This is a genomic window from Rhizobium sp. 01N48, from assembly GCF_056399145.1.
Map to the genome: position 1 here is coordinate 112,358 of NZ_JBFTQT010000007.1, position 111,643 is coordinate 224,000.

Below are 111,643 nucleotides of genomic sequence, written 5' to 3' on the forward strand. Positions count from 1 at the left end.
TCGAACCACTGGTCGTCGCCCTGGCGAACGGCCGGGCCAAGCGGCTCCTTGGAGATGATCTCAGGCAGGATCATGTGCTCGTCGGGGTTCTTCAGCGTCAGACGCAGAGAGTAGAGGCCGGACTGGTCGGTGGTGTAGACGTCGCAACGGCCCGAATCATAGGCTGCGTTGACTTCTTCGAGCTTTTCGAAAACCACCGGATTGTACTGCAGGTTGTTAGCCTTGAAGTAGTCGGCGAGGTTGAGCTCGGTCGTGGTGCCGGACTGTACGCAGATGGCAGCGCCCGAGAGTTCGAGAGCCGACTTCACGTTCAGGCTCTTGCGAACCATGAAGCCCTGACCGTCGTAATAGGTGATCGGGCGGAAGTTGAAGCCGAGAGCGGTGTCGCGGTTGATCGTCCACGTCGTGTTACGCGACAGAACGTCGATTTCGCCGGACTGCAGCGCCGTGAAGCGCTCCTTGGCGTTGGTCGGCGTGTACTTCACCTTGGTCGGATCGCCGAAGACGGCGGATGCAACGGCCTTGCAGAAATCGACGTCGAAACCGGCCCAGTTGCCGGAAGCGTCAGGTGCCGCGAAACCGGTCAGGCCGGTGTTGACGCCGCACTGAACGAACCCTTTTGCCTTTACGTCCCCAAGCGTTGTCGCCGAAGCTGCCGAAGCGCCAAGTGCGAAGACTGCTGCGCCAATGGCGACCGACAGAAGCTTAATCTTCATTTTTCCCAACCTTTTTTCCGTTATCTTTTGTTTATTGTGGGAGCATCCGCAGAAGCATGCAGACCCCCCAAGCGACCCGACACCCTCCCGGCGCGAGTTGGTCTATCACAGTCGGAAATGTCACTACGGTCAAGTCTCGCGCCACAAGATTGCGTGATATTTCGGCAATTTGCTGAGCGGGGCTCACAAAATGAGCAATTGATTACCCAAAAGGCAGTGTTTGGCGAAAAAAATCGCGTAAACTCACTGATATATCTGGATAATTGCCGTACCGACCGGTTCTGTTCGTCGACTTTACGTTACGTGAGCGGGGTTGACCCCGCCTCGGGACAGGTCCAAGAGTTCCGCAAAGAGCGTTCATTCCAAAGGCTTAATTAGCATGACAGATAGAGACGGCCTGCTTCAAAACGCCGGCATCAATACCCGCCTTTCGCATATCGGCAATGACCCTTCCGACTATCATGGCTTCGTCAATCCGCCCGTCGTGCATGCGTCCACGGTGCTGTTTCCCAATGCCAAGGCGATGGACCAGCGGGCGCAGAAATACACCTATGGAACGCGCGGAACGCCGACCACCGACGCTCTTTGCGAAGCGATCGACGCGCTTGAGGGATCGGCCGGGACGATCCTCGTTCCATCTGGTCTTGCCGCCGTCACCGTGCCGTTCCTGGCTTTCCTGTCGTCGGGCGATCATGCGCTGGTCGTCGATTCGGTCTATGGCCCGACGCGCCATTTCTGCGACACGATGCTGAAGCGCCTCGGCGTTTCCGTCGAATATTACGATCCGGCGATCGGCGTCGGCATCGAAACGCTGATCAAGCCCAACACCAAGCTGGTGCACACCGAGGCGCCGGGCTCCAACACCTTCGAGATGCAGGATATCCCGGCCATTGCCGCGATCGCCCACAAGCATGGCGCGGTGGTGACGATGGACAATACCTGGGCGACACCCGTCTATTTCCGACCGCTCGACTACGGCGTCGATATCTCGATCCACGCGGCGACGAAATATCCGTCCGGTCACTCCGATATCCTGATGGGCACGGTTTCGGCCAATGCCAAGCATTGGGAGCAGCTGCACGAGGCCAACATCACGCTCGGCATCTGCGGCGCGCCTGACGATGCCTACCAGATCCTGCGCGGCCTGCGCACCATGGGCGTCCGCCTCGAGCGCCACTACGAAAGCGCGCTCACCATCGCCAAATGGCTGGAAGGCCACGAAGACGTGGCGGCCGTGCTGCATCCGGCGCTGCCGAGCTTCCCGGGCCACGAGCTCTGGAAGCGCGACTTCAAGGGTGCCAGCGGCATCTTCTCCTTCGTGCTGAAGGCCGATGGCCCGGCCGCCTTCAAGCCGAAGGCGCATGCCTTCCTCGATGCGCTGAGGATCTTCGGTCTCGGCTGGTCCTGGGGTGGCTTCGAAAGCCTGGCGGTCCACGTCAACCTGAACGACCGCCGCGTCACCAAGGCGCCGACCGAGGGTCCGGTGATCCGCCTTCAGATCGGTCTGGAGGACGTCGCCGATATCAAGCTCGATATCGAGCGCGGCTTCGCGGCCGCCAAGGCGGTCTGATCAGCGGCGCTGTCAGTCCATGGCGCGATAAGCGTAGATCCAGTCAAGATCCGCCGCGAGACTTTGCGGCGGCTTCAGAGAGAGAACGATATCACGCCCGATCCGGAACGGACCGCGGGCGTGATAGACGAACTGGTTGAAAGCGCCGCGTTGGCGCAGCCGGTTCACGCGCGGCACGCGATGCGCCTCGAACAGCGGCAGCGCCTCGGCGGCAGGGCGCTTGGCCAGGAACGAAGCCAGTTCATAGGCGTCTTCGATCGCCATCGCGGCACCCTGTGCGGCAAACGGCATCATCGCATGCGCCGCATCACCGATCAGCACCGTATCGCGGCCGTTCTGCCACTTGCCGCGCGTGGCCTCGTAAAGCGGCCAGAAGGTCATCTCGCCGGATTTTTCGAACAGCGACAGAAGCGCCGGGTTCCACCGCGAGAAGCGGGCGAGCAACTGTTGGCGCTGCGCCTGCGTCGGCTGCGCCAGCCATTCGCGCGTAGCGGCATGGCCAGTCGTGATCGCCACCATGTTGAAGCTGTCGGTTTCTCGCAGCGGATAGGCGACCAGATGCGCCGATGGCCCGAGAAAGGCCGAAACACTCTCGCGGTTGAGGATACCCCGCGCATCAGCCGCCGAGACGGTGAAGCGATAGGCGATGTTGCCGGAAAAGCGCGAGGAGGGGCTGTCGGCGACAAGATCGCGCGTCTTCGACCAGACGCCATCGGCGCCGATGATTACACCGCCCGCGCGGGCGATCGCGGCGATATCGCCGCTTTCGATGCGCGAGCCGAGATGAAGCGTGCAGAGCGGATTGTCTTTGACTGCGGCAAGGAGCGCGGCTTGCAGGCTGGTGCGATGCAGCACCCCGTAGGGCGCCTCCCAGCGCGCGCGGGCGGCGGGACCCGATGGCACGGCGGCCAGTTCATGCAAAGACGTGCCGGAGATCAGGCGAATGCTGCCCGGTTCGAGCCAGATCGGCGTCAACAGGTCGAGAACGCCGAGCTTGTCGAGGATGCGCGACGCGTTGGGCGACATCTGCAGCCCGGCGCCCACCTCGGTCAGTTCAGGCGCCTGCTCGAAGATCTCCGAGCGAATGCCATGCCTGGCAAGCGCCAGCGCCGCCGTCAGACCAGCGACGCCCGCTCCGATAATAGCGGCATGTTCGACCGACATGGTCGATCCAATCTGTGTTTCGGTGAATTAAGCGACGTGTGAGTTAGGCGACCTGGAAATGGAAGACGCAACCGGCCGGGTTCGTCTGGGTGGCCTTCAGCGCGCCGTTGAAGCGGTAGAGGGTCGAGCAGTAGGAACAGACCTTCTCGTTCTCGTCGCCCATGTCGATGAAGATATGCGGGTGGTCGTAGGGAACGGAGGCGCCGGTGCACATGAATTCCTTCACGCCGACTTCGATGACACGATGTCCGCCGTCGTTCTGGAAGTGAGGGATATTGTGACCGGCCATGAGGGATCTCCGAATGCCTTTGAAAACGTGCGCACCTTATAGTGCGTCACCGGAAATGTGTCGAGCCAAAGGAGAGGGGCGCCCGATAGTTTTTGGAGGCGCTTTTCGGCCGTGCTTTTTGATTGGGGCAGGGGTTCCCGTCCGCGGCCCGATAAAATATGGTCCCGGCAAAACAGGACTGCCCCGATGAACTTGAATACGCCTGCCTTTTCGTCCTTCGTGCACGACGGCCTCAACCTTTCCTATTTCGACGAGGGAAATCCCGAGGGACCGCCGGTGCTGCTCATCCACGGCTTCGCCTCGACCGCCAGCGTCAACTGGGTCTACCCGGGCTGGCTGAAAACGCTGGGCGAGGCCGGATACCGGGTGATCGCCATGGACAACAGGGGCCACGGCGCAAGCGACAAGCCGCATGATTCCGAAGCCTATCGCCCCTGGATCATGGCAGCTGATTCCATCGCGCTGCTCGATCATCTCGGCATTCAGGAAGCCAACCTCATCGGCTATTCGATGGGCGCGCGCATCTCGGTCTTCGCGGCGCTCAGCAGGCCCGATCGCGTCCGTTCGCTGGTGCTCGGCGGCCTCGGAATCGGCATGACCGATGGTGTCGGCGATTGGGACCCGATCGCCGATGCGCTTCTCGCGCCGTCGATTGATGGCGTCACCCATGCCCGCGGCCGCATGTTCCGCGCCTTCGCCGAGCAGACGAAGAGCGACCGCCAGGCGCTCGCCGCCTGCATCAGGGGCTCGCGCGATCTGGTCGAACGAAGCGACATGGCAAAGATCGAGGCGCCGACGCTGGTCGCCGTCGGAACCAAGGACGACATCGCCGGTTCTCCGCAGGAGCTGGCGGCGCTGATGCCCGACGCCCGCGCGCTCGATATCCCCGGCCGCGACCACATGCTTGCAGTCGGCGACAAGGTGTTCAAGGCGGCCGTTCTTGACTTTTACGCGGAGCTCTCCGCCCGGTGACATCAGGGGCGGGCGCGCAAGGGCGATCGTTCACCAAAATGCGGAAATAGCGAAAAGCTGTTTCCGCCGCCCCATTTATATCAGCCGGATTTTGCCCTATATAGGGTGACACTCAGGCGCAAATGCCCGGCGCCGATCGACGGATCCAGCCGGAATACTCGGTCTGAATACAATGCCCGGATGGAGTGCCATTCGGAAGACAAGGAGACCTCGATGGTCGCGAAGTCAGACATTCGTCCTCTTGAGCCCCAAGGTTCGCTCAAGGCGATGGACCCGATCTGGGATAGCCTGCGCGAGGAAGCGCGTCTTGCCGCCGAAGCCGATCCGGTGCTGGCGGCATTTCTGTATTCGACCGTGCTCAACCATCGCTCGCTCGAGGAATGCGTGATCTACCGCATCTGCGAGCGCCTCGATCATCCTGACATGCAGGCAATCCTGCTGCGCCAGACCTTCGACCAGATGCTGGCCGACTGGCCGGAATGGGGCGCCATCCTGCGCGTCGACATCCAGGCCGTTTACGACCGCGATCCGGCATGCCTGCGCTTCATGGAAGCGCTGCTCTATTTCAAGGGTTTCCACGCGCTGCAGACCCATCGTCTCGCGCACTGGCTACTCAATCGCGGCCGTCGTGATCTGGCGCTCTACCTGCAGAGCCGCTCGTCGAGCGTCTTCCAGACCGATATCAACCCGGCCGCTCGTATCGGCCGCGGCATCTTCCTCGATCACGCCACCGGCCTCGTCGTCGGCGAAACCGCCGTCATCGGCGACAACGTCTCGATCCTGCACGGCGTCACGCTCGGCGGCACCGGCAAGGAGGGGGCCGATCGTCATCCGAAGATCGCCAGCGGCGTCTTGATCGGTGCCGGCGCCAAGATCCTCGGCAATATCGAGATCGGTCATTGCTCGCGCATCGCGGCCGGCTCCGTCGTGCTGAAGGCGGTGCCGCCGAAGACGACGGTCGCGGGCGTACCCGCCAAGGTGGTCGGCACGGCCGGCTGTTCGGAACCATCCCGGCTCATGGATCAGGTGATCATCGACCAAGTGATCGTGGACCAGGTGATGGGCGCCGACATTTAGGCGCTTTCGCGTCGCTGATCGCGACAACATGGCCTGGAGAACGGCGGGAAAGCGGTGTCACAACCGGCTCCGCGCCTTTACAGGCCCAACTTTCCCATGCAAAAAGCGGCCATTGAGACCGCTCAGGAGATGCAGTGTGAAGCCCGAAGAAATCAAGAAACTCGACGCCTATTTCAAACGCACGTTCAACCCGGAAATGATCGTCAAGGCACGTCCGCGCAAGAACGACTCCGCTGAAGTCTACATGGGCGAGGAATTTCTGGGCGTCGTCTACATCGATGACGAGGACGGCGACCGCTCGTACAACTTCTCGATGGCGATCCTCGACGTCGATCTCTGATCCGGTCGCGAGGTCCTTCTCGCACCGATTGTGCCTGGGCCGCGGCGTCGCGGCCTGGCCGAAATTGCTGGTCCGGCTCTGGACCACCCGGTCTTGCGCCCCATCTTGGGCTTGAGCATGTGCTCGAGCGCCATCAAGGGGAAACCGGACATGGGTATTTTCGACAAGATCAAACACGCAATCTGGGGTGAGGCACACGCCGCCGAGGCAACGCCGGCCGCTGCGCCGAAGATTGAGCCCGCGCAGGCACCGATATCGCCTTCAGCCGCCCCGAGCCCGTCTCCGACCCCTGCACCCACATCGCCAGCCACCTCCGCTCCGTCAACCTCGGTCGATATCGCCTTGGTGCTCGACGCCGCCGTCAAGAAGAACGGCCAGAAGCTCGATTGGCGTCGCTCGATCGTCGATCTCATGAAGGCTCTTGGCATGGATGCGAGCCTCACAGAGCGCAAGGAGCTGGCGACCGAGCTCGGCTATACCGGCGACAAGAACGACTCGGCGACGATGAACATGTTCCTGCACAAGGCACTTCTGAAGAAGCTGTCGGAGAATGGCGGCAAGGTTCCGGCCGATCTGCTCGACTGATAGTCGTCGAGAAAGTATTCGCGGCGCGCAAGCGAGTTTTTGTTCAAAGCTTACGGTTGCGGCCGCCTGATATATTTTAGCGAAATCAATTAAAGACGTACGTCGCTCGAAAATCGGACCAGGATTACAATTGTCGTCGCAACCAATGATTGTTTTGCGTTGCACAAAGTCGCTTGACTTCGTGTGCGGTGCAGCTAACCTTCGATGTCGAGGCAGGGCAAGGAGGCCCACGCACGGCAAGTACGCAAGACAAGGAGGATAGTCATGCTGAATTTTGACGACACGAATCGCAAGAGCAAGGAAGCCATGGACGCGGTGCTGAAAAGCTACTCGGAAACCGCCAAGGGTATGCAAGCGATCGCGACGGAAACCACCGAATATTCCAAGAAGTCTTTCCAGGACGCTGTCACGCATTTCGAGACGCTCTCGGGCGCCCGCAGCTTCGAAGCCGTCTTCGAGTTGCAGACCAGCTATGTGAAGTCCGCCTACGAAAACTTTGTCGCCGAAGCGACGAAGCTGACGGAAATGTACTCCGACATCGCCAAGAGCGCCTACAAGCCCTACGAGGCGCCGGTCGCGGCCGCCGCGAAGGCAATGAAGCCGGCGCCGGTGGCGACGCAGACGGCGGCCTAAGCTTAGCGCACACGTCTCTTACCTCTTGAAATACAAAGACCGGCTACGCATCTGCAGCCGGTCTTTTTGTTTTGCCGTCAGGCAGTCTCAAATCTGCGCGCTATTTTTGTGTCTTTGCGCCTGACGCGGGCGAATTGTGATTGCAGTGTGAAGCAAGGGGCTTAAAATCGCTCTATTATGAACTAAGTTAGTAGTCAGACATTCGGCGGGTAAAGCACATCTCCCATGCTCCGCCGGGTTGATCGAGGAACGAATGAAAATGATCGCAACGCCCGTCCGGATGCAGGATGATAGCGAAAGGAACGGGGACAACGGAAATCGCGGCACCTCGGTCATAACGCGCACCAAACCGAAGACCAAGAAGCCTAACCTGTACCGCGTGCTTATTCTAAACGACGACTACACGCCCATGGAATTCGTCATCCACATCCTGGAGCGGTTTTTTCAGAAGGACCGTGAAAGTGCCACCCGCATCATGCTGCATGTCCACAACCACGGCGTTGGCGAATGCGGAACATTTACATACGAGGTGGCGGAAACCAAGGTGAGCCAGGTGATGGACTTCGCCCGACAGCACCAGCATCCGCTGCAATGCGTCATGGAAAAGAAGTGAGGATCTGAACGTGCCAACATTTTCGCCTAGTCTTGAGAAGGCGCTCCATCAGGCACTGACCTTTGCCAACGAGCGGCATCACGAATATGCGACGCTCGAGCATCTGCTGCTCGCCCTGATCGACGACGCCGATGCGGCAGCCGTCATGGGTGCCTGCAACGTCGACCTCGTCGCGCTGAAGAAGACGCTCGTCGAATACGTCGACAATGAACTCTCCAACCTGATCACCGGATACGATGAAGACTCGAAGCCGACCTCCGGCTTCCAGCGTGTCATTCAGCGTGCCGTGATCCATGTGCAGTCGTCCGGCCGCGAGGAAGTGACCGGCGCCAACGTGCTSGTSGCCATCTTCGCCGAGCGCGAAAGCCATGCTGCATACTTCCTGCAGGAACAGGAAATGACCCGCTACGACGCGGTCAACTACATCTCGCACGGCATCGGCAAGCGCGCTGGCTCTTCGGAGAACCGCACGCCGCGTGGCGCCGAGGAAGGCGAAGCCGAGAGCAAGCCCAATGCTGCGCGCGGCACCGAGGAAGAAGGCGGCGCCAAGAAGCAGCAGGACGCCCTGAAGGCTTATTGCGTCAACCTCAACGAGAAGGCCAAGACCGGCAAGATCGATCCGCTGATCGGCCGCCACGCCGAGGTCAACCGCACCATCCAGATCCTGTGCCGCCGTTCGAAGAACAATCCGCTCTACGTCGGCGATCCCGGCGTCGGCAAGACGGCGATTGCCGAAGGTCTGGCCAAGCGGATCATGGAAGGCAAGGTTCCGGAAGCGCTGGCCGATGCGACGATCTTCTCGCTCGACATGGGCACGCTGCTCGCCGGCACCCGCTATCGCGGTGATTTCGAAGAACGCCTGAAGCAGGTCGTCAAGGAACTCGAGGAGTATCCGGGCGCCGTTCTGTTCATCGACGAAATCCACACGGTGATCGGCGCCGGCGCCACCTCTGGCGGCGCGATGGATGCATCGAACCTCTTGAAGCCGGCTCTGTCTTCGGGCGCGATCCGCTGCATCGGTTCGACCACCTACAAGGAATATCGTCAGTTCTTCGAGAAGGACCGCGCTCTGGTGCGTCGCTTCCAGAAGATCGACGTGGCTGAGCCGTCCATCGACGACGCCATCGCGATCATGAAGGGGCTGAAGCCTTACTTCGAAGAGTATCACCACCTGCGCTACTCGAACGACGCCATCAAGACGGCGGTCGAGCTGTCGGCCCGCTACATCTCCGACCGCAAGCTGCCGGACAAGGCGATCGACGTGATCGACGAAACCGGCGCGGCCCAGATGCTGCTGCCGCCATCCAAGCGCCGCAAGCTGATCACCGAGAAGGAAATCGAGGCGACGATCGCCACGATGGCCCGCATCCCGCCGAAGAGCGTGTCGAAGGACGACGAAGCCGTTCTCGCCAATCTTGAGCAGGAACTGCGCTCGGTCGTCTACGGCCAGGATCTCGCGATCGAAGCGCTCTCGACCTCGATCAAGCTGGCACGCGCCGGCCTGCGTGAACCGAACAAGCCGATCGGCTCCTACGTCTTCTCCGGCCCGACAGGCGTCGGCAAGACGGAAGTGGCAAAGCAGCTGGCCTCGTCGCTCGGCGTCGAGCTTCTTCGCTTCGACATGTCGGAGTACATGGAGCGGCACACGGTTTCGCGTCTGCTCGGTGCACCTCCCGGCTATGTCGGCTTCGACCAGGGCGGTCTCTTGACCGATGGCGTCGACCAGCATCCGCATTGCGTGGTTCTGCTCGACGAAATCGAAAAGGCCCACCCCGACATCTACAACATCCTGTTGCAGGTGATGGACCACGGCACGCTGACCGACCACAACGGCAAGAAGATCGACTTCCGCAACGTCATCCTGATCATGACGACCAATGCGGGCGCGTCGGAAATGGCAAAGGCCGCCTTCGGCTTCGGTTCGTCCAAGCGGACGGGCGAGGACGAGGAAGCGCTGAACCGCATCTTCACGCCGGAGTTCCGCAACCGTCTGGACGCGGTCATTCCGTTCGCGCCGCTGCCGACCGTGGTCATCCACAAGGTCGTGCAGAAGTTCATCATGCAGCTCGAAGCCCAGCTTTCCGAACGGAATGTCACCTTCGACCTGCACGAGGATGCGATTTCGTGGCTGGCCGAGAAGGGCTACGACGAAAAGATGGGCGCCCGTCCGCTGGCGCGCGTCATCCAGGACGTCATCAAGAAGCCGCTGGCCAACGAGATCCTCTTCGGCAAGCTGAAGAAGGGCGGCGTCGTCAACGTCACCGTCGGACCGAAGGAAGACGGCAAGCCGGGCATCATCCTGGAAGCCGTATCGGACACCGCGCCGATCAAGCCGAAGCCGGAAGCCGAAGTCGTGCACCCCGAGGTGGACGACGAGGATGACGGCGAGCTGAAGACGAAGGCCAAGGCCAAGAAGGCCACGGTCAAGAAGTCGAAGGCAGCAGCGGTTGCCGAGCCCGAGGTAAAGAGCGCGCCGAAGAAGGGCGCAGTGCCGAGGGTGCCGAAGAAGTAAAGCAAATAGAAAAGGCGGCTCCCGGGCCGCCTTTTTCATGTTTCGGAGCCTGTGCCTCCGACACGCGAACGCTGGTCAGAGCGGTGTGTAGTCGATCTCGAGAAACTCTTCGACCTCAGGCACCCAATGGTCGCGGACAAAGGCCGTGTGTACGGGATGCTCGTTGTAAGCGTCGTATTCAGCCTGATTTTCGAACTCCATCGAAAAGCCGAAGGCGAAGCTGTTCTTGCGGCTGGTCTGCCGCAACTGCTCGAAGTTTCTCACACTTGGGATCGTGGTGAGGATTAGTGCTGCGTCAAGAAACGCCTTTTCCTCGGCGGATCCTTCCGCGTGCTTCAGGCGAAATGCCACGGTATGACGTATCATTGGTGTTCTCCCCCATCAGTACGTTCAGCTCAAAGCTCGGCGTTATCTATCAAAGCTCAGCTTCACCAATCAAAGCTCCGCTTTGATCTTCTCCGCATTCGCCGCCAGCACGGCGCCATCTTCCATCTGGCCGGAATGCGGCTTCAGCGCGATGCCTTCGTGTCGGGGGATGACGTGGAAGTGCAGGTGGAAGACGGTCTGGCCGGCGGCCGGTTCGTTGAACTGGCAAACGAACACGCCATCGGCGTCGAAGGCTTCCTTCACCGCGTTGGCGATCGTCTGGACGACGGGGATGGTCTTGGCGAGTGCGGCCGGATCGGCGTCGAGGAGATTGCGCGAGGCCGCCTTCGGCACGACGAGCACATGGCCCGGTGCCTGCGGCATCACATCCATGAAGGCCAGCGTGTGCTCGTCCTCGTAGACCTTGACCGAGGGGATCTCGCCACGCAGGATCTTGGCGAAGATGTTGTTGGTGTCGTAAGCCGCGCTCGTCATCTTATCTCTCCTGATGGTGTCGTGTTCGCGTAGCGCGGCTGAGGTGAGGGCGTCAATCCTCCTGTAGCCGCTCGCCGCGACGGAACGGGCTGTGCTCGCTCAAAATCTCGTTCATGTGCTCGACGTCATCGCGCTCCCGGGCAAGGTAATCGCCGATCGCCTGGCGAAGGCCCGCATGGGCGACATAATGGGCCGAGTTGGTTGTCACCGGCAGGTAACCTCGGGCGAGCTTGTGCTCTCCCTGCGCGCCGGCTTCCACACGCTTCAGCCCCTTGGCGAGCGCGAAATCGATCGCCTGGTGATAGCAGACCTCGAAATGCAGGAAGGGATGATCCTCGATGCAGCCCCAGTGCCGGCCGTAGAGCGTTTCGGAGCCGATGAAGTTGATGGCACCGGCGACGTAGCGGCCATTGTGCTTGGCCATCACAAGCAGGATATCCTCGGGCATGCGCTCGCCGATCAGCGAGTAGAATTCCCGCGTCAGATAGGGCCGTCCCCATTTGCGGCTGCCGGTATCCATGTAGAAGGCGAAGAACTGGTCCCAGATATCCTCGGTCAGGTCGCTGCCGGTCAGCCAGTCGATGCTGATACCGTTTTCGAGCGCCGACCGACGTTCCTTGCGCAGCGCCTTGCGTTTGCGCGAGGCGAGCGTTTCCAGGAATTCATCGTGGTTGGCATAGCCTTCGTTGATGAAGTGGAACTGCTGGTCGGTGCGGTGCAGATACTCCTCGCTCTCCAGCACCGCCATCTCGTCGTCGGGCACGAAGGTGATGTGCGCGGAGGAGACGCCGAGGCGACGCACGACTTCCTTCAGGCTCTCTGCCATCGCGTCCTGCACGGCGAGACGCGGATAGTCCTCGGCGACCAGAAGGCGCGGGCCGGTGGCGGGCGTAAACGGGATAGAGCATTGCAGCTTCGGATAATAGCGGCCGCCGGCGCGCTCGAAGGCGTCGGCCCAGCCATGGTCGAAGACATATTCGCCGCGGCTGTGGTTCTTCAGATAGCCGGGCAGGGCGCCGACGAGGCGTCCGTCGTCCGTCTCGAGCAGCATGTGGTGCCCGAGCCAGCCCGTCTCCGCCGTTGCCGATCCCGATTCCTCGAGCGATGACAGGAAGGCATGCGAGACGAAGGGATTGTAGGCGATCGATGTGTTTGATCGGGAAGCCCCGGCGAGCTTGGACCAGCTCTCCGGGGAAATCGCGGTGAAAGACCGCTCTATGCGGATTGAAAGTTCATCAGTCATGGAGCGAATGCGAGACCGTTTCAATGATTTGGGGGCATTGCCAGTCTGCGCATATCTTGATGAAAAAGCGAGGGCTTGTTGAAAAAGCGAGCGTCAAACGGACGCGCGCGGGTCGAAGCCCTCGAAGGTCATCTGGTCGGCATTTTCGAAGGTATGCTTGCGCGCCTTCTCGTCGCGAACCGTCCAGGTGATGACGACGATGCCCTTTTCGCGCTCTGCCGTGATGAACGGGTTGGGCAGGTCGGCATAGAAATAGGAAATGAAGTCGAGACCGTGTTTCATAGCCTTTTCATGGGCTTGGAACTCCTCCGGCTTGTTTCCGCCGGCCGTCAGCCCGATCGGGTAGGGCGCGTTCAGCGCCTTCAGTTCCTTCAGGAGCCAATGGTCGAAGCTCATCAGCGCCACCTGGCCTTCATAGCCCTCGAGCTCTTCCAGCACCGCTTCGACGAAGCCTTCATCGTCGGTTTCGCGGCCCTTGAGCTCGATCACGAGCGGCACTTTTCCCTTCACAAGTTCGAGAAGTTGGCGAAGCGTCGGGATCTTGTCGGCCGTTCCGCCGACGGAGAGCATGCCGAGTTCCTTCGAGGTGCGCTCGCGTACGTCGCCCTTCAGATTACAGAGGCGCTCGAGATTCTCATCGTGAAAGACGACAGGAACGCCATCCGAGGCGTAGTGCAGGTCGCACTCGATCGCAAAGCCGGCCTCGACCGCACGCGCGAAAGCGGAAAGCGTGTTTTCCCACACGACCTTGTTCTGGTCGTGATAGCCGCGGTGGGCGACGGGACGTTCCTTAAGCCATGCTGCAGAGGTCATTACGCGATTTCCATGATGGCATCGATTTCGACGGCGGCATTCATCGGCAGCGCTGCCATGCCGACGGCGGCACGGGCATGCTTGCCGGCATCGCCGAGAACATTGGCAATCAGGTTCGACGCACCGTTGATGACGAGGTGCTGCTCGACGAACTCAGGCACGGAGGCCACGAAGCCGTTCAGCTTGATGACGCGCTTGATGCGGCTAAGATCGCCGCCGAGAGCAGCACTTGCCTGCGCCAGGATGTTGATGACGCACAGCTCAGCGGCGCGCTGGCCAGTGGCGACGTCGACATTGCGGCCGAGGTGGCCGGTAACCGCGATCTTGCCGTCTTCGATCGGCAACTGGCCGGAGATATGCAGCACGTTACCCGAGATGACGTAGGAAACGTAGTTGGCTGCGGGTGCAGCGGCCTGGGGCAAGGATATCCCCATCTCTTTGAGCCGTGCTGCGATCTGATCGGACATTTTTCTCTCCGCTTTTGTTGTGAATAGTTCTAAAACTATGCATCTGGGCTTGAATCAATTTTGTGACACGATCGAGCCTCGATTTAGCCGGATGCGTTCTTATAACATCGTTGGTGAGTCCAACAGGAGATTATCTATGGTCCGATCGAGTCTTGCCGCGCTGTTGCTTGCAGGCGTTTCGGCAACCGCTCATGCGGCGACACCCGCTGCCGGCGCCGTGATGGCCACGGGCCTGATCGCGCATCGGGCGATCTACGATCTGGAACTGAAGGATGCGTCGGAGCGCTCCGGCATTTCGGGCATGTCCGGCCGCATGGTCTACGAGTTCGACGGCGACTATTGCACCGGCTACACCACGAAGTTCCGCTTCGTGACGCAGATCGATACCGGCGACGCCGTGCGCGTCAGCGATCAGCAGACCAATACGTTCGAGAACCTGAAGGACCGCAAGTTCACCTTCGACACCAAGTCCTTCACCGACGACCAGCTCGACAAGGAAGTGAACGGCGCGGCCCAGGATCAGGCCGATGGGACCAAGGTCGATCTGAAGCAGCCATCGAGCAAGGAGCTGCAGCTGGCCGCCAGCCGCTTCCCCACCGAGCACATGATGGATGTCATCAAGAATGCCAAGGCCGGCACCCGCCTGTTCGAAGCCCGCGTCTTCGATGGCTCCGACGATGGCGACAAGGCGCTGGCGACGACAACTGTCGTCGGCAAGGCCGTGACACCTGTCAGCGTCGAGGCCGATGCCGGCAACGCAGGGGCCTTCTCCAAGACCAGCTTCTGGCCTGTGACCATCTCCTATTTCAACGAGAACACCAAGACGGACGCCCTTCCGGTCTACCGAATGTCGTTCAAGCTCTATGAAAACGGCATCACGCGCGATCTGACGATGGATTACGGTGACTTCGTGCTCACCGGCAAGCTGTCGAAACTCGAGCTTCTCGATGCGAAAACGTCGCCTGTAAGTAATTGCACACGTTGAAAGATTTGGACGTATTAGCGTGACACGGTATGCAAAGCGACTCGCTCTGTGCTAGACATCGCTCGACAGTGAGCGTTGACGGCAGGCGGAGTGCGTATATTGCCAGGCTTTAGAGTATCGATCGTGGCCTTGATGGCCTTGGCTGTCGCCATCGGGGCGGCGGCGTTTTCCAGTTCGATCTCCGCGGCCGATTGCGGTTCGACCGCTTCGGCGGGCATCGATTGGGGTGGCTGCACCAAGAAGAACCTGATGCTGCAGGACGGCGATTTCCAGAAAGGAAACCTCGCCGATGCCGATTTCACGCTCACCAATCTCAGCCACAGCAACCTCGCCTCCGCCAACCTGGAGAAGGCGACCCTGGTGCGCACCTGGTTCACCGGCTCCGACCTGACCAAGGCCAACTTCTCCAAGGTCGAGGCCTATCGCTCCGGCTTCGAGGGCGTTAAGGCCGAGGGTGCCAATTTCTCGGGCGCGGAGTTGCAGCGAGCCAATTTCAGTGGCGCAACGCTGAAGGGCGTCAATTTCGAAAAGGCCGAACTAAGCCGCGTGAATTTCAAGGGCGCGGACGTAACGGGCGCGAATTTCTCGCTCACCAACCTGTCGCGCGCTGACCTCAGCGGCGCCACCTTTACCGGCCCGCTCTCTTTCGATCGCGCTTTCCTGTTTCTGACAAGAATAAGCGGACTGGATCTGTCCCAGGCAACCGGCCTTGACGAGGCGCAGGTGGCGCTCGCCTGCGGCGATTCGAAGACCAAGCTGCCCCAGGGCATGGCGACGCCGACAAGCTGGCCCTGCGACGCCGACTGATCCGTCTAAGGGTTCGGAATGTGCCTAAAGGCCGGGCATAGCGGTTATTTTACCGATAAGGCTTGATTTTCCGGGGCGGGGAGGGTATGGCCCCCGCATTCCACACGTAAGGCATGGGATTGTCCGGGAGAAATCCGGATGGTTCCGCCCGGTGGCATTCTCGAAGAGAGTGCTGTTCGCCTTGCGGAGGTTCAACCGGAAAAGGATAACAAGGCATGGCATTGCCCGATTTTTCTATGCGCCAGCTGCTTGAAGCAGGCGTCCACTTTGGTCACCAGACTCACCGCTGGAACCCGAAGATGAAGCCGTACATTTTCGGCGATCGTAACAACATCCACATCATCGACCTCGCACAGACGGTTCCGCTTCTGTCGCGCGCTCTGCAGGCTGTTTCCGACACCGTAGCTCGTGGCGGCCGCGTTCTGTTCGTTGGCACCAAGCGCCAGGCTTCCGAGCTCATCGCTGACTCGGCCAAGCGTTCCGCTCAGTACTACGTCAACTCGCGTTGGCTCGGCGGCATGATGACCAACTGGAAGACGATTTCGAACTCGATCCAGCGTCTGCGCAAGCTCGACGAGATCCTGTCTTCGGAACAGTCCGGCTACAACAAGAAAGAGCGCCTGAACCTCGAGCGCGAGCGCGAAAAGCTCGACAAGGCTCTCGGTGGTATCAAGGACATGGGCGGCACGCCGGACCTGATGTTCATCATCGACACCAACAAGGAAAAGATCGCGATCGACGAAGCCAAGCGCCTCGGCATCCCGGTTGTCGCGATCATCGACTCGAACTGCGACCCGGATCTGATCGACTATCCGATCCCCGGCAACGACGACGCTTCGCGCGCCATCGCTCTCTACTGCGACCTGATCTCGCGCGCTGCCATCGACGGTATCGCTCGTCAGCAGAGCTCGTCGGGCCGTGACCTCGGTGCATCGATCGAAGCTCCGGCTGAGCCGGCGCTCGAAGGCGAAGCCGAAGCCTGATAAAAGAAGCAGGCGGATCGAATGGTCCGCCGTGCTTTCCAGAGATTGGGAAAAGGCCGCTCGCGACTTTCATGAAGTTGGGCGGCCTTGACCATTTCAGGCGAGGGGAAAAAGTCTCTCGCCATTTGAGTTTCGTTATGACGCGTCATTCATCACGCTGTCATACATACAGGTACATTTCGTGCCTCAATCCGGTGCCGCACCGCTTTAGCGGGCCACCGTTTGAACCGACAAGAGGAAGCTTATGACCGAGATTACGGCTGCACTGGTGAAGGAACTGCGCGAGAAGTCCGGCGCAGGCATGATGGACTGCAAGAAGGCGCTGGTGGAAAACAACGGCGACATCGAAGCATCGATCGACTGGCTCCGCGCAAAGGGCATCTCGAAGGCCGACAAGAAGGCTGGTCGCGCTGCTGCTGAAGGCCTCGTTGCCATCGCCGGCGCCGGCCACAAGGCTGTTGTCGTCGAGCTCAACTCGGAAACCGACTTCGTTGCCCGTAACGACGCCTTCCAGGATCTGGTTCGTGGCATCGCCAACGTTGCCCTGACGACCGATGGTTCGGTTGAAGCCATCTCGGCTGCGACCTACCCGGCATCCGGCAAGCCGGTCGCCGACACCATCAAGGACGCGATCGCCACCATCGGCGAAAACATGACGCTGCGTCGCTCTGCCAAGCTCGAAGTTGAGCATGGCGTTGTTGCGACCTACATCCACAACGCTGCCGGCGACGGCATCGGCAAGCTCGGCGTTCTGGTTGCCCTGAAGTCGGAAGGCGACAAGGCTGTCCTGACCTCGATCGGCCGCCAGGTTGCCATGCACATCGCTGCGACCAACCCGCTCGCGATCCGCGCTGAAGAAGTCGACGCTACCGTTGCAGAACGCGAACGCAACGTCTTCATCGAGCAGGCTCGCGAATCCGGCAAGCCGGAAGCCATCATCGAAAAGATGGTCGACGGCCGCATGCGCAAGTTCTTCGAAGAAGTTGCTCTTCTCTCGCAGGCTTTCGTCATCAACCCCGACCTGACGGTCGCTGCTGCTGTTGAAGCCGCTGCCAAGGAAGCTGGCGCCAAGATCGAAGTCGTCGGCATGGCGCGCCTCCTGCTCGGCGAAGGCGTCGAGAAGGAAGAGAGCGATTTCGCCGCTGAAGTGGCTGCTGTCGCCAAGAGCTGATCGTCCTATATATGTGAAAACAGAAGGGCATCGCGTGACAACGCGGTGCCCTTCGTGTATCCGGCACTCAGCGGTAATATACGAGGAGCCAAGATGTCGTCAGAGCCTGTCTACAAACGTGTTCTACTCAAGGCTTCCGGCGAAGCCCTCATGGGCAGCCAGGGATTTGGAATCGATGTAGCGGTGGCCGACCGCATTGCGGCCGACATAGCCGAAGCGCGGCAGATGGGTGTGGAAGTCGGCGTCGTCGTCGGCGGCGGCAACATCTTCCGCGGCGTGGCCGTCGCTTCCAAGGGCGGTGACCGCGTCACGGGCGACCACATGGGCATGCTCGCGACCGTCATCAATGCGCTGGCGCTGGCGACCTCGCTGCGCAAGCTCAACATCGACACGGTGGTGCTTTCGGCGATCGCCATGCCGGAGATCTGCGAGAGCTTCTCGCAGCGCGCCACGCTCTACCATCTTTCGCTGGGCCGTGTGGTGATCTTCGCCGGTGGTACCGGCAACCCGTTCTTCACGACCGACTCGGCCGCGGCCCTGCGCGCCGCCGAAATGGGCGCCGAGGCAATTTTCAAGGGTACCCAGGTCGACGGTATCTATTCGGCCGATCCGAAGAAGGTGCCCGATGCCACGCGCTTCGACCAGCTGACGCACAAGGAAGTGCTCGACAAGGGCCTCGCCGTCATGGACGTTGCGGCGGTCGCGCTGGCACGCGAAAATTCCATTCCGATCATCGTCTTCTCGATCCACGAGAAGGGCGGTTTTGCTGAAATCCTCCGGGGCGGCGGTCTGAAGACCATCGTTACCGACAACTGACAGAGTGGCGGCGCCCAAAGCGCGCCGCAGCTTCTACCGAGACGGGAGCACTGCTATGAGTGAAGGCATCGACATCAACGATATCAAGCGCCGCATGGATGGCGCGATCAATGCGTTCAAGAGCGATATCGCATCGCTGCGCACCGGTCGCGCATCGGCGAACATTCTCGACCCGGTCACGGTCGAGGCCTATGGTTCGCGCGTGCCGCTCAACCAGGTCGCGAACGTGACCGTACCGGAGCCGCGCATGCTCGGCATTTCGGTCTGGGACAAGTCGATGGTCGGCGCCGTGGATCGTGCGATCCGCGAAGCCAATCTCGGCCTCAACCCGATCGTCGACGGCCAGAACCTGCGCATTCCGCTGCCCGAACTCAACGAAGAGCGCCGCAAGTCGCTCGTCAAGGTCGCACACGACTATGCCGAGAAAAGCAAGGTTGCGATTCGCCATGTTCGTCGTGACGGCATGGACGGCCTTAAGAAAGCCGAAAAGGACGGTGTCATAGGGCAGGACCTGAGCCGCTCGCAGTCGGATCGTGTGCAGAAGATGACAGACGACACGATTTCTGAGGTCGACCGCTTGCTTGGCGAGAAGGAAAAGGAAATCATGCAGGTCTAAGGCGCAAAGCGCCTGCGCCTTGGACCTTAAAAACCGGACGGGAAATGTTGGAAAGAACATTTGTGACTGTGCCAGAACACGTTGCCATCATCATGGATGGCAACGGTCGATGGGCGAAGCAGCGGGGGTTGCCGCGCACCATGGGGCATCGCAAGGGCGTTGACGCCGTGCGTGAGACCGTGCGCGCAGCGGGCGACATCGGGGTCAAGTATCTCACCCTTTTCGCCTTCTCGTCGGAGAACTGGCGCCGTCCGGAAACCGAGGTGTCGGACCTTTTGGGCCTGCTGAAGGCGTTCATCCGCCGCGACCTCGCCGAACTGCACAAGCAGAACGTGCGCGTGAAGATCATCGGCGATCGCCACAGCCTGCAGAACGACATTCTCGACCTCCTGATCGACGCCGAAGAGACCACCAAGGCCAACACGGCGCTGACGCTGATCATCGCCTTCAACTACGGCTCGCGCGACGAGATAGCCCGCGCCATGGCAAGCCTCGCGCGCGATGTCGAGCAGGGGCGGCTGCGCTCGCAGGATATCACGCCGGCGCTCATCAACGCCCGGTTGGACACGGCAGGCATCCCGGATCCCGATCTCATCATCCGCACCAGCGGCGAAGAGCGCCTGTCGAACTTCCTGCTCTGGCAGGCGGCCTATTCGGAATTCATCTTCATTCCCGATTACTGGCCGGATTTCAGCCGTGAGACGCTTTACGCGGCGCTCGAGACCTTTGCCTCCCGTAATCGCCGTTTTGGCGGCCTAGTTGCCGAAACCGCGGCGGCGGTAGGAACCTGATGCACCGCGAACTGCAGCTTCGTATCATCTCGGGCATCATCCTCGCCGTCATCGTGCTAGCCGCGACGTGGTATGGTGGGCTCGCTTTCAGCCTGCTGTCGGCCCTGATCGGGCTTTTGATCTATTATGAGTGGTCGACGATCACCCGCCTTGCCACCGAGCAGCCGGTTGCCAATGCGATCGGCTGGATCGGGCAGGCGGCGATCGCCGTTGCTGTCGTATCCGGCACTGTCGGCTACTCGCTGATCCTTCTCTTGTTGTTCTTCGCCATCGCTGTCGGCTTTGTCGTCACGCGCGGCGTATCGCGCTGGTTCCCGGCGGGTATCGTCTATGCTGGGCTGACCGGGATCGCGCTTGCGAATATTCGCGGCAGCGATGCGGCCGGCCTGCACGCGATGCTCTTCGTCTTCGCCGTCGTCTGGGCAACCGACATCCTGGCCTACTTCATCGGCCGCGCCATTGGCGGGCCGAAGCTGGCACCAAGGATATCGCCCGGCAAGACATGGTCGGGTGCGATCGGTGGCGCCGTATGCGCGGTCATTGCCGGTGTGCTGGTGGCCTACGCGGCATTTCCCGATGGTGTCGCACTGGCGGCCTTCGTGGCCCTTGTGCTGTCTGTCTGTAGCCAGTCTGGCGACCTCTTCGAATCCTTCATCAAGCGCCGCTTTGGCGTCAAGGATTCCAGCCGTCTCATTCCGGGGCACGGCGGGGTCATGGACCGGGTTGACGGGCTCATTTTCGCCTGTTTTGCGGCGTTCTTGCTTGCCGGGCTTTTTTCGCTGATAAAGGGCGGAGAAATGGCGTCGCTGGGCGCAGCCTTGTTCGGCGGATAATGTCGATAGAGGCTGACGGAAGGATTTTATGGCAGGCTTGACCGAAATTTTTGGGTTTCTGACGGGATATATCGTTCCTTTCGTGCTCGTGCTTTCTCTCTTGGTGTTCGTGCACGAGATGGGGCACTACCTCGTCGGTCGCTGGAGCGGCATCCGCATTCTGGCGTTTTCGGTCGGGTTTGGTCCCGAACTCCTGGGCTTCACCGACAAGCATGGAACGCGCTGGAAGCTCTCGCTGATCCCGCTTGGCGGCTATGTCCGCTTCTTCGGCGACGAGGATGCATCGAGCAAGCCGGATGAAGGCAAGCTCGCGCAAATGTCGGACGAGGAGCGGGCGCGGTCATTCGCCGGTGCCAAGCTCTGGAAGCGCGCGGCAACGGTTGCCGCCGGCCCCGTCGCCAACTTTATCCTGGCAATCGCCATCTTCACCGTCCTGTTTTCGATCTACGGCCGCTCGGTAGCCGATCCCGTCGTGGCGGAAGTCAAGCCGGGTAGCGTTGCCGCCGAGGCTGGCGTCGTGCCGGGCGACCTCCTGATCGCCATCGACGGCTCCAAGGTGCAGACCTTCGACGACGTGCGCCGCTACGTCAGCATCCGCCCGATGCAGAAGATCGTCGTCACGATCGAACGCAACGGCGAGAAGATCGATGTGCCGATGGTGCCTGAACGCACCGAAATGACCGACCAGTTCGGTAACAAGATCGAGATCGGCCTGATCGGCATCGTCACCAACCAGGACGTCGGACACTTCCGCCAGCAGACCTATACGCCGCTTGAAGCGCTGCATGAGGGAACGCTGCAGACTTGGCACATCGTCACCGGTACCTTCAAGTATATCGGCAACCTGGTGTCCGGTTACATGAAGCCAGACCAGCTCGGAGGCCCGATCCGTGTCGCGCAGGCATCCGGCCAGATGGCGACGTTGGGCGTTGCAGCTTTGCTTCAGCTGGCCGCCGTATTGTCGGTTTCGATCGGATTACTCAACCTGATGCCGGTTCCGGTACTTGATGGCGGGCATCTGATGTTCTATGCGATTGAAGCAGTGAGGGGAAAGCCGTTGGGATCGTCGGCACAGGAAGTTGCGTTTCGCATCGGACTGGCCATGGTTCTGAGCCTGATGGTTTTTGCCACGTGGAACGATATTAGTGCTCTGATCGGCTGATTGCGGGACGAGGGAAAATTACGATTTATTTACGATGTTTCAAAGCTGTAGTGGCGAAAGCGTCACGCTTTGAAATGAAGTAAACAGAAATTAACTAGCTCCCTTGCTTGTATATCAAAAGCGGGTAAAACGACACACGTGACCGGAATCGGGGGACGCCTGGTGATGGGGACGAGAAAAAAGGTAATGGGTGAAATGAAGGCTGGTTCAAGATTTTTGAACGCAGTATCGGCGGTTGCGCTGTCTGCAGGTATCGTTGCGTCGGGAGCGGGTGCGACAGTGTTCATCTCGGCTTCTGCTGCCGAGGCTGCAGTCATTCAGCGTGTTGACGTTCGTGGTGCAAACCGCGTCGGCGCCGAAGCTGTGCGGTCCAACCTTACGATCCAGCCCGGCCGGAGCTTCTCGAACACCGACATCGACGACTCCGTAAAGCAGCTCTACGACACGGGCTACTTCTCCGACGTCAAGATCTCCGTTTCCGGCAGCACGCTGGTTGTGACCGTTGAGGAAGCTCAGCTGATCAACCAGGTCGTGTTCAACGGCAACCGCAAGATCAAGGACGACAAGCTCGCAGCGGTCGTCAAGACGCAGTCTTCTGGCGCTTACAACGAAACCCAGATCCAGGCCGACATCCAGTCGATCAAGGACGCTTACGCAGCGACCGGTCGTAGCGAAGTCGAAGTGACGACGCAGGTCGTTCCGCTCGGTCAGGGCCGCGTCAACCTCGCATTCGTCATCAATGAAGGCGACCGCACGAAGATCGACTCGATCAACTTCGTCGGCAACAACGCCTACAGCTCTGGCCGCCTCGCATCGGTCATTGCCACCAAGCGAAGCAACTTCCTGTCCTTCCTGACCCGCAAGGACGTCTACAGCGCTGACAAGCTGCACGCAGACGAAGAAGCGCTCCGCCAGTTCTATTACAACCGTGGTTACGCCGACTTCCGCATCGTGTCCTCGGACGCTGCGTTCGACGAGACGACCAACAAGTACACGCTGACCTTCAACATCGAAGAAGGCCCGCGCTACGATTTCGGCGCAATCTCCGTTCAGTCCACCGTTCAGGGTATCGACGGCGCGCAGCTTCAGGGTCTCGTTCGCACCCATGAAGGCCAGGTCTACAACGCCAAGGAAGTTCAGAAGTCGATGGAAGCGATCTCGGATCAGGTGGCTTCGGCCGGCTATCCGTTCGCCCGCGTCACGCCTCGTGGCAACCGCGACCTGAACAACAACACCATCGGCGTCGAATACCTCGTCGACCAGGGCGAAAAGGCCTACGTCGAGCGTATCGAAATCCGCGGCAACAGCCGTACGCGTGACTACGTCATCCGTCGCGAGTTCGACATGAGTGAAGGCGACGCCTTCAATCAGCAGATGATCACCAGAGCCAAGCGTCGCCTTGAGGCTCTCGGCTACTTCTCGACCGTCAACATCTCGACCCAGCCTGGCAGCTCGCCGGACCGCGTCGTTGTTGTCGTCGACGTTCAGGACCAGGCAACCGGTTCGTTCGGTATCGGCGCGGGTTACGCTGCCGGCGGCGACGGCCTGCTGCTCGAAGCCTCGATCGAAGAAAAGAACTTCCTCGGACGCGGCCAGTACATCAAGGTGTCTGCCGGTGGTGGTCAGGAAGGTTCGCGTACCTACGGCCTGAACTTCACCGAGCCTTACTTCCTCGGTTATCGTCTGGCTGTCGGCTTCGACATCAACCACAGCGAGACGTCGAGCAACGACAACTACGACTACGAAGAAAACAACGTCGTTCTGCGCGCCACCGCGCCGATCACCGAAGATCTGGCGACGACGTTCCGCTATAACTACAAGCAGATGAAGTACGATCCGTCGGGATCGCTCTCCGATCTGTCCACGCCATACCAGGACCTCGTCAACAACAGCCCGTGGGTAAAGTCGTCTGTGTCGCAGACGCTGACCTACAACACGCTGGACGACATGGTTCTGCCGCGTGAAGGTATCTACGCCAGCCTGACGCACGAAATCGCCGGCCTCGGCGGTGACTCGCAGTTCTACAAGATCTACGGCAAGGCGCGCTATTTCCACACGCTTGCTGACGACGCCGACATCATCGGCTCGGTTGCCGGTTCTGCCGGTTACGTAGTCGGCTTCGGCAAGGACCTGCATGTATTCGACCAGTTCACGCTGACGAACGGCGACATCCGCGGCTTCGAGAACAAGGGTATCGGCCCGCGCATCGGCGGTGGTCCGGATGATCCGCTCGGCGGCACGACCTACTTCACGGTTTCGGCCGAAGCATCGTTCCCGCTCCCGGCTTTCCCGCGTGACTTCGGTCTGCGTGGCGCCGTGTTCGCTGATGCTGGTACGCTCTTCGGCAACAAGGTCAGTGCCGGTGCTGGCGAATTCGTGAACGGCGAAGATGCTTCGCTGCGCGCTTCGGTCGGTGTCGGCATCGTCTGGAACTCGCCGTTCGGCGCCCTGCGCGTCGACTACGCGATCCCGGTCCTGAAGGAAGACTACGACAAGGTTCAGCACTTCAAGTTTGGCATCAACAACCAATTCTGATATCGGCAGTCCGGAACCGTAAAATCGAATTCCGTTCTGGAGATTTGCCGATGGAGCAAACCTATTTCTTTCCGCCCCATGACGGTGTGAAGCTCTCGGAGCTAGCGCAATTTCTTGGGGCGGAACTTGCCGACCCCAATCATGCCGATATCGTGATCCGTTCCGTTTCGCCCGTAAACCGGGCGAAAGCGGGCGATCTCTGTTACGTCATTTCCAAGAAGAGCAAGGACGAACTCGTGACCTGCGAGGCGTCCGCTGTGCTGGTGAGTTCGGCATTGCAGTCGATCGTGCCGGCGCATGTGCCTGTTCTCGTGTCGAAAAACGCCCATGCCGCGTTCGCGATGGCTGGTGGGCTGCTCTATCCGAGCGCCTTGACGCCACAGCGGTTGCGCTCTGCGAGCGCTGATGTTTCCGACCGTGCGTCCGTCGATCCGACGGCGAGACTGGAAGCGAATGTCGAGATCGAGGCGTTTGCCGTGATCGGTGCTCATGCCGAGATCGGTGAGGGCACGCGCATCGGCGCCGGCGCCGTCATCGGGCCAGGCGTCAAGATTGGCCGCGATTGCACGATCGCCAGCGGCGCCAGCATCCTGTGCTCGCTGGTGGGCAATCGCGTCATCATCCACAACGGCGCTCGTATCGGCCAGGACGGCTTCGGATACGCGCCGGGTCCTCGTGGCATGATCAAGATCGTTCAGATCGGCCGCGTCATCTTGCAAGATGACGTCGAGGTCGGTGCCAACACGACGATCGATCGCGGCACGATGGATGACACTGTCATCGGCGAGGGGACGAAGATCGACAACCTCGTCCAGATTGGCCACAATGTGCGCATTGGCCGTCACTGCGCCGTTGTCTCGCAGGTCGGCATCGCCGGAAGCGCCATTATCGGCGATGGCGTGCAGATCGGTGGTCATTCCGGCATTCGAGGCCATATAACAATTAACGACGGTGCCCAGATCGCTGCCATGAGCGGCGTAGTGTCCGACATCCCCGCCGGGGAGCGCTACGGCGGAATACCTGCACGGCCGGCGCATGACTTTTTGCGCGAAGTCGCGGCAGTCATGATGCGGACGACGGGCCCCAAGAAAACGGGAGAAAAGAATGGCTGAAGAAGTCAAGAAGTCGCTTTCCTCGGCTGACATCATTGAAATCATGAAGTTGCTGCCGCATCGCTATCCGTTCCTGTTGGTCGACAAGATCATCGAGATCGACGGCGACGATTCGGCAATCGGCATCAAGAACGTGACGGCCAACGAACCGCATTTCACCGGACACTTTCCGGAGCAGCCGATCATGCCTGGCGTCCTGCTGGTCGAAGGCATGGCCCAGACGGCTGGCGCGATCTGTGCGAAGAAGGAAGGCGAAAGCGGCAATCTGGTCTACTTCATGACCATCGACAATGCCCGTTTCCGCAAGCCTGTGGTTCCCGGCGACCGGGTGGAGTACCACGTCGTCAAGCAGAAGCAGCGCGGCAACATCTGGAAGTTCCACTGTGATGCGAAGGTCGATGGAGCGCTGGTCGCAGAAGCCGATATCGGCGCGATGATCGTGCGCAAGGATCAGGCATGAGCACGATCGCAGCCAGTGCCAGCATTCACCCGATGGCAGTCGTCGAAGACGGCGCCGTGATCGGCGAGAACGTCAAGATCGGTCCGTTCTGCCACGTCGGCCCGCGGGTCGTGCTCGGCGACAACACGGAAATGCTCGCGCATTCGATCGTCAGCGGCATCACCACGCTCGGCAAGGGATGCCGTATTTTCCCGATGGCCGTTATCGGCGGCGACCCGCAGAGCGTTCATCACGGTGGCGAAGAGACGACCTTGACGGTCGGCGACAATTGCACGATGCGCGAAGGTGTGACGATCAACACCGGCACCGCCGATTTCGGCGGCAAGACCATCGTCGGCAACAACAATCTGTTTCTCGCCAACTCGCACATCGCCCATGACTGCCGCGTCGGCAACCACGTCATCATGTCGAACAACGTGATGCTCGCCGGCCATGTCGTCATCGAGGATCGCGTGATCTTGGGCGGCGGTTGCGCCGTGCACCAGTTCACCCGCGTCGGCCGCCACGCCTTCGTCGGCGGCCTCTCGGCCGTAAGCTACGACGTCATTCCGTATGGCATGCTGAACGGCAATCCCGGTCTTCTCGGCGGCCTCAATGTCGTCGGCATGACGCGTGCAGGCGTCGACCGCGCGACGATCCATATCGTGCGCCGTGCCTACAAGGCGATCTTCGAGACCGAAGGCAATCTGCGCGACAACGCCGCCGCCATCCGCGAGGAATTCGCCGATTGCGAGCAGGTCGTCCAGATCCTCGACTTCATTGCCGCCGAAAGCGACCGCGCGCTCTCTTCTCCGACGCGGGGACAGAAGGGATAAACCTTGTCTCCAGCAAGTGACACGGCAAAAGGCCGCTTGGCGATCATCGCCGGCAGCGGCTTTCTGCCGTCCTACGTCGCCGAGGCCGCCAAGAGCGCCGGCGAAAACCCACTGATCATCGCGCTTAAAAACGAGACCGACCGCTCATGGGAAGGTTTCGAGCACGCTATTGTCGGCGTCGGCGATTTCGCCGCCATCGACGGCATGCTGGATAGCCATCGCATCGAGCGCGTCGTCATGTCCGGCGCCGTGCGCCGGCGGCCGGAATGGCGCGAGGTTCGCCCGACGCTGAAGACGCTCGCAAGCATCCCCTCGACCATTCGCACACTGCTCTCAGGCGGCGATGATACCGTGCTACGCATGGTGATCGGGCTGATCGAGAAGAACGGCCGCCGCGTTATCGGCGTGCAGGAGATCGCACCGGATCTTCTGGCCGCGGTCGGTCCGCTCGGCGCGATCGCGCCATCGGCCGAGGACGTCAAGGACATCGCCAAGGCGGGGTCGGCAGCCGACGCGCTCGGCCGGCTGGATGTGGGGCAGGGCGCCGTCTCGGTTGGCGGTCGCATCGTGGCGCTTGAGGGTGTCGAGGGCACGGACAGCATGTTGCAGCGCGTGGCTGATCTGCGCGCCGCCGGCCGCATTTCCGCGCGCCGCCGCGGCGTCCTGGTCAAGCTTTGCAAGCCGCAGCAGGACCTGCGCGCCGATCTGCCATCGATCGGCATCTCGACCATCGAGAATGCCAGCAAGGCCGGCCTGGCGGGTGTTGCGATCGAGGCCGGGCGCGCGCTGATCCTGGATCGCCCGGCAGTCATATCGGCGGCAAAGGAAGCCGGTATCTTCGTCTGCGGTCTGGATCGTGGACTGCCATCCTGGGGGCTTGAATGAGCGTGCGTGCATTGAAGGTCGCGATCATCGCGGGCGAAGTCTCCGGTGATCTTCTGGCGGCCGATCTGATCGCCGCGCTGAAGCAGCAATATGCGGGGCCAGTCGAGCTCATCGGTGTCGGTGGCGAGGGGCTGCAGGCCCAAGGCCTGACATCGCTGTTCGATTTCTCCGAGCTGTCGATCATGGGCATCACCCAGGTTCTCGCCAAGCTGCCGACGCTGATCAAACGCATCCGCCAGACTGCGGCCGCCGTCATCGCCGCCAAGCCCGACGTGCTCGTCATTGTCGACAGCCCCGATTTCACCCACCGCGTCGCCAAGCGCGTGCGCACGGCGCTGCCTGATCTGCCTGTCGTGAACTACGTCTGTCCGAGCGTCTGGGCGTGGAAGGAATACCGCGCACAGCGCATGCTGCCCTATATCGACCATGTGCTCGCCGTGCTGCCCTTCGAGCCCGAGGTGATGCGCAAGCTCGGCGGTCCGCCGACAAGCTATGTCGGCCATCGCCTGACCGCTGATGTCGATGTTCTCGCGACCCGCAAGGCGAGGGCGGCAAGCAAGCCGCGCCCGGCAAATGAGCCGAAGACGATCATGCTCCTGCCGGGCTCGCGCGGATCCGAGATCACGAGGCTCTTGCCCTATTTCGGCGACGCGGTGGCCGAGCTCTCCGCCCGCAACGAGGGCATGCGCTTTGTGCTGCCGACGGCGCCGCGCCGCGAGGCCATGGTGCGCGAGATCATCAAGGATTGGCCGGTTAAGCCCGAGGTGGTGACGGGCAAGGACGACAAGTGGAAGGCCTTCGCCGAGGCCGACGCCGCTATGGCCGCATCCGGCACTGTCATCCTGGAGCTGGGGCTTGCAGGCGTGCCCACGGTCTCGGCCTACAAGGTCGATTGGATCATCAAGCTGATGACCGGCAAGATCAAGATCTGGACGGCGGCGATCCCGAACCTCGTCGCGGACTACGCAGTGGTGCCCGAATATATCAACGAGGTCGTGCGCGGCGCGAGTTTCACGCGCTGGGTCGAGAAGCTCTCATCCGACACCTTGCCGCGACGCTCGATGATGGAAGGTTACGATCTCGTCTGGGAGCGGATGCAGACCGAAAAGCCGCCCGGCGTCCATGCCGCGGAAATCGTGCTTGATGTCCTGAAAAACAAAAAACCCGGTCAAAACTGACCGGGTTTCTTTTTAAGCTTCGATGTGTCGAGATTAACGCTTGGAAACCGGAACGTAGTCGCGCTGCGCTTCGCCGATGTAGAGCTGGCGCGGGCGGCCGATACGCTGCTGCGGATCTTCGATCATTTCGTTCCACTGTGCGATCCAGCCGACGGTGCGGGCGAGAGCGAACAGAACGGTGAACATGGTCGTGGGGAAGCCGAGCGCCTTGAGCGTGATACCCGAGTAGAAGTCGATGTTCGGATAGAGCTTCTTCTCGATGAAGTATGGATCGGTCAGCGCGATGCGCTCGAGTTCCATGGCGACGTCGAGCAGCGGATCGTCCTTGATGCCGAGCTCGCCGAGCACTTCATGCGTCGTCTTCTGCATGATCTTGGCGCGCGGGTCGTAGTTCTTGTAGACGCGGTGGCCAAAGCCCATCAGGCGGAACGGATCGTTCTTGTCCTTGGCGCGGGCGATGTATTCAGGGATACGGTCAACCGTGCCGATTTCCTGCAGCATGTTGAGAGCCGCTTCGTTGGCGCCGCCGTGAGCCGGGCCCCAGAGGCAGGCAATGCCGGCTGCAATGCAGGCGAACGGGTTTGCGCCCGAGGAGCCGGCGAGACGAACGGTCGAGGTCGAAGCGTTCTGCTCGTGATCGGCGTGCAGGATGAAGATGCGGTCCATGGCGCGGGCAAGCACCGGATTGACCACATATTCCTCGCAAGGAACGGCAAAGCACATGCGCAGGAAGTTCGACGCGTAGTCGAGGTCGTTCTTCGGGTAAACGAAAGGCTGGCCGATATGGTACTTGTAGGCCATCGCGGCGATCGTCGGCATCTTGGCGATCATGCGCAGCGAAGCGACCATGCGCTGGTGCGGATCGGTGATGTCGGTGCTGTCGTGGTAGAAAGCCGACAGGGCGCCGACGCAGCCGCACATGACGGCCATCGGGTGCGCGTCGCGACGGAAGCCGGTGAAGAAGCGGCTCATCTGCTCGTGCACCATGGTGTGATGCGTCACGCGATGGTCGAAGTCCTTCTTCTGCGCGGACGTCGGCAGTTCGCCGTAGAGAAGCAGGTAGCAGACTTCGAGGAAGTCGCCCTGTTCGGCCAGCTGCTCGATCGGGTAACCGCGATGGAGCAGAACGCCCTCGTCGCCATCGATGTAAGTGATTTTCGATTCACAGGATGCGGTCGAGGTGAAACCAGGATCGTACGTGAAGGAAGCCGTGTTCTTGTAGAGGGCGCCGATATCGATGACATCAGGGCCGATCGTGCCGCTCTTGACCGGCAGGTCGACTGTTTTCTCACCGAGTTTCAGTGTTGCGCTTTGATCCGTCATTCTGATCCTCCAAACTGGCGGTTGGCGCCTTAAAAGCGCCATAGGGTTAAGCGTCGTCTGCGATAGCTATATGATCGCGCGCCTAATGCCAAGTTACCGTGATGCCATTTTGTGCATCGCAGTATCAACTTTTAAGCACTCCAGCGATGTCGTCTCCGCATAGCGGAAGTCAATGATAAACCTGACATTTTTGATGGTTTTATTTCCCGTTTGAATTCAAACGATTATAGTTGCGTTTAGGCTCCGCTGGCCTCATTCTGATTGCAGTTCAGGGTGGCTTTCGGGTGTCGTTGCATGCCGGAGTTGAATGCCAGTCACGTCGTTTTGATGCCACCCGAAGCGGCGCAAATTGCCAATTTGCCGGCCGTAACAGGGCAAAATGCCCGTGCCATAATGACGCGCGCGCCATTGACGCAGTCGACCTCGGGTTTTCTGAGTCGCACAAGTCGCCAAATCCACCGTCAGGCAGCCGTCGCAGCACAAGCGTTCAGCACCGAATTCGACCACGGCCGCCTTTTCCTGGCGTCGCCCGTCTTCCTCGGGGCGGGCGCCATCGCCTGGTTCCGGCTCGCCGTGGATATCCCGCCCTTGCGGCTCCTTGCCTGGGCTATCCTCTTCGGTTTCGTCTTCGTCTTGGCGGGCTCCGCGCGCGTCGCGACACGCCGTGTGGCGATCTCAGGCCTGCTTGTCGTCCTCGGCATGTTCGCGGCGCAGCTCGAGACCTGGCGGGCTGATACCGTCGTTCTCGATACAGCGGTGACGACGACAGTGACCGGCCGCGTGGAACGGCGCGAGGGCGATGATAATGGGCGCTGGCGCTATATCGTCAGGGTAACGCGCACAGACGAGCCCACGCTCAAGCGTCCGCCGCAGCAGGTCTCGCTCGTCGCGCGTGCAGGAGAGCCCGTCGCGGTCGGCGGATGGTTGACCGGCCGTGTGCGCCTGACGCCGCCGGCAGGACCGGCACTGCCCGAACTCAACGATTTCGCCTTCTCTGCCTATTTCGACGGCATCGGCGCCAACGGCTTCTTCTACGGCATCCCGCAGCCCGTCCCATCGCGGACGGATATCGCCGATCTCTCTGCCGTCGATCGCGCCATGGAATGGCTCTAAGGCCTGCGCAGCAGCATTGGCGACCGCATCCGCAGCATCCTGCCTGGCGATACCGGCGCCTTCGCAGCTTCGCTGGTCACCGACGAGAGACGTGCCATCTCCAACGAGACGACGGAGGCGCTGCGCCAATCCGGCCTCGCGCATATCGTGGCGATCTCGGGCCTCAACATGGCTCTGTCGGCCGGCATCTGTTTTGTCGGGCTGCGCCTGTTCTTCGGCCTCTTCCCCGGGTTTGCGCAGGCCTATCCGACCAAGAAGCTCGCCGCCGGCAGCGCGCTTCTGGCGCTGACGGCCTATTACATGATCTCGGGCTTTGCCGTCTCCGCCGAGCGCGCCTTCATCATGATGGCGATCATGCTGGTCGCGGTGCTGTTCGATCGCCCCTCGATTAGCCTGCGCAACATCGCGCTCTCGGCGCTGCTGATCATCCTGATGTCCCCTTCGGAGGTGCTGGGCCCCAGCTTCCAGATGTCCTACGCGGCGACGCTCGCGCTGGTCGCGGGCTTTGCCGTTTGGACCAGGAGGCGCCACCGCGAGAGCGTTTTTCTTACGCATCCCACCATAAAGCCGGTCATGGCCACGTTCCGCTTCTTCGGCGGCATCGCGCTGACCTCGATGATCGGCGGCTTCTCGACAGCGCTGTTCTCGATCGAACATTTTCACCGGCTGAGCGGCTACGGACTACCGGCCAACCTGCTCGCCATGCCGGTCATCTCCTTCATCGTCATGCCCTTCGGAATGCTTGCGATGTTGGCGACGCCCTTTGGCCTGGATGCGCCGCTGTGGAAGGTCGCCGGCTTCGGGCTGGATCTGGTGATCGACATCGCCAAGATGGTGTCCGGTTGGGGCGGCAGTGTCGACATCGGGCGGATACCCGAATGGTATTTCGCGATCGCCGTGCTCGGCTTTCTCATATGGGGGCTGATGCGCACACGCCTGCGATGGATCGGCGCTGCGGTTGCCACGATCGCAACCCTCGTCGTCATCCTGCTCCCGGCAGCACCTGCGCCCGAACTCGTCGTCTCCGAGGACGGAAGCCTCGTGGCAGCAGTCACAGGCGACAGCCTCGCCAGCAACCGCGAACGGCCGCCCGACTTCATCTTCGGCCAATGGCAACGCGCGCTCGCCATCGAAGACCACAAGCCGCCCGACATCCTCGACGGCGAGGCCTTGCCCATTCCGAGAAGGGGCGAGCCAAGGCCAAGACTGACATTGAAACAACAACGCGAAGCCCGCGCTATGATGCGCGCTGCAGCGGCTTCGACGAACGACAGTGCCTTCCGGTGCCTGAAGACCGCGTGGTGCATAACAGCGCTCGACAGCGGCTACATCATCGCGACGCTCGAAAACGCCGCCTATCTCGGTCCCGCCTGCGACGTGGCCGATATCGTCATCACGCCGGTGCGCCTCCGCCAGGCGACGTGCCGCTCCGGCGCCATGTTATTGACCGGCGAAACTCTCAGGCGATCGGGCGCCGTCGAAATCCGTATCGACGATCAGGGCACTCCCGTCGTCAAGACCGCTTATGCACGCCTCGCTCGCCCCTGGATGCGCCATCGCGCCTATGACTGGCGCAACGACAACTTCAGCGACGACCTGTCACCAACTGGTGACGTCACCACTCAGTGATATCGGCGAATGAGCCCGACGAGCTTGCCCTGAACCTTGACGCGGTCAGGCCCGAAAATGCGCGTTTCGTAAGCCGGGTTGGCGGCCTCAAGCGCGATCGACGCGCCCTTGCGGCGGAAGCGCTTCAGCGTTGCCTCTTCGTCATCGACAAGCGCCACGACGATATCGCCGGGGTTGGCCGTGTTGCCGTTGCGGATGATGACGGTGTCGCCGTCGAAAATGCCGGCTTCGATCATCGAGTCGCCCTTGACCTCGAGCGCGTAATGCTCGCCGGAGCCGAGCATGTCGGCGGGGACGGTGATGTCGTGGGTGTTGTTCTGGATCGCCGAGATCGGCACACCGGCGGCGATGCGGCCCATGACGGGAACGGAAGCCGAGTTGCCGTTGTCGGCGCTCGGCGCGGCCTTCGGGGCAGGGGCTGCGGCCACCGGCTGCGGCTTTCCGAGGCTGCCTTCGATGACGCTCGGCGAGAAGCCACGTCGTGGCTGCAGGCTCGGATTATAGGCTTCCGGCAGCTTGATGACCTCGAGCGCGCGCGCCCGGTTCGGCAGCCGGCGAATGAAGCCGCGCTCTTCCAGAGCGGTGATCAGGCGGTGAATGCCGGATTTTGATGCGAGATCGAGTGCATCCTTCATTTCGTCGAAGGAAGGCGGAACGCCCGACTCTTTCATCCGCTCATGAATGAACAGAAGCAGTTCTTGTTGCTTGCGTGTCAGCATCGAAATGAACCCCAGAGTCGTGAAACAAAGCCAGAACGGACACTATATGTTCCATATGTGTTCCGCAAGTGCCTAAATTTTCGTAAAACTTGGCTCGGAATCGTCGCGATTTTACACTTCATTCGATTTAACCGCGCTCGCCTCTTGCATTGTGGCGAAAGCCAGCGCACATCTCTGCCGATTTCGGGAGGATTTGCCGATGAGTGACCCCCATCCCCTGGACCACGTGGTGCTGCCGGTCGTCAATATCGAGATGGCGCGCGACCGCCTGGGCAAACTCGGCTTCACCTTCGCCGCCGATGCGCGGCACCCGTTTGGCACCGAAAACGCCTGCGTCTTCTTCGCCGACAAAACCTATCTCGAACCGCTCGGCATCGCCAGTCTGGAGACCTACGAGGAGGCCATCGGCGACGGCAACGTCTTCACCGCCCGCGACCGCGCCTTTCGCTTCCGCTGCGGCGACGACGGCCTGTCGGCGATCGTCTTCGGCACGCCGGATGCCGACGGCGATCACGCCCGCTACCTCGCCGATGGCATGAGTGGCGGCGAGATGCTGGAGTTCGCCCGGCAGATGAAGATGCCGGACGGTTCCGAGGCGACCGCGGCGTTCCGCCTGGCTTTCGCGGCAGATCTGCGAGCGCCCGATTTCTTCCTCTTCGCCTGCCAGCGCGTCAACCCACTGCCCAGCGACCGCAAGGCGTTGGAAACGCATAAGAATGGCGTCTTGGGCATCCTGTCGATCGTGCTCTCTTCCTCCGATCCCAAAGCGTTCGCACCGCTGTTGCAGCTGGCCTCGGATGCGCAGGCGACCCGCGAGGAGGCCTTCGGTGTCAGCCTCGATGCCGGCAACGCCCGTATCAATATCCTGTCGCCGGATGGCTTGAACGCTTACTACGATCCCTCCGAGCCCAAGGCCGATCGCGGTCTGCGCGGCGCGGCGATTGTCTTTTCCGTTGCCGATCTCGCCGTGACAGAGGCGCATTTGGCTGCTAACGGGATCACCTATACACGCAAGAACAATCGAATTCTGGTGAAGGCAGCGCCCGGCCAGGGCGCGCTCTTCGCCTTCGAGGAGAAACGATGACTGAAACCAATTCCGAAGTGGCCRTCGGCGAAGGCACCGGCCGTGTGGTGTTTTCCAACACCGGCAAGCTGTCGCTGATCGCCGGCCCGTGCCAGATGGAAAGCCGCGACCATGCCTTCATGATCGCCGGCACGCTGAAGGAGCTTTGCGACAAGCTCGGCATCGGCCTTGTCTACAAGTCCTCCTTCGACAAGGCCAACCGCACGTCGCTGTCTGCCCAGCGCGGCATCGGGCTTGAAACGGCGCTCGAAGTGTTCGCCGATCTGAAGAAGGAATACGGCTTCCCCGTTCTCACCGACATCCACACCGAAGAGCAGTGCGCTGAAGTCGCCACTGTCGTCGATGTGCTGCAGATCCCGGCCTTCCTTAGCCGGCAGACGGACCTGCTGGTCGCCGCCGCAAAGACCGGCCGCGCCATCAACGTCAAGAAGGGCCAGTTCCTGGCGCCCTGGGACATGAAGAACGTGCTTGCCAAGCTGAATGCCAGCGGCAACCCGAACATCATGCTGTGCGAACGCGGCGCTTCCTTCGGCTACAACACGCTGGTCTCCGACATGCGCTCGCTGCCGATCATGGAAGCCATGGGTGCGCCTGTTGTCTTCGACGCGACCCATTCGGTGCAGCAGCCGGGCGGGCAGGGTGGGTCGAGTGGCGGCCAGCGCGAATTCGTGGAAACGCTGGCGCGTGCGGCTGTCGCCGTCGGTGTCGCCGGTGTGTTCGTCGAGACGCACGAAGATCCCGACAATGCGCCGTCGGATGGCCCGAACATGGTCTATCTCAAGGACATGCCGCGCTTGCTTGAGAAGCTGCTGGCCTTTGACGCCATCGCCAAGGGCTGACGTTCAAACGACTGACACGTTCGTGTATTAGGCCACCGAAGAACAATGTGGAGGAGCATGCGCAAAAGGGTCCCAAACTGCCCCAAACCGGCATTGTAATTTGCGCATCTTCGATTAAAGACGAATTTCAAACGATTTATCCACCCTCAAGCAGAGAAGAGCCGATGACCGCTATTACCGACATTATCGCCCGCGAGATTCTCGACAGCCGTGGTAATCCCACCGTCGAAGTCGATGTCTATCTCGAAGATGGCAGCATGGGCCGCGCCGCCGTTCCGTCGGGCGCGTCGACCGGCGCGCACGAAGCCGTCGAACTCCGCGATGGTGGCAAGCGTTATCTCGGCAAGGGTGTCGAAAAGGCCGTCGAAGCCGCCAACACGGAAATCTTCGACGCCATCGGCGGCATCGACGCTGAAAACCAGATCCAGATCGACAACATCATGATCGAGCTGGACGGCACGCCGAACAAGTCGCGCCTCGGCGCCAACGCCATCCTCGGCGTTTCGCTCGCCGTTGCCAAGGCTGCCGCCGAAGCTGCCGGCCTGCCGCTCTACCGCTACGTTGGTGGCGCTTCCGCGCACCTGCTGCCGGTTCCGATGATGAACATCATCAACGGCGGCGCGCATGCTGACAACCCGATCGACTTCCAGGAATTCATGATTCTGCCGGTTGGCGCTGATTCCATCCGCGAAGCCGTTCGCATGGGCTCTGAAGTCTTCCACACGCTCCGCAAGGAGCTCGCTGCCCAGGGTCACAACACCAACGTCGGCGACGAAGGCGGTTTCGCACCGGGCCTGAAGAGCGCTCCTGAAGCCCTCGATTTCATCATGAAGTCGATCGAGAAAGCCGGCTACAAGCCTGGAGAAGACATCCATCTCGGCCTCGACTGCGCCTCGACCGAATTCTTCAAGGACGGCAAGTACGTTCTCGAAGGCGAAGGCCGCACGCTGGAGCCGGGCGCAATGGCCGAATACCTAGCACAGCTCGCTGCCCAGTACCCGATCATCTCGATCGAAGACGGCATGGCTGAAGACGACTGGGATGGCTGGAAGGCTCTGACGGATCTGGCCGGCAAGAAGGTTCAGCTGGTCGGCGACGATCTCTTCGTTACCAACTCGGCTCGCCTGCGCGACGGCATCAAGATGGGCGTCGCCAACTCGATCCTCGTCAAGGTCAACCAGATCGGTTCGCTGACGGAAACGCTCGACGCCGTCAACACCGCGCACAAGGCAGCCTACACCGCTGTCATGTCGCACCGTTCGGGCGAAACCGAAGACTCGACGATCGCCGATCTCGCCGTTGCCACGAACTGCGGTCAGATCAAGACCGGCTCGCTGTCGCGCTCGGATCGTCTTGCCAAGTACAACCAGCTGATCCGCATCGAAGAAGGCCTTGGCCCGCAGGCGCAGTACGCCGGCCGTTCGATCATCCGCGGCTAAGATCGTCTGCATTTCAAGCATTTGGAACCCGCGCTTTAACGAGCGCGGGTTTTTTGTTGCGCCGCGTTCATAGTCAACGGACGGTTAATCTCTGCCCGGTAGTCTTCTGGTCAAGGGTAATGCGTTTCGAGAATGCGTGTATGTGGACCAAGCATCATAAGAAGAAAAAGATCGGYCGTTTCGTCATTCCGGCGATGACGGTCGCGTTTCTCTCCTACTTCGGCTACCATTGCATCCATGGCGACTACGGCCTGCGCGCGACAGAAGTGTTCGAGCGCCAGCGCATCGCGCGCGAAAGGGAGCTTTCCGTGCTTAAAAATAAGCGCGAACACCTTGAAAAGCAGGTGGCGCTCCTAAGTGATGGTTCCATGGATAAGGACATGCTGGACGAGAAGGCCCGTCTTCAGCTGAACTTCTCCCGCGCCGACGAGATCGTCATATTCAATCATTATTCAAATTAACCGGATTCCGGTTAATTGAAATAAATTGATATTTATCAATGCTTTATCGCTGAATACGAGCCATGCAATTATGGCATTGCTGCGGCGAATTTTCTTCCCTATGGTGCGCACCACCCAAGAACCGATAAACCCATAGGGAGGGTTGAATGGCTCCGCGAAAAAACGCGACCGTTTCCAGCCGTAAGACAAGCGCAAAGCCTGCAGCCAAGGCATCGAATGGTGGCCCGGTGGCCGATTTCGATCGTGACGAAGAGCTCAAGGCCTATCGCGAAATGCTGCTTATCCGCCGTTTCGAAGAGAAGGCGGGCCAGCTTTACGGCATGGGCTTCATCGGCGGTTTCTGTCACCTTTATATCGGCCAGGAAGCTGTCGTCGTCGGCATGCAGATGGCGCAGAAGGAAGGTGACCAGGTCATCACCGCTTACCGCGACCACGGTCACATGCTGGCAACCGGCATGACCGCACGCGGCGTCATGGCCGAGTTGACCGGCCGCATCGATGGCTACTCCCGTGGCAAGGGTGGCTCGATGCACATGTTCTCCAAGGAGAAGCATTTCTACGGCGGTCACGGCATCGTCGGTGCACAGGTGTCGCTCGGCACCGGTCTCGCCTTCGCCAACCGCTATCGCGGCAATGACAGCGTTTCGATCGCCTATTTCGGCGACGGCGCCGCCAACCAGGGTCAGGTCTACGAGAGCTTCAACATGGCTGCTCTCTGGAAGCTCCCGATCATCTACATCATCGAGAACAACCGTTACGCCATGGGCACCTCCACGGCCCGTGCCACGGCACAGTCGAACTACTCGTTGCGCGGCTCCGGCTTCGGCATCCCCGGCGTCCAGGTCGACGGCATGGACGTTCGCGCCGTCAAGGCTGCGGCCGACGAGGCGCTCGAGCATTGCCGTTCCGGCAAGGGCCCAATCATTCTCGAAATGCTGACCTATCGCTATCGCGGTCACTCCATGTCCGACCCGGCCAAGTATCGCTCCAAGGAAGAAGTGCAGAAGATGCGCTCCGAGCAGGATCCGATCGAGCAGGTCAAGGCACGCCTTATCGAAAAGGGCTGGGCCAGCGAAGACGATCTCAAGGCGGTCGACAAGGACGTTCGCGACATCGTCGCCGATAGCGCCGACTTCGCCCAGGCCGCACCGGAGCCGGATGCATCCGAGCTCTACACCGACATTCTGCTGTAATCGGGGAGGGTAGACCCATGCCAATCGATATTCTCATGCCCGCCCTCTCTCCGACGATGGAAGAAGGCACGCTGTCCAAGTGGCTGAAGCAGGAAGGTGACAAGGTCACCTCCGGCGACATCATTGCCGAAATCGAAACCGACAAGGCGACGATGGAAGTCGAAGCCGTCGACGAAGGCGTCATCGGCAAGCTGCTCGTTGCCGCCGGCACCGAAGGCGTCAAGGTGAACGCCAAGATCGCTGTTCTCCTGCAGGACGGCGAATCCGCATCCGACATCTCGGCTGCACCTGCTGCTGCCGCACCGGCCGCCACTGAGGCACCCAAGGCTGCTGAAGCGCCAGCCGCTGCTGCCGCTCCCGTTCCCGCCGAGCCGAAGGCTCAGGTTCCGAACGATCCTGAAATTCCCGCCGGCACCGAAATGGTCTCCATGACCGTGCGCGAAGCGCTTCGCGACGCCATGGCCGAGGAAATGCGCGCCGACGACAACGTCTTCGTCATGGGCGAGGAAGTGGCCGAATACCAGGGCGCCTATAAGGTGACCCAGGGTCTGCTGCAGGAATTCGGCGCCCGCCGCGTTATCGACACCCCGATCACCGAGCACGGCTTTGCCGGCGTCGGCGTCGGTGCTGCGATGTCCGGCCTGAAGCCGATCGTCGAGTTCATGACCTTCAACTTCGCCATGCAGGCGATCGACCAGATCATCAACTCCGCTGCCAAGACGCTTTACATGTCCGGCGGCCAGATGGGCGCTCCGATCGTGTTCCGTGGCCCGAACGGTGCGGCTGCCCGCGTTGGCGCCCAGCACAGCCAGGACTACTCGGCCTGGTACAGCCAGATCCCGGGCCTCAAGGTCGTCATGCCCTACACGGCATCCGACGCCAAGGGCCTGCTCAAGGCTGCTATCCGCGATCCGAACCCCGTCGTCTTCCTTGAAAACGAAATCCTCTACGGTCAGCACTTCGACGTGCCGAAGATGGACGACTTCGTTCTTCCGATCGGCAAGGCCCGTATCCACCGTCAGGGCAAGGACGTCACGATCGTCTCCTTCGGTATCGGCATGACCTACGCCACCAAGGCCGTCGCCGAACTCGAAAAGATCGGCATCGACGTCGAACTGATCGACCTGCGCACGCTGCGTCCGATGGACCTGCCGACCGTGATCGAATCGGTCAAGAAGACCGGCCGTCTCGTCACCGTCGAGGAAGGCTACCCGCAGAACTCTGTTGGTACCGAAATCGCCACCCGCGTCATGCAGCAGGCCTTCGATTATCTCGATGCGCCGGTTCTGACGATCGCCGGCAAGGACGTTCCGATGCCTTACGCCGCCAACCTCGAAAAGCTTGCGCTGCCAAGCGTCGACGAAGTCGTCCAGGCCGTGAAAGCCGTCTGCTACAAGTAACAAGGGAAGGGTATTTCGATGCCTATCAACATCACGATGCCTGCCCTGTCTCCGACCATGGAAGAGGGCAACCTCGCCAAGTGGCTGGTCAAGGAAGGCGATACGGTTAAGTCTGGCGATGTCATCGCCGAGATCGAAACCGACAAGGCGACGATGGAAGTCGAAGCGGTCGACGAAGGTGTCGTCGCCAAGCTCGTCGTCCCCGCTGGCACTGAAGGCGTCAAGGTCAATGCCTTGATCGCAGTTCTGGCTGCCGATGGCGAAGACATCGCTGCCGCCGCCAGCGGCGCGGGTTCGGCTGCTCCGGCACCGAAGGCTGCCGAAGCGCCGAAGGCCGAAGCAAAGACTGAAGCTGCTCCGGCTCCGGCCGCACCAGCGGCCGCTCCTGCACCAGCAGCAGCGCCTGCCGCTGCTTCCACGGGTAACCGCACCTTCTCCTCGCCGCTCGCGCGTCGTCTGGCGAAGGAAGCCGGTATCGATCTGTCGGCTGTTGCAGGCTCCGGCCCGCATGGCCGCGTCGTCAAGAGCGACGTCGAAGCTGCTGTCGCTGGCGGTGGTGCAAAGGCTGCATCTGCCGCTGCTCCGCAGGCTGCCGCATCGGCTCCGGCCGCCGCACCGAAGGGCGCATCCGACGAGACCGTTCTCAAGTTGTTCGAGCCGGGTTCCTACGAACTCGTCCCGCATGACGGCATGCGCAAGGTCATCGCCAAGCGCCTGGTCGAATCCAAGCAGACCGTGCCGCACTTCTACGTCACCGTCGATTGCGAGCTCGATGCGCTGCTGGCGCTGCGCGCCCAGCTCAACGACGCCGCTCCCCGCAAGGAGGGCGCGCCGGCCTACAAGCTGTCGGTCAACGACATGGTCATCAAGGCCATGGCGCTTGCACTGCGCGACGTTCCTGATGCCAACGTCTCCTGGACGGAAGCCAACATGGTCAAGCACAAGCACGCCGATGTCGGCGTTGCTGTCTCGATCCCGGGCGGCCTGATCACCCCGATCATCCGCAAGGCCGAGGAAAAGACCCTGTCGGCCATCTCCAACGAGATGCGCGACCTCGGCAAGCGTGCCAAGGACCGCAAGCTGAAGCCTGAGGAGTATCAGGGTGGCACCTCGTCGGTCTCCAACATGGGCATGATGGGCGTCAAGCACTTCGCAGCCGTCATCAACCCGCCGCACGCAACGATCCTCGCGGTCGGCGCTGGCGAGCAGCGCCCGGTCGTCAAGAATGGCCAGCTGGCTGTCGCGACCGTGATGACGGTCACGCTGTCGACCGACCATCGCTGCGTCGATGGCGCTTTGGGCGCGGAGCTGTTGCAGGCGTTCAAGGGCTACATCGAAAACCCGATGGGCATGCTCGTCTGATCAAACGGCGGAGGCGGAAATGACGAAGACCGTTCTTTGCTATGGTGATAGCCTGACCTGGGGTTATGACGCCGCTTCCGTCGGCCGTCATGAGTACAAGGATCGTTGGCCGAGTGCGCTTCAGGCTGCACTCGGCAACGAGGTCCGGGTTATCGCCGAGGGATTGAACGGCCGTACCACCGCCTTCGACGACCATCTGGCCGATTGCGACCGCAACGGCGCCCGCGTCCTGCCGACGATCCTGCAGACGCATGCGCCGCTCGATCTCGTCATTCTGCTGCTGGGCACCAACGACATGAAAAATGTCGTGGCCGGATCGGCCTTCGCCGCCTGCCAGGGCATTGCCCGGCTGGTAAGGTTGATCCGCAACCACGCATGGCCGTTCGATTTCGACGTGCCGGATATCCTGATCGTCGCACCGCCGAGGATCTGCGAGACGGCCAACGTTCCCTTCGCGGCCTCCTTCATCGGCGGCATCGAGGAATCGGCAATGCTGGCGACGCTCTATCGGGATCTTGCTGACGAGCTAGGCTGCGGTTTCTTCGACGGCAATTCGGTCGCCAAGACGACGCCGCTCGACGGCATCCATCTCGACGCCGAAAATACCCGCGCTCTCGGGCGCGGCATGGAATCGACCGTGCGGATGATGTTGGGGCTTTGACCGTGGCGTCTTTCGTGACGCTGCGTCCCGCCACACGGGATGACGCGGCCGAACTCGCGATCCTCTCGGACATTGCCTCGCATGGTTTCGCCTCCTGGCTCTGGCTGGGTGAACTGGGCGGCACCGGAAGCGATACGCCGATGGAGCTTGGCCGGCTGAAGATGCGTCAGGACGAAGGCTACGGCACATGGCGCCACGCGGTGCTGGCCGAAGCCTACGGCGAGACGGCGGGCGCGGCGATCGGTTACGCGCTGGGCGAGGACGTAAAGAATATGGAGGTCGACCGCGTGGCTTTGCAGCCGGTGATCGACCTGCAGAAGATGGTTGTTGGCAGCTGGTTCATTGCAACGCTCGGCGTCTATAGCCATCTGCGCAGCATCGGGATCGGCCGAGAAATACTGAAAGGTCAGATCGACAGGGCAGGGACGCTGCCGGTCAGTCTGATCACGGCAAGTGACAATGAAGCGGCTCTGTCGCTTTACAAGAAGAATGGATTTTCGGAAGCGGCGCGCCAGAAGGCGATGTCGCTTTTCGAAAGCAGCAGGAAACACGAGTGGGTGCTTCTCACCCGCGACGCCCGATAACAAAGGCAGGAAAACATGGCTGAGAATTACGACGTCATCATCATCGGCTCCGGTCCCGGCGGCTATGTGGCCGCTGTGCGCGCCAGCCAGCTCGGTCTCAAGACCGCGATCGTCGAGCGCGAGCACCTGGGCGGCATCTGCCTGAACTGGGGCTGCATCCCGACCAAGGCGCTGCTGCGCTCGGCCGAGGTGCTCGACCACGCCAACCACGCCAAGGACTACGGCCTCGTGCTCGAAGGCAAGATGACCGCCGACGTGAAGGCTGTCGTAGCCCGTTCGCGCGGTGTCTCGGCGCGCCTCAACGGCGGCGTCGGCTTCCTGATGAAGAAGAACAAGGTCGATGTGATCTGGGGCGAAGCCAAGATCACTAAGCCGGGCGAAATCGTCGTCGGCAAGTCCTCCAAGCCCGTCGTCGAGCCGCAGAACCCGGTTCCGAAGAACGTCAAGGGCGAAGGCACCTACAACGCCAAGCACATCATCATCGCGACCGGCGCCCGTCCGCGCGCGCTGCCGGGCATCGAGCCGGATGGCAAGCTGATCTGGACCTATTTCGAGGCGATGAAGCCGGCAGCCCTGCCGAAGTCGCTGATCGTCATGGGCTCCGGCGCCATCGGCATCGAGTTCGCGAGCTTCTACCGCTCCATGGGCGTCGACGTCACCGTCGTCGAAGTGATGCCGACCATCATGCCGGTCGAGGACGTCGAAGTCACCGCGATCGCGCGCAAGCAGCTCGAGAAGCGCGGCATGAAGATCCTCACCAGCGCCAAGATCACCAAGGTAGAAAAGGCCGCTGATAGCCTCACGGCGCATGTCGAGACGGCTGACGGCAAGGTCCAGCAGATCACCGCCGACCGCATGATCTCGGCCGTGGGCGTCCAGGGCAACATCGAAAACCTTGGCCTTGAGGCTGTCGGCGTCAAGACCGACCGCGGCTGCGTCGTCATCGACGGCTACGGCAAGACCAATGTCGCAGGCATTTATGCCATCGGCGACGTCGCCGGCCCGCCAATGCTTGCCCACAAAGCCGAGCACGAAGGCGTCGTCTGCGTCGAAAAGATCGCCGGCCTGCCGAACGTTCACGCCACCGACAAGGGCAAGGTCCCCGGCTGCACCTACTGCCACCCGCAGGTCGCCTCCGTCGGTCTGACCGAAGCCAAGGCCAAGGAAGCCGGCCGCGACATCCGCGTTGGTCGCTTCTCCTTTGCCGCCAACGGCAAGGCGATTGCGCTCGGCGAGGACCAGGGTCTCTGCAAGGTGATCTTCGACAAGCAGACTGGCGAGCTGCTCGGCGCGCACATGGTCGGCGCCGAAGTCACCGAACTCATCCAGGGCTTCGTGGTCGCCATGAACCTGGAAACGACCGAAGAAGAACTGATGCACACCATCTTCCCGCATCCGACGGTTTCCGAAACCATGAAGGAAGCGGTTCTGGATGCTTATGGTCGCGTCCTTAACGCTTGATAATTTTCTTCGCCGCTCTCTATGACGGATTGAACCACGTTCAATCTTGGACTGGAAAAAGCGAAAGGAAATCATCATGTCTATGGGTACGCAGGCACTCGTCATCTTCCTCCTGATCGGTCTGGTCGCGGGGTTCCTCGCCAGTCTGATCGTTGGCGGAGGCGGATTGATACGGTGCCTGCTCAGCGGCATCATCGGCGCGTTCGTCGGAGGCTTTCTCTTCAACGCGCTGGGGATCAACCTGGGCATAGACAGCGCCATCGTGGTGCAGATCATTCACGCCACGGTCGGCGCCATCATCGTGGTGTTGATCGCAAGGGCGATAGCTTGAGGGGATAAGACTGCATGGAAGGTGTGGGCTTGATTACGGCGATCATCGTCGGTGGCCTGGCGGGCTGGCTCGCGGGCATTTTGATGGGCATACGCTTCGGCGTTTTGATGAATATCGTCATCGGCATCATCGGTGCTGTTATAGCGAGCGCAATCTTCGCCCGCGCCGGGATCTATGTCGGTAGCGGTCGGCTGGGTTACCTTGTGACGGGTTTCATCGGCTCTTGTATCTTGCTATTTCTGGCAAAACTCGTCAGACGCTGACGAAAGAGGCCGTTTCGGCGGTTTGAAGGCAGGTTATTGATGGTAACTATTCTCGACAGGATCAATCCAAACGCTGAAAAGCGCGTGCGGCACCCGGAAAAGGCGCATCGCCCGGACACGGAAGTCATGCGCAAGCCGGACTGGATCCGCGTCAAGGCGCCGACATCCAAGGGCTACGCCGAAACCCGCTCGATCGTGAAGGAGCACAAGCTCGTCACCGTCTGCGAGGAAGCCGGCTGCCCGAATATCGGCGAGTGCTGGGACAAGAAGCACGCCACCTTCATGATCATGGGCGAGATCTGTACCCGTGCCTGTTCCTTCTGCAACGTCGCGACCGGCAAGCCGAACGCACTCGACATGGCCGAGCCCGACAGCGTGGCGAAGGCCGTCAAGGAGATGGGCCTCAGCCACGTCGTCATCACCTCAGTTGACCGCGACGATCTGGAAGACGGCGGCGCCGAGCACTTCGAGAAGGTGATCTGGGCGATCCGCGCTGCGTCGCCGACGACCACGATCGAAATCCTGACGCCCGACTTCCTGAAGAAGCCCGGTGCGCTGGAGCGCGTCGTCGCCGCCAAGCCCGACGTCTTCAACCACAACATGGAAACCGTGCCGGGCAACTATCTGACGGTTCGTCCCGGCGCCCGCTACTTCCACTCCGTTCGCCTGCTGCAGCGGGTGAAGGAACTGGATCCGACCATGTTCACCAAGTCGGGCATCATGGTCGGCCTCGGCGAGGAGCGCAACGAAGTGCTGCAGCTGATGGACGACCTGCGCGTCGCCGACGTCGACTTCCTGACGATCGGCCAGTACCTGCAGCCGACCCGCAAGCATCACGCGGTCATGAGCTACGTCACGCCCGAGGAATTCAAGTCCTACGAGACGGTCGCCTACACCAAGGGCTTCCTCATGGTCGCCTCCAGCCCGCTGACCCGCTCCTCGCACCACGCCGGCGACGACTTCGCCCGCCTGCGCGCGGCGCGTGAGAAGAAGCTGCTGGTGGCTGCGGAGTAATCAGCCTAACGACGATATATTGATATCCGTATCGTTTTCCGATACGGATATCGCATGATCGTTGGCTTTCGCAACAAGCAGACTGAAGGCCTTTTCCTGCGACGCGATGCCCGCCATTTCCCGGCGGATGTCGTTGAGCGGGCACGACGGAAGTTGATGGCACTCGACGCTGCGATAAGCCTTGATGATTTGCGGGTTCCGCCAAGCAATCGTCTTGACGCCTTGAAGGGCAGCCGGGCCGGCCAGCATTCTATCCGTGTCAACGATCAGTGGCGCATATGCTTCGTCTGGAAAGACGGCAATGCGGATCATGTCGAATTCTGCGACTACCATTAGGAGATGCGGATGCAGATCATTCCTGTCGACCCCATCCATCCCGGTGAAATTCTCAAGGAGGATTTCCTGAAGGAATACGGCATCTCCGCCTATAAGGCGGCGGAGGACATGGGAATTCCACGCACGCGGATCGAACGGGTCCTGCGCGGCGAAAACGGCATTACCGCCGACACCGCGTTGCGTCTGTCCCGCTATTTCGGCAACAGCCCGGAATTCTGGCTTAATCTGCAGCGCACCTATGACCTTGCGGTCGCGCGGAGGGCCGCCGGCGATCTCAGCGGGATCACACCCGTCCAGGCGGCCTGATCTCCCCGCAATCAGACAAGAGGCCATCGTGTTGCAACAACCGAAGCACCGGCTGAACGTCACCGATCTCGGTGAGGCTGCTGAATTCCTGAAGCGTGCGGACCGCATCGTCATTTTCGGCGCCTCCGGTGGCGGCAAGAGTACGCTGGCGCAAAAGCTCGCGCGCATCCTCGGCGTTCGCTACGTTTCCATGGACCGCGAGGTGTTCTGGCTGCCGGGGTGGGTGTCGAGACCGAGGCCGGAGCAGCGCGTGATCATCGCCAGGATCGTGACCGAGGACCGCTGGATCATCGATGGCAATAATCCGAGAACGCTCGATCTCAGGCTGCCGCGCGCCGATGTCATCTTGTGGGTGAGAGTGTCGCGCTCTGCCTGTGGAGCATCTTCAAGCGCGGCATCGTCTATCGCGGCAGGACGCGGCCCGACATGGCGCCCGGATGCCTGGAACAGTGGCCGGACCGGGAGTTCATGTCCTATGTCTGGAATTTCGAGAGGGACGACGTGCCCGAATTCATGGAAGGCATCCGCCTGCATGGGCCTGACGTCCCGCTCGTCGAATTGAGGAGCAGGGCGCAGATGGGACAGCTGCTTCAGCGCCTCGAAGCCATCGGCTAGGATGACAGCCTGATTCGGTCTTTGCTTGCGGGAGGGAAAGACATGCCGAATTTCGTCACCGATATCGCCAGCGCCGCCAACCTCGTCAGCCGCGCCAACCGCATTCTCGTGATCGGCTGCTCCGGCGGCGGCAAAACCACGCTATCGAAACGCCTCGGCGCGCGGCTTGGCGTGCGGCACATCTCGATGGATCGCGACTTCTATTGGCTGCCCGGCTGGGTGAAGCGGCCGAAGGCCGAGGAGCGCGAGATGATCGCGGCCGCTGTTGCCGAAGAGCGGTGGCTGATGGACGGGACCGGCGCCTCGACCTTCGATCTCAGGATGCCGCGCACCGATGTCGTGCTCTGGGTGCGGCTGCCGCGCTGGCGGTGCCTGCTCGGTGTCACCACAAGGTGGCTTCGCTGGCGGGGCAGGGCGCGGCCGGAGATGGCGCCGGGCTGCCCGGAAAAGCTGGATGGCGAGTTCCTGACCTACATCTGGAACTTCGAGCGCCGGTGGGCGCCGCTCATCCTCGGTGGCATCGAGCGATACAAGCCCGATGTGCCCGTCCTTCAGTTGAAATCGCACCGTGAAATGCGCCGCCTTCTTGATCTTCTCGGCGCGCCCGCTTAACTGCCGGTCATGCCTCAGTTCGAAACGCACCGCCCCGTCCCGCATTCCGCAGACCAGATGTTTGATCTCGTTGCCGATGTCGAGAAATACCCGCAATTCCTGCCGCTCTGCGAAGGGCTTGCGATCCGCAGCCGCAAGGAGCGCGATGGCAAGGTGCTGCTCATCGCCGACATGACGGTCGGCTACAAGGCGATCCGTGAGACCTTTACGACGCAGGTACTGCTCAACAAGGCCGAGCGCGTCATCGACGTCAAATACATCGACGGCCCCTTCAAGTATCTCGACAACCGCTGGCGCTTCGAAGACACGGCGTCGGGCTCCAACGTGCATTTCTTCATCGATTACGAGTTCAAGAGCCGCATCCTCGGCGCCCTGATGGGCTCGATGTTCGACCGCGCTTTCCGGATGTTCACCGAAGCCTTCGAAACGCGCGCCGGCAAGATCTACAGCTGATCCGGCTTACTGCGGCCCGAGCTGCCGGATCATCGCCAGCGCCGTCCTGACGGTGGCGAGACGAACCTCGCCGCGGCCAATATCGCCATAGAGCATCTTGTTGTGAATGAGGTCACCGTTGCGCGACTTGGCGGCGAGATGCACCAGCCCGACCGGCTTCTCCGCCGATCCGCCGCCTGGCCCCGCGATACCCGTGACCGCGACAGCGATCGATGCCCGCGAGCGGAAGAGGGCGCCATGCACCATCTGTCGCGCCGTCTCTTCCGACACCGCGCCGAAACGCGCAAGGGTCGCTTCCTGAACGCCGAGCATCTCCATCTTCGCGGTGTTCGTATAGGTGACGAAGCCGCGGTCGACGACCGCCGACGAACCCGCGATTTCCGTGAGCGAGCCGGCAATCAGCCCGCCGGTGCATGATTCCGCCGTAGACACCATCAATCCCGCCGCTCCGAACGTCCTGATAATGGCTTCGGCCTCGGACAGGATATCGGCGGGATAGAGGCTCATTGGGCAATCTCCTGATAGACGACGGTGGCGGTGGCGATGGCGGCGATCCCCTCGCGGCGGCCGACGAAGCCGATCGTCTCGTTGGTCGTCGCCTTCACCGAGCAGCGATCGATCGAGATGCCGAGGAACTCCGAAAGCATTGCGCGCATCGTGTCGCGGTGCGGCCCGACCTTCGGCGCTTCGGCAATCAGCGTCACGTCGGCGTTCATGATGGTGCCGCCGCGCTCGCGCACGATCTTGGCCGCATGCTCGATGAAAATGCGCGACGGCGCACCCTTCCATTGCGGGTCCGATGGCGGGAAGTGGTCGCCGATATCGCCGGCGCCGCATGTGGCAAGCAGCGCGTCCGTCAGCGCATGCAGCGCGACGTCAGCGTCGGAGTGGCCCTTGAGCTTCTGGTCGTGCGGAATGAGCACGCCGCAGAGCGTCACGCCATCGCCGGCCTCGAGCTGGTGCACGTCGTAGCCGTTGCCGGTGCGCACATCGGGAAGGCGTGCGCTGGAAAGTCTCTGGTCAGCCATTGCGATATCGCGCCTCACTGTCAGTTTTACATTGTCGGCCATGCCCTCGACGATCGTCACGGGATGGCCGGCCCATTCGGCGATCGCCGCGTCGTCCGTAAAATGGTTGCGGTCGGCGGCCGCCGCCTTCTCATGCGCGGCAAGGATGATGCCGAAGTCGAAGGATTGCGGTGTCTGCGCGGCAAAGAGCTGCGCTCGGGGCACGGTCTCGACCACGATGCCGGATTGATCGGCGCGCTTCAGCGTATCGGCAACCGGCATGGCCGGCAGCACGGCAGGCGCGCCTTCAGCCAGAGTGGCCGCGACGCGGTCGAGCAGATCGTGATCGAAGAACGGCCGCACGGCGTCGTGGATCAGGACGTGGGTGATCCCCTTGTCCTTTAGATGCCGAAGCCCTGAGAGCACCGATTGCTGGCGCGTCGAGCCGCCATGGACTGTCGCGATCGGCAGCTTGGAAGTCACACCAGCGGTTGCCTTCGCAAATAGAGATTCGTCATCGGCGTGAATCACGGCGACGATCTCGGTCGCCTCAGGCCATGTCGCGAAAAGTTCGAGCGTGTGGGCAATGACGGGCCGGCCACCGATCCGGCGATATTGCTTTGGGCCTTCAACAGATGCGCCGGCGCGCTCGCCCCGGCCTGCGGCCACCACGATAATTCCGATCGATATCGGTTGCTTTTGATGCATTTGCGGCATAAATCCCCAAAAAGCAGAATTTCTGGAGGTGCTCTAACGGCTTGGCGCACCGAATTCCAGCATTTGCCCGAAAAATATCAAACCGGGCACTTCCCCCTTGGCAAGTCTTTTAAATCTGTCTAAAAATAGTGCACCTGCTTAGCGTGCCTGAAAGATAATCAGTTGTCTGACATACACCTCGCATCTCCTTTGTGCATCGGAACCGTTGCGGTGCGCAACCGTATCGTGCTGGCGCCCATGTCCGGCGTCACCGATATGCCGTTCCGTCAATTGGCCTGGCGCCATGGCGCGGGGCTGGTGGTGACCGAGATGGTGGCGAGCCGCGAACTCGTCAATGACACCGAGCAATCCTGGGCGCGGTTGAAGACCGCGGGCTTCAATCCGCACATGGTGCAGCTTGCCGGTCGCGAAGCGCATTGGATGGCGGAAGGCGCGAAGATCGCCGCCGCGCACGGTGCTGATATCATCGACATCAACATGGGATGCCCGGCCAAGAAGGTGATCGGCGGCTATTCCGGCTCCGCGCTGATGCGTGATCCCGACCACGCGCTCGGCCTCATCGAGGCGACAGTCAAGGCCGTCGATGTTCCCGTCACGCTCAAGATGCGGCTTGGCTGGGACGAAAATTCGATCAACGCCCCCGAGATCGCAAAGCGTGCCGAGGAGGCCGGCGTCCAGCTGGTGACGATCCATGGTCGTACGCGCATGCAGTTTTACGAGGGACGCGCCGATTGGGATGCGATCCGCGCGGTGCGCGATGTGCTCACCATCCCGCTGGTCGCTAATGGCGACGTCGAAACAGTCGAGGATGCCCATGAAATCCTACGCCGCTCGGGCGCTGATGCCGTGATGATCGGCCGCGGTTGCCAGGGGCGCCCGTGGCATGCCGGCGTGCTCGCCGGCGCCGATGCGCCTCAGTCATGGGAAATCGCCGATATTGCCGTCGAACACTATCGCATGATGCTCGATTTTTACGGGGAAGCCGTCGGTGTTCGTCATGCTCGCAAGCATCTCGGCTGGTATATGGAGCGCTTCGCACCGTCGGTGTCGGCAAACGACAAGGCGGCGATCATGACCGCGCGCGACCCACGCGAGGTCTCGCAACGATTCCACGATGCCCTGGTCGCGGCGGCAGACAATACAGATGCCCGGGAGGCTGCATGACAAACGACGCGTCGCTATCATCTGCCCATGCCGGCAGTGCCGTCGCCATGGCCGTTCTCAACGCCATCCAGAACCCCGTCATCATGGTCGATGATGCCGGGTTGGTCGCCTTTGCCAACTGGGAGGCGGAAGCCTTCTTCGGGGCCAGCGCCTCGCATCTGGCGCGCTACAAGATCTCGACCTTCATTCCCTTCGGCAGCCCGCTTCTAGCGCTGATCGACCAGGTGCGTGAGCGCCGGGCGCCGATCAACGAGTATCGCGTCGATCTGAGCTCGCCAAGGCTCGGCCAGGACAAGCTCGTCGACATCTACGTGGCGCCGGTGACGAGCGAGCCGGGCTCCGTCGTCATCGTCTTCCAGGAACGCTCGATGGCCGACAAGATCGACCGGCAGCTGACGCATCGCGCCGCCGCCCGTTCGGTCACCGGTCTCGCGTCCATGCTGGCGCACGAGATCAAGAACCCGCTCTCAGGGATTCGCGGCGCCGCCCAGCTGCTCGAGCACTCGGCGACCGACGACGACCGCGCGCTGACCCGACTGATCTGCGACGAGACCGACCGCATCGTCTCGCTGGTCGACCGCATGGAAGTCTTCTCCGACGAGCGCCCAGTCGACCGGGTGCCTGTCAACATCCACTCCGTGCTCGATCATGTGAAGGCGGTGGCCAAGGCGGGCTTTGCGCGTCACATCAAGATCACCGAGAATTACGACCCCTCGCTGCCGTCGGTCTACGCCAACCGCGACCAGCTGGTGCAGGTCTTCCTCAATCTCGTGAAGAACGCCGCCGAGGCGATCGGCGACCGGCCGGATGGCGAAGTCGTGCTGACGACCGCATATCGTCCCGGCATCCGTCTCTCGGTCGCGGGAACGCGCGAGAAGATTTCGCTGYCGCTGGAGTTCTGCGTGCAGGATAACGGCCCGGGCGTTCCGTCCGATCTCCTGCCGCATCTGTTCGACCCCTTCATCACCACCAAGACGAACGGCAGCGGTCTCGGCCTTGCGCTGGTGGCCAAGATCATCGGTGATCATGGCGGCATCATCGAATGCGACAGCCAGACCAACAAAACCACATTCCGCGTGCTCATGCCTGCCTCCAAGGACGCATCGCTTGAGGACGCAACCATAACCCCCACAGGACCTTCTCGATGACAGCAACGATCCTCGTCGCGGATGATGATGCGGCAATTCGTACGGTGCTTAATCAGGCCTTGAGCCGCGCCGGATATGACGTGCGTATCACCTCGAACGCCGCCACACTGTGGCGCTGGGTTTCGGCCGGCGAGGGCGACCTCGTGGTCACCGACGTCGTCATGCCCGACGAGAATGCCTTCGACCTGCTTCCACGCATCAAGAAGGCCCGCCCGGATCTTCCGGTGCTGGTCATGAGCGCGCAGAACACCTTCATGACGGCGATCAAAGCCTCGGAAAAGGGCGCCTACGACTATCTGCCGAAGCCATTCGATCTCACCGAGCTGATCGGCATCATCGGCCGGGCGCTGTCCGAGCCGAAGCGCAAGCCGGCCAAGGTCGAGGACGACGTGCAGGACGGCATGCCGCTGGTTGGCCGCTCGGCCGCCATGCAGGAAATCTACCGCGTGCTGGCGCGTCTGATGCTGACCGATCTGACTCTGATGATCACCGGCGAATCCGGCACCGGCAAGGAACTCGTCGCCCGCGCGCTGCATGACTACGGCAAGCGCCGCAACGGTCCCTTTGTGGCGATCAACATGGCCGCAATCCCGCGCGACCTGATCGAATCCGAGCTGTTCGGCCATGAGAAGGGCGCCTTCACCGGCGCCCAGACGCGCTCGACGGGCCGCTTCGAGCAGGCTGAGGGCGGCACGCTGTTCCTCGATGAAATCGGCGACATGCCGATGGATGCGCAGACGCGCCTGCTGCGCGTGCTGCAACAGGGCGAATACACCACCGTTGGCGGCCGCACGCCGATCCGCACCGACGTGCGCATCGTCGCCGCCACCAACAAGGATCTGAAGCAGGCGATCAACCAGGGCCTCTTCCGCGAGGATCTGTACTACCGCCTCAACGTCGTGCCGCTGCGCCTGCCGCCGCTGCGCGACCGCGCTGAAGATATCCCCGATCTCGTCCGTCACTTCGTCCAGCAGGCGGAGAAGGAAGGTCTCGGCACCAAGCGTTTCGATCAGGAAGCGCTCGATCTGATGAAGGCTTATGCCTGGCCGGGCAACGTGCGCGAGCTGGAGAACCTCATCCGTCGCCTGATGGCACTTTATCCACAGGATGTGATCACCCGCGAAATCATCGAATCCGAGCTGCGTTCCGACGTGCCGGACAGCCCTATCGAGAAGGGTCCGATCCGCAATGGCAACATGACCATTGCCCAGGCTGTCGAAGAAAACATGCGGTCCTATTTCGCGACGTTCGGCGATAATCTGCCGCCTCCGGGCCTTTATGACCGCGTTTTGACCGAGATGGAGTATCCGCTCATCCTGGCAGCGCTGACGGCCACGCGCGGCAACCAGATCAAGGCTGCCGATCTGCTCGGTCTCAACCGCAACACGTTGCGCAAGAAGATCCGCGAACTCGGCGTATCGGTCTACAGAAGCTCCCGCACCGCTTGACGCTCTCCAACGCTTGACAATGTGACGCGATGCGTTGCATTTTCGCCACATTGCGTTGCCAATAAGTCACGCAAGGGGTTTGTGTTCCTGCGGTCAGTTCTGCGTCCGAAGATCCGGCTCGACGATGGACGAGCGGGAGATCGAGCGCGGTCTTTCACCCTGACCCAAGGACGGCGGTGAAATGCGTTTCGCCGCGTGGAGAGTTAAACGAATGAAGCAGGATGCGTTGCCGCCGGCGGCGGAGGGCGAAGCAGTTACCACGGTAACGGATCGCCGCGCGCTGTTTGCTCTGCCCGGTCTCGTGCTTGCCGGGGGCGCGCTTCTCTGCGCGACGATGACGCTCTTCGTGCTTCTCGGCCTGACGCCGATCGCGCCGACATCGCCGGTCGTCATCACCTCGGTCGTCGTCAATTCCTTCTTCGTGCTCGGCCTGATGGCGCTGATCGGCCGCGAGGTTTCGCGGCTCTTGAAGGCGCGCAAGCGCGGGCGCGCCGCTGCACGCCTGCATATCCGCATCGTCGTCCTCTTCTCGATCGTTGCAATCACGCCGGCCATTCTCGTTGCCCTCTTTGCCAGTATCACGCTGAACGCCGGTCTGGACCGCTGGTTCGCGCTCAGAACGCAGTCGATCGTCAGTTCCTCCCGCAATATCGGGCAGGCCTACATGATGGAGAATGCGAGCTATCTGCAGGGCCAGACGGTCTCGATGGCCAACGATCTGGAGCGCAATCGCCAGCTGTTCAATCTCGACCGCACCGGCTTTGCCGAGCTGATGACACGCCAGGCGAGGGGACGCGGCCTGCTCGGCGCCTTCCTGGTCCAGGCTGACGGTACCGTCATCACGCAGGCCGACATCAAGACCGAGAAGCCGCTGCCGGCGATCCCGCAGGATGCCCTGAACAAGGCCTCTGCCGGCCAGCCGACGCTCATTCCGCCGGGTGTGACGAACCTTGTCGGTGCCATCATCCGGCTCGAATCGATCGACGGCGCCTTCCTCTATACGGTGCGTGCGGTCGACCCCAAGGTCATGACCGCGATGCGGATGATGGAGGAGAACGCCACCGAATACAGGTCGATGGAGGCGGGACGCTTCTCGCTGCAGATCGCCTTCGCCATTCTCTATGTCGGCTTCGCGCTGATCGTGCTGCTCGCCGCCATCTGGACCGCGATCGCCGTTGCCGACCGCATCGTCCGCCCGATCCGCCTGCTGATCACCGCGGCCGACAGCGTCGCATCCGGCAATATGGACATCGTCGTTCCCGTGCATGCCGTCGATGGCGACGTCGCCAATCTGTCGCGCACCTTCAACAAGATGATCTCGGAGATCCGCACCCAGCGCGACGAGATCCTCGAAGCCAAGGACGAGGTGGACGACCGCCGCCGCTTCATCGAAGCGGTGCTTTCGGGCGTCACCGCTGCCGTCATCGGCGTCGAGCACGATCGCCGCGTCACCATCGTCAACAGTTCGGCCGAGACGCTGATGGCGCTCGATGCCGGCGACATGCTCGGCAAGCAGCTCTCCGAGATTGCGCCCGAGGTTGACCAAGTCCTGACCGAGGCGGCGTCGCGCTATCGCGGCGATTTCCGCAAGCAGATCGCGCTGGTGCGCGCCGGCACCGTGCGCACGCTGAGTGTTCAGGTGACGCGCGAGGAAGTGCGCGACCTCAGCGAATCCTATGTCATCACGCTCGATGACATCACCGATCTCGTCATCGCCCAGCGCTCCACCGCCTGGGGCGACGTGGCGCGTCGTATCGCCCACGAGATCAAGAACCCACTGACCCCGATCCAGCTGTCGGCCGAGCGCATCCAGCGCCGATACGGCAAGCAGATCAACCAGGATGATCGCGGCGTTTTCGATCAATGCACCGAGACGATCATCCGCCAGGTCGGCGATATCGGCCGCATGGTCGACGAGTTCTCCTCCTTCGCGCGCATGCCGAAGCCGATCAAGGAGCCGAGCGACCTGCGCAAGATCCTGCATGACGCGGTCTTCCTGCGCGAGATGGGCAACAGCCACGTCGCCTTCCTGCAGGAATTCGGCGATGCGCCGCTCGAAGGACAATTCGACAGCCGCATGCTCGGCCAAGCCTTCGGCAACCTCATCAAGAACGCGGTGGAAGCGATCGAGGCCGTGCCGGCCAACGAGCGCGACGAGCGCAAGGTGCTGGTGCGCGCATCGCTCGACCAGCCGCGCGACCGCTTCACCGTCGACATCATCGACAACGGACGCGGTCTGCCTGTCGAGAACCGGCACAGCATTTTGGAACCGTATATGACGATGCGCGAGAAAGGGACCGGTCTCGGCCTCGCCATCGTGAAGAAGATTATTGAAGAACATGGCGGGCAGCTCGAACTGCATGATGCACCCGCTGATTTTGACCAGGGAAGAGGGGCCATGATCCGCGTGCATCTGCCGCGCCTGGAGCAATCGCCCGCCGCCTCGGCCGCAAGTGACAAGGAAAATGCATATGGCCTCTGATATTCTGGTCGTCGACGACGAACACGACATCCGCGAGATCGTCTCCGGCATTCTCTCCGACGAGGGCCACGAGACCCGCACCGCCCACGACAGCGACAGCGCTCTTGCAGCGATTTCGGACCGCGCCCCGCGGCTGATCTTCCTCGATATCTGGATGCAGGGCAGCAAGCTCGACGGTCTGGCGCTGCTGGATGAGGTCAAGGCGCGCCATCCCGACATTCCCGTCGTCATGATCTCCGGCCACGGCAACGTCGAGACCGCCGTCTCCGCCATCAAGCGCGGCGCCTTCGATTTCATCGAAAAGCCCTTCAAGGCCGACCGCCTGATCCTGATCGCCGAGCGTGCGCTGGAAAATTCCAAGCTCAAGCGCGAGGTCTCCGAGTTGAAGCGCAAGGCCGGCGATCCGGTCGAGCTGATCGGAACCTCCGTCGCCGTCTCGCAGCTGCGCCAGACGATCGAGAAGGTATCGCCGACCAACAGCCGCATCATGATCCTCGGCTCCTCCGGCTCCGGCAAGGAACTGGTCGCGCGGATGATCCACAAGAAGTCGTCGCGCGCGAGTGGTCCGTTCGTGGCCATCAACGCCGCCAACATCACGCCCGACCGCATGGAAGTGGCGCTCTTCGGAACCGAGGGCTCGCCCGGTCAGGCCCGCAAGATCGGCGCGCTCGAGGAAGCCCATCGCGGCATTCTCTATCTCGATGAGGTCGGCGAAATGCCGCGCGAGACGCAGAACAAGATCCTGCGCGTGCTGGTCGATCAGCAGTTCGAGCGTGTTGGCGGCTCCAAGCGGGTGAAGGTCGATGTGCGCATTGTCTCCTCGACCGCCTATAATCTCGAAAGCCGCATCGCCGAAGGCTGGTTCCGCGAGGATCTCTATCACCGGCTGGCCGTCGTGCCGGTCAAGGTGCCGTCCTTGGCCGAACGCCGCGAGGACATCCCGTTCCTCGTCGATCAGCTGATGCGCCAGATTTCCGAACAGGCGGGCATTCGTCCACGCCGCATCGGGGACGATGCGATGGCGGTCCTGCAGGCTCATGACTGGCCAGGCAATATCCGCCAGCTGCGCAACAACATCGAGCGCCTGATGATTCTCGCCCGCTCCGACGGTCCTGATGCGCCGATCACCGCCGAGATGCTGCCGACCGACCTGGGCGACATGCTGCCGAAGGTATCGGCCAAGAACGACTACCACATCATGACGCTGCCACTGCGCGAAGCGCGCGAGATGTTTGAGAAGGATTATCTGATTGCCCAGATCAATCGATTCGGCGGCAACATCTCGCGTACCGCCGAGTTCGTCGGCATGGAACGCTCGGCGCTGCACCGCAAGTTGAAGTCGCTCGGCGTCTGATCAGCGGCGCAATCGGTAGCCGGCGTGTCTTTTCGATGGGCGGGCAGGGCAGCGGCAGGGGCCCAAGGCGATCTGCCGCCGCATAAAATTAGACAGGCCTTTTTCGCCGTTGCGGAAAAGATTGCGATTTGATACCAAAGGCTTTCCAGGCTGCAGGGATGAGGGTTGTCGGCTGCCTGATGGAAAAATAAGAAGTATTTTACCGGCACGTGAAGGCCGGCAATAAAGAAAGAATCGGCGCGATGGCGGAACGTTCTCAAAACCTGCAGGACTTATTTCTCAATACTGTTCGCAAGCAAAAGATTTCCCTGACTATATTTCTGATTAACGGTGTGAAGCTGACCGGCGTTGTTACGTCGTTCGACAACTTCTGCGTTCTGCTGCGCCGTGACGGCCATTCGCAACTCGTGTATAAGCACGCGATCTCGACCATCATGCCCGGCCAGCCGATGCAGATGTTCGAAAGCGAAGAATCCGCTTCCTGACAGGACAGACGTCATCTCGACACGTGATACCAAGACTGATTCGATCATCCCGGAAGCTGTGAAGCACCGGGATGACATGCGCGCGACCGTCGTCGTGCCCGTGCTCAAGCAGGCACGCGGCAGCCGCGGCAGTGCTGACACCATCACCACGACCCGTACGCCGGAAAGCCGCCTCGAAGAGGCGACTGGCCTGGCGCAGGCGATCGATCTCGATGTGGTCAAGGGCACCATCGTCACCGTCAGCGAGCCGCGTCCGGCGACGCTGATGGGCACCGGCAAGATTCAGGAGATCAAGGATAGCCTTGATGAGACCGATTCCGGCCTCGTCATCGTCGATCATCCGCTGACGCCGGTTCAGCAGCGCAATCTCGAGAAGGAATGGAACGCCAAGGTCATCGACCGCACGGGCCTCATTCTCGAAATCTTCGGCCGCCGCGCCTCCACCAAGGAAGGCACGCTGCAGGTCGATCTCGCCCATCTCAACTATCAGAAGGGCCGCCTGGTCCGCAGCTGGACCCACCTTGAGCGTCAGCGCGGTGGTGGCGGGTTCATGGGTGGTCCGGGTGAAACCCAGATCGAAGCCGACCGCCGCATGCTGCAGGATCGCATCATCAAGCTCGAGCGCGAACTGGAGCAGGTAGTCCGCACCCGCCAGCTGCATCGCGCCAAGCGCCGCAAGGTGCCGCATCCGATCGTGGCGCTGGTGGGTTACACCAACGCCGGCAAGTCGACGCTGTTCAACCGCATCACGGGTGCGGGTGTTCTCGCCGAAGACATGCTGTTTGCGACGCTCGATCCGACGCTACGCCGGATGAAGCTGCCGCATGGCCGCACTGTCATCCTGTCGGATACCGTCGGCTTCATCTCCGACCTGCCGACCCACTTGGTCGCCGCCTTCCGCGCGACGCTGGAAGAGGTGCTGGAAGCAGACCTCGTTTTGCACGTCCGCGACATGGCTGATGAGGACAACCAGGCGCAAAGCGCCGATGTCCTCCGCATCCTGAAGGATCTCGGCATCGACGAGGCCGAAGGCGAAAAGCGTATCATCGAGGTCTGGAACAAGATCGACCGGCTTGAGCCTGAGAACCACGAAGCGATCGTCCAGAAGGCCGAAGGCGCCCGCAATGTCGTGGCGGTCTCCGCCGTGACGGGCGAGGGTGTCGATGCGCTGATGGAAGAGATCAGCCGCAGGCTGTCCGGCGTGTTGACGGAAACCACCGTCGTGCTCCCGGTTGACAAGCTGGCCCTGCTGCCATGGCTCTACGACCACGCCATCGTCGACAGCCGCGAAGACAACGAAGACGGATCGGTCACGCTCGATCTCAGGCTGTCTGAAACGGAAGCCGTCGAACTTGAACGCCGGCTTGGCAATGCGCCGAGACAAAAGGAAGACTGGGAGCGCTGATCAGGCGCTCCATTCGCCGCGCTGAGCTAGACCAGCGCGTCCTCATCCTGCACCGCGACTTTCTCCTCTGACACGAGCCGATCGAGTGCGATCCGTCCAACTGGATCGAGCAGCTCACCTGTGACCAGCGTAGTGATCAGGCTGCGCACCAGCGGCAGCTTGGTCGCCGGGCCAATCATGATGTCGCGGCTGAAAGGCAGCACTGAACTGTCTGATTGATAAAACGGCGTCAAGATACGGCTGAGTAGCTGATAGAAGCGGATGTGGATTTGCCGCTGTTTCAGATGGCGGCCGATTGCCTCGCCGACCGTTGCCTCACGGCAGAGCGCCGAAGCGAGCGACGCAGCATCAAGCAGCGCCATGTTCGCTCCCTGGCCAAGCTGCGGGCTCGTTGCATGCCAGGCATCGCCGATCTTCAGGACGTGCTTTCCGGCGACTGGCGTTCGGGTCAAATGCCGGTAGCGCGCGTGCACCGGCTCGGCCACGGCGGCAAGCGCTTCCGCTTCCGGCCAGAAGGATCGCACCGCATCGATCCAGGCCTCGCGCCCGGCGGCCCGCCACGCCTCGAAATCCTTGTTGCGGATGCTCCAGAAGAACGTCGCCATCGGAGCCGCGCCATCGCGCGCGGTGCCGACAGGCAGTACGCCGGCCATCTGGCTTGCCGTCTTGTAGCGTTGCTCCAGCTCGTCCCTGCGGAAGACGTCATGCTCCGGCCAGGGAACCGTCGCCCAAAGCGCGCCGTAGCCGAGCTCGGTGGCGGCCTTCGCGGCGACCGGCGAGTTGGCGCCCATGGCGTCGATGGCGAGATCGGCGGCGGCCGTTCGGATGCCGCCGTCGAGCACCAAGCGCGGCGCACTGCCCGCCTCGATGTCAGTCACCCGTGATGATGTCTCGAACCGCACCCCGGCACTGATAGCAGCCTCAAGCAAGAGGTCGAAGAGGGCGACGCGCTGGATAGCGATGCCATAAGCGCCCGGGCGATAGCCGACGTCGAGCACAGTGCGGCCATTGCCGGACAAACGTCCATGCATGCGGCTGATGCGGGCACCGCGCGTTTCGACTTGGGCAAGCAGGCCCATGCGCGAGAGAACCGCGGCCCCTGTCGGCTGCAGCACGAAGCCGGACCCAACGGGCTGCGGCGCGCTCATCTGGTCATACACGGTCACGCGTGCGCCACGGCTTGCGAGAAGTGCCGCGAGCGAAAGACCACCAACGCCGGCGCCTGCAATCGCGATGTCGAGCGTTTCAAGCTTCATGATGCCCAGGTCAGCCCAGTTGCCGCTCGATGGCCTTGGCGGCCTGCCAAAGGTCTTCCATCCGCTCCAGCGTCGCGGCCTCCAGCGTTTCACCTTTCGCTTCAAGAGACGTTTCTATATGATTGAAACGGCGTCGGAACTTCGTGTTTGTTCCGCGAAGGGATTGCTCCGGATCCGCCTTCACATGCCGGCCGATATTGACCACGGCGAAGATCAAGTCGCCGAGTTCATCGCTCACCTTGGCTCGGTCGCCCGAGGCCAGCGCTTCCCTCAGTTCCGCGATTTCCTCCTCGATCTTGTCGAGAATGGGCTCAGGCGCTGACCAGTCGAAGCCGACCTTGGCGGCGCGTTCCTGCAGCTTCAGCGCTTCCGTAAGAGCCGGAAAGCTGCGCTGCACGGAGCCGAGGTAACCGGCCTTGAAATCCTCCGAAATCCCGCGCGCGGCCCGTCGCTCGGCGCGCTCGCGCTTTTCCGCCTGCTTGATATCGTCCCACTGCTTCTTCACCGCATCAGGCGTATCCGCCTCGGAGCGGGCGAAGACATGCGGGTGGCGGCGGATCATTTTGCGCGTGATCGCCTCGACGACATCGCCAAACGAGAACTCGCCGGCCTCCTCGGCCATGCGGGCATGGAACACCACCTGCAAAAGCAGATCGCCCAATTCGTCGCAGAGATCGTCCATGTCGTTGCGCTCGATCGCGTCGGAGACCTCATAGGCCTCCTCGATCGTGTAGGGCTTGATCGTCTCGAAGGTCTGGACGATGTCCCAGGGGCAACCGGTCTCGGGGTTGCGAAGGGCTGCCATGATCTCGATCAGGCGGGAAATGTCTTTGGAGGCTTCCATCGTGGTCTGGCCGATCGTGTCAGTTCAACGGAATGTCGTTGTCGCCCTTGGACGACTGGTAGCTTTCGGAGAGCGCGTCGTAGCGAGCCTTGATCCGCGCCGTCTGGGCCTTAAGGTCAGCCTTTCTGGCATCGCTCTCCGTTTCGACGAGGTCGGCGATCGCGAAGCTGTTCCAGAACGCGTTGCTGCGACGGTAGCCGCCGGGCTCGAGCCCGAAGACTTCCTTCAGGATCTTCAGGTCGTGGGGGATCGCGAAGGCGTCGCGGGAATCCTCGTGGCTGAAGAAATAGTAGAAATTGTCGAAGCCGGCCCAGGTGATCGCCGACATGCACATGGTGCAGGGTTCATGAGTCGAGAGGAAGATCAGGTCCTTGGTGGCGGGTTTCTCGCCCAGCTCGTAGAAGCGCTTCAGCGTGTGCACCTCGCCGTGCCAGAGCGGGTTTTCCAGCTCGTTGTTGGTCTCGGCCACCACGAGCGAAAGGTCCGATTTGCGCAGGATCGCGGCACCGAAGACCTTGTTGCCGAGGCCGACGCCGCGTTCGGTCATCGGCAGGATATCGTGCTCCATGACATCGAGCAGGCGGGCGGCAATGGTGGTGTCGGACATAGTGTTCTCCTTGTTGCCGGCACTGTATCGCCGGTGCCGCGCGAGGCAAACGAGGATTCTTGGCCGCGCTTGAATTTGTCACAGGCTTTGTGCCGCATTGCAGCGTGATTCATCGTGCCACGCGCGCCGCATCGGTGAGTTTTGCTCAAATCATTGACATGCCGGGTAAAACAATACGCGGTGATCCCGGGTTTGGAATTTATGTTTCTTCATTTGGCTGGTCCGGTGGTGCATATTCCGGCAACTTCGAAATGGATTGATGATGCCTTCCAAGAGTGAGCAACTGTCGGTTTTTCCTGCCTTCGTTCGTGTCGAAGGCAAGATCGCGGCTGTCTTCGGCAATGGTGATGAAGCCTTCGCCAAGGTGCGCCTGCTGTCGAACACCAAGGCCCGGATCGTCGCCTACACGGATCGCCCCGAGGCCGATTACCACGCCCATCTGATCGCCAACCGCATCGATACCGTGCGCTCGGTCTTCGCGCCCGAGCAGGTTGAAGGCGCAACGCTGGTCTTCGCGGCCACGGGCGATGCCGCCGCCGATCGCGCCATCGTCGATGCCGCGCGCGCCGCCAAGATCCCGGCCAATGCCGTCGATCAGCCCGACTATTGCGATTTCTATACGCCGGCACTCGTCAATCGCGCCCCCGTCGCCGTTGCCATCGGCACGGAAGGGGCGGGGCCTGTGCTTGCACAGATGATCCGCGCCCAGGTCGATCAGCTGCTGGCGCCGTCGCTCGGTCGCCTTGCCGAACTGGCCGTCAGCTATCGCGGTCGCGTCGAGCATGCACTTGAGAAGGGCGCTACGCGCCGTCTCTTCTGGCGCCGTTTCTTCTCCGGTGCCGTGGCCGACGCTGTTTCCAACGAAAACATGCCGCAGGCACAACGCCTCGCCGACAAACTGCTGCACTCCGCCGACAAGGCCGAGGGCCGCATCTGGCTGGTCGGTGCCGGTCCGGGCGCTGCCGATCTCCTGACGCTGCGCGCTCAGCGCGTGATGATGGAAGCCGATGTCATTGTCTATGACGCATTGGTGCCGCAGGAAATCGTCGACATGGGCCGTCGCGATGCGGAGCGCCTCTCGGTCGGCAAGCGCAAGGGCTGTCATTCCAAATCGCAGGAAGAGATCAACGACCTGCTCGTCTATCTCGGCCGCGAGGGCAAGCGCGTCGTCCGCCTGAAGTCTGGCGATCCGCTGGTCTATGGCCGCGCCGGCGAGGAAATGGCCGCATTGCGCGCCGCCGGCATCGCCTATGAAGTCGTCCCCGGCATCACCTCTGCTTTCGCAGCTGCCGCCGATTTCGAGCTGCCGCTGACGCTGCGCGGCGTCGCCTCGTCGCTGGTCTTCACGACGGGCCACGATCTGACCGGCGATGTGCTTCCCGATTGGGCGAGCCTTGCCGTTTCCGGCGCCACGATCGCCGTCTACATGGGGCGCACGGTCGCCGCATCGGTCGCTGAGCGCCTGATGCGCGCCGGCATCGCGCCGGAAACGACGGTCGCCGTCATCGAGAACGCCAGCCGCGCCGATCGCCGGCTGCTGCACGGTACGCTGCGCGATCTGCCCGATCTGCAGAACCGTGATGAACTCACCGGACCTGTCATGGTCATCATCGGCGACGCCGTTGCGGGCGCCAATTTCGAACTGTCCGAACCGCTGGTGCGTGCACGCGCCCGGTCCGATGAACTGCTAAGGAGCTGACTATGGGAGACAAGGTTCTGACCGCCAACAGGCTGACCGACGGCATCGCCGTCTGGCTCGATGCCAACGGCACCTGGGTGACGTCGCTGCAGGATGCGCTGGTCGCGCGCCATGCCGAGGCCGTTGCCGCGCTGGAGGCGATCGGCAAGACGTCCTACGCCGATAATCTGGTTGTCGATGTCGCCGTGGTTGACGTGCAGGAGACCGATGGTGTTCTCTGGCCGCTGCGCCTTCGCGAGCGCATTCGTGCACAGGGTCCGACCATGGAATACGCGCCGGGCTACAAGCCCGCCGATCCCGCATTCATTGCAGTCTGAGGAATACGATGTACCGTTACGACGAATTTGACCACGCCTTTGTCGCCGAGCGCGTCGCGCAGTTCCGCGATCAGGTTGAGCGCCGTCTGTCCGGCGAGCTCGCCGAGGATGCGTTCAAGCCGCTGCGCCTGATGAACGGCGTCTATCTTCAGCTGCACGCCTACATGCTGCGCATCGCCATTCCCTACGGCACGCTGAATTCCAAGCAGATGCGCATGCTGGCCCATGTCGCGCGCACCTACGACCGCGGCTACGGCCACTTCACGACTCGCCAGAACCTGCAGTTCAATTGGCCGAAGCTGTCCGACATGCCCGACGTGCTGGCCGAACTCGCCACCGTCGAGATGCATGCGATCCAGACCTCGGGCAACTGCATCAGAAACGTCACCGCCGACCACTTCGCCGGCGCTGCCGCCGATGAAGTCGCCGATCCGCGCCCGTATGCTGAAATTCTGCGCCAGTGGTCCTCCGTCCATCCGGAATTCTCCTTCCTGCCGCGCAAGTTCAAGATCGCCGTTACAGGCGCCGAGCGCGACCGCGCCGCGATCCAGGTCCATGACATCGGCCTGCACCTGAAGAAGAACGACAAGGGCGAGATCGGCTTTGCCGTCTATGTCGGTGGCGGCCAGGGCCGTACGCCGATGATCGCCAAGCTGATCAAGGACTTCCTGCCGGAAGAGGACCTGCTGTCCTACACGACCGCCGTCATGCGCGTGTATAACCTGCACGGCCGCCGCGACAACAAGTACAAGGCTCGCATCAAGATCCTCGTCCACGAAACGGGCGCCGAAGAACTGGCGCGCCAGGTCGAGGTCGAGTTCGCGGCGCTGAAGGACACCGAGCTGAAGCTCCCGGAAGCTGACGTCGCCGCCATCACGGCCTATTTCGCACCGCCGGCTCTGCCGCAGCGTGCGGAGGGCTGGGAAAACCTCGCGCGCTGGAAGAAGGCCGATCCGGCATTCTCCCGCTGGGTCCACCAGAACGTCCAGCCGCACAAGAACCCGGACTACGGCATGGTGACGATCTCGCTGAAGCCGATCGGCGGCATTCCCGGCGATGCTTCCGACAGCCAGATGGATGCGGTGGCCGATATCGCCGAGGACTACGCCTTCGACGAAATCCGCGTCAGCCACGAGCAGAACCTGATCCTGCCGCACGTCGCGCTGGCCGACCTCGAGAGCGTCTATCGCGGCCTCGTCGCCATCGGTCTCGCCGAAGCCAATGCCGGCCTGATCACGGATATCATTGCCTGTCCCGGCTTGGACTACTGCGCGCTCGCCAATGCGCGCTCCATCCCTGTCGCGCAGGAAATCTCCCGGCGTTTCGGCAACCCCGAGCGCCAGGCCGAGATCGGCGAGCTGAAGATCAAGATCTCCGGCTGCATCAACGCCTGCGGCCACCACCATGTTGGCCATATCGGTCTGCTGGGTGTCGAGAAGAAGGGGGCAGAGCTCTACCAGATCACGCTCGGCGGCTCCGGTGACGAGCACACCTCGATCGGCGAGATCATCGGCCGCGGCTTCGAGCCGGAGAAGGTGACGGATGCGATCGAGAAGATCGTCGACACCTATCTCGGCTTGCGCAACGATCCGTCCGAAATCTTCCTCGATGCCTATCGCCGCGTCGGGCCGCAGCCGTTCAAGGATGCGCTCTACGGTGATTCCAAGGCGGAGGCTGCATGATGACCAGGATCTGGAGAGAAACCGGCTTCGTCGAGAACGATCCGTGGGTTATCGAAACCGAAGAGGTGAAGGCGGGCGAGGGGCAGAAGCCTCTGCTCAGTCTAGAGGAACTCGTCGCCAAGGCAGACGAGAGCAACGAGGTCGGCTTCGGCGTGCTGATCAAGCCTGCCGACGACGTGCGCAAGCTCGAGCCCTATCTCTATCGTCTGGAGCTGGTGGCGGTAGCGTTTCCTGCTTTCAACGACGGCCGCGCCTTCAGCCATGCCTCGCTGCTGCGCGAGCGTCTCGGCTACACCAACGAGCTTCGCGCCGTGGGCGATGTGCTGATCGACCAGGTGCCGCATATGCTGCGTTGCGGCATCGACAGCTTCGCCGTGACCAACGAGACTGCGATAAAGCGTCTCACCGAAAAGCGCTTGCCGGAGATTCCGCATTATTATCAGCCGACTGCGCGTGACGCGGAGCCGGGCAAGAGCTATAGTTGGCGCCGTCAGGCGAAGCCGGCGGCATAAGGCCGGCTCGCCGTTTCAGAATTTGCGGAACGGTGCAATGAAGACTTTCGAAATCGCGGTGATCGGCGGCGGACTGGCCGGAATGATCGCCGCAATCGCCCTAGGACGCGGCGGACGCAACGTTGCACTCGTTGCGCCGCCGGCACCAAGGGAAGACCGCCGTACGACGGCGCTGATGGATCAGTCGATCCGCTTCATGGACCGGCTGACGCTCTGGGAGCGCCTGCGGCCGTCATCCGCGCCGCTTTCGACCATGCGCATCATCGACGGCACCAACCGGTTGCTGCGCGCGCCGACCGCGACCTTCCGTGCCGCCGAAGTCGGGCTCGAAGCCTTCGGCTACAACTTTCCCAACAAGGCATTGATGGAAGTGCTGGAAGCGGCCGCCGCCGCCGAGGGCAACATCACGCGCTTTACCGCCTTTGCCGATGTGATCGATGTTACCGAAGACACCGTCTCCATTTCGCTCGACAACGGCGAAACGCTTACCGCGGACTTCGCGATCGGCGCCGATGGCCGCAAATCGAAGCTGCGCGAAACCGTTGGTATCGACGTCAAGAAGTGGTCCTATCCGCAATCGGCCATGGTGCTGAATTTCCAGCATTCCCTGCCGCACGAAAACATCTCCACCGAGTTCCACACCGAAAGCGGCCCGTTCACCCAGGTGCCGCTCCCCGGCAACCGCTCAAGCCTCGTCTGGGTGCAGAGCCCGTCGGATGCTCAGACGCGTAGCGAGCTTTCGCTGGCCGAACTTGGCAACGTCGTCGAGGAGCGCATGCAGTCGCTGCTCGGCAAGGTGACTGTCGAGGAGGGCGTGCAGATCTGGCCGCTGTCGGGCATGATGGCGCATCGCTCGGGCAAGGGCAGGGTGGCGCTGATCGGCGAAGCCGCCCACGTCTTCCCGCCCATTGGCGCGCAGGGTCTGAACCTCAGCCTGCGCGACGTCATGGCGCTGACCGATATTCTCTGCAACCGTCCGGAACTGCCGATATCAAAGGACGCCGGTAGCCAGTTCGACCGCAAGCGTCGCGTCGATATAATGACCCGCACGGCAAGCGTCGACGTGCTGAACCGCTCGCTTCTATCCGACTTCCTGCCGATGCAGGTGCTGCGCGCAGCCGGCCTGCATATCCTGGCTGCCGTCCCGCCGTTCCGCAGCATGGTGATGCGCGAGGGTGTCGAGCCCGGGCGTGGACTGCGCGCCATCCCGGATGCGATCAAGGAACACCTACGTCGGAAGAAAGCCTGACTTCATCGCGATCAAAGGCGTGACCTACGCCCACTCCTGCTGGTGCGAGCGTGACGCCCAGCTGATGGGTGTGGCGCCCTGCAGGACTTCAAGTGTGTGCCGTGGGCCCTTGGCCGGGCGTCGAAACGCCCGAAGTTGTATATGAGAAGCACCACTCCGAGGGCGATGAGAGCGGCCGAGACGAAGTCCGGTATTTGAAACGGGCTGGAAACGGCCGCCGCCGCCAAAATGAAGAGTAAGATGCTTGCCGCACAGAGACGGCAATGTGTGGATTTCAGGAACTGCTTCATTCTGGCTTCAACGGAAGTGGTTGGTCGGTATTGGGTTCGCCCGAACACCGGATGGGGGAGCTTTCCGTGCAGGACGAGGTTAGCGCCATGCCCAGACAGGAAACCGATCGCGCGTTCATTTGAGGGTGTGGTCGAAGTATTCCACCGTTCGCTTCAAAAGCTCTTCGCCCGCTTCCTTTGTCACTTTCGGATCATCCGAGACGAAACCGTGCTGCAGGCCTTCGACATAGTACGTCGATACGGCCACGCCATTCTCCTTCAGCTTCTTTTCGAATTCCGTCGATTGCGCGAAGGGAACGACGTTGTCGTCGCGGCTATGAGCCAGGAAGAAGGACGGTGCGTGCGCATCCACATAGGAAATCGGGCTGGCCGTCTCCAGAACGGTGTTGGTGCAATAGCCCGGATTGCATTCCAGCAGGCGTGAGCGAGGGTGACCGTTCTGAGCGGGCGTAGGGGCTGGTTCCATCGCCTTGAAATCAAACACGCCGTTCCAGATGGCTGCCGTGTTCACGCAGGTGGACGTGGTGGGCGTCTTGTCTCTGACGCGAGTAAGCGTATTCGAGTTGCAGGCGACGGCGGCAAGTGCTGCGAGCTGCCCGCCGGACGAACTTCCCCAAATGCCGAACTTTCCCGGATTGATTCCATACGATGCGGCGTTGTCTTTCAGGAAACGAATTGCAGCCTGAACGTCGTCGTAAGGGGCCGGAAAGGGTGCCTCGCCGCTGAGACGATGTTCCGCTGATGCCACGACATAACCCTTCGCCGCGAGGTCTGCCAGAACCGACGGAAAGTCGGGAAACTTCCCTTGAGCCTGGCGGTTGCCACCTTCCCACGCACCGCCGTGAATGAATAAAATGACGGGTGCCGGGGCTGTTGTCTTCGGATTGCGATAGATGTCGAGACGCAGCGGGCGATATCCCACCTCGGTCGAATAGGTCACGCCGTTATAAGCCAGCGTGCCATTCGGAAACTCGACCGGATGCGTTTGAAGGAAGTTCTGCGGCTTGGCCTGTTCTGCGGAGGCGAGGCCGGTCATGCCCGTCATCAGCGCGATCGTCGCGACTGCCAGGGCTCGGCCAAGGGGATGAGTTCGAAACGGTGACATGAAATCTCCTTTGGGTTTAAATCAGTGGAAGGAAAGCGATAGGGCAGCAGCCAGAAACGGCAGTGGAGCTGCGGCCGCGAGACGCACGACGACGAAGCGCCTGCCCATCAACGGCAGTTCGTAGGTGAGGATCCGATGCACCGCGAACACTGACCAGCTGGTGAGCAGCGCGATCATCTGGGCTCTGCCGGCGTCCATCTGGAACATCGCGAAGGCGATCGGAAACGCGACCATCGGGCCGCCGGGGATGAAGCCGCCCAACGCGGAGGCGACGATAACCCCCAGCAATCCGCTGTCCCGGCCGAGCAGCGCCGACACGATTTCGGCGGGCAGAAGCCGGCTGACGAACGCGGCGATCAGCAGCCCAAACGGCAGACTGATGAGAATGCTTGCTGCCTGGTTGCGAACATTGGCCACCAGCTCGCCGAGCCTGTCGGGATGCCGAAGTGCGATCAAGCCGACGAGAAGCGAGGCGACGCCGATCAGGATGATGGTTCCACTATCCAGCATGGGATTGCTCTCCCGAAGCGCGGTAGCGAGCCGCGATCTCTCTGGCGAGAAAACCGGCGACGAAAGGAAGTGGAATGCTGACGACAAAGCGCAGCACCGCGAAGTCCAGCCCGAGCATGGGGATTTCCCAGATCAGCAGGCGGCTCACGCTGCTGGCGGCCCACGCCGTGAGAAATGCGATCAACGCTCCCGTGTCCGCGCCGGCTTTTGAAAGGCTGAGCACGAGCGGAAACGAGGCGTAGGGACCGCCTGGCGTTACCATCCCGAGCGCCGTCGCTATGCCAAGGCCTCGAAACCCGGAATTCTCGCCGAGCCACCGGGAGACCTTGTTCTTCGGGACAAGGATGCCCACCGCGGACGCGATCACCAGTCCCAAGACCAGTTCAACGGCCAGCGCGATCAGCTCCGACCATGCATCGCCGATGCTGTTGGCGACCGCCTGCGGTCCGCGCAGCGCATAGCAGAATGCGCCGGCAAACACGGCAACCGAGAAAAAGGTAGCAAACATTCGGGCATGCTTCGCCCTTCCGCTCGATCGACGAACGGTGCTGGCTTCTTTCGAAGACATGGAAACTCCTAAAGGGGGTGCGCCACGAAAGGCGCGGCGTGGATCAATCGCTTCCGTGCGCGACAGCTCGGTCGGGGTCTGCGGACCATGCCGAGAACGATCCGACGAATAGCCGTGCGTCTATACCTGCGGATCGAAGCGCCAACGTCTCCAGCGCTCCGCCGACGCCACCGCCGCAATAGACGCCGATATAGTCGGCACCGTCGGCGCCGCGGGCGTCAAGAACCGCGCGAACCTCGTTCGGCTTCAACACAAGACCGCCAGCGTCGAGAAGCGTGGACGACGGCAGGCTGCGCGCGCCGGGGATGTGACCGCTGCGCGGGGATCCGTCGCCGGCGTATTCGGCGCCACCGCGCGCGTCGAACACAGGTCCGCCCGCCTTGATGTATCCAGCGACCTCGTCTGCCGAAAGCGTAGGGAGCCCACCCGCCTGGGCGATCGTGAAGGTGCCGGGGACCTCCGGCGGCGGTTCACCATCGGTTTTCCCGCCGGCGGCCTTCCAAGCGGCAAGACCACCATCCAGATATCGTACATCGGGCAAACCGGCCCACTTGAGCACAAACCAGGCGCGTGCTGCTGCGGCAGGCGTGCGGTCGCTATAGGCCACGACAAGCGTTTCTGGCTGAATGCCCCACTGGGTCACATTGCGCTGAAGCTCTGCAAGCTCGGGCAGGGGGCGCGAGCCGTTCACCCCACCACCCTTGCCTTGCAGCTGTGTCTTGAGATCGACATSATGTGCGCCGGAAATGTGCTCGTTGTCGTAATCGCTACGAAAGTCCTGCTGCTTGGGACTGAAGCGAACGTCGAGGAAGACGACATGGCGTCCGGAAGATTGCTCCGAAAGCGCGTCCGCGGCGGAAATGATGTTGGTGGCGAAGGCGTCTGGGCGGCCTGTCATTGGGGTCCCTTTCAATTCTTCTCGAGGCCGAGATGGCCGAGGAGCGTCGAGGTCTCGTACTCGGTGCGGAAGATTCCCCTGCGCTGCAGCTCCGGCACCACCAGATCGACAAAGGCGGCAAGCGGCTGCGGCGAGTAGGGCGGAAACACCTTCACGCCGTCGAACTCGCGATTTTCGAAGCGCTCGTGAATCCATTCCGCGACATCGCGACCGCTGCCGACCACCGGGGCCTGATTGCCTGGGAAGTTGGCGATGTAGTTATGCAGGTCGCGGAACGTGACGTTCTCCCAGTCGCCATAGGCGTCCAGCGCGAGTTCAAGCGCCCAGAGCTTGTCAGCGGCCTGTCCGGGCTGCCCGTTGAAGTTCGGCGTGCGCTGCGCGGCCTCGCGCTTCAGCCTGTCGTAGTCGACGACGCTCAGCACCTTCTCCGTCGGCGCAGGAGCGCCGAGTTCCAAGCCAAGGAAACCGACGACGGCCTTCGGCGCGTATTCGTTCAGCGTGAAGTTCTGAACTTCCCGATACTTGGCCTTAGCCGCGCGAGTGGTCTCGTCGACGAAGAACGTGAACCCCGGCAGGATGAACTGATCCGCCTCGGTGCGGCCGTACTTCGGCAGGCGACCCTTGATTTCGTTGTAGTAGGCCTTGTTCCAATCGCGCCCGCGATAAGGACTGAAGCGGATGTCTGCGTATTTGGCGCCAAGCTCGAAGGATTCGTCGCTTGTCCCGGCGTGGATAACGGGAATTCTGCCCTGTGGCGGCGGGGGAATGTTCAAGGGGCCGCGTACGGAGAAGAACCTGCCCTCGTGATCGATGCGATGGCCCTTTGCCGGGTCGAGGAAGACGCCGCGTTCGCGGTCGTCGACAAGCCAGTCAGGCTCCCAGCTGTTCGTCAGCGCATTGAAGACCTGGAGGAATTCGTCTGCATGGGCGTATTTCTCGGCCGCCAGCGGATGCTCTTCGCGCGAGAAGTTCTTCGAAGCATCGGTTCCGGCGACGCCGGTGACGACGTTCAAGCCCGTTCGTCCGCGGCTGAGATGGTCCAGCGAGACGATGGCGCGCGCCGTGTTATAGGGGTCCGAATAGGTGATGTTGATGGTGACGACGATGCCGATCTTCTTGGTCAGGGCAGCGGCGTAGCCACCGAGAGCATAGCCTTCAATCTTGAAAACCTCGTTTCCATTGGCGCGCGCCGATTCCGGATCGCTCTTCACGGCGTTGCCGATGAAGTAATAGTCGAAGAGGCCGCGCTCGGCGGTCTGGATGGTGTCCGCCATGAACTCGGGATCGACGGTTCCGGTGTTGCTCGCCTCAGGCAGCCTCCAGGCGGTCCTGTGGTGTCCGGTTGGCCAGATCGAGTATCCGATCTTCAGTTGGCGCTTGTCTTTGGTCATCTTGAATTCCTTCAAAGCCCCGCAGGCGCAGCCGGTCGCGCCGGCTGCGTGCTGGCTTGATGCATGTGATTTACTTTGCGGTCGGCAGCAGGTGGTCGGCGATGGAGACACCAGCAGCGACCTGATCCGGTGCCGCGGCAACGCCCGAGTCGATCCATTCCTGCGTAGCGGCAACGTCCACCGGGCCGGCGACATATTTGGCTGTCGTCAGAAACGCGAGGTTCTTCAGCTTCTGCGGATCGCCGGCGGACAGTTCGTTGAAATCGAGCTTGTCGAATTCCTTGGCGAGTTCGACGCGCCTGGCCTCGTCCTGGCCGTTGTACCAGGAAGCGAATTCCTTGTAGGCGTTGGCGAAGGCTTTGGCGGTATCCTCGTTCTTGGCGGCCCACTCGGTGGTCGTCCACCAGCCTGCTTGCAGCGCTGCCGGGTTCTGGTACTTGGCGCTGTCCGGGTCGATGATCGACCGGAAGTGATATCCTGATCCGACACCGTCGTTGAGATAGGCGACCTGGAAGCCCAGTGTCTGGATCGCGTCCACCGCGCCATTCTGTAACGCTTCAGGAAGCGCGCTCACCTGCTTGATTACGCTGAATTTTACGTCCTTAGCGGTTAGCCCGTTGCCGTTCAGGAACTTGTACGCGAAGACCCGGAAGAAGGGCACGCCACCGAGACCGAGCGTGCGCCCCTTGAGGTCCGCGATGGTCTTGATATCGCTGTCTTCCTTGACGAGGAAATTCACAGCCGGGCTCGGATGGTTCGCGCCGGCGACGAGCTTGATGTCGAAGCCGTTGTGGATGGCGTTCACGCCCGCGAAGGTGTCGGCGTAGGCAATGTCCGCGCTTCCGCCTTTGACCGCGGCGATCGTTTCCGTGCCTGTCGCAAGCGGAACCAGTTCGACCTTCAGGCCGTGCTTCGCGAGGAAGCCCTCCTTTTCGGCGATCGGGATATTGTAGGTCTGCGGCGTGAGCGCGATGCGAATGGTCTTCAGCTCTTCCGCGAAAACAGAGCTTGAGGCGAGCGTGGCGACGACCGATACGGAGATCGCGAGAATCTGGCGGCGATAAATGCTCATTATGATCTTCTCTCAAATAAAGGGCGGGAAAGTTTGTGCGGCGGCTTCGGTCGCTGTCGTCTGCTTGCGCAGGGCGGGCGCAACCTCGTTCGCCAGGATCTCAATCGCGCGAACCTGATCGGCCTGCGGGACAGCACGCCAATCGATCTGGAAGATGTGCCGGTCGTGGCCGATGCGCGCTCTCTGGTGCGCTAGCTTGGCAATCACGTGTTCGGCGTCCCCAACGATAATGTTCGAGTTCAGATCCGCTGCCGTCTCTTCGAACTGCTCGCGCGTCGGCGCCGGCTTTCCGCGATTGAGGCGCATGTTGGAAACGTAGGCCTGGTAATGCGGGAAGAACGTATCGAGCGCCTTTCGTCGATCGTCGCCGATATAGGCGTGAGCACTGAGCGCCACTTTAAGGCGATCTCGCTTCCATCCGCGTTCGGCACCCTTGTCACGATAAGTCGCGACGAGGCCGGCCAGGCGATCGAATTCTGCAGCCGGCGCGCCGGTCTGAACCGATAGTCCAAGCCGCGCGGCTCTTTCGAAACTCTGCTCGGTCAAGCCCGTCGTCTGCCAGATGCTGAGGTGCTCGCCGTATGCGCGCGGCCAGACGATGAGGTCGTCGAGTGGAGGGCGGCTCTTGCCCCCGAATGTTATCTTTTCAGACGCATCGATTGCCGCGATGAGTTCGATTTTCTCGTCATAGATCCATTTCCGATCTTCATAGTCGACCCCGAAGAGGTCGTAGGATTCGAGGAAAACGCCGCTTCCCAGTCCGATCTCCGCGCGACCCGCGGAGATCTGATCGAGTGTGGCGAACTGCTCGTAAAGCCTCACGGGATCGTCGGTGGTCAGGACGATCGTCGCCGTGCCAAGCTTGATCGTCTTGGTGCGGCTGGCTGCGGCGGCAAGAACCGTCGAGCAGGCGCTGACGGAGAAATCCGGGCGATGATGTTCGCCGACACCGTAGAAGTCGAGGCCCAGCCGGTCTGCGAGCTCGATGCGATCGATGAGGTCACGAAGGCTCTCGTGCGCGGACTGGCGTGCGCCTGTCAGAGGGTGCGGGTAGGTGTCGCCGAAACTGAAAATGCCGATTTCAAACATGTCATGAACTCTAGTTGGCGTCCCGAAGCGACCCGCGACGACGCGCGAGGTAGCTTTCCAGGAACAGGAAGATTGCGTTGATGGTGTATCCGACGAGCGCCACGAGAACGGTGGCAGCGAGCAGCTTGCGTATGTTGAAGGCCTGCTGTGCTTCGAGGATGTAGTAGCCGATGCCGTCATTGCCGGCGACCATGCCGACGACGACTGACATCATCAGCGAGGTGCCGAGCGCCTGTCTGATGCCGACGAGAATGTAGGGAGCCGCAGCGGGCAGGGCGACTTCCCATTGGGTGGCCCACCATCCCAGTTGGAAGGTCTGCGCCGTCTCTTTCAGCGTTCGCGAGAGGCTCCTTGCGCCGGCATAAGCAGTCATGAGGAGCGGAAACACGGCCGACAGCAGGAAGACGAGGATCTTCATCAGATCGCCCACGCCGAAAAAGAGAATGAGCACGGGTATGATTGCGGTCGTCGGCTTGGCCCGCGCGATCTCGATGACAGGCTCCAGCAACGCCCACACGATACGAGCGCGGCCCATGAGGAAGCCCAGACCGACACCGATGGGAGCGGCGATCACGAACCCGATGCAAAGCAGGCGAAGCGTGTCGAGCATCGCCTTCAGCAGATCGCCACCCCATAGCTCGATGGCAAGCGTTTCGCCGATCAGGGCTGGCGAGGAAACGGTCGGATTGTAGTCTATCCAAGCCGAAATCTGCCACGCCGCAATGAGGCATGCCAGGACCGACCATCCAAAGCCGCGCCTGCGCAGGAAGTGTCGCACCAGGCGTGGCGCGGCCGCTTTGCTTGAGCTCTGCCGCTTGTCCAGCCGCTCGCTCGTTCGTTCGTCGGTGAATTCGTCGCGTGTTCCGAGCAGCGTCATCTCGCACCACCCAGCACAAGTTCGAGTATCTCCCGGCGCAGGCGAAGGAATTCCGGCGTTTCCCTGGTCGCGACCTGATTGCGCGGGCGGGGGATTGGGACGGGGAGGTCGCGTGCTATCCCGATCCCGCCTTCGCCCATCACGACAACCCGGTCGGCGAGGTAGAGTGCTTCGTCGATGTCGTGCGTGACAAAGACGATGGTGATGCGACGCTCTTGCCAGATCCGAAGCATGAGATCCTGCATGCTCGCGCGGCTTAGCGCATCGATCGCACTGAATGGCTCGTCGAGCAGCAGGATTTCCGGCCCGGACGCGAGCGCGCGCGCGATGGCGAGGCGCTGCTGCATTCCCCCCGACAGTTCCGAAGGATAAAGTGCTGCGGTGCCAGGAAGACCCACTTCGTTCAGAAGACGATCGATCTGGCTTGCTCTGTCGCGTGAGTTTCCGGTGCGCTGCGAGCTGGCTGGCGTGAACGCATGCCGCAGCCCGAAATCTATGTTCTTTGCGACGCTAAGCCACGGCAGCAGGGATTCTCCGTAGCTTTGAAACACATAGCGAGCGCTTTTCACACCGTCCGAGCCATTGATCGAAAGAGTGCCTGAGCTCGGCGTCTCCAATCCTGCAGCCATACGTAGAAGCGTTGATTTCCCGCATCCGGAGCGGCCGACGATCGCGACGAATGAGCCGGCGTCGATGTCGAGGTCGAGCGGCTGGAGAGCCTGAACGCATCGTCCGGACGCCGAGCCATATGCCTTGCTCACCTGGCGCAGTTCTATCACACGCCTTGCCGCCGGTTTCTGCGGACGTTGGGCTGGTATTGGCATCATTACGTTCATCATCGATCTGCTGATAATTTTTATAATCTATGGTTTTTATAGATTATAATTATAATTATAAAAGGTCGATTTTTTCGTTAGAACGGCTTTGTCGTGGAAATTTTTCCGTATTTGGTCGCGCGTCACGCCCAAAACAGGGCAGCGTACTGCGTTGCCGAATGCAGTCAGGCTCAACGCAGCCTTAGAGGCTGAATCGATCTAGCGCTTTGGCGCAAGGCTCAGGTGAAGTGGCCAAAGGTGCGTCTTGGGATGACTCGGCTGGCGCCGCAACTCGAGTGTTAGCCGAGTTCCATTGGCGCATTGGGGTCGCTGATCCACTCTATGAGGGAGCCATCGTATTCGAGCGTGTTGGTGTAGCCGATGGCCGCCAACGCCAAGGCGCCGAGCGTCGAGGCGATGCCGCCGCCGCAATAGGTCACGATGAGACGCCCGTCCAACGGGACGACGCTGGAGAACGCGGCTCTCAACTCCTCCGCGTCTCGCAACGTGTTGTCCGCCTCGTTGAGAAGGTCGGTGAAGGGAAGATTGACACTGGTTGGAATATGGCCGGCGCGGCTCCTCACGGAAACGGCGCCCGAATAATCATCCTGCTTGAGCAAGCAGACGAGCGATGCCGTTCGTTCACCGGCGACGATTTCCTTCACGTCTTCCTGGAAGGCGACAAAGTCCTCGGAGCCAGTCGGCGCGTAATGCACCTTGTCAAACGGCACAGTTGGCCCCGTTTCGACCGGCAGTCCGTCCTTCTTGTATTTCTTGAAGCCGCCGTTGAGAACCGCGACATTCTCATGTCCGAAGCTCTTGAAGATCCACCAGAGCCTCGATGCCCATTGACCGGCCAGCCGATCGTAGATGACCACCGTGTTGCCAGGGCGAATGCCAAGCGAGCCGCAGGCGGCGCTGAACTGTTCTTGCGTGGGCCGCGTGAAAGGCAGCGCGGCTTCTGGATCGGAGAAGCGAAGGAAGAGATCGGCGAACCTAGCACCGGGGATACGTCCCTCATGCTCGAATTCATCGACACCACTGCGAAAACGCGAAGCAGGTGCGTTCGGTGTCCCGCGCTCCATGAAGATCGTCGGTTCGAGAACGACGACGCGGCTGTCGTCGATATGATTTGCAAGCCAGTCGGTTGAGACGAGGGGTAAGGTTGCTTGCTCCAAAGCGAGCATCTCCTTTGAGGAAGGGGCGGGCCGCACTTTACACGACTCCAAAAATTATAATAATAATTCTAGTTGGTTTGCCGCACTTCGCAAGCCTGAGATGGAGTAGGGTGGCAACGTCTGCCCGACCAGAAGGTGCTGATGTCCTCTTCGTCGCAAGAAAAGAGCCAGGGTTTGTTTTCGGCGAGACGTTATGCGGAAGACGTGCGCTCTAACGCCATTGCCGCAGTCGATGAGCGCAGGCTGAAAAACCCGATGGACCGCACGATCTATCGGGAAGTGGCGGATGAGTTCAATATCGGCGAGCAGTCCCTGCGGCTGTGGGTCAAGAAGCATGACGCCGACAGCCGAGATGTAGCCTCCAGAGACGGGGGTGAGGCTGACGAGCCAGCCGAACGCCCGGCGAAAAACCTGACGCACGCGCAGCTCGAGGCGGAGGTTCTCAGTCTTCGCAAGAAGATAGAGAAGCTTCAGGCCGAAAACGACGTCCTAAAGAGAGCCTTTGTCGTCTTCTCATCCGAATGGGAAAAGTGAGCCATTCGATAATTGGTCACTAGAATTATAATTAGATTCTAGAGCCGTCCATTCCATGTTGCAGTCGTTTTGTGACGCGACCCGCTCAAAAAGAGCAGATTTTGCTCCCCTTTGCCGACAATTTAGAACTCTATCGATTTTATAGTCTATTAAAATTATAGATTATATACTGGAAGCATTCGCTTCGATTTTTCATTCGACGACCAAGTTCGAGGGTGATGTCGGTCTGACATCGAACCGGGAAGTCGTCCTATTTGGGGATATCCATACTATGAGTATCAAGAGCCTTCTCATCGGCTCCACGGCTGCACTTGCAGCTTCTTCTGGCGTGTATGCAGCCGACGCGATTGTCGCCGCTGAACCCGAGCCTGTAGAATATGTTCGTGTTTGCGACGCCTATGGTTCGGGCTATTTCTATATTCCAGGAACAGAGACCTGCTTGAAGATCAGCGGCTACATCCGCTTTCAGGTAGGCGCAGGCCCGAACCGCAGTGAAACTGTTGGCAATGGCTCGACCGTTGCCAATAGAAGCGATTGGGATGCCTTTACGCGCGGTCAGGTTCAGTTCACTGCCAAGAGCGACACGGAATACGGTCCTTTGACGGGCGTGATCGTTCTGCAGACGAACGCCGACAATGCCTCTTCCCAGTCGGCGATCCTCGACTCCGCCTATATCGACGTCGCCGGGATTCGTGCCGGTCTCTTCTATTCCTGGTGGGACGACGGCCTTTCAGGGGAGACCGACGAAATCGGCTCGGCCGTCACGCTCCACAACTCGCTGCGCTATCAGTATGAGACGTCGAGCTTCTATGCCGGCTTGAGCGTCGATGAACTGGAAGACGGTGTCTATCAGCGCGGCGAAAACAGCAACAACGTCGGTGTGGCTTTCGCGGTCGGCGGAAAAGCTGGCATCTTCAGCTACCAGGTCACGGGCGGCTTTGATACGGACAACAACGACGGCGCCATTCGCGCGATCGCCAACGTGAAGCTCGGGCCGGGGACGCTCGGTCTGGCTGGGGTCTATTCCTCTGGCCCGAACTCCTACTACAGCAAGGCCGAATGGGTTGTCGCCGCACAATACGCGATCGATGCGACCGACAAGCTCAAGATCACGCCGGCCTTTCAGTACTTCGGCAATTATTATGGAGCGAACAAGGTCGGCGTACCCGACACATTTAATGGCCTCGGTGATGCGTGGAAGGTCGGCGTGACCGTCGATTATCAGATCGCCGACAATCTCTACGCCAAGGCGACGGTCAATTACCTCGATCCTGATCGCGGCGATGACGTGACGACTGGCTTCTTCCGTCTGCAGCGCGCGTTCTGATAAGAACGCTGACTGCAAATAAGCCCCCGATCATGGACCTGGGATCGGGGGCTTTCACGTGCGCGTCACGCAGGATCGGAGCGGATCAGCCGATTTTCATCAGGATTGGAAAGGTCTGCTGGAACCAGATTGCGGCGTTGCTGACAAAACCGAAGATGAAGGCGAGGCCGGTGAGGATCAGGAAAGCCCCCATGACTTTCTCGACCGTGCCGAGATGGCGGCGGAAGCGCGTGAGAAAGCCCATGAAGGCGCCGGAAAAGCCGGCGGCGATCCAGAAGGGGATGGCAAGCCCCAGCGAATAGACGGCAAGCAGGCCAGCGCCCGAGCCGACTGTTTCGCGCGAGGCGGCAACACCCAGGATGGCGCCGAGCACCGGGCCGATGCACGGTGTCCAGCCGAAGGCGAAGGCAAGCCCCATCACATAGGCGCCCGTCAGCGTCGCCGGCTTGCCGCTCCCCTGGAAGCGCGCCTCCCGCGCCAGGACGCCGATGCGGAAGACGCCGAGGAAGTTCAGGCCCATGACGATGATGATCAGCCCGCCGATCTTGGAGAGAAGATCGAGATGCTGGCGCAGCGCCATGCCGATGCTCGACGCGCCGGCCCCGAGCGCCACGAAGACGGTGGCAAAGCCGAGCGTGAAGAACAGCGCCGAAAACAGCACGCCGCGGCGCACATCCGGCGCAACCGTCACCGCCCCGCCACCCCGGAACTGCTCGACGGAAATGCCGGCCATATAACAGAGGTAAGGCGGCACCAGCGGCAGCACGCAGGGCGAGAGAAATGACAGGGCGCCGGCAAGCAAGGCACTCAACAGGGAAATATCGGCAATCGACACGCGGTTCTCCGGCGCAGGGCATTCGAGCGCAGTCCTAGCGCAGCCGGTGGCCCGCCGCCAATCACCTTTTTGCGTCTCGCGTTTCAGGCGTTTGGATAGTCCAATACAACCTGCGTTACCCGTGTTAATTGTCTGGCAATTCGAATGCCCTAATATACCCTCATGCGGATCAGCGTCATCACCAACTGGGCCTACGGAGTGACGGTTGTTCTGACCGTGCTCTCGGGCTCTGCCTTCATCCTGTCTGCCACAAGTGCCACCCGCGAACGGATCGCGGTCGAGGAACACTTGGCGCTGGACGATCTCGCCGACGATCTGGCGCTGGGCGCTGAAGAGCGCACCGATGAGGCGCGCCTCTATGTCATGCGCGACGACATCAGGCATCTCGATGCCTTCCAGGGCAAGGAAGGCGAGGAGCGTCGGCGCGAACGCGCAATCAAAGGTGTCCGCGACTTGGGCGCCACGCCCATCGAAATGCAGGCGCTCGAGGATGTGGAGAAAAACGCCGACGTTCTCGACAAGATCGAGGAAGAGGCGATCGCCGCGTATCGCAACGGCGATCAGGTGGGCGCCCGTCAGACCCTGTTCGGCCCGGAACACGACCGCCTGCAGACGGCGCTGCTCGCCGCTGTCACGCGCTTTCGCGATCTCGCGAACGCCCGCACCCAGGCCGTCATGCACGACACGCAGCTGCGCAGCGACTGGTGGGGTTTCATCGCCAAGACGCTGCTCGCCGTCACTGCCGCTCTGTTTCTGAGCGTCCTCTATTTTATCCTCAAGCGCCGCGTCGCCATGCCCTTGATGCGCATGACCGGCATCGTCACGCGTCTGGCCAAGCAGGATTACGCGGTCGACGTGCCGCTCGATCGCCGTCGCGACGAGATCGGCGAGATGAACGAGGCCATCCATATCTTCCGCGAAAACGGTCTGGAACGCGATCGCCTCGATGCCGAGCGCCGGCGCGACCAGCAGACCAAGGACCTGATCCTGCAGATGATGCACCGCCTGCAGGCCTGCCAAGCGCAGGAGGAGCTGGCCGAAGTCGTGACGCTTTTCGCCCCGCAGATCTTTCCAGATCTCGCCGGCAACCTCTACATCATGAACGAAAGCCGCTCGACACTGTCGCGCATCTCCTCATGGCACGAGCCGCAGCGCTCCGAGCCTGTATTTCCGGCGACGGCCTGCTGGGGCCTCAGGCGCGGCCGTCCGCATGTGAGCTCGCATGAGCACGGCGACATCAGCTGCCAGCATCTCGACCAGTCCGATACGATGGGGCTCTGCGTCCCGCTGACGGCGCAGGGCGATGTGGTCGGGCTGCTCTATTTCGAGGAGCGGCCGCAAGGCCATATGGAAGCCGAGGCATCGCGCCTCTATCTCGAGCTTATCGCCGAGAACATCGGCCTTGCCGCCGCCAACCTGCAGCTGCGGGACAAGCTGACCAACCTCTCCATCCGCGACGCGCTGACGGGGCTTTATAACAGGCGCTCGCTCGACGAGGACATGAACAACCATGCGCGCGATCGCGAACTGGAGCAGCTCAGCTGCATGATGGTCGATATCGATCACTTCAAGCGCTTCAACGACGAGTTCGGCCATGACGCCGGCGACGAGGTCATGCGCTACGTCGCGCAAACCATTCTCGACACGATCGGCGGCGCCGGCCGCGCCTACCGCTTCGGCGGCGAGGAGTTCACCGTACTGCTGCCTGGTATCGGCGATGCCGAAGGATTCGACATTGCCGAGCGCCTGCGCTCCAACATTCGCGGCCTGGCTCTCTCGCATCGCGGCCGTATTCTCGGGCCGATCTCGGTGTCGATCGGCGTTGGCTCGCTGTCGGAAGGCGCTGCCGTCTCGACATTGCTGACACGCGCCGATGCGGCATTGCTGCAAGCGAAGGCGGAAGGGCGCAACAGGACAGTCATGGCCTCGGTGCTGATGCCGGATAGCAAGATGCGCGGATCGGCCTGAAAGGCGAGGCAATCGCCTACTTCGGCGTCGATCCAAGCCGCACGAGCACCTCATCCGGAATGGCGTAGCGTTGGATAACGTCGCGAGTGTTGCGCAGACCGCAGATTTCACGCTGAACGAACAAATCCCAGACAGCATCCGCTGCCTTGCGGAGGCGCGCATCTCGCTCGTCCTGACCGTGGCGCGCGGCATCCCACGCGTTAAGCTCTGCCAAGGCCGCCTCAGCCTTCAATCCGCTACGCCCCAGCGAACTGGCGCGCTCCGCTCTCAGTTCGTATTCGAGAACATTGAACCCGCTCTCGACCGAGAAAGGCTGCCTCAGCGATTGCGGCGGACGAACGGTCATGACCATACCCTCAGGCTCGCGCTAACCTATACTGTGGGCGAGCGTAGCTTGTTTGGCGAATACGGTGACAGAGTAGGGGGGATCGGCTTGCCGGTAAAGATAGGCGCCGAGGCAATTGAGATGCCCCGGCCGAGAAGCTGCGCTTCGGAGTAATGGTGATAACCGAGCCGCAACGAGCCGCCTTACTTTGCGGCGGCGTTGCCAACCCGGTTGCCCGCATTCTGCGTTGCGTTAACGGTGTTGGCCGCATCCTTGCCCATGCCGCGGATCGTATTGCCGCAGGAGCTGAGGGCCAGCATGACGCAAAGAGCAGCCGCGATCTTCGTGGTGATGGAGGAGGTCATGTCACAATCCTTTTCGTGGAACCTGTGACACAACGCATGGACCGGCAGCTGGTTGCATTCCATCGCCGTTCACGCACTCTTGCCGCCCTATGGCTGCTCGCGCATCCCAGGCGTCGCTTCCCGCTCGTCGGCATCTTCCAGATCCGTCTTCACGATGAAGGCATCGGTATGCTGTCTTGCCGCTTCCCTGAGCGCCTCGAGGTTCGGCACGTCATCACCCTCGATCTGGTCGCCGCCATGATTGATCTCGTGCTCCGCCTGCGACCAATGCTCTTCATGACGTCCCTCAGGTCTGCCTTCGCGCTCCCAGATGGAATGGGCGCGGTCGCGGATATCTTTTTCACGGTCTGACATGATGTTCTCCGATGTTTCCACCGCTAGAACTGGTGGCAGCAGCAAATGTTCCGCAGGCAGCGGGTGGTTTTCTATCCATCGCAAGAAATGTGCCTAATGCACAGGAAAGGTGGATTTTTCAGTTGACCGCAATGGGGCGTCTGCATATGTTCCGCGCACTTCCAGACGGGGCTCTTCAGAGACGCCTCGCGACACGGGAGAGCGTAGCTCAGCTGGTAGAGCAACTGACTTTTAATCAGTAGGTCATGGGTTCGAGCCCCATCGCTCTCACCATTAAATCAATTCGTTAGACGATTTTTGGTGTTTTGGTAGCGGATCGGAAAATCCGCAACTCTCAAATTTGGGATCAAGCCCGAGTTGCTGGATAACCTTCGGCTCAACGAGCGCGTCAAATGCACGAGCGGCAATAAAGTTCCCGAAAAATATTTAGGAAAATCAATCGGTTCAATCGCATTCGCGGCTTAACAAATCGATCCTTGGCCCTAAATCTCACTTATACAAGGAGATGACCATGACCAACGTGATCGAACACACCAATAGTCGCAAGGTGCTGCGTGGCCGTGCCTATAGCCTCACGGAATTCTCGCGCAAATACAGGCTCGGCGACGATGAAGCCGTTCGCCTGTTCGAAAAATTCGGCCCCTCCGCCACCGAGCTTGACCTACTGATGGCTGCCAAGCGCCGTCCGCCCGTCTCGCTGGAATCACTTGGCGCCTGATCGGCGCCATTCGTGCCGTGGCTGAATGACGCGGGCCATCAGCGCTCGCGAGCGGTGATGTGCGGCGTAGGCCCCGCCACAAACTCGACTTTCATTACCAAGATTTCATTTCCATTTAACGTTGCTGCGTGCCAATGCGGTCAACTTGCTAATCCTGCGTTCAGCTTCAGATCGTTATTCCCGAAGCTGACAGTCGTATTGGCTGTATCTGACCGAGGCTGCCCGCATGAACGATATGACAACGCCCAATAAACCCCAGAGCACGAAACCCATGAGCACGGCAAACGCCGATCTCGCCGCTATCCTTGCCGCCTCTCAGCAGAAGCAGAAGGGCCGCTGGTGGAAGCGCTCGTTGGTGTCGCTGGTCGTGATAGCGGCGCTTGGGGGCGGATTCTATCTGTATTCGCGCCAAGGCGGCAGCGAGGTGAGCTACACCACGCAGCCGGTCAAGAACGGCGACCTGACCGTGCTTGTGACCGCCACCGGATCGGTACAGCCGACGGAGCAGGTCGATATATCGAGCGAACTCTCCGGCACCGTGCGCGATGTCAATGTCGACTATAACAGCGAGGTGAAGGCCGGTGACGTTTTGGCGGTGCTCGACACGATCAAGGTCGAGGCCGACGTCAAGAGCACGCAGGCAAAGCTCGATTCGGCGAAGGCGAACGTCGTCAAGGCGACGGCCGATCTGGAGTCCGCCAAGAGCTCCTACGATCGCTACCGCAATCTCGTCCAAAGCAATGTGACGACGCAGCAGAGCCTCGAGGACGCGCGCTACAAGTACGATTCGGCCGTCGCCACCAAGGAGATCAACGAAGCGGCGGTGCTGTCGGCGGAAGCCGATCTGCAGCTCGCGCAGGTCAACCTCACCAAGTCCAAGATCGTTTCGCCGATCGATGGTGTAATCCTCACGCGCTCCGTCGATCCAGGCGCGACAGTTGCGGCTTCGCTCTCGGCGCCGGTTCTCTTCGTCATCGGCGGCGACCTCAAGCAGATGGAGTTGCAGGTCGATGTCGATGAGGCCGATGTCGGCCAGATCGCGGTTGGTCAGAAAGCCACCTTCACGGTTGATGCCTATCCGGATCGCACATTCCCGGCCGAGATCAAGCAGATCCGCTTTGCCTCGGAAACGACCAACAACGTCGTCACCTACAAGGCCATCCTCTCCGTCGACAACGCCGACCTGCTGTTGCGCCCGGGCATGACGGCGACCGCCGACGTCACCGTCGAAGCGGTCAAGAGCACGCTGATGGTGCCGAACGCCGCCTTGCGTTACGCGCCGCCGGCAACTGAAACCAGACGCAACCGCGGGCTTTTCGGCATGTTCGCTCCCCCACGCATGGGCCCTCGCGGCGGCAATCAGGGCGGTGGCGAGACCTTGACTGGCGCCAAGCGTCGCGTCTGGGTGCTGAAATCCGGCAAGCCATCGCCTGTTGTCATCCAGGTCGGCTCCTCCGACGGCCAGTTTACCCAGGTGACGTCAGGCGATCTCAGGGAAAACGAAGCGATCATCACCGATTCGACCGAGCGGTCGAGATAGCGGCACGCCATGACCACGCCGCCTCTCATCGAGTTCAGCAAGGTGTCGAAGATCTACGGTCGTGGCGAAGCCTCGATCCGTGCGCTCGATCATGTCGACCTCGCCATCCGCGAGCACGAATTCGTCGCGATCATGGGGCCATCGGGCTCCGGTAAGTCCACGGCCATGAACATTCTCGGCTGTCTCGATGTCCCAAGCGCCGGCGACTATCTGTTCCAGGGCATCTCGACCACCGGGTTCGACCGCGCGCAATTGACGATGCTGCGGCGTCACATGCTGGGCTTCGTCTTCCAGGGCTTCAATCTTCTGCCGCGCACGTCGGCGGTCGAGAATGTCGAGCTGCCATTGATCTATCGCGGCATGCCGGCTGCCGAGCGGCATCGTCTGGCGAAGGAAGCGCTTGGCCTTGTTGGCCTTGGCGGCCGAGAGCATCACAAGACGCAGGAGCTTTCCGGCGGCCAGCAGCAGCGCGTCGCCATCGCGCGCGCCATCGTCACCCAGCCATCGCTGCTTCTCGCCGACGAACCGACCGGCAATCTCGACACCAAGACCAGCATCGAAATCATGGACCTGATGACGCGGCTCAACCGCGAGCAGGGCATCACCATCGTCATGGTCACGCACGAGCCTGACATCGCAGCCTATGCACAGCGGCTGCTGCGCTTCGTCGATGGAAAGCTGGAAGCGGAAATGGCGCATCAGGGAAGGGCGGGTCATGTTTCTTGAGACGGTCAAGCTCGCGCTTCGTGCCATCAGCCGCAACATGCTGCGGTCGTTCCTGACGGTGCTTGGCGTCGTCATCGGCGTCGCCGCCGTCATCGCGCTGGTCACGATCGGCAACGGTACCACCGCGCAGGTCACCTCCGAGCTGTCGCGTCTGGGCACCAACATGCTGTTTGCCCGCCCCGGCCAGTTCGGCCCAGGCCGCGCAAGCTCCGAGGCACGGCGCTTCACCGTGGCCGATGTCGACGCCATCAGCGAGCAGGTGAGCGGGCTGCGGGCCGTGGCGCCGCTCAACCAGACCACGGCAACCGTCATCTATGGCGGGCAGAGCCACTCGACGACGGTGATGGGCACCACCAACGACTATTTCACCGCGCAGGATTGGGATATCGCCTCCGGCCGTACCTTTGACGCCGCCGAAGAGCGCGGCCGCGCGCGCTGCATTCTCGGCGAGACTGTCCGCTCGCAGCTCTTTGGGTCCGCCGATCCGATCGGCCAGCAGGTGCGCGTCGGCAAGGTCTCCTGCGGCGTCATCGGCGTTCTGGCCAAGCGCGGACAATCCGGCATGGGCACCGACCAGGACGATGTCGTCATCGTGCCGATCAAGGTCTACCAGCGCCGTATCGGCGGCAAGGCCAATGCCAATGTCTCGATGATCCTGATCTCGGCGCGCGATGGCGTTGCGACATCGAAGGTCCAGTCGGACACGGAAAACCTGCTGCGCGAACGCCGCAAGATCATTCCCGGCCGCGAAGACGATTTCAACGTCAATGACATGACCCAGATCGCAGCCGCGATGACCGGAACGACGACGCTGCTCACCAGCCTGCTTGGCGCGGTGGCCGCGATCAGTCTGCTCGTGGGCGGTATCGGCATCATGAACATCATGCTGGTCTCTGTGACCGAGCGCACGCGCGAAATCGGCATTCGCCTGGCGATCGGAGCGCTGGAGCGGCAGGTGCTGATGCAGTTCCTGGTCGAGGCGGTGGCGCTGTCGATATTCGGCGGCATGAGCGGCATTCTGCTGGGGCTGGGGCTTGGCTTCGGCGCCGTCTCGCTACTCAAGGTGCCGTTCGTGGTGAGCCCGACGATGATCATCGTGGCCTTCGCCTTTTCCGCCGCGATCGGCATGATCTTCGGCTATTTCCCGGCAAGGCGGGCCGCCCAGCTCAATCCGATCGATGCGCTGAGGCACGAGTAAGTCGCTGTAAAATAACGGCTCTCCCTTCGGCCTAATATATCATGGCAACCTGCCATTGAATCCGTTAACGCGGGGCTTATGATATATCAGGTCGAATCACGGATCCGCGATGCCGAACTCCTCACAGAGCCATCTTGCCTATCTGGCGCTGGAACATGCCATCGTGACCTTGGCGTTGACGCCTGGTGCGCTCGTCAATGAAAAGCAGCTGATCGATCTCTCCGGACACGGCCGTACGCCGGTGCGCGAGGCGATCCAGAAGCTGGCTTGGCAGGGATTGATCGTGGTGAAGCCGCGCGTCGGCCTGCAGATCGCCGAGATCAAGCCGACCGACCACGCCCATGTCATGCAGGTTCGCCGCGAGCTCGAACCGATCGCCGCCGCGCTCGTGGCCGAACAGGCGACCGACGGGCAACGCAACCAGCTGGTGGAATGCGCGCGCGCCATGAACGACTGCGCCGTCAGCGGCGATCTCGCGGGCTTCTTCGCGGCCGACAAGGCTTTCGACGAAATTCTCGAAGAGTCCTGTCCGAATGCCTTCATCACCTCGGCGCTCGGCCCGGTGCAGACCCATTCGCGCCGCCTCTGGTATTCAAAGGCGAGCCCTGAGCGTATGGACCGCTCGATCTCGCTGCACGTCGCCGTTATCCGCGCGATCCAGCAGGGCAAGGCGACTGAAGCACGCAAGGCCATGACGACGCTGATCGATTACCTCGGCCAGAAATGAAAACGGCCCCGTTTCCGGAGCCGTTGTTCTAGGGATGTGATGGGGCGATCAGCCGACGAAGGCGCGCTCGATGACGAACTGCGCCGGCTTGCTGTTGGCGCCTTCTTCCAGACCAGCCTGCTCAAGCAGTTCCTTGGTGTCCTTCAGCATCGCCGAAGAGCCGCAGATCATGCCGCGGTCGATTTCGGGATCGAGCTTGGGAACGCCGAGATCGGTGAACAGCTTGCCAGAGGAGATCAGGTCCGTGATACGGCCACGATACTCGAAGTCCTCGCGCGTGACCGTTGCGTAGTGCAGCAGCTTGTCGCCGACCACTTCCTGCAAAAGCTCGTCGTTCTGGATTTCGTGAACCAGATCGAAGCCGTATTTCAGTTCGGCTATGTTGCGCGTGGTGTGGGTGAGGATGACCTGGTCGAACTTCTCATAGGTCTCCGGATCACGGATCAGGCTGGCGAAGGGCGCGATGCCGGTGCCGGTCGAGAACATGTAGAGACGACGGCCAGGCGTCAGCGCGTCGAGCACCAGCGTTCCCGTCGGCTTCTTGCGCATCAGCACCTGATCGCCGGGCTTGATCGCCTGCAGATGCGAGGTCAGCGGACCATCGGGAACCTTGATCGAGAAGAATTCGAGTTCCTCGGCCCAGGCCGGGCTGGCGATCGAGTATGCGCGGAAGATCGGCTTGCCTTCGACCATGAGACCGATCATCGCGAATTCGCCAGAGCGGAAGCGGAAACCTTCAGGACGCGTCATCGTGAAGCGGAACAGGTTGTCCGTGTAATGCGTGACGCTGAGAACGGTTTCGGCGAAAACGCCGGCAGGGATTGGGGCTGCGAATTCTTCGGTCTTTGCAGGGGCGTTCATTGCGGTATCGGATCCCGTAGTTCGTCGATCATCAATTCGATGCGAGCGAGATATTACAAATAGGCGGCGGATTAAAGGTATTCCATTCCCTCTGTGGCGAGTTGCATGAAATATGCATGTTATCGTCAGGTTTGGGAAACCCGATGTGCATCATTCGCTTTTGCTCTGGCGAAGCCCGACAAAGGATGCATATTAGGCCGAAATCGCGCCTCGGGGGTGCGGATTGCTTATGGCAACTCGGGGAAACATGAAGATTTTCAATTACAAGCGCGTACCCTACGCGGAAATGCGCGCATTTTCCGTCCATATTTTGACGGCCTCCGGTTCCTTCCTTGCTTTCCTCGGCGTCGTCGCCGCCGCCGAGCATCGTTTCGTCGATATGTTCTGGTGGCTGGGGCTGGCACTTCTGGTCGATGGGATCGACGGCCCGATCGCGCGCAAGGTCAAGGTCAAGGAAGTCCTGCCGAACTGGTCTGGCGACACGCTCGACAACATCATCGATTACGTCACCTACGTCCTGCTGCCGGCCTTCGCGCTCTATCAGAGCGGCATGATCGGCGAGCCATGGTCCTTCGTGGCCGCCGGCATGATCGTCGTCTCAAGCGCCATCTATTATGCCGACATGGGCATGAAGACCGAAGAGTATTTCTTCTCCGGCTTCCCCGTTGTCTGGAACATGATCGTCTTCACGCTGTTCGTCATGGATGCCAGCGCCACGACGGCGCTCGCCGTCGTCACCGTCTCGGTGGTTCTGACCTTCCTGCCAATCAACTTCCTGCATCCGGTGCGCGTCCAGCGCCTTCGTCCGCTCAATCTCGGCATCTTCTTCCTGTGGTCGGCGCTCGGCATCTACGCGCTGCTGATGCATTTCGTCGTGCCGCAATGGGCGCTCGTTCTTTTCGTTCTGAGCGGTATCTATCTGTATTGCATTGGCGCGGTGCTGCAGTTCCTGCCGGCGCTGGGACGCCGTCCATAGGGGCGTTGGGCATAGGAGAACTGGAATGACGAAGACACAGGCCGTCGTGCTGAATGGGACCGGCGGTCCCGAGGTGCTCGATTATGTCGATATCGACCTGCCGCCGCCCGGTGCCGGCGAAGTGCAGATAAGGCACGCCGCGATCGGCCTGAATTTCATCGACGTCTATTTCCGCACCGGCCTCTACAAGGCGCCGCATATGCCCTTCGTTCCGGGCAAGGAAGCAGCCGGAACCGTGACGGCGGTCGGCGCCGGCGTTTCGGATTTCAAGGTCGGCGACCGCGTCGCCTATGCCGGTTCCGACGGCGCCTACAGCATCGAGCGCAACATCGAGACCAGGCATCTGGTCACCGTTCCCGATGGCATCGGGCTCGATACTGCCGCGGCGATGATGCTGAAGGGCATGACGGCACAGTATCTGCTGAACCGCACCTTCAAGGTCGGCCCTGAAACCACGCTGCTCTTCCATGCCGCCGCCGGCGGTGTCGGCCTGATCGCCGGCCAGTGGGCCAAGGCGCTCGGCGCGACTGTCATCGGTACGGTCGGCTCAGACGCCAAGGCCGAGCTGGCACGCGAGCATGGCTACGACCACGTCATCAACTACGACACCGAGGATTTCGTCGCGCGCGTGTCGGAAATCACAGGCGGCAAGGGCGTCGACGTGGTCTACGATTCCATCGGCCGCGACACCTTCCCGCAATCGCTCGACTGCCTGAAACGCTTGGGCATGTTCGTATCCTTCGGCCAGTCATCCGGCCCGATCGAGGATTTCACCCTGGCGTTGCTGGCGCAGAAGGGCTCGCTTTTTGCGACCCGTCCGACGCTTTTCACCTATATCGCCACCCGCAATGAGCTAACTGATTGTGCAAACGCATTATTTGATGTTGTTTTGAGCAACAAAGTGCGTATCAATGTCAATCAGACCTATCCGTTGCGCGAGGTTGGGCGAGCCCACACGGAACTGGAAGCTAGAAAAACGACCGGAACGACGCTGCTGATCCCAGAATGATCCTGAAGGGGCAGGTCGGCAGTGGGAAATGAGGGGAAAGTGTCGTCATCGACTGTGCCGGCATCAGGCGCGTTATTGTCGGTCCAGAAGCTGACAAAGCTCTTCGGCAGCTTTGCTGCCTGTAACCACATAGACCTTGATATCGCTCCCGGCGAAATCCATGCATTGCTCGGCGAAAACGGCGCGGGAAAATCCACGCTGGTGAAGATGCTTTTCGGCGTCCTGGAGCCGAGTGAAGGCGATATCGTCTGGGAAGGCCGTCCGGTGGCGATCAACTCGCCCGGAGCCGCACGCAAGCTCGGCATCGGCATGGTGTTCCAACATTTCTCGCTTTTCGAGGCACTGACCGTTGCCGAAAACATTGCGCTCTCTCTCGATGACAGCATTCCGATCGGCAAGATCGCCGAGGAGGCGAGGGCGCTGTCGCAGGCCTATGGCCTGCCGCTCGACCCGCATGCCCATGTGGCCGATCTGTCTGTCGGCGAGCGCCAGCGCATCGAGATCGTCCGCGCGCTCTTGCAAAACCCGAAGCTGATCATTCTCGACGAGCCGACCTCGGTGCTGACGCCGCAGGAAGCTGACAAGCTGTTCGAGACGCTGTTCAAGCTCAAGGCCGAGGGTCGCTCGGTGCTTTACATCAGCCACCGCCTGGAAGAGGTGCAGCGCATCTGCGACCGCGCCACGGTTCTGCGTCACGGCAAGGTCACCGGCGCCTGCGTACCGGCCGATGAAACGCCGGCCTCGCTTGCGCGCATGATGGTCGGCAACGACGTGGCCTCCGTCACCCACCCCGATCGTGGCGCCAAGGGGCCAGTCCAACTTGCTGTCTCAGGCCTCTCCGTCGCCCCACGCACGCCCTTCGCCATGCCGCTGAAGGACGTGTCGATGACCGTCTGTTCGGGCCAGATCCTGGCGATCGCAGGCGTTGCCGGAAACGGGCAGGGCGAGTTGTTCGATGCGCTCTCGGGCGAATATCCGGTTTCGACACCCGAAGCCGTCGTCATCCGCAACAAGCCGGTTGGCACCCAAGGCATCACCGCCCGCCGCCTGCTCGGCGCCGGTTTCGTGCCCGAGGAGCGCCACGGCCACGCCGCCGTCTCCGCGATGAAGCTCTCCGACAACCTCGTGCTTGCCCGGAGCAAATCCGACCGCAAGGCGTTTCTGTCGGGCGGTTTCCTCAAGATCATCCGCCGCAGCGCCGTCAGGAACGCCACGAAGCGTATCTCCGAGGAAATGGATGTTCGCAAGAGTGGCGAGGATCCCGCAGCCGGTTCGCTCTCGGGCGGCAACCTGCAGAAATTCATCGTCGGCCGCGAGCTCGACCGCCAGCCGGCCGTCCTCGTCGTCAACCAGCCGACCTGGGGCGTGGACGCGGGCGCGGCAAGCCGCATCCGCCAGGCCCTCGTCGATCTCGCCCGCAATGGCTCTGCCGTCGTCGTCATCAGCCAGGATCTGGACGAGATATTCGAGGTCGCCACCGAAATCGCCGTCATCTCCGAGGGACGTCTGTCGTCGCCATTCCCTGCGGGCGAACTGACGCGCGAGAAGATCGGCCTGCTGATGGGCGGCCTGCATGAAAGCAAGACCGCGCCGGAGACCACGCATGCGCATTGAACTCGAAAAGCGCCCGCAGGCGTCGAAGCTCTATGGTCTCGTCTCGCCGCTGCTCGCGCTCGTTCTGACGCTGGTTGCCGGCGCGATCATGTTCGAGATCCTGGGCAAGGACCCGGTCGAGGCCCTCGACGCCTTCTTCCTGGAGCCGCTGCTCGAAGTCTGGTCGCTGCACGAGCTGGCGATCAAGGCCGCACCTCTGATCATGATCGCCGTCGGCCTGGCGGTCTGTTATCGCTCGAACAACTGGAACATCGGCGCCGAGGGCCAGTTCACCATGGGCGCGATCACCGGCTCGATCCTGCCGATCCTGTTCACTGAATGGCATTCGCCCCTGGTGCTGCCGCTGATGCTGATCATGGGCGCTCTCGGCGGAGCGCTGTTCGCCGGCATCCCGGCGCTGCTCAAGGCGCATTTCAACACCAATGAGATCCTGACCAGCCTGATGCTGGTCTATATCGCGCAGCTCTTTCTCGATTGGCTGATCCGCGGCGCCTGGCGCAATCCCGCCGGTTTCAACTTCCCCGAAAGCGTCTCCTTTCCGCCCGAAGCGGTGCTGCCGGCGATCTGGGAAGAATCCGGCCGCGCCCACTGGGCTTTCATCTTCGCGATCGTTGCCGCGATCCTCGTCTGGTTCATGCTGAAATACACGCTGAAGGGCTTCGAGATCGTCGTGCTCGGCCAGTCGGAACGGGCAGGGCGCTTTGCCGGTTTCTCGTCGAAGAAGATGATCTGGTTCAGCTTCCTATTCTCGGGCGCCCTCGCCGGTCTCGCCGGCATCTCGGAAGTCTCGGGCTCCATCGGTCACCTGCAGCCGGCGATCTCACCGGGCTACGGCTTCACGGCCATCATCGTCGCCTTCCTTGGTCGCCTCAATCCGCTCGGCATCATCGCTTCAGGCCTGGTGCTGGCGCTGACCTATCTGGGTGGGGAGGCGGCGCAGCTGTCGATCGGCGTCTCCGACAAGGTCACCCGCGTTTTCCAGGGGCTGCTGTTGTTCTTCGTCCTGTCCTGCGACACGCTGATCGCCTACAAGATCCGCATCGTCTGGTCGCGCGTCCGGGGAGGCGTCGCATGAGTATTTTCGAAGCCATCCTTCTGACAGTCATCACCGCTTCGACGCCGCTTGTCATCGCCGCACTCGGCGAACTGGTGACCGAACGCTCCGGCGTGCTGAACCTCGGCGTCGAGGGCATGATGATCATGGGCGCCGTTGCGGCGTTTGCCGGTGCGCAGATGTCCGGCTCGCCCTATATCGGGCTTCTAGCCGGTATCGCCATGGGCGCCATCTTCTCGCTGCTCTTCGCCTTCCTGACGCTGACGCTGGTCGCCAACCAGGTCGCGACGGGTCTTGCGCTCACCATCCTCGGCCTCGGCCTGTCGGGCATGCTCGGCGAAGGCTATGTCGGCGTGCCCGGCGTGCGGCTCGCGCCGATCGTCGTGCCCTATCTCTCCGACCTTCCCTTCGTCGGCTCGGTGCTCTTCAAGCAGGACTTGACCTTCTACCTGTCGCTGGCACTCGTCTTTGGCGTCAGCTGGTTCCTGTTCCGCAGCCGCGCCGGCCTCAAGCTGCGCGCCATCGGCGACAGCCACGGCTCGGCGCATGCACTCGGCATCAGCGTCATCCGCACCCGCTATCTCGCGGTGATGTTCGGTGGCGCCTGCGCGGGGCTTGCCGGTGCGCAGCTGTCGCTCGTCTATACGCCGCAATGGGTGGAGAACATGTCATCCGGCCGCGGCTGGATCACGCTGGCGCTGGTCGTCTTCGCTTCATGGCGTCCGTGGCGTGTCTTTGCCGGCGGTTATCTCTTCGGCGCGGTCACGATCCTGCAGCTGCATGCCCAGGCATTCGGCATCGGTATTCCGGCACAGTTCCTGTCGATGCTGCCTTATGCGGCCACTATTGTGGTTCTCGTCATCATTTCTCATAATCGGCGCACGACGCTGATCAACACGCCGGCGTCGCTGGGAAAACCATTCGTCCCGGAACGATAAAACAAGAACAAACGAACTTCGAAATTCCAAACCACAGGGGTTATCATGAAAAGACTAGCATTCGCATTTGCCGCTTCGGCAGCTGCCATTTTGAGCGTCGGCACATCCGCACAGGCCGCCGACAAGACCAAGGTCTGCTTCGTCTACGTCGGCTCGCACACCGACGGCGGCTACTCGCAGGCGCACGACCTCGGCCGCCAGCAGATCCAGAAGGAATTCGGCGACAAGATCGACACGCCTTATCTCGAGAACGTTCCTGAAGGCCCGGATGCCGAGCGCGCCATCGAGCGTCTCGCCCGCTCCGGCTGCAAGCTGATCTTCTCCACCTCGTTCGGCTTCATGGACGCCACCGTCAAGGTCGCCGCCAAGTTCCCGGATGTGAAGTTCGAGCACGGCACCGGCTACAAGTCCGGCCCGAACCTTGCGACCTACAACTCGCGCTTCTACGAAGGCCGCTACATCCTCGGCCAGATTGCAGCCAAGACCTCGAAGAACCACGGTGCCGCCTACATCGCCTCCTTCCCGATCCCGGAAGTGGTCATGGGTATCAACTCCTTCGAGCAGGGCGCGAAGTCTGTCGATCCTGATTTCAAGCTCAAGGTCATCTGGGTGAACACCTGGTTCGACCCGGGCAAGGAAGCCGACGCCGCCAAGGCCATGGTCGACCAGGGCGTCGACGTGCTGACGCAGCACACCGACACGACGGCCCCGATGCAGGTTGCCGAAGAACGCGGCATCCACGCGTTCGGCCAGGCTTCCGACATGATCGCAGCCGGCCCGAAGGCGCAGCTGACGGCTATCGTCGACACCTGGGGCAATTACTACTCCAAGCGCGTTCACGCGCTGCTCGACGGCACCTGGAAGTCCGAGCAGAGCTGGGACGGCCTGAAGGATAACATCCTTAAGATGGCCGACTACACCAACATGCCCGACGACGTGAAGAAGATGGCTCAGGATACCGAGGCCAAGATCAAGTCCGGCGAACTGCATCCCTTCACCGGTCCGATCAACAAGCAGGACGGCACCCCGTGGCTGAAGGCTGGCGAGAAGGCTGACGACGCCACGCTGCTCGGCATGAACTTCTACGTCGAGGGCGTGGACGACAAGCTGCCGAAGTGAGCTTTTCTCACTGTTAGCACATGCGAAAGGGCGCTCGTTTCGGGCGCCCTTTTTTGCTGCATTGCATACCAGAAAGTGCATTTACAAAAGTAATACTATATGATTTTCCTAGTGCGTGCCGCGGGAGGCGGCTTTTGGAGGAAATCATGAAATTCAAGACAGCACTCATGAGTGCCACGGTTTTTGCTGCCTGCATGTTCGGCTCGGCACAGGCCGCCGAACTGGTTGTTGGCTTCTCGCAGATCGGCTCTGAATCGGGCTGGCGCGCTGCTGAGACGACCGTCACCAAGGAAGAGGCCAAGAAGCGCGGCATCGACCTGAAGTTCGCCGATGCCCAGCAGAAGCAGGAAAACCAGATCAAGGCGATCCGCTCCTTCATCGCCCAGGGCGTCAACGCCATCCTGCTCGCTCCTGTCGTCGAAACCGGTTGGGACGCGGTTCTGAAGGAAGCCAAGGAAGCCAACATCCCGGTCATCCTTCTCGACCGCACGATCAAGGCGCCTGAGGATCTCTACCTGACTGCTGTCACCTCCGACCAGGTGCATGAAGGCAAGGTTGCCGGTGACTGGCTCGTGAAGACCGTTGCCGACAAGAAGTGCAACATCGTCGAGCTCCAGGGCACCACAGGCTCCTCGCCGGCCATCGCCCGCAAGAAGGGCTTCGAGGAGGCCATTGCCGGCAAGTCGAACTTCAAGATCGTTCGCAGCCAGACCGGCGACTTTACCCGCACCAAGGGTAAGGAAGTCATGGAAAGCTTCCTGAAGGCTGAGAACGGCGGCAAGGACATCTGCGCCCTCTACGCCCATAACGACGACATGGCTGTCGGCGGTATCCAGGCGATCAAGGAAGCCGGCCTGAAGCCGGGCAAGGACATCCTCGTCGTCTCGATCGACTCCGTTCCTGATATCTTCAAGGCAATGGAAGCCGGTGAAGCCAACGCGACCGTCGAGCTGACGCCGAATATGGCGGGCCCGGCATTCGACGCGCTCGACGCTTACCTCAAGGACAAGAAGGCTCCGGCCAAGTGGATCCAGACCGAATCGAAGCTCTACACCCAGGCTGACGATCCGAAGAAGGTCTACGAGTCCAAGAAGGGCCTCGGCTACTGATCTGACGCATGAACCGCACCGGTCCGTCATGGACCGGTGCGGAACTGCCGCGAACGCTGCCAGACATCATGTCGGGTTGCTATCAGGCCATGTCGGTCAATATCAGGAAAAGCCCACTTGATGATTCACAATTTCGAGAACGTCCTTGCCGCATCAGGCATATCGAAATTCTTCCCCGGAGCCGTCGCTCTCGACAAGGTCGATTTCACCCTTCGCAAGGGCGAAGTGCACGCGCTGCTGGGTGAAAACGGCGCCGGAAAATCGACGCTGATCAAGTGCATTACCGGCGCTTATCGCCGCGACGAAGGCAGCCTCACGCTTGATGGCGCCGAGATCGATCCGGCTGATACCCTTGCTGCGCAGCGGCTTGGCATCGGAACGGTGTATCAGGAGGTCAATCTCCTTTCCAATTTGAGCGTCGCGGAGAACCTGTTTCTCGGGCGTCAGCCGAAGCGCTTCGGCATGATCGACGTTTCCGCCATGAACCGCCAGGCGCGCGAACTGCTGCGACAATATGGCATGGAGATAGACGTCACCGCGCAGCTCGATCGCTTCTCCGTCGCCGTCCAGCAGGTCGTGGCCATTGCCCGCGCCGTCGATCTCTCCGGCAAGGTGCTGATCCTGGACGAACCGACGGCAAGCCTCGACGCGCAGGAAGTGGCGATGCTCTTCGGTATCATGCGTGACCTGAAGAAACGCGGACTAGGTATTGTTTTCATTACCCACTTCCTCGAGCAAGTCTACGACATCAGCGACCGCATCACGGTTTTGCGCAACGGCAAGCTGGTCGGCACCCGCGAGAAAGCCGAACTGCCGCGCCAGGGCCTGATCTCTATGATGCTCGGCCATGAACTGGCGCATGCCGAAGCCGCAGTGAAGGAACGCAGCGTCGCCGCCGGTCCGGTGAAATATAGCTTCGAGGGATACGGCAAACGCGGCAAGGTGAAGCCCTTCGATCTGAACGTTCGCGTCGGCGAGGTCGTCGGCGTCGCCGGTCTGCTTGGCTCCGGACGCACGGAAACGGCCGAGCTTCTCTTCGGCATCGAGAATGCCGATAGCGGCACCGCCAAGATCGATGGAAAGCCTGTCGCTCTCTCCAACCCGCGAGCCGCGATCCGCGCCGGTTTCGGCTTCTGCCCCGAGGATCGCAAGACCGATGGCATCATCGGCGATCTGTCGATCCGCGAGAACATCGCGCTGGCGCTGCAGGCGCGCCGGGGATGGGCGCGGCCGCTGTCTCGTGGCGAGCAGAACACGCTTGCCGACCAGTACATCAAGGCGCTCGACATCCGCACCACCGACCGCGAAAAGCCGATCCGTCTGCTGTCAGGCGGCAATCAGCAGAAGGCGATCCTCGCCCGCTGGCTGGCCACCAATCCCGACTTCCTGATCCTCGACGAGCCGACCCGCGGCATCGATGTCGGCGCCCATGCCGAGATCATAAAGCTGATCGAGGAGCTCTGTGAAAGGGGCATGTCCCTGATCGTTATTTCATCGGAATTAGAAGAGCTTATCGCCTATAGTTCACGTATCTTGGTATTGCGGGACCGCGAGCACGTGGCGGAGTTGACGGGTGAGAACGTCAGCACGTCGCGCATCGTCCAGGCAATCGCCGCCGTGCAGAAAAAGACGGAGGACGCATGACGTCGTCACAGAAGGCGCTGCTCATCCGCCTGGCACCACAATTGATCGCGCTTGCGGTCATATTGCTGTTGAACTTCATTATGTTCCCGCAGTTTTTTAATGTCACAATTCAAAATGGCCGGCTCTATGGCAGCTTGATCGACGTCTTGAATCGCGGCGCTCCCGTAGCGCTGCTGGCGATCGGCATGACGCTCGTTATCGCCACGAAGGGTATCGACCTTTCCGTCGGCGCAGTCATCGCCATCTGCGGCGCCGTCGCAGCGTCGTCGATCGTCTCAGGCAACTCGCTCGCCTGGACGCTGGTGCTGACGCTGCTCATCGGTCTCGCATGCGGTGTCTGGAACGGCTTCCTCGTAGCGGTCCTCAACATCCAGCCGATCATCGCCACCCTGGTGCTGATGGTTGCCGGTCGCGGCATCGCGCAGTTGATCACCGAGGGCGTGATCATGACCTTCAACGATGACGGTCTGATCTTCTTCGGCAGCGGCTCCTTCGCCTTCATGCCGATGCCCGTCGTCATCTGGCTGGTCGTTGGCGTTCTGGTCACGCTACTTGTCCGCCGCACCGCGCTCGGCATGCTCGTCGAGGCAACCGGCATCAACCGCCGCGCAAGCACGCTGTCGGGCGTTCGCACGCCCGTGCTGCTGATGGCCGTTTACATGCTGAGCGGGCTTTGCGCGGCGATCGCCGGCATCATCGTCGCCGCCGACATCAAGGGAGCCGACGCCAACAATGCCGGCCTCTGGCTTGAGCTTGACGCAATCCTCGCGGTCGTCGTCGGCGGCAACTCGCTGCTCGGCGGGCGCTTCAGCATCGTCGGCTCCCTTATCGGCGCGATGATCATCCAGGCGGTCAACACCGGCATCCTGCTCTCGGGCTTCCCGCCGGAGTTCAACCTGATCATCAAGGCGGTGATTGTTCTGGTCATCCTGGTGATCCAGTCGCCGGCCGTGCAATCGGCAGCCGTCTTTATGGGGCGTCGCTCTAGCCCGAGAGGGGAACTGCAGAAATGAATTCGAAATACCTGCCGCTGCTGGCGACAATCGTTATCTTCATCCTCTCCTACGCTGTCTGCGCGATGCAGTATCCGAGCATGCTGTCGACGCGCGTGGTCGGCAACCTCCTGACCGACAACGCCTTCCTCGGCATCGCCGCCGTCGGCATGACCTTCGTGATCATCTCGGGCGGTATCGACCTCTCGATCGGTTCGGTCATCGCTTTCACCGGCGTGTTCCTCGCCGTCATCCTGCAGAACACCAGCATCCATCCGCTGGTCGCCTTCGCGCTGGTGCTCGTCATCACCACGGCTTTCGGCGCGGCGATGGGGGCCGTGATCCACTATCTGCAGATGCCGGCTTTCATCGTCACGCTGGCTGGCATGTTCCTGGCGCGCGGCATGGCCTTCGTGCTCTCCATCGACAGCATCCCGATCGGCCACGATTATTACAACACGCTGTCAGGCCTCTATTACAAGCTGCCGGGCGGCGGCCGACTCACTTTGATCGGCGCCGTGATGCTCCTGGTCTTCGCCGTCGGCATCTTCATTGCCCACCGCACCCGCTTCGGCACCAACGTTTACGCGCTTGGCGGCGGGGCGCACACGGCGCAGTTGATGGGTGTGCCGGTTGGTCGCACCACAATTCAGATTTATGCGCTTTCCGGCTTCCTTGCCGGCCTGTCCGGAATCGTTTTTTCCCTCTATACGTCCGCCGGCTACTCGTTGGCGGCCGTCGGTGTCGAGCTCGATGCCATCGCGGCGGTTGTCATTGGGGGCACTTTGCTGACGGGTGGAGCGGGATTTGTAGCAGGAACCTTTATCGGGCTCCTGATACAGGGGTTGATTCAGACCTACATCACCTTCGATGGAACACTCTCCAGTTGGTGGACGAAGATACTGATCGGCCTGCTGCTTTTTGCATTCATCCTGATGCAGAAGGCCATCCTGTTCCTCTCGAGTTTGAACAAGAGGTATGCCTGACGGGGGTCGTGGCTTGCGCAATAGAATTCTGGACACCGGGAAGACACAACGCCGATCTCGCACCAGCCACGCACAGGTGGTGGACGAACTCGGCCGCTCCATCGTCGCCGGCACCTATCCCGTCGGGAGCATTCTCCCCGGCGATATCGATCTCGCGCAGCGCTTCAAGGTGTCCCGCACGGTTCTTCGCGAAACGATGAAGACTCTGGCCGCCAAGGGCATGATCGTCGCCAAGGCGCGCGTCGGTACCCGGGTCACCGAAAAGAGCCAGTGGAATATGTTCGACAGCGAGGTGATCGCCTGGCACTTCGATGACGACGTGACCGAGGAGTTCCTGCTGCAGCTTTACGATATCCGGCTGGCCGTCGAACCTTTCGCGGCTGGCCTCGCGGCCGAGCGGGCAACGCCTGAAGAGATCGCGCTCCTGACCGATCTCGCCAAGGAGATGGCGGCGCCCGATCATACGACCGAGAGCCTCGCGATGGCCGATCTCGAGTTCCATCTCGCTGTCGCCGATGCCGCGCACAATCCTTTCATGCACACGCTCGGAAGCCTCATCGAGGCAGCACTCGTCGGCATGTTCCGCATCAGTACGCCGCCGTCGCAGAACGGCTTCTCGAACATCGCAGAGACACACATGCGCATCGTCAAGGCGATCGCGGCAGGCGACGTGCCGGCCGCCCGTTCAGCGATGGAGGCGGTCATCGTCGAGGGCCGCGATCATGTGCATGACGCCTATGCCGGAATGACCAGGGTATCGGCCTAATCCTTTTTTGATCTTTGTTCCGTTATCGAGTTGCTGCTATGAGGCGGCAACGCGCCTGTAACGGATTCTTGGGAGCAGACCATGGAACGCACTTGTCTTGCCGTCATTCTCGCCGCGGGTGACAGCACGCGAATGAAATCGTCGAAGTCGAAGGTTCTCCACCCGGTGGCCAACCGCCCGATGATCGCCCATGTCGTCGAAGCCGTGGCGAAGACCGATATCGGCGCCGTGGCACTCGTGGTCGGTCGTGACGCTGACGAAGTCGCCAAGGCGGCCGCGGTCGGCGGTGTCGAGATCGAGGCCTATCTCCAGAAGGAACGCCTGGGCACCGGCCATGCGGTGCTTGCAGCGCGCGCGGCTATTGCGCGCGGCTATGACGATGTGATCGTCACCTACGGCGACGTTCCCCTGCAAACGGCAGCGCCTCTGAAGGCGGCACGGCAGGCGCTGGCCGACGGCAGCGATATCGTCGTCATCGGCTTCCACACCGACAAGCCGACCGGCTACGGCCGTCTGCTGGTCAAGGACGGCGAGCTGATTGCCATCCGCGAAGAGAAGGATGCGACCGACGCCGAGCGCGCCGTCACCTGGTGCAACAGCGGCCTGATGGCGATTAACGGCCGCAAGGCGCTGGAGCTTCTGGCGTTGATCGGCAACAACAATGCCAAGGGCGAGTATTATCTGACCGATCTCGTCGAGATCGCCCGCTCGCAGGGCGGCCGCGTCACCGCCGTCGATGCCCCCGAGGTCGAAATGACCGGCACCAACAACCGCGCCGAGCTCGCCGTCATCGAGCGGCTCTGGCAGGAGCGCCGTCGCCACGAACTGATGATCTCGGGCGTCACCATGATCGCTCCCGAAACCGTCTTCCTGTCCTACGACACGGTCATCGGCCAGGATGCATTGATCGAACCGAACGTCGTCTTCGGCCCCGGCGTGGTGATCGATGGCGGCGCCATCATCCATGCCTTCTCGCATATCGAGGGCGCGCATGTCAGTGCCGGTGCCACGGTCGGTCCGTTCGCGAGGTTGCGGCCGGGCGCGGATCTCGCCGAAGGCTCCAAGGTCGGCAATTTCTGCGAGGTGAAGAACGGCAAGGTGGGCGAGGGCGCCAAGGTCAATCATCTGACCTATATCGGCGACGCCCGCATTGGCGCCGGCGCCAATATCGGCGCGGGCACGATTACCTGCAACTATGACGGCGTCAACAAGAGCGAAACGATCATCGGCGCAAACGCTTTCGTCGGATCGAACTCCTCGCTGGTGGCGCCTGTCAGCATTGGCGACAATGCCTACATCGCCTCCGGCAGCGTCATAACCAATGACGTGCCGGCCGATGCGCTTGCCTTTGGACGCGCGCGCCAGGAGATCAAGCCCGGCCGCGCCAAGATCTTGCGCGAACTGGCGCTTGCGAAGAAGGCCGCCAAGAAGGCGAAAGGCTGATTGCCTTCGTAACGCGCGGTCACCGAAAGTGACCGCCGGGCCGATTGAGTAAAAAGTGAAAATTGTTACGACTGCCTGCAATTGATTGCTGGCTCTGGGGATTTCTTTATGTGTGGTATTGTTGGTATCGTTGGTAACAGCCCTGTGGCGGTGCGTCTTGTCGATGCGCTGAAGCGGCTTGAATATCGCGGTTATGATTCCGCCGGCGTCGCCACCATCAACGATGGCGCCATGGACCGCCGTCGCGCCGAGGGCAAACTCTTCAATCTCGAAAAGCGCCTCGACGCCGAGCCGCTGCCCGGCACGACAGGTATTGCCCACACCCGCTGGGCAACGCACGGTGTTCCGAACGAAACCAATGCTCACCCGCATTTCGTCAAGGGCGTCGCCGTCGTTCACAACGGCATCATCGAGAACTTCTCCGAACTGCGCGATGAACTGACCGCCGAAGGCGCCGTGTTCGAAACGCAGACCGACACCGAAGTCGTGGCGCATCTTGTTGCGAAGTATCTCGGCGAAGGCATCGAGCCGCGCGCAGCAATGATGAAGATGCTGAACCGCGTCACCGGCGCCTACGCGCTGGCCGTCATGCTGCAAAAGGACCCCGACACGATCATGGCGGCCCGCTCCGGCCCGCCGCTCGCCGTGGGCTACGGCAAGGGCGAGATGTTCCTGGGCTCCGACGCCATCGCGCTGTCGCCCTTTACCAGCGAGATCACCTATCTCGTCGACGGCGACTGGGCGGTCCTGACCAAGGACGGCGCGACCATCCTCGATTTCGACGGCAACGAAGTCTCGCGTCCGCGCCAGATCTCGCAGACGACGGCCTATGTCGTCGACAAGGGCAATCACCGCCACTTCATGGAAAAGGAAATCTACGAGCAGCCGGAGGTCATCTCCCACGCGCTCAGCCAGTATGTGGATTTCGCCAGCAACACGATCAGCGCCAACGCGGCGGCGATTGATTTCAAGTCGGTGACCGGTCTTGCCATCTCCGCCTGCGGCACCGCCTATCTGGCCGGTCTGGTCGGCAAATACTGGTTCGAGCGCTATGCGCGCCTGCCTGTCGAGATCGACGTTGCCTCCGAGTTCCGCTACCGCGAAATGCCGCTGTCGCCGACGCAGGCAGCACTCTTCATCTCGCAGTCGGGCGAAACCGCCGATACGTTGGCGTCGCTGCGCTATTGCAAGGACAATGGCCTGAAGATCGGCGCCGTCGTCAACGTCAAGGAATCGACGATCGCCCGTGAATCGGATGCGATCTTCCCGATCATGGCCGGCCCGGAAATCGGCGTCGCCTCCACCAAGGCCTTCACCTGCCAGCTCGCCGTTCTGGCATCGCTGGCATTGGGCGCCGGCAAGGCGAGGGGCACGATCGGCCCGGATCAGGAAAAGGAGTTGGTACGCCATCTCGCCGAGATGCCGCGCATCATGAGCCGCGTGCTCAATGCCATCCAACCGCAGATGGAAACCCTGTCTCGCGAGCTGTCGAAGTGCAAGGACGTGCTCTATCTCGGCCGCGGCACCAGCTATCCGCTCGCCATGGAAGGCGCGCTGAAGCTCAAGGAAATCTCCTATATCCACGCCGAAGGCTATGCGGCCGGCGAATTGAAGCACGGCCCGATCGCGCTGATCGACGAGAACATGCCCGTCATCGTCATCGCGCCCTACGACCGCTTCTTCGAAAAGACGGTGTCGAACATGCAGGAAGTGGCAGCCCGTGGCGGCCGCATCATCTTCATCACCGATGAAGCGGGTGCCGCGCATTCCAAGCTGCCGACCATGGCGACGATCGTTCTTCCCAATGTCGACGAGATCATCGCGCCGATGATCTTCTCGCTGCCGATCCAGCTTCTGGCCTATCACACGGCGGTCTTCATGGGCACCGATGTGGATCAGCCGCGCAACCTCGCCAAGTCGGTCACGGTCGAGTGAGGCCGGCCGACCGAGGCTTGTGCGGCGCGGCGAATTCTGGCAGTTTCTGGCACGGAAAGCACGGGGGCACTGATTTCCGATCGCAGCTAAACTCAACGGAGTTCGTCGGCATACGATGACGGAAAAACTGCCCCGACTGTCGGTCGCGTCGCGCATCAGAAACAACTTTCTGGCGGGCATCATCATCTGCGCGCCGATCGCCATCACGCTGTGGCTGACATGGTCGGTGGTGCGCTGGGCCGATAGCTGGGTGAAACCCTATCTGCCAGCGCGCTATGATCCCGACAACTACCTGAATTTCGCGGTTCCCGGCTCCGGCCTGCTGATCGGCCTGATCATCATCACCATCATCGGCTTTCTCGGCAAGAACCTGATCGGCCAGCAGATCGTGATGTTCAGCGAGTCCCTCGTGCGCCGCGTTCCGCTGGTCCGTGTCATCTACAAGAGCGTCAAGCAGATCTTCGAGACGGTGCTCAAGGAGCGTAGCAACTCCTTCAAGAAGGTCGGGTTGATCGAGTATCCGAGCCAGGGCTTCTGGGCGATGGTCTTCATCGCGACGGATGCGAAGGGTGAGATTGCCTCGAAGTTCAACGCCATGGGCCACGACATGGTCAGCGTCTTCCTGCCGCCGACCCCGGTTCCGACGGCGGGCTTCCTGATCTTCGTGCCGCGCGAAAAGATCGTGCTGCTCGACATGTCGCCGGAAGACGCCGCGAAGCTTCTGATTTCGGGTGGCCTCGTGACGCCTGAAGAGCTGGCCTCGCAGATCGCCGCCCCTGAGCCTGCACGCAAGCCGCTGCCGGCGCCGGTCGAGATGTAATCCAGCCGGCTCAGCCGCCGGCCTTCTCCCACTTCTTCACCAATCGGTCGCGCTTCAGCTTCGACAGACGCTGCAGCCAGAAAATCCCGTCGAGCTGGTCGATCTCGTGTTGGATGCAGATGGCGAGAAAGCCCTCCGCGTCCTCCTCGTGGGTGTGTCCATCGACACCCTGATAGCGGAACCGGATCGCGTTCGGCCTGATTACCTCGTCGGTAGCGCCAGGCATCGACACGCTGCCCTCGGTATTGCGGCTGGTCTCCTCGGATGCACTGATGATCTCGGGATTGACGTAAACCCGCACCCCATCTTCGCGGCTAAGCTCGATGACAGTCACGCGCTCGAACACGCCGATATGAGCCGCCGTGATGCCGACACCAGGCGCCGCACGCATCGTGTCGAGGAGGTCGGCGACARGCGTGCGCAGCGTGTTGTCGAAGGCAGTCACCAGGGCGCAGGGCGTTTTCAGGCCGGGGTGAGGGAAGCGTAGAATGGGGCGGACGGTCACGAAAACCTCTCCTGATTTCAGATGCGCCGAAACTATCTTCCGACTGGCGAATTGTCATCCGTATGAACGGTTTAACGCTGGACGTTCCTATGTCTTTGGGCTAGCACGGGTTGAATTCCGGCGTATCGAAGCGTTCTAAACTTCGAAAGAGATGCGAGGGCGGCAAAGATGACGAACGACGCAGAAGAGCTCGTCCGCACGCGTCCGGAGGACAGCGAAGCCGAGCTCTACGACGAGAACGGAAACGTCCGCAGCGACTTCCTGGCGCTTGTCGGCGCGGCGATCGCCGACCGCGATACGATCTTCCTAAGACAGCACGTCGCACGCCTGCACGAATCGGAACTGGGCGATCTGCTGGAATCGATCCAGCCCGATCAGCGCTTAGCGCTCGTCCGCCTGCTCGGCGACCAGTTCGACATGACGGCGCTGACCGAGGTCGACGAGGCGATCCGCCGCGAAATCGTCGACCAGATGCCGAACGAGCAGATCGCAGCGGCGATCGGCGAGCTCGATTCGGACGACGCCGTCTACATTCTGGAAGATCTCGACCAGGAAGACCGCGACGAGATCCTGGCGCAGCTGCCGTTCACCGAGCGCGTTCGCCTGCGCCGGGCGCTCGATTATCCCGAGAGCTCCGCCGGCCGCCGCATGCAGACGGAGTTCGTTGCCGTGCCGCCGTTCTGGACGGTCGGCCAGACGATCGACTACATGCGCGACGAGGAGAACCTGCCGGATTCCTTCTCGCAGATCTTCGTTATCGATCCGACGTTCAAGCTGCTCGGCGCCATCGATCTCGACAAGATCCTGCGCACCAAGCGGCAGAACAAGATCGAAACGATCATGCGCGAGACCAACCACCCGATCCCGGCCGAGATGGACCAGGAAGAGGCGGCGCAGCTTTTCGAACAATACGACCTTCTCTCCGCCGCCGTCGTCGACGAGAACGACCGGCTGGTCGGCGTGCTCACCATCGACGACGTCGTCGACGTCATCCACGAAGAAGCCGACGAGGACATCAAGCGCCTAGGCGGTGTCGGCGACGAAGAACTGTCGGACAACGTCTTCTCGACCGTCAAGTCGCGCTTCCTGTGGCTGGTGATCAATCTTGGAACAGCACTTCTATCGGCCAGCGTCATCGGCCTGTTCGACGGGTCAATCGAGAAGATGATCGCGCTCGCCGTGCTGATGCCGATCGTTGCCTCCATGGGCGGCAATGCCGGGACGCAGACCATGACCGTGACCGTGCGCGCGCTCGCGACCGGCGATCTGGATATCTACAATGCCGGGCGCGTCATTCGAAGGGAAGTGGCGGTCGGCCTTGCCAATGGCGCCATGTTCTCGGTGATCATGGGCACCATCGCCGCCACCTGGTTTCATGATTACCAACTTGGCTTCGTCATCGGCTCGGCCATGATCATCAATCTCTTCGCCGCCGCCGTCGCCGGCATTCTTTTGCCGTTGTTGCTCGATAAGGTCGGAGCCGATCCCGCGATCGCCTCGTCGGTTTTCGTGACCACGGTCACCGATTGCACCGGCTTCTTCGCTTTCCTGGGGATCGCCACCTGGTGGTTTGGCATATAGGCAACTCGCAACCGGGTTGCACAAATTGACTATTACGTAAAAGTCAATATTATGGGTTCCTGAATATCGAGGGACCCATGCCGGTTAGCAAATATTACAGCATCACGGAGTTGACGCGCGAATTCGGAGTTTCGACGCGCACACTTCGCTTTTATGAAGACGAAGGCCTCATTCACCCGGAGCGTCGTGGCCGCACGCGGCTGTTTCGCCCGACCGACCGGCGCCTGATCCAGGAGATCCTGCGCGGTCGCCGCATCGGCTTCACCATCGCCGAAATTCGCGAAATCATTCAGGTTTACAAGGAGCCGCCGGGCGAGCTTGGTCAGTTGAAGCTTCTGATGAAGCGCGTCGACGAGAAGCGCGAAGACTTGCGCCAGAAGCGCAAGGATATCGACGACACTCTGGCCGAACTCGACAATATCGAAGAATCCTGCCTCGGCCGCCTCGCGGAAATTGGGGTCGGCACCTGATCAGCCCAGGCGCCCCTTATTGGGGCGCGGCGCTGCACTCGCTGGCAAGGCTGAGGATGCGACCATCATCGGCTTTGACCTCGCCGGATTGAAACGGCGTGAAAAGCTTCTGTTCCTGAAGTTTATCGAGCGTGCACTGGCAGAAGCTGCGGCACAACGCTTCGCCTTCCTGCAGGCTGCAGGACGTGTTGCATTGCTGCAGGTAGGTCTGCACGGGATCGGGCTTTGCCGGCGGCACGATGTAAGCCAAAGCAAACGCAATCGAGATCAGCACCGGCTGGTGGATCAGATAGAAGGCGAGGCTGTGCCGGCCCAGCCGCGCAAGCAGGCTGGATCCAGTCCCTAGACCGGCAAGCTTCGCCGGCAGCTTGGTGCGCAAAGCGATGGCAGCACTCGCCAGCCCAAGCAGAAACGGCACCATCCACGGAAACAGTGGAACATAGTCGTTGGAGCGTTGCGGCATTTCCGCAAAACCGATCCACTCCAAATAGCGCGGGTCGAAGAACGGCGAGCGCAGGATACCCGGCGATACCCACGTATCGGCGATCCAGCCGGCGACCGCCACGATGGTAACGGCGACGATCGCGGGCAGGGGCAGCCGCAACAGCAGCACGCCGACCACGCTCAGCACGGCGATGCAGTGCAGGATCCCGAAGAAGATCCATTCTCCCGGCATGAGGAAATAGGTCGCCACGGATATGGCCACCGAAGCGGCGGCAATCATCCCGAACCGCTTCCAAAACGAATTCCAGCGCGTCTCCGGCGTATTGGCGAGCACCAGGCTGACGCCGACGATGAACAGGAAGGTCGAGGCGATGGCGCGGGCATAGAGTTTCAGCCAACCCGTCTCGGCCGTGCCCGGCGTGAGGTAGCCGACGAACTCCATGTCCCAGGTGAAGTGATAGGTCGCCATCGCGATCAGCGCCGCGCCACGCAGCGTGTCGAGCAAGCCGATGCGCGGCGGCTTTGGTGCCGCTACGGTCTCCGTCGCCGGAACAGTCATTCACATTCCCCCAGGTGAGTCGCTTCCGTCGGCTGACGGATTGCTGCGGGGAATAGGAGAAAGGTGGAGATTTGATGACGGCTCGCGATCCATGATCGCCAGCCGCGCCTCCGAGAAGAACTGCCGCCGCGTCAAAACGACGATGACGATGGCGGTCGTCAGCATGAAGACGTAGGGGTTGATGAACCAGCCGAGATAGCCGATCGACAGGAAGATTGCCCGCAAGCCCTCGTTGAAATGCCCGCCGGCGATGATGTTCATGCGGATGACGCGCTCGGCCGCCCGTTCCGCCGCCAGAACGTCGTTTTCGGTATCGCGCATCATCGGGATGCCGCCGAAAAGGATGGTGCAGTAGTTGAACAGGCGATAGGACCAGCCGAACTTGAAGAAGGCATAGCCGAACAGAGCCGCCAGACCCCCGACCTTCATCTCGAACACCGCGTGCCCGCTGTGCAGCACCAGCGGCAGATCGGCGAACACCGCATCCACCTTCTCCGTCGCGCCAAGCAGCGCGAAGCAGCTGCCGACGGCGAAGATCGAGGTGGAGGCGAAGAAGGCCGTGCCGTTCTGTAGGCCGGCCATGATCTGCGTATCGATCATCTTCAGGTCGCGGCGCAGCGAATTGTAGATCCACTCGCGTCTACGCTCGATCATCGCATGCGTAAGGCTGGTGCGGCCGAAGAGGCTGGCGCTGCGCAAGAGACGCGCGTAACCGAACCACATGAGCGCGAAGAAGCACAGGGCGATGTAATCTGGTGTCGTCATCATTATATTGATTCAGTCCCTCTCCACGCGCCCACTCTATAGATAGAAGCGCTGACCGCAACAACGGGCGGACATGGAACCTTTCATAGGATGATGTCGCACGCGTGAAATGCTATGTCGGGGAACCGAACGGATCGCAGGCTGCGCTGGCGTAGCCTGAATCAGTAAAATCTCAACAGGACGCACACATGTTCCTTTCTGTTTTCGACGTATTCAAGATCGGCGTCGGCCCTTCCAGTTCCCACACGATGGGGCCGATGACGGCGGCGAACCGCTTTCTCGATCTGATTCTGTCGGATGAATGGCCGCGCCCGTCTTCGGGTGCCAATGTCGCGGCGATCAAGGTCAGCCTGCACGGCTCGCTCGCCCACACGGGCATCGGCCACGGGACGGGCAGGGCCGTCATTCTCGGCCTGATGGGTGAGCAACCAGATAGCGTCGATCCCGACCAGATGGACGGCACAATCGACAAGGTCGAGCGCTCCGGCCGCATCACGCCATCAGGACACCCGGCCTATCAGTTCCAGCCGAAGACCGATCTGGTCTTCGACAAGAAGCAGCCGCTTCCAGGCCATGCCAACGGCATGTCCTTCTCCGCCTTCGACAAGGACGGCCGGATGCTCGTGCGCCGCATCTACTATTCCGTCGGCGGCGGCTTCGTCGTTACCGACACGGAACTGGAGACCATGCGCGCCAAGAAGAAGATGCCGTCGGATGGCGTCAAGGTGCCGTATCCCTTCTCCACCGCCAAGCAGATGCTCGATATGGCAGCGCGATCAGGCATTTCGATCGCGCAGATGAAGCGCGCCAACGAGGAAAGCCAGCGCAGCCGCGAGGAACTGGACGAGGGCCTAGACCGGATCTGGGAAGCGATGCGCTCCTGCATCGAGCGCGGCCTCAAGGTCGACGGCATCATGCCGGGTGGCCTCAACGTTCGTCGCCGCGCGCGCTCCATCCATGACAAGCTGCAGGAAGAATGGCGCAGCAACCGCATCAATCCGCTACTCGCCAACGACTGGCTGAGCGTCTACGCTATGGCCGTCAACGAGGAGAACGCGGCCGGTGGCCGCGTGGTGACCGCGCCGACCAATGGCGCCGCCGGCGTCATCCCGGCGACGATCCGTTACTACGAGCACTTCCACGACGATTGGGACCAGAACGGCATCCGCGACTACCTGCTGACGGCAGCGGCGGTTGGCGGTATCATCAAGCACAATGCCTCGATCTCCGGCGCCGAAGTCGGCTGTCAGGGCGAAGTGGGCTCGGCAGCGGCCATGGCGGCTGCCGGTCTCGCGGCCGTCATGGGCGGCACGCCGGAGCAGATCGAGAATGCAGCCGAAATCGCGCTGGAACACCATCTCGGCATGAGCTGCGACCCCGTCGCCGGCCTCGTCCAGGTTCCCTGCATCGAGCGCAATGCGCTTGGCGCCGTGAAGGCCGTGACCGCCGCGTCGCTCGCGATCAAGGGCGACGGCCGGCACTTCGTGCCGCTCGATGCCTGCATCGAGACCATGCGCCAGACCGGCTACGACATGAGCGAGAAGTACAAGGAAACCTCGACCGGCGGCCTCGCGGTCAACGTCGTGGAGTGTTGATAGGTCGGCAGGCCCATAGCGTTTGGATAGGCGTATCACACTGTGATTGGAAAACCGGCGGCTATGGGCCGCCGGTGCGTTCAAGCCGCTTGACGCTGCCGCGCAAAAGGATTTGAACGGCGGTATGGCATTGCATCTTATCAAACTCTGCGTCGGCGCCGATACGATCGACGACTTGCGCGAATGGGTGGCCGAGCGTTCCTTGAGGGCGATCGCCGCCGGCATGGAACCACACTCCGTCCATACGACCCGAATGGTCCCGAAGCGCGTTGAAGAGTTGCTCGACGGCGGCTCGCTGTATTGGGTGATCAAGGGTCAGGTTCAGGCGCGGCAGAAGCTGCTCGATATCCAGAGCTTTACCGATGGCGAGGGCATTGGCCGCTGCCACCTGGTGCTCGGCCCCGAGGTCATCGAAACGGCTGTTCAGCCGAAACGTGCCTTTCAGGGCTGGCGTTATTATCCGGAAGAAG

Annotated in this window: 111 protein-coding genes, 1 tRNA gene and 3 pseudogenes (2 of these 115 cut by a window edge); 82 read left to right on the forward strand and 33 right to left on the reverse strand. The window is 61.5% G+C overall.

The genetic code is table 11. From position 1 onward, the window contains the following. Positions 1-716: the 5' portion of an amino acid ABC transporter substrate-binding protein gene (locus AC1DOG_RS15195; protein WP_018900028.1), read on the reverse strand. It extends 310 nt beyond the left edge of the window; only the first 716 of its 1,026 coding nucleotides appear in the window; its start codon is at positions 714-716; the stop codon falls past the left edge of the window. Between the two features lie 379 nt (positions 717-1,095). On the opposite strand from AC1DOG_RS15195, the gene AC1DOG_RS15200 reads away from it, so the two are divergent. Continuing rightward, positions 1,096-2,286, forward strand: coding sequence for a cystathionine beta-lyase (locus AC1DOG_RS15200; protein ID WP_477929120.1), 1,191 nt, complete (start codon positions 1,096-1,098; stop codon positions 2,284-2,286). Between the two features lie 12 nt (positions 2,287-2,298). Here AC1DOG_RS15200 and AC1DOG_RS15205 read toward each other — a convergent pair whose 3' ends face one another. Beyond that, positions 2,299-3,450, reverse strand: coding sequence for an FAD-dependent monooxygenase (locus AC1DOG_RS15205; RefSeq protein WP_477929122.1), 1,152 nt, complete (start codon positions 3,448-3,450; stop codon positions 2,299-2,301). Positions 3,451-3,493: 43 nt separating this feature from the next. After that, positions 3,494-3,739 carry a zinc-finger domain-containing protein gene (locus tag AC1DOG_RS15210; RefSeq protein WP_018900025.1) on the reverse strand — a complete coding sequence of 82 codons (246 nt, stop codon included), beginning with the start codon at positions 3,737-3,739 and terminating at the stop codon, positions 3,494-3,496. 186 nt (positions 3,740-3,925) lie between these two features. Here AC1DOG_RS15210 and AC1DOG_RS15215 point away from each other — a divergent pair, with 186 nt between their 5' ends. The 7 genes from AC1DOG_RS15215 to clpA all read left to right on the forward strand — a co-directional run bounded on the left by AC1DOG_RS15215 (position 3,926) and on the right by clpA (position 10,471). Next, complete coding sequence (locus AC1DOG_RS15215) at positions 3,926-4,711, forward strand: alpha/beta fold hydrolase (RefSeq protein ID WP_477929125.1); 786 nt, start codon at positions 3,926-3,928, stop codon at positions 4,709-4,711. A gap of 213 nt (positions 4,712-4,924) precedes the next feature. Further along, on the forward strand, positions 4,925-5,788 hold the full coding sequence (cysE, locus tag AC1DOG_RS15220; protein WP_477929127.1) for a serine O-acetyltransferase: 864 nt from the start codon (positions 4,925-4,927) through the stop codon (positions 5,786-5,788). A gap of 136 nt (positions 5,789-5,924) precedes the next feature. Further along, positions 5,925-6,128: a DUF3126 family protein gene (locus AC1DOG_RS15225; RefSeq protein WP_018900022.1), complete on the forward strand. Its 204-nt coding sequence runs from the start codon at positions 5,925-5,927 to the stop codon at positions 6,126-6,128. Between the two features lie 150 nt (positions 6,129-6,278). Beyond that, complete coding sequence (locus AC1DOG_RS15230; RefSeq protein WP_477929129.1) at positions 6,279-6,713, forward strand: DUF3597 domain-containing protein; 435 nt, start codon at positions 6,279-6,281, stop codon at positions 6,711-6,713. 264 nt (positions 6,714-6,977) lie between these two features. Next, positions 6,978-7,346: a phasin family protein gene (locus AC1DOG_RS15235; protein WP_477929131.1), complete on the forward strand. Its 369-nt coding sequence runs from the start codon at positions 6,978-6,980 to the stop codon at positions 7,344-7,346. Positions 7,347-7,605: 259 nt separating this feature from the next. Continuing rightward, the gene (gene clpS, locus AC1DOG_RS15240) at positions 7,606-7,959 is read left to right on the forward strand and encodes an ATP-dependent Clp protease adapter ClpS (RefSeq protein WP_018900019.1); all 354 of its coding nucleotides are present in this window, start codon (positions 7,606-7,608) and stop codon (positions 7,957-7,959) included. Between the two features lie 10 nt (positions 7,960-7,969). After that, entirely contained in the window at positions 7,970-10,471 is a 2,502-nt protein-coding gene (gene clpA, locus AC1DOG_RS15245) for an ATP-dependent Clp protease ATP-binding subunit ClpA (protein ID WP_018900018.1), read from the forward strand. Positions 10,472-10,546: 75 nt separating this feature from the next. On the opposite strand, the gene AC1DOG_RS15250 is transcribed toward clpA, so the two are convergent. From AC1DOG_RS15250 to AC1DOG_RS15270, 5 genes are all read right to left on the reverse strand, one after another. Further along, entirely contained in the window at positions 10,547-10,837 is a 291-nt protein-coding gene (locus AC1DOG_RS15250) for a Dabb family protein (RefSeq protein WP_477929133.1), read from the reverse strand. A 69-nt stretch (positions 10,838-10,906) separates the two neighbouring features. Continuing rightward, entirely contained in the window at positions 10,907-11,332 is a 426-nt protein-coding gene (locus tag AC1DOG_RS15255; protein WP_018900016.1) for an HIT family protein, read from the reverse strand. A gap of 52 nt (positions 11,333-11,384) precedes the next feature. Beyond that, positions 11,385-12,575 carry a GNAT family N-acetyltransferase gene (locus tag AC1DOG_RS15260; RefSeq protein ID WP_477929136.1) on the reverse strand — a complete coding sequence of 397 codons (1,191 nt, stop codon included), beginning with the start codon at positions 12,573-12,575 and terminating at the stop codon, positions 11,385-11,387. A 93-nt stretch (positions 12,576-12,668) separates the two neighbouring features. Continuing rightward, positions 12,669-13,388, reverse strand: a complete 720-nt coding sequence (locus tag AC1DOG_RS15265) for a glycerophosphodiester phosphodiesterase (RefSeq protein WP_111561402.1) — start codon at positions 13,386-13,388, stop codon at positions 12,669-12,671. Further along, positions 13,388-13,855, reverse strand: a complete 468-nt coding sequence (locus tag AC1DOG_RS15270) for a RidA family protein (RefSeq protein WP_018900013.1) — start codon at positions 13,853-13,855, stop codon at positions 13,388-13,390. The genes AC1DOG_RS15265 and AC1DOG_RS15270 overlap by 1 nt, the downstream gene beginning before the upstream one ends. A gap of 136 nt (positions 13,856-13,991) precedes the next feature. Here AC1DOG_RS15270 and AC1DOG_RS15275 point away from each other — a divergent pair, with 136 nt between their 5' ends. The 15 genes from AC1DOG_RS15275 (at position 13,992) to lpxB (ending at position 29,004) form a co-directional block, all read left to right on the forward strand. After that, on the forward strand, positions 13,992-14,840 hold the full coding sequence (locus tag AC1DOG_RS15275; protein WP_047510220.1) for a cell envelope integrity EipB family protein: 849 nt from the start codon (positions 13,992-13,994) through the stop codon (positions 14,838-14,840). Positions 14,841-14,972: 132 nt separating this feature from the next. Continuing rightward, entirely contained in the window at positions 14,973-15,647 is a 675-nt protein-coding gene (locus tag AC1DOG_RS15280; RefSeq protein WP_289727144.1) for a pentapeptide repeat-containing protein, read from the forward strand. A 215-nt stretch (positions 15,648-15,862) separates the two neighbouring features. Next, positions 15,863-16,630, forward strand: a complete 768-nt coding sequence (gene rpsB / locus AC1DOG_RS15285) for a 30S ribosomal protein S2 (RefSeq protein ID WP_112433827.1) — start codon at positions 15,863-15,865, stop codon at positions 16,628-16,630. A 244-nt stretch (positions 16,631-16,874) separates the two neighbouring features. Beyond that, positions 16,875-17,801, forward strand: a complete 927-nt coding sequence (gene tsf, locus AC1DOG_RS15290) for a translation elongation factor Ts (protein ID WP_477929139.1) — start codon at positions 16,875-16,877, stop codon at positions 17,799-17,801. A gap of 93 nt (positions 17,802-17,894) precedes the next feature. Further along, positions 17,895-18,617, forward strand: a complete 723-nt coding sequence (gene pyrH, locus AC1DOG_RS15295) for a UMP kinase (protein WP_018900008.1) — start codon at positions 17,895-17,897, stop codon at positions 18,615-18,617. A 55-nt stretch (positions 18,618-18,672) separates the two neighbouring features. Beyond that, positions 18,673-19,233 (forward strand): ribosome recycling factor, encoded by a 561-nt coding sequence (gene frr / locus AC1DOG_RS15300; protein ID WP_018900007.1) that lies wholly within the window; start codon positions 18,673-18,675, stop codon positions 19,231-19,233. 44 nt (positions 19,234-19,277) lie between these two features. Then, complete coding sequence (locus tag AC1DOG_RS15305) at positions 19,278-20,024, forward strand: isoprenyl transferase (protein WP_026283284.1); 747 nt, start codon at positions 19,278-19,280, stop codon at positions 20,022-20,024. Continuing rightward, a complete protein-coding gene (locus AC1DOG_RS15310) occupies positions 20,024-20,857 on the forward strand; it encodes a phosphatidate cytidylyltransferase (protein ID WP_477929142.1) in 834 nt (277 codons plus the stop codon). The genes AC1DOG_RS15305 and AC1DOG_RS15310 overlap by 1 nt, the downstream gene beginning before the upstream one ends. Positions 20,858-20,885: 28 nt before the next feature. Further along, positions 20,886-22,019, forward strand: coding sequence for an RIP metalloprotease RseP (rseP, locus tag AC1DOG_RS15315; RefSeq protein WP_477929144.1), 1,134 nt, complete (start codon positions 20,886-20,888; stop codon positions 22,017-22,019). Positions 22,020-22,214: 195 nt separating this feature from the next. Beyond that, positions 22,215-24,554 carry an outer membrane protein assembly factor BamA gene (bamA, locus tag AC1DOG_RS15320; RefSeq protein WP_477929360.1) on the forward strand — a complete coding sequence of 780 codons (2,340 nt, stop codon included), beginning with the start codon at positions 22,215-22,217 and terminating at the stop codon, positions 24,552-24,554. A 50-nt stretch (positions 24,555-24,604) separates the two neighbouring features. Further along, a complete protein-coding gene (lpxD, locus tag AC1DOG_RS15325; protein WP_477929146.1) occupies positions 24,605-25,666 on the forward strand; it encodes a UDP-3-O-(3-hydroxymyristoyl)glucosamine N-acyltransferase in 1,062 nt (353 codons plus the stop codon). Continuing rightward, positions 25,659-26,126: a 3-hydroxyacyl-ACP dehydratase FabZ gene (fabZ, locus tag AC1DOG_RS15330; RefSeq protein ID WP_113011993.1), complete on the forward strand. Its 468-nt coding sequence runs from the start codon at positions 25,659-25,661 to the stop codon at positions 26,124-26,126. The genes lpxD and fabZ overlap by 8 nt, the downstream gene beginning before the upstream one ends. Further along, on the forward strand, positions 26,123-26,941 hold the full coding sequence (gene lpxA, locus AC1DOG_RS15335; RefSeq protein WP_477929148.1) for an acyl-ACP--UDP-N-acetylglucosamine O-acyltransferase: 819 nt from the start codon (positions 26,123-26,125) through the stop codon (positions 26,939-26,941). Before fabZ ends, lpxA begins: the two co-directional genes overlap by 4 nt. A 3-nt stretch (positions 26,942-26,944) precedes the next feature. Beyond that, the gene (locus AC1DOG_RS15340; protein WP_477929150.1) at positions 26,945-27,826 is read left to right on the forward strand and encodes an LpxI family protein; all 882 of its coding nucleotides are present in this window, start codon (positions 26,945-26,947) and stop codon (positions 27,824-27,826) included. After that, on the forward strand, positions 27,823-29,004 hold the full coding sequence (gene lpxB / locus AC1DOG_RS15345; protein ID WP_477929152.1) for a lipid-A-disaccharide synthase: 1,182 nt from the start codon (positions 27,823-27,825) through the stop codon (positions 29,002-29,004). Before AC1DOG_RS15340 ends, lpxB begins: the two co-directional genes overlap by 4 nt. Positions 29,005-29,037: 33 nt before the next feature. Here lpxB and gltA read toward each other — a convergent pair whose 3' ends face one another. Next, the gene (gene gltA, locus AC1DOG_RS15350) at positions 29,038-30,327 is read right to left on the reverse strand and encodes a citrate synthase (RefSeq protein ID WP_112945686.1); all 1,290 of its coding nucleotides are present in this window, start codon (positions 30,325-30,327) and stop codon (positions 29,038-29,040) included. A 327-nt stretch (positions 30,328-30,654) separates the two neighbouring features. Here gltA and AC1DOG_RS15355 point away from each other — a divergent pair. Next, positions 30,655-33,069, forward strand: a pseudogene (locus tag AC1DOG_RS15355) (ComEC/Rec2 family competence protein). On the opposite strand, the gene lexA reads toward AC1DOG_RS15355, so the two are convergent. Then, positions 33,063-33,788: a transcriptional repressor LexA gene (gene lexA, locus AC1DOG_RS15360; protein ID WP_018899995.1), complete on the reverse strand. Its 726-nt coding sequence runs from the start codon at positions 33,786-33,788 to the stop codon at positions 33,063-33,065. The pseudogene AC1DOG_RS15355 and the gene lexA sit on opposite strands and share 7 nt — an antisense overlap. A gap of 199 nt (positions 33,789-33,987) precedes the next feature. On the opposite strand from lexA, the gene AC1DOG_RS15365 reads away from it, so the two are divergent. The 18 genes and pseudogenes from AC1DOG_RS15365 (at position 33,988) to AC1DOG_RS15450 (ending at position 48,202) form a co-directional block, all read left to right on the forward strand. Next, positions 33,988-34,872: a VOC family protein gene (locus AC1DOG_RS15365; RefSeq protein ID WP_477929155.1), complete on the forward strand. Its 885-nt coding sequence runs from the start codon at positions 33,988-33,990 to the stop codon at positions 34,870-34,872. Then, complete coding sequence (kdsA, locus tag AC1DOG_RS15370) at positions 34,869-35,711, forward strand: 3-deoxy-8-phosphooctulonate synthase (RefSeq protein WP_477929157.1); 843 nt, start codon at positions 34,869-34,871, stop codon at positions 35,709-35,711. Before AC1DOG_RS15365 ends, kdsA begins: the two co-directional genes overlap by 4 nt. 164 nt (positions 35,712-35,875) lie before the next feature. Continuing rightward, the gene (gene eno / locus AC1DOG_RS15375) at positions 35,876-37,150 is read left to right on the forward strand and encodes a phosphopyruvate hydratase (RefSeq protein WP_018899992.1); all 1,275 of its coding nucleotides are present in this window, start codon (positions 35,876-35,878) and stop codon (positions 37,148-37,150) included. A gap of 140 nt (positions 37,151-37,290) precedes the next feature. Continuing rightward, the gene (locus AC1DOG_RS15380; protein WP_113011999.1) at positions 37,291-37,611 is read left to right on the forward strand and encodes an FtsB family cell division protein; all 321 of its coding nucleotides are present in this window, start codon (positions 37,291-37,293) and stop codon (positions 37,609-37,611) included. Between the two features lie 146 nt (positions 37,612-37,757). Then, entirely contained in the window at positions 37,758-38,804 is a 1,047-nt protein-coding gene (gene pdhA / locus AC1DOG_RS15385; RefSeq protein ID WP_018899990.1) for a pyruvate dehydrogenase (acetyl-transferring) E1 component subunit alpha, read from the forward strand. A gap of 17 nt (positions 38,805-38,821) precedes the next feature. Beyond that, positions 38,822-40,204 carry a pyruvate dehydrogenase complex E1 component subunit beta gene (locus AC1DOG_RS15390; RefSeq protein WP_018899989.1) on the forward strand — a complete coding sequence of 461 codons (1,383 nt, stop codon included), beginning with the start codon at positions 38,822-38,824 and terminating at the stop codon, positions 40,202-40,204. Positions 40,205-40,222: 18 nt separating this feature from the next. Beyond that, a complete protein-coding gene (locus tag AC1DOG_RS15395; protein ID WP_477929160.1) occupies positions 40,223-41,566 on the forward strand; it encodes a pyruvate dehydrogenase complex dihydrolipoamide acetyltransferase in 1,344 nt (447 codons plus the stop codon). Between the two features lie 19 nt (positions 41,567-41,585). Next, a complete protein-coding gene (locus AC1DOG_RS15400) occupies positions 41,586-42,227 on the forward strand; it encodes an SGNH/GDSL hydrolase family protein (RefSeq protein WP_112979641.1) in 642 nt (213 codons plus the stop codon). A 2-nt stretch (positions 42,228-42,229) separates the two neighbouring features. After that, a complete protein-coding gene (locus tag AC1DOG_RS15405) occupies positions 42,230-42,811 on the forward strand; it encodes an N-acetyltransferase family protein (RefSeq protein WP_477929162.1) in 582 nt (193 codons plus the stop codon). A 15-nt stretch (positions 42,812-42,826) separates the two neighbouring features. Beyond that, positions 42,827-44,272 carry a dihydrolipoyl dehydrogenase gene (gene lpdA / locus AC1DOG_RS15410; protein ID WP_477929164.1) on the forward strand — a complete coding sequence of 482 codons (1,446 nt, stop codon included), beginning with the start codon at positions 42,827-42,829 and terminating at the stop codon, positions 44,270-44,272. A 76-nt stretch (positions 44,273-44,348) separates the two neighbouring features. After that, positions 44,349-44,603, forward strand: a complete 255-nt coding sequence (locus AC1DOG_RS15415; protein WP_018899984.1) for a GlsB/YeaQ/YmgE family stress response membrane protein — start codon at positions 44,349-44,351, stop codon at positions 44,601-44,603. A gap of 14 nt (positions 44,604-44,617) precedes the next feature. Then, entirely contained in the window at positions 44,618-44,866 is a 249-nt protein-coding gene (locus AC1DOG_RS15420) for a GlsB/YeaQ/YmgE family stress response membrane protein (protein ID WP_477929166.1), read from the forward strand. 39 nt (positions 44,867-44,905) lie between these two features. Further along, on the forward strand, positions 44,906-45,880 hold the full coding sequence (gene lipA / locus AC1DOG_RS15425; RefSeq protein ID WP_283194657.1) for a lipoyl synthase: 975 nt from the start codon (positions 44,906-44,908) through the stop codon (positions 45,878-45,880). Positions 45,881-45,934: 54 nt separating this feature from the next. After that, complete coding sequence (locus tag AC1DOG_RS15430; RefSeq protein ID WP_477929169.1) at positions 45,935-46,216, forward strand: type II toxin-antitoxin system RelE/ParE family toxin; 282 nt, start codon at positions 45,935-45,937, stop codon at positions 46,214-46,216. A gap of 9 nt (positions 46,217-46,225) precedes the next feature. Next, positions 46,226-46,522: a HigA family addiction module antitoxin gene (locus tag AC1DOG_RS15435; RefSeq protein ID WP_477929170.1), complete on the forward strand. Its 297-nt coding sequence runs from the start codon at positions 46,226-46,228 to the stop codon at positions 46,520-46,522. Positions 46,523-46,553: 31 nt separating this feature from the next. Continuing rightward, positions 46,554-47,137, forward strand: a pseudogene (locus tag AC1DOG_RS15440) (P-loop NTPase family protein). 42 nt (positions 47,138-47,179) lie between these two features. Then, positions 47,180-47,749: an AAA family ATPase gene (locus AC1DOG_RS15445; protein WP_477929171.1), complete on the forward strand. Its 570-nt coding sequence runs from the start codon at positions 47,180-47,182 to the stop codon at positions 47,747-47,749. Positions 47,750-47,758: 9 nt separating this feature from the next. After that, positions 47,759-48,202 (forward strand): type II toxin-antitoxin system RatA family toxin, encoded by a 444-nt coding sequence (locus AC1DOG_RS15450; RefSeq protein ID WP_018899977.1) that lies wholly within the window; start codon positions 47,759-47,761, stop codon positions 48,200-48,202. A 6-nt stretch (positions 48,203-48,208) separates the two neighbouring features. Here the strand turns inward: AC1DOG_RS15450 and AC1DOG_RS15455 are convergent, their stop codons facing one another. Together AC1DOG_RS15455 and AC1DOG_RS15460 are read right to left on the reverse strand one after the other, a co-directional pair. Then, complete coding sequence (locus AC1DOG_RS15455; protein ID WP_477929172.1) at positions 48,209-48,709, reverse strand: CinA family protein; 501 nt, start codon at positions 48,707-48,709, stop codon at positions 48,209-48,211. Next, on the reverse strand, positions 48,706-49,926 hold the full coding sequence (locus AC1DOG_RS15460) for a bifunctional 2-C-methyl-D-erythritol 4-phosphate cytidylyltransferase/2-C-methyl-D-erythritol 2,4-cyclodiphosphate synthase (RefSeq protein WP_477929174.1): 1,221 nt from the start codon (positions 49,924-49,926) through the stop codon (positions 48,706-48,708). The genes AC1DOG_RS15455 and AC1DOG_RS15460 overlap by 4 nt, the downstream gene beginning before the upstream one ends. 162 nt (positions 49,927-50,088) lie before the next feature. Between AC1DOG_RS15460 and dusB the strand changes: the two genes are divergently transcribed. From dusB to hflX, 7 genes are all read left to right on the forward strand, one after another. Next, on the forward strand, positions 50,089-51,090 hold the full coding sequence (dusB, locus tag AC1DOG_RS15465; protein ID WP_477929176.1) for a tRNA dihydrouridine synthase DusB: 1,002 nt from the start codon (positions 50,089-50,091) through the stop codon (positions 51,088-51,090). Continuing rightward, positions 51,087-52,238, forward strand: coding sequence for a two-component system sensor histidine kinase NtrB (locus tag AC1DOG_RS15470; RefSeq protein ID WP_477929178.1), 1,152 nt, complete (start codon positions 51,087-51,089; stop codon positions 52,236-52,238). The genes dusB and AC1DOG_RS15470 overlap by 4 nt, the downstream gene beginning before the upstream one ends. After that, positions 52,235-53,686, forward strand: coding sequence for a nitrogen regulation protein NR(I) (gene ntrC / locus AC1DOG_RS15475; protein ID WP_018899972.1), 1,452 nt, complete (start codon positions 52,235-52,237; stop codon positions 53,684-53,686). Before AC1DOG_RS15470 ends, ntrC begins: the two co-directional genes overlap by 4 nt. A 211-nt stretch (positions 53,687-53,897) precedes the next feature. After that, positions 53,898-56,168, forward strand: a complete 2,271-nt coding sequence (locus tag AC1DOG_RS15480) for a sensor histidine kinase NtrY-like (protein ID WP_477929181.1) — start codon at positions 53,898-53,900, stop codon at positions 56,166-56,168. Continuing rightward, positions 56,158-57,522 (forward strand): nitrogen assimilation response regulator NtrX, encoded by a 1,365-nt coding sequence (gene ntrX, locus AC1DOG_RS15485; RefSeq protein ID WP_018899970.1) that lies wholly within the window; start codon positions 56,158-56,160, stop codon positions 57,520-57,522. The genes AC1DOG_RS15480 and ntrX overlap by 11 nt, the downstream gene beginning before the upstream one ends. A gap of 242 nt (positions 57,523-57,764) precedes the next feature. Next, positions 57,765-58,007, forward strand: coding sequence for an RNA chaperone Hfq (gene hfq, locus AC1DOG_RS15490; protein ID WP_018325164.1), 243 nt, complete (start codon positions 57,765-57,767; stop codon positions 58,005-58,007). A gap of 76 nt (positions 58,008-58,083) precedes the next feature. Next, entirely contained in the window at positions 58,084-59,412 is a 1,329-nt protein-coding gene (hflX, locus tag AC1DOG_RS15495; protein ID WP_477929183.1) for a GTPase HflX, read from the forward strand. A 26-nt stretch (positions 59,413-59,438) separates the two neighbouring features. Here hflX and AC1DOG_RS15500 read toward each other — a convergent pair whose 3' ends face one another. Genes AC1DOG_RS15500 through AC1DOG_RS15510 form a run of 3 tightly spaced genes read right to left on the reverse strand, consistent with a single transcriptional unit; the run spans position 59,439 to position 62,119 of the window. Next, positions 59,439-60,668: an FAD-dependent oxidoreductase gene (locus AC1DOG_RS15500; RefSeq protein WP_477929185.1), complete on the reverse strand. Its 1,230-nt coding sequence runs from the start codon at positions 60,666-60,668 to the stop codon at positions 59,439-59,441. Positions 60,669-60,678: 10 nt separating this feature from the next. Beyond that, positions 60,679-61,512, reverse strand: coding sequence for a nucleoside triphosphate pyrophosphohydrolase (mazG, locus tag AC1DOG_RS15505; RefSeq protein WP_477929187.1), 834 nt, complete (start codon positions 61,510-61,512; stop codon positions 60,679-60,681). A gap of 19 nt (positions 61,513-61,531) precedes the next feature. Beyond that, the gene (locus tag AC1DOG_RS15510; RefSeq protein WP_477929189.1) at positions 61,532-62,119 is read right to left on the reverse strand and encodes a nucleoside deaminase; all 588 of its coding nucleotides are present in this window, start codon (positions 62,117-62,119) and stop codon (positions 61,532-61,534) included. Between the two features lie 59 nt (positions 62,120-62,178). On the opposite strand from AC1DOG_RS15510, the gene AC1DOG_RS15515 reads away from it, so the two are divergent. From AC1DOG_RS15515 to AC1DOG_RS15540, 6 genes are read left to right on the forward strand one after another with little or no spacing between them, the layout of a single operon-like run. Beyond that, entirely contained in the window at positions 62,179-62,379 is a 201-nt protein-coding gene (locus AC1DOG_RS15515) for a hypothetical protein (protein ID WP_477929191.1), read from the forward strand. A gap of 2 nt (positions 62,380-62,381) precedes the next feature. After that, a complete protein-coding gene (cysG, locus tag AC1DOG_RS15520) occupies positions 62,382-63,818 on the forward strand; it encodes a siroheme synthase CysG (RefSeq protein ID WP_477929193.1) in 1,437 nt (478 codons plus the stop codon). A 2-nt stretch (positions 63,819-63,820) separates the two neighbouring features. Beyond that, complete coding sequence (locus AC1DOG_RS15525) at positions 63,821-64,135, forward strand: DUF2849 domain-containing protein (protein WP_477929195.1); 315 nt, start codon at positions 63,821-63,823, stop codon at positions 64,133-64,135. An 8-nt stretch (positions 64,136-64,143) separates the two neighbouring features. After that, on the forward strand, positions 64,144-65,817 hold the full coding sequence (locus AC1DOG_RS15530; protein ID WP_477929197.1) for a nitrite/sulfite reductase: 1,674 nt from the start codon (positions 64,144-64,146) through the stop codon (positions 65,815-65,817). After that, complete coding sequence (locus AC1DOG_RS15535) at positions 65,817-66,329, forward strand: DUF934 domain-containing protein (RefSeq protein WP_113012017.1); 513 nt, start codon at positions 65,817-65,819, stop codon at positions 66,327-66,329. Before AC1DOG_RS15530 ends, AC1DOG_RS15535 begins: the two co-directional genes overlap by 1 nt. Positions 66,330-66,366: 37 nt before the next feature. Then, complete coding sequence (locus AC1DOG_RS15540; RefSeq protein WP_477929199.1) at positions 66,367-67,578, forward strand: UbiH/UbiF family hydroxylase; 1,212 nt, start codon at positions 66,367-66,369, stop codon at positions 67,576-67,578. Positions 67,579-67,983: 405 nt separating this feature from the next. On the opposite strand, the gene AC1DOG_RS15545 is transcribed toward AC1DOG_RS15540, so the two are convergent. The 10 genes from AC1DOG_RS15545 to AC1DOG_RS15590 all read right to left on the reverse strand — a co-directional run bounded on the left by AC1DOG_RS15545 (position 67,984) and on the right by AC1DOG_RS15590 (position 77,371). Continuing rightward, entirely contained in the window at positions 67,984-68,973 is a 990-nt protein-coding gene (locus AC1DOG_RS15545; protein WP_477929201.1) for an alpha/beta hydrolase fold domain-containing protein, read from the reverse strand. Positions 68,974-68,994: 21 nt separating this feature from the next. Further along, positions 68,995-69,483, reverse strand: coding sequence for a hypothetical protein (locus tag AC1DOG_RS15550; protein ID WP_477929203.1), 489 nt, complete (start codon positions 69,481-69,483; stop codon positions 68,995-68,997). Beyond that, positions 69,473-70,051 carry a permease gene (locus tag AC1DOG_RS15555; protein ID WP_477929205.1) on the reverse strand — a complete coding sequence of 193 codons (579 nt, stop codon included), beginning with the start codon at positions 70,049-70,051 and terminating at the stop codon, positions 69,473-69,475. The genes AC1DOG_RS15550 and AC1DOG_RS15555 overlap by 11 nt, the downstream gene beginning before the upstream one ends. Before the next feature lie 43 nt (positions 70,052-70,094). Next, on the reverse strand, positions 70,095-70,949 hold the full coding sequence (locus tag AC1DOG_RS15560; protein ID WP_477929207.1) for a sulfurtransferase: 855 nt from the start codon (positions 70,947-70,949) through the stop codon (positions 70,095-70,097). 11 nt (positions 70,950-70,960) lie between these two features. Then, the gene (locus tag AC1DOG_RS15565; RefSeq protein WP_477929209.1) at positions 70,961-72,340 is read right to left on the reverse strand and encodes an NtaA/DmoA family FMN-dependent monooxygenase; all 1,380 of its coding nucleotides are present in this window, start codon (positions 72,338-72,340) and stop codon (positions 70,961-70,963) included. Between the two features lie 70 nt (positions 72,341-72,410). Continuing rightward, positions 72,411-73,412 carry an ABC transporter substrate-binding protein gene (locus AC1DOG_RS15570; RefSeq protein WP_477929211.1) on the reverse strand — a complete coding sequence of 334 codons (1,002 nt, stop codon included), beginning with the start codon at positions 73,410-73,412 and terminating at the stop codon, positions 72,411-72,413. Positions 73,413-73,424: 12 nt separating this feature from the next. Beyond that, positions 73,425-74,501: an LLM class flavin-dependent oxidoreductase gene (locus AC1DOG_RS15575; protein WP_477929213.1), complete on the reverse strand. Its 1,077-nt coding sequence runs from the start codon at positions 74,499-74,501 to the stop codon at positions 73,425-73,427. A gap of 10 nt (positions 74,502-74,511) precedes the next feature. Then, positions 74,512-75,378: an ABC transporter permease gene (locus AC1DOG_RS15580; RefSeq protein WP_477929215.1), complete on the reverse strand. Its 867-nt coding sequence runs from the start codon at positions 75,376-75,378 to the stop codon at positions 74,512-74,514. Next, complete coding sequence (locus AC1DOG_RS15585) at positions 75,375-76,214, reverse strand: ABC transporter ATP-binding protein (protein ID WP_477929217.1); 840 nt, start codon at positions 76,212-76,214, stop codon at positions 75,375-75,377. The genes AC1DOG_RS15580 and AC1DOG_RS15585 overlap by 4 nt, the downstream gene beginning before the upstream one ends. A gap of 278 nt (positions 76,215-76,492) precedes the next feature. Continuing rightward, positions 76,493-77,371, reverse strand: coding sequence for a sulfurtransferase (locus AC1DOG_RS15590; protein ID WP_477929219.1), 879 nt, complete (start codon positions 77,369-77,371; stop codon positions 76,493-76,495). 141 nt (positions 77,372-77,512) lie between these two features. On the opposite strand from AC1DOG_RS15590, the gene AC1DOG_RS15595 reads away from it, so the two are divergent. Beyond that, positions 77,513-77,905, forward strand: coding sequence for a hypothetical protein (locus AC1DOG_RS15595; RefSeq protein ID WP_113200240.1), 393 nt, complete (start codon positions 77,513-77,515; stop codon positions 77,903-77,905). A 271-nt stretch (positions 77,906-78,176) separates the two neighbouring features. Further along, the gene (locus AC1DOG_RS15600) at positions 78,177-79,232 is read left to right on the forward strand and encodes a porin (RefSeq protein WP_477929221.1); all 1,056 of its coding nucleotides are present in this window, start codon (positions 78,177-78,179) and stop codon (positions 79,230-79,232) included. A gap of 85 nt (positions 79,233-79,317) precedes the next feature. Here the strand turns inward: AC1DOG_RS15600 and AC1DOG_RS15605 are convergent, their stop codons facing one another. Further along, positions 79,318-80,067, reverse strand: a complete 750-nt coding sequence (locus tag AC1DOG_RS15605; RefSeq protein ID WP_477929223.1) for a cytochrome c biogenesis CcdA family protein — start codon at positions 80,065-80,067, stop codon at positions 79,318-79,320. 162 nt (positions 80,068-80,229) lie between these two features. Between AC1DOG_RS15605 and AC1DOG_RS15610 the strand changes: the two genes are divergently transcribed. After that, the gene (locus AC1DOG_RS15610) at positions 80,230-82,035 is read left to right on the forward strand and encodes a diguanylate cyclase (protein ID WP_477929225.1); all 1,806 of its coding nucleotides are present in this window, start codon (positions 80,230-80,232) and stop codon (positions 82,033-82,035) included. Positions 82,036-82,051: 16 nt separating this feature from the next. Here AC1DOG_RS15610 and AC1DOG_RS15615 read toward each other — a convergent pair whose 3' ends face one another. The 3 genes and pseudogenes from AC1DOG_RS15615 to AC1DOG_RS15625 form a co-directional block, all read right to left on the reverse strand. Beyond that, the gene (locus tag AC1DOG_RS15615) at positions 82,052-82,381 is read right to left on the reverse strand and encodes a DUF6665 family protein (RefSeq protein ID WP_477929227.1); all 330 of its coding nucleotides are present in this window, start codon (positions 82,379-82,381) and stop codon (positions 82,052-82,054) included. Positions 82,382-82,563: 182 nt separating this feature from the next. After that, positions 82,564-82,725 (reverse strand): entericidin domain-containing protein, encoded by a 162-nt coding sequence (locus AC1DOG_RS15620; RefSeq protein WP_477929229.1) that lies wholly within the window; start codon positions 82,723-82,725, stop codon positions 82,564-82,566. Between the two features lie 87 nt (positions 82,726-82,812). Then, positions 82,813-83,076, reverse strand: a pseudogene (locus AC1DOG_RS15625) (DUF2934 domain-containing protein); the annotation flags it as partial. A gap of 200 nt (positions 83,077-83,276) precedes the next feature. On the opposite strand from AC1DOG_RS15625, the gene AC1DOG_RS15630 reads away from it, so the two are divergent. The 6 genes from AC1DOG_RS15630 (at position 83,277) to AC1DOG_RS15655 (ending at position 87,988) form a co-directional block, all read left to right on the forward strand. Further along, a tRNA-Lys gene (locus AC1DOG_RS15630) sits at positions 83,277-83,352 on the forward strand. Between the two features lie 238 nt (positions 83,353-83,590). Next, positions 83,591-83,797: a hypothetical protein gene (locus AC1DOG_RS15635; protein ID WP_289726373.1), complete on the forward strand. Its 207-nt coding sequence runs from the start codon at positions 83,591-83,593 to the stop codon at positions 83,795-83,797. Positions 83,798-84,023: 226 nt separating this feature from the next. Then, positions 84,024-85,337: an efflux RND transporter periplasmic adaptor subunit gene (locus tag AC1DOG_RS15640; protein ID WP_477929231.1), complete on the forward strand. Its 1,314-nt coding sequence runs from the start codon at positions 84,024-84,026 to the stop codon at positions 85,335-85,337. Positions 85,338-85,346: 9 nt separating this feature from the next. Next, complete coding sequence (locus tag AC1DOG_RS15645; protein WP_477929233.1) at positions 85,347-86,063, forward strand: ABC transporter ATP-binding protein; 717 nt, start codon at positions 85,347-85,349, stop codon at positions 86,061-86,063. Beyond that, positions 86,053-87,261: an ABC transporter permease gene (locus tag AC1DOG_RS15650; RefSeq protein WP_018899949.1), complete on the forward strand. Its 1,209-nt coding sequence runs from the start codon at positions 86,053-86,055 to the stop codon at positions 87,259-87,261. Before AC1DOG_RS15645 ends, AC1DOG_RS15650 begins: the two co-directional genes overlap by 11 nt. Positions 87,262-87,370: 109 nt before the next feature. Beyond that, positions 87,371-87,988, forward strand: a complete 618-nt coding sequence (locus AC1DOG_RS15655) for a GntR family transcriptional regulator (protein WP_018899948.1) — start codon at positions 87,371-87,373, stop codon at positions 87,986-87,988. A gap of 48 nt (positions 87,989-88,036) precedes the next feature. Here the strand turns inward: AC1DOG_RS15655 and AC1DOG_RS15660 are convergent, their stop codons facing one another. Further along, positions 88,037-88,849 (reverse strand): ferredoxin--NADP reductase, encoded by an 813-nt coding sequence (locus AC1DOG_RS15660; protein ID WP_112979677.1) that lies wholly within the window; start codon positions 88,847-88,849, stop codon positions 88,037-88,039. Positions 88,850-89,096: 247 nt separating this feature from the next. Between AC1DOG_RS15660 and pcsA the strand changes: the two genes are divergently transcribed. The 14 genes from pcsA (at position 89,097) to AC1DOG_RS15730 (ending at position 105,254) form a co-directional block, all read left to right on the forward strand. Beyond that, positions 89,097-89,825 carry a phosphatidylcholine synthase gene (gene pcsA / locus AC1DOG_RS15665; RefSeq protein ID WP_477929236.1) on the forward strand — a complete coding sequence of 243 codons (729 nt, stop codon included), beginning with the start codon at positions 89,097-89,099 and terminating at the stop codon, positions 89,823-89,825. A 25-nt stretch (positions 89,826-89,850) separates the two neighbouring features. After that, complete coding sequence (locus tag AC1DOG_RS15670; RefSeq protein ID WP_477929238.1) at positions 89,851-90,834, forward strand: quinone oxidoreductase family protein; 984 nt, start codon at positions 89,851-89,853, stop codon at positions 90,832-90,834. A gap of 39 nt (positions 90,835-90,873) precedes the next feature. Then, positions 90,874-92,448 (forward strand): ABC transporter ATP-binding protein, encoded by a 1,575-nt coding sequence (locus AC1DOG_RS15675; RefSeq protein ID WP_477929240.1) that lies wholly within the window; start codon positions 90,874-90,876, stop codon positions 92,446-92,448. Continuing rightward, positions 92,438-93,523, forward strand: coding sequence for an ABC transporter permease (locus tag AC1DOG_RS15680; RefSeq protein ID WP_477929242.1), 1,086 nt, complete (start codon positions 92,438-92,440; stop codon positions 93,521-93,523). The genes AC1DOG_RS15675 and AC1DOG_RS15680 overlap by 11 nt, the downstream gene beginning before the upstream one ends. Continuing rightward, entirely contained in the window at positions 93,520-94,440 is a 921-nt protein-coding gene (locus AC1DOG_RS15685; protein WP_477929244.1) for an ABC transporter permease, read from the forward strand. The genes AC1DOG_RS15680 and AC1DOG_RS15685 overlap by 4 nt, the downstream gene beginning before the upstream one ends. 45 nt (positions 94,441-94,485) lie before the next feature. Then, entirely contained in the window at positions 94,486-95,559 is a 1,074-nt protein-coding gene (locus AC1DOG_RS15690) for a BMP family ABC transporter substrate-binding protein (RefSeq protein WP_113200230.1), read from the forward strand. 146 nt (positions 95,560-95,705) lie between these two features. Beyond that, the gene (ytfQ, locus tag AC1DOG_RS15695; RefSeq protein ID WP_112945640.1) at positions 95,706-96,668 is read left to right on the forward strand and encodes a galactofuranose ABC transporter, galactofuranose-binding protein YtfQ; all 963 of its coding nucleotides are present in this window, start codon (positions 95,706-95,708) and stop codon (positions 96,666-96,668) included. Positions 96,669-96,788: 120 nt separating this feature from the next. Continuing rightward, entirely contained in the window at positions 96,789-98,312 is a 1,524-nt protein-coding gene (gene ytfR / locus AC1DOG_RS15700) for a galactofuranose ABC transporter, ATP-binding protein YtfR (protein ID WP_112945639.1), read from the forward strand. After that, positions 98,309-99,325 carry an ABC transporter permease gene (locus AC1DOG_RS15705; RefSeq protein WP_047510356.1) on the forward strand — a complete coding sequence of 339 codons (1,017 nt, stop codon included), beginning with the start codon at positions 98,309-98,311 and terminating at the stop codon, positions 99,323-99,325. Before ytfR ends, AC1DOG_RS15705 begins: the two co-directional genes overlap by 4 nt. After that, positions 99,322-100,290, forward strand: a complete 969-nt coding sequence (gene yjfF / locus AC1DOG_RS15710; protein WP_047510358.1) for a galactofuranose ABC transporter, permease protein YjfF — start codon at positions 99,322-99,324, stop codon at positions 100,288-100,290. The genes AC1DOG_RS15705 and yjfF overlap by 4 nt, the downstream gene beginning before the upstream one ends. Further along, the gene (locus AC1DOG_RS15715) at positions 100,283-101,056 is read left to right on the forward strand and encodes a FadR/GntR family transcriptional regulator (RefSeq protein ID WP_402929091.1); all 774 of its coding nucleotides are present in this window, start codon (positions 100,283-100,285) and stop codon (positions 101,054-101,056) included. The genes yjfF and AC1DOG_RS15715 overlap by 8 nt, the downstream gene beginning before the upstream one ends. An 81-nt stretch (positions 101,057-101,137) precedes the next feature. After that, positions 101,138-102,499, forward strand: a complete 1,362-nt coding sequence (glmU, locus tag AC1DOG_RS15720; RefSeq protein ID WP_477929248.1) for a bifunctional UDP-N-acetylglucosamine diphosphorylase/glucosamine-1-phosphate N-acetyltransferase GlmU — start codon at positions 101,138-101,140, stop codon at positions 102,497-102,499. 108 nt (positions 102,500-102,607) lie between these two features. Next, on the forward strand, positions 102,608-104,434 hold the full coding sequence (glmS, locus tag AC1DOG_RS15725) for a glutamine--fructose-6-phosphate transaminase (isomerizing) (RefSeq protein WP_477929250.1): 1,827 nt from the start codon (positions 102,608-102,610) through the stop codon (positions 104,432-104,434). Between the two features lie 115 nt (positions 104,435-104,549). Then, a complete protein-coding gene (locus AC1DOG_RS15730) occupies positions 104,550-105,254 on the forward strand; it encodes a DUF502 domain-containing protein (protein ID WP_477929252.1) in 705 nt (234 codons plus the stop codon). 10 nt (positions 105,255-105,264) lie between these two features. Here the strand turns inward: AC1DOG_RS15730 and AC1DOG_RS15735 are convergent, their stop codons facing one another. Next, positions 105,265-105,759, reverse strand: a complete 495-nt coding sequence (locus AC1DOG_RS15735; protein ID WP_477929254.1) for a peptide deformylase — start codon at positions 105,757-105,759, stop codon at positions 105,265-105,267. Positions 105,760-105,927: 168 nt separating this feature from the next. Here AC1DOG_RS15735 and mgtE point away from each other — a divergent pair, with 168 nt between their 5' ends. Beyond that, on the forward strand, positions 105,928-107,340 hold the full coding sequence (mgtE, locus tag AC1DOG_RS15740; protein WP_477929256.1) for a magnesium transporter: 1,413 nt from the start codon (positions 105,928-105,930) through the stop codon (positions 107,338-107,340). A gap of 77 nt (positions 107,341-107,417) precedes the next feature. Continuing rightward, entirely contained in the window at positions 107,418-107,810 is a 393-nt protein-coding gene (locus AC1DOG_RS15745; RefSeq protein ID WP_018899930.1) for a MerR family transcriptional regulator, read from the forward strand. Between the two features lie 16 nt (positions 107,811-107,826). On the opposite strand, the gene AC1DOG_RS15750 is transcribed toward AC1DOG_RS15745, so the two are convergent. Further along, positions 107,827-108,813, reverse strand: a complete 987-nt coding sequence (locus AC1DOG_RS15750) for a heparan-alpha-glucosaminide N-acetyltransferase (protein ID WP_477929258.1) — start codon at positions 108,811-108,813, stop codon at positions 107,827-107,829. Continuing rightward, positions 108,814-109,578 carry a DUF599 domain-containing protein gene (locus AC1DOG_RS15755; protein ID WP_289727147.1) on the reverse strand — a complete coding sequence of 255 codons (765 nt, stop codon included), beginning with the start codon at positions 109,576-109,578 and terminating at the stop codon, positions 108,814-108,816. Positions 109,579-109,766: 188 nt separating this feature from the next. Between AC1DOG_RS15755 and AC1DOG_RS15760 the strand changes: the two genes are divergently transcribed. Together AC1DOG_RS15760 and AC1DOG_RS15765 are read left to right on the forward strand one after the other, a co-directional pair. Next, complete coding sequence (locus AC1DOG_RS15760; protein WP_477929260.1) at positions 109,767-111,173, forward strand: L-serine ammonia-lyase; 1,407 nt, start codon at positions 109,767-109,769, stop codon at positions 111,171-111,173. Between the two features lie 124 nt (positions 111,174-111,297). Next, positions 111,298-111,643: the 5' portion of a DUF1489 family protein gene (locus tag AC1DOG_RS15765; protein ID WP_477929262.1), read on the forward strand. 92 nt of this gene lie beyond the right edge of the window; 346 of the gene's 438 nt are visible here — the first part of the coding sequence; it begins with the start codon at positions 111,298-111,300; its stop codon lies beyond the right edge, outside the window.

Bases quoted from the DNA above. Each gene is read 5' to 3' on its own strand.
- AC1DOG_RS15200 (WP_477929120.1), top strand. From the start codon at position 1,096: ATGACAGATAGAGACGGCCTGCTTCAAAACGCCGGCATCAATACCCGC.
- AC1DOG_RS15205 (WP_477929122.1), bottom strand. From the start codon at position 3,450: ATGTCGGTCGAACATGCCGCTATTATCGGAGCGGGCGTCGCTGGTCTG.
- AC1DOG_RS15210 (WP_018900025.1), bottom strand. From the start codon at position 3,739: ATGGCCGGTCACAATATCCCTCACTTCCAGAACGACGGCGGACATCGT.
- AC1DOG_RS15215 (WP_477929125.1), top strand. From the start codon at position 3,926: ATGAACTTGAATACGCCTGCCTTTTCGTCCTTCGTGCACGACGGCCTC.
- cysE (WP_477929127.1), top strand. From the start codon at position 4,925: ATGGTCGCGAAGTCAGACATTCGTCCTCTTGAGCCCCAAGGTTCGCTC.
- AC1DOG_RS15230 (WP_477929129.1), top strand. From the start codon at position 6,279: ATGGGTATTTTCGACAAGATCAAACACGCAATCTGGGGTGAGGCACAC.
- AC1DOG_RS15235 (WP_477929131.1), top strand. From the start codon at position 6,978: ATGCTGAATTTTGACGACACGAATCGCAAGAGCAAGGAAGCCATGGAC.
- clpS (WP_018900019.1), top strand. From the start codon at position 7,606: ATGATCGCAACGCCCGTCCGGATGCAGGATGATAGCGAAAGGAACGGG.
- AC1DOG_RS15250 (WP_477929133.1), bottom strand. From the start codon at position 10,837: ATGATACGTCATACCGTGGCATTTCGCCTGAAGCACGCGGAAGGATCC.
- AC1DOG_RS15255 (WP_018900016.1), bottom strand. From the start codon at position 11,332: ATGACGAGCGCGGCTTACGACACCAACAACATCTTCGCCAAGATCCTG.
- AC1DOG_RS15260 (WP_477929136.1), bottom strand. From the start codon at position 12,575: ATGACTGATGAACTTTCAATCCGCATAGAGCGGTCTTTCACCGCGATT.
- AC1DOG_RS15265 (WP_111561402.1), bottom strand. From the start codon at position 13,388: ATGACCTCTGCAGCATGGCTTAAGGAACGTCCCGTCGCCCACCGCGGC.
- AC1DOG_RS15270 (WP_018900013.1), bottom strand. From the start codon at position 13,855: ATGTCCGATCAGATCGCAGCACGGCTCAAAGAGATGGGGATATCCTTG.
- AC1DOG_RS15275 (WP_047510220.1), top strand. From the start codon at position 13,992: ATGGTCCGATCGAGTCTTGCCGCGCTGTTGCTTGCAGGCGTTTCGGCA.
- AC1DOG_RS15280 (WP_289727144.1), top strand. From the start codon at position 14,973: ATGGCCTTGGCTGTCGCCATCGGGGCGGCGGCGTTTTCCAGTTCGATC.
- rpsB (WP_112433827.1), top strand. From the start codon at position 15,863: ATGGCATTGCCCGATTTTTCTATGCGCCAGCTGCTTGAAGCAGGCGTC.
- tsf (WP_477929139.1), top strand. From the start codon at position 16,875: ATGACCGAGATTACGGCTGCACTGGTGAAGGAACTGCGCGAGAAGTCC.
- pyrH (WP_018900008.1), top strand. From the start codon at position 17,895: ATGTCGTCAGAGCCTGTCTACAAACGTGTTCTACTCAAGGCTTCCGGC.
- frr (WP_018900007.1), top strand. From the start codon at position 18,673: ATGAGTGAAGGCATCGACATCAACGATATCAAGCGCCGCATGGATGGC.
- AC1DOG_RS15305 (WP_026283284.1), top strand. From the start codon at position 19,278: ATGTTGGAAAGAACATTTGTGACTGTGCCAGAACACGTTGCCATCATC.
- AC1DOG_RS15310 (WP_477929142.1), top strand. From the start codon at position 20,024: ATGCACCGCGAACTGCAGCTTCGTATCATCTCGGGCATCATCCTCGCC.
- rseP (WP_477929144.1), top strand. From the start codon at position 20,886: ATGGCAGGCTTGACCGAAATTTTTGGGTTTCTGACGGGATATATCGTT.
- bamA (WP_477929360.1), top strand. From the start codon at position 22,215: ATGAAGGCTGGTTCAAGATTTTTGAACGCAGTATCGGCGGTTGCGCTG.
- lpxD (WP_477929146.1), top strand. From the start codon at position 24,605: ATGGAGCAAACCTATTTCTTTCCGCCCCATGACGGTGTGAAGCTCTCG.
- fabZ (WP_113011993.1), top strand. From the start codon at position 25,659: ATGGCTGAAGAAGTCAAGAAGTCGCTTTCCTCGGCTGACATCATTGAA.
- lpxA (WP_477929148.1), top strand. From the start codon at position 26,123: ATGAGCACGATCGCAGCCAGTGCCAGCATTCACCCGATGGCAGTCGTC.
- lpxB (WP_477929152.1), top strand. From the start codon at position 27,823: ATGAGCGTGCGTGCATTGAAGGTCGCGATCATCGCGGGCGAAGTCTCC.
- gltA (WP_112945686.1), bottom strand. From the start codon at position 30,327: ATGACGGATCAAAGCGCAACACTGAAACTCGGTGAGAAAACAGTCGAC.
- lexA (WP_018899995.1), bottom strand. From the start codon at position 33,788: ATGCTGACACGCAAGCAACAAGAACTGCTTCTGTTCATTCATGAGCGG.
- AC1DOG_RS15365 (WP_477929155.1), top strand. From the start codon at position 33,988: ATGAGTGACCCCCATCCCCTGGACCACGTGGTGCTGCCGGTCGTCAAT.
- eno (WP_018899992.1), top strand. From the start codon at position 35,876: ATGACCGCTATTACCGACATTATCGCCCGCGAGATTCTCGACAGCCGT.
- pdhA (WP_018899990.1), top strand. From the start codon at position 37,758: ATGGCTCCGCGAAAAAACGCGACCGTTTCCAGCCGTAAGACAAGCGCA.
- AC1DOG_RS15390 (WP_018899989.1), top strand. From the start codon at position 38,822: ATGCCAATCGATATTCTCATGCCCGCCCTCTCTCCGACGATGGAAGAA.
- AC1DOG_RS15395 (WP_477929160.1), top strand. From the start codon at position 40,223: ATGCCTATCAACATCACGATGCCTGCCCTGTCTCCGACCATGGAAGAG.
- AC1DOG_RS15400 (WP_112979641.1), top strand. From the start codon at position 41,586: ATGACGAAGACCGTTCTTTGCTATGGTGATAGCCTGACCTGGGGTTAT.
- lpdA (WP_477929164.1), top strand. From the start codon at position 42,827: ATGGCTGAGAATTACGACGTCATCATCATCGGCTCCGGTCCCGGCGGC.
- AC1DOG_RS15415 (WP_018899984.1), top strand. From the start codon at position 44,349: ATGTCTATGGGTACGCAGGCACTCGTCATCTTCCTCCTGATCGGTCTG.
- AC1DOG_RS15420 (WP_477929166.1), top strand. From the start codon at position 44,618: ATGGAAGGTGTGGGCTTGATTACGGCGATCATCGTCGGTGGCCTGGCG.
- lipA (WP_283194657.1), top strand. From the start codon at position 44,906: ATGGTAACTATTCTCGACAGGATCAATCCAAACGCTGAAAAGCGCGTG.
- AC1DOG_RS15430 (WP_477929169.1), top strand. From the start codon at position 45,935: ATGATCGTTGGCTTTCGCAACAAGCAGACTGAAGGCCTTTTCCTGCGA.
- AC1DOG_RS15435 (WP_477929170.1), top strand. From the start codon at position 46,226: ATGCAGATCATTCCTGTCGACCCCATCCATCCCGGTGAAATTCTCAAG.
- AC1DOG_RS15445 (WP_477929171.1), top strand. From the start codon at position 47,180: ATGCCGAATTTCGTCACCGATATCGCCAGCGCCGCCAACCTCGTCAGC.
- AC1DOG_RS15450 (WP_018899977.1), top strand. From the start codon at position 47,759: ATGCCTCAGTTCGAAACGCACCGCCCCGTCCCGCATTCCGCAGACCAG.
- AC1DOG_RS15455 (WP_477929172.1), bottom strand. From the start codon at position 48,709: ATGAGCCTCTATCCCGCCGATATCCTGTCCGAGGCCGAAGCCATTATC.
- AC1DOG_RS15460 (WP_477929174.1), bottom strand. From the start codon at position 49,926: ATGCCGCAAATGCATCAAAAGCAACCGATATCGATCGGAATTATCGTG.
- ntrC (WP_018899972.1), top strand. From the start codon at position 52,235: ATGACAGCAACGATCCTCGTCGCGGATGATGATGCGGCAATTCGTACG.
- AC1DOG_RS15480 (WP_477929181.1), top strand. From the start codon at position 53,898: ATGAAGCAGGATGCGTTGCCGCCGGCGGCGGAGGGCGAAGCAGTTACC.
- ntrX (WP_018899970.1), top strand. From the start codon at position 56,158: ATGGCCTCTGATATTCTGGTCGTCGACGACGAACACGACATCCGCGAG.
- hfq (WP_018325164.1), top strand. From the start codon at position 57,765: ATGGCGGAACGTTCTCAAAACCTGCAGGACTTATTTCTCAATACTGTT.
- hflX (WP_477929183.1), top strand. From the start codon at position 58,084: ATGCGCGCGACCGTCGTCGTGCCCGTGCTCAAGCAGGCACGCGGCAGC.
- AC1DOG_RS15500 (WP_477929185.1), bottom strand. From the start codon at position 60,668: ATGAAGCTTGAAACGCTCGACATCGCGATTGCAGGCGCCGGCGTTGGT.
- mazG (WP_477929187.1), bottom strand. From the start codon at position 61,512: ATGGAAGCCTCCAAAGACATTTCCCGCCTGATCGAGATCATGGCAGCC.
- AC1DOG_RS15510 (WP_477929189.1), bottom strand. From the start codon at position 62,119: ATGTCCGACACCACCATTGCCGCCCGCCTGCTCGATGTCATGGAGCAC.
- cysG (WP_477929193.1), top strand. From the start codon at position 62,382: ATGCCTTCCAAGAGTGAGCAACTGTCGGTTTTTCCTGCCTTCGTTCGT.
- AC1DOG_RS15525 (WP_477929195.1), top strand. From the start codon at position 63,821: ATGGGAGACAAGGTTCTGACCGCCAACAGGCTGACCGACGGCATCGCC.
- AC1DOG_RS15530 (WP_477929197.1), top strand. From the start codon at position 64,144: ATGTACCGTTACGACGAATTTGACCACGCCTTTGTCGCCGAGCGCGTC.
- AC1DOG_RS15535 (WP_113012017.1), top strand. From the start codon at position 65,817: ATGACCAGGATCTGGAGAGAAACCGGCTTCGTCGAGAACGATCCGTGG.
- AC1DOG_RS15540 (WP_477929199.1), top strand. From the start codon at position 66,367: ATGAAGACTTTCGAAATCGCGGTGATCGGCGGCGGACTGGCCGGAATG.
- AC1DOG_RS15545 (WP_477929201.1), bottom strand. From the start codon at position 68,973: ATGTCACCGTTTCGAACTCATCCCCTTGGCCGAGCCCTGGCAGTCGCG.
- AC1DOG_RS15550 (WP_477929203.1), bottom strand. From the start codon at position 69,483: ATGCTGGATAGTGGAACCATCATCCTGATCGGCGTCGCCTCGCTTCTC.
- AC1DOG_RS15555 (WP_477929205.1), bottom strand. From the start codon at position 70,051: ATGTCTTCGAAAGAAGCCAGCACCGTTCGTCGATCGAGCGGAAGGGCG.
- AC1DOG_RS15565 (WP_477929209.1), bottom strand. From the start codon at position 72,340: ATGACCAAAGACAAGCGCCAACTGAAGATCGGATACTCGATCTGGCCA.
- AC1DOG_RS15570 (WP_477929211.1), bottom strand. From the start codon at position 73,412: ATGAGCATTTATCGCCGCCAGATTCTCGCGATCTCCGTATCGGTCGTC.
- AC1DOG_RS15575 (WP_477929213.1), bottom strand. From the start codon at position 74,501: ATGTTTGAAATCGGCATTTTCAGTTTCGGCGACACCTACCCGCACCCT.
- AC1DOG_RS15580 (WP_477929215.1), bottom strand. From the start codon at position 75,378: ATGACGCTGCTCGGAACACGCGACGAATTCACCGACGAACGAACGAGC.
- AC1DOG_RS15585 (WP_477929217.1), bottom strand. From the start codon at position 76,214: ATGAACGTAATGATGCCAATACCAGCCCAACGTCCGCAGAAACCGGCG.
- AC1DOG_RS15595 (WP_113200240.1), top strand. From the start codon at position 77,513: ATGTCCTCTTCGTCGCAAGAAAAGAGCCAGGGTTTGTTTTCGGCGAGA.
- AC1DOG_RS15600 (WP_477929221.1), top strand. From the start codon at position 78,177: ATGAGTATCAAGAGCCTTCTCATCGGCTCCACGGCTGCACTTGCAGCT.
- AC1DOG_RS15610 (WP_477929225.1), top strand. From the start codon at position 80,230: ATGCGGATCAGCGTCATCACCAACTGGGCCTACGGAGTGACGGTTGTT.
- AC1DOG_RS15615 (WP_477929227.1), bottom strand. From the start codon at position 82,381: ATGACCGTTCGTCCGCCGCAATCGCTGAGGCAGCCTTTCTCGGTCGAG.
- AC1DOG_RS15620 (WP_477929229.1), bottom strand. From the start codon at position 82,725: ATGACCTCCTCCATCACCACGAAGATCGCGGCTGCTCTTTGCGTCATG.
- AC1DOG_RS15635 (WP_289726373.1), top strand. From the start codon at position 83,591: ATGACCAACGTGATCGAACACACCAATAGTCGCAAGGTGCTGCGTGGC.
- AC1DOG_RS15640 (WP_477929231.1), top strand. From the start codon at position 84,024: ATGAACGATATGACAACGCCCAATAAACCCCAGAGCACGAAACCCATG.
- AC1DOG_RS15645 (WP_477929233.1), top strand. From the start codon at position 85,347: ATGACCACGCCGCCTCTCATCGAGTTCAGCAAGGTGTCGAAGATCTAC.
- AC1DOG_RS15650 (WP_018899949.1), top strand. From the start codon at position 86,053: ATGTTTCTTGAGACGGTCAAGCTCGCGCTTCGTGCCATCAGCCGCAAC.
- AC1DOG_RS15655 (WP_018899948.1), top strand. From the start codon at position 87,371: ATGCCGAACTCCTCACAGAGCCATCTTGCCTATCTGGCGCTGGAACAT.
- AC1DOG_RS15660 (WP_112979677.1), bottom strand. From the start codon at position 88,849: ATGAACGCCCCTGCAAAGACCGAAGAATTCGCAGCCCCAATCCCTGCC.
- pcsA (WP_477929236.1), top strand. From the start codon at position 89,097: ATGAAGATTTTCAATTACAAGCGCGTACCCTACGCGGAAATGCGCGCA.
- AC1DOG_RS15670 (WP_477929238.1), top strand. From the start codon at position 89,851: ATGACGAAGACACAGGCCGTCGTGCTGAATGGGACCGGCGGTCCCGAG.
- AC1DOG_RS15680 (WP_477929242.1), top strand. From the start codon at position 92,438: ATGCGCATTGAACTCGAAAAGCGCCCGCAGGCGTCGAAGCTCTATGGT.
- AC1DOG_RS15685 (WP_477929244.1), top strand. From the start codon at position 93,520: ATGAGTATTTTCGAAGCCATCCTTCTGACAGTCATCACCGCTTCGACG.
- AC1DOG_RS15690 (WP_113200230.1), top strand. From the start codon at position 94,486: ATGAAAAGACTAGCATTCGCATTTGCCGCTTCGGCAGCTGCCATTTTG.
- ytfQ (WP_112945640.1), top strand. From the start codon at position 95,706: ATGAAATTCAAGACAGCACTCATGAGTGCCACGGTTTTTGCTGCCTGC.
- ytfR (WP_112945639.1), top strand. From the start codon at position 96,789: ATGATTCACAATTTCGAGAACGTCCTTGCCGCATCAGGCATATCGAAA.
- AC1DOG_RS15705 (WP_047510356.1), top strand. From the start codon at position 98,309: ATGACGTCGTCACAGAAGGCGCTGCTCATCCGCCTGGCACCACAATTG.
- yjfF (WP_047510358.1), top strand. From the start codon at position 99,322: ATGAATTCGAAATACCTGCCGCTGCTGGCGACAATCGTTATCTTCATC.
- AC1DOG_RS15715 (WP_402929091.1), top strand. From the start codon at position 100,283: ATGCCTGACGGGGGTCGTGGCTTGCGCAATAGAATTCTGGACACCGGG.
- glmU (WP_477929248.1), top strand. From the start codon at position 101,138: ATGGAACGCACTTGTCTTGCCGTCATTCTCGCCGCGGGTGACAGCACG.
- glmS (WP_477929250.1), top strand. From the start codon at position 102,608: ATGTGTGGTATTGTTGGTATCGTTGGTAACAGCCCTGTGGCGGTGCGT.
- AC1DOG_RS15730 (WP_477929252.1), top strand. From the start codon at position 104,550: ATGACGGAAAAACTGCCCCGACTGTCGGTCGCGTCGCGCATCAGAAAC.
- mgtE (WP_477929256.1), top strand. From the start codon at position 105,928: ATGACGAACGACGCAGAAGAGCTCGTCCGCACGCGTCCGGAGGACAGC.
- AC1DOG_RS15745 (WP_018899930.1), top strand. From the start codon at position 107,418: ATGCCGGTTAGCAAATATTACAGCATCACGGAGTTGACGCGCGAATTC.
- AC1DOG_RS15750 (WP_477929258.1), bottom strand. From the start codon at position 108,813: ATGACTGTTCCGGCGACGGAGACCGTAGCGGCACCAAAGCCGCCGCGC.
- AC1DOG_RS15755 (WP_289727147.1), bottom strand. From the start codon at position 109,578: ATGACGACACCAGATTACATCGCCCTGTGCTTCTTCGCGCTCATGTGG.
- AC1DOG_RS15760 (WP_477929260.1), top strand. From the start codon at position 109,767: ATGTTCCTTTCTGTTTTCGACGTATTCAAGATCGGCGTCGGCCCTTCC.